Consider the following 112064-nt stretch of genomic DNA (forward strand, 5'->3'; position numbering starts at 1 on the left):
GCCCAGTCGCAATAGGCCAGCGCGCGCTCCACGATGGCGTCGTGCGTGAGCGTGGGTTTCAGCTCGCCCCACAGCGCGATGCCCTCCAGCAGCGTGCCGCTCTCGTTCACGCGCGGCTGGCCGTAGCTCAGCGTGGAGTCCATGTGGAAATGCGCGTCGACGAACGGCGGGCTGACCAGCAGGCCGCCCGCATCCACCGTCTCGTGCGCGGGGGCCTTATCGGCGGTAAGGCCCTCGGCCACTTCGGCGATGCGGCCGTCCTGCACGGCAATGGACATGTTCTTGCGGCCGTCGGGCAGGGTGGCGTCGTGGATCAGCAGGTCGAGCATGGTGTCAGCGTTCTCCTTTGCGGTAGGGCTTCATGAGGGCCTGCGGATACGCCGCCCTGCGCGCCACCAGCACCAGCGCCAGGATGGAGAGCAGGTACGGCAGCATCAGATAAGCCTGGTACGGCAGCCACCCGTCGCCGCCCGCCTGTTGCAGCCGCAGCTGCAGCGCGTCGAAAAAGGCGAACAGCAGCGCGCCCAGCAGCGCCTTGCCCGGCCGCCACGAGGCGAACACCACCAGCGCCACGCAGATCCAGCCGCGCCCGTTCACCATGTTGAAGAAGAAGGCGTTGAACGCCGACAGCGTGAGGAAGGCGCCGGCCACGCCCATCAGCGCCGAGCCCGCGACGATGGCGCTGGTGCGCACTGCCGCCACGGGAATGCCCTGGCCTTCGGCCGCCTGCGGGTTCTCGCCCACCATGCGCACGGCCAGGCCCAGCGGCGTGCGGTAGAGCACCCAGCCCAGCAGCGGCACCAGCCCCAGCGCCAGCAGCGTGAGGGGCGTCTGCGCCGAGAGGATGGGCACACCCAGCCACTCCATCGGCGCGAAGGGCGTGATGGTGGGGGGCGTGTTCACCTTGGGAAAGCTCACGCGGTAGCCGTAGTAGCTCAGGGCCGTCGCCAGCAGCGTGATGCCGAGGCCCGAGACGTGCTGCGACAGCGCCAGCCCGACGGTGAGCCACGCATGCAGCAGCCCGAACACCGCGCCCGCGAGGGCGGCCACCCCCACGCCCGTCCACAGCCCGTGCCCCGCATAGACCGTCAGCCAGCCCACGAAAGCGCCGGCCACCATGATCCCTTCGATGCCGAGATTCAGCACGCCCGCGCGCTCGCACAGCAGCACGCCCAGCGTGCCCAGCACGAGCGGCGTGGCAATGCGCAGCGTGGCGATCCAGAACGCGGGGTTGGCGAGGATGTCGAGCAGCTCGGTCATTTCCAGCGCACCCGGTATTGCGCCAGCAGCCCCGCCACCAGCACGGCGATGAGCGACGCGGCGACGATCACGTCGGCGATGTAGGTGGGCACGCCGATGGCGCGGCTCATGCTGTCGGCCCCCACCAGCACGCCCGCCACGAAGACGCCCGCCGCCACCACGCCCAGCGGGTGCAGCCCGGCCAGCATGGCGATCACGATGCCGCTGTAGCCGTAGCCGGGCGACATGTCCAGCGTCACGTAGCCGGTGCGGCCCGCGACCTCGATGGCGCCCGCCAGCCCGGCCAGGCCGCCCGAGAGCAACGCCACCAGCACCACGGTGCGCGTGACCGGCACGCCCGCGAAGGCGGCGGCGCGCGCGTTGGCGCCGGCCGCGCGGATGCGAAAGCCCGGCACCGTGCTCGCCAGCAGCGCCCACAGCAGCACGGCGAGCCCCATGGCGATCAGCAGCCCGGTGTGCAGCCGCGTGCCGGGCACCAGGCGCGACAGTTCCAGGTCGCCCTGCAGCGCCACGCTCTGCGGCCAGCCGAGGGCCAGGGGGTCTTTCATCGGGCCGTCGAGCAGGGCGGAGACGAGCAGCAGCATCACGAAGTTGAGCAGCAGCGTGGTGACGACCTCGTCCACGCCCAGTTTGGCCTTCATGAGCGCCGGGCCCAGCAGCCACGCGGCGCCGGCCAGCGCGGCGGCCAGCAGCATCAGCGCAAAGAGCAGCGCCGGCGGCCACTCCAGCCCCGTGCCGCCGTGCAGCCCGCCCACGGCCACGGCGGCGATGGCGCCAGCGTAGAGCTGGCCTTCGGCCCCGATGTTGAACAGCCGCGCGCGGAAGGCCACGGCGGCGGCCAGGCCGGTGAGGATGAGCGGCGTGGCGCGCGTGAGTGTTTCGGTGAGCGCGAACACCGAGCCGAACGCGCCGCGCGCCAGCAGCGCATAGGTCTGGCCCACGGGCGCGCCGGCCCACAGCACGAGCAGGGTGGAGACGAGCAGCGTGAAGGCCACGGCGCCCACGGGCGCGGCCGCGTAGGCGAGGGGGGAGGTGCGCGCGCGCTTTTCGAGCCTCATGGCGCGGCCCCCGCCATCGCAAGGCCGATGGCCTCGCGCGTCCACTGCGCGGCGGGCAGCGCGCCCGTCAACTGGCCCGCGTGCATCACGGCCACGCGGTCGCCCAGCTGCATGGCTTCATCGAGGTCGTCGGAGATCAGCAGCACGGCCGCGCCCGCGTCGCGCGCGGCGAGCAACTGGCGGTGGACGAAGGTGACGGCGCCGATGTCCAGGCCCCAGGTGGGCTGGTGGGCCACGATCAGGCGCGGCGCGGGGCCATACGCATCCGGGTGCAGCAACGCGCGACCGAGGATGAGCTTCTGCATGTTGCCGCCCGAGAGAGCGCGCGCGGGCGCATCGAGCCCGCCGCCGCGCACGTCATAGGTCTCGACCACGTGGCGCGCGTGCCGGCGTGCGGCGCGGCGCTTGATCCAGCGGCCGGTGAACCAGGCGCGCGCGAACCAGCGGCCGCCCAGGCGTTCGGAGACGGCGTTCTCCCACACCGGCAGATCGCCCACCACGCCCACGGCGTGGCGGTCCTCGGGGATGCGGGCGACGCCCTGGGCGACGAGCCGCGAGGGCTGCGCGCGCAGCGGCTGGCCCAGCAGTTCCGCGCGGCCCTGCGTGGCGGAGCGCACGCCGCAGAGCAGGCCGGCCAGCGCCGCCTGCCCGTTGCCGGAGACGCCCGCGATGGCGGTGATCTCGCCCGCGCGCAGCGTCAGATTTATGCCGTGCAGCGCGTCCCGTCCGCCATCGGTGTGCACGCCTTCCAGCACGCACACCGCATCGCCCACGTGGCGCGCGGGCTGGCGCGCCGTGGTTTCGACGGCATGCCCGACCATCCATTGCGCCAATTGGCCCTGCGTGGTGCCGGCGGCGGGCGCCTCGGCCACCAGCCGGCCCTGGCGCAGCACGGCGACGCGGTGCGACACGCGCAGCACCTCGCCCAGCTTGTGGCTGATGAACAGGATCGACAGCCCCTCGGCCACCATCTGCGCCAGGGTGGCGAACAGGGCCTCGCTCTCCTGCGGGGTGAGCACGGCCGTGGGCTCGTCGAGGATGAGGATGCGCGCGCCGCGGTACAGCGCCTTGAGGATCTCCACGCGCTGGCGCTCGCCCACCGACAGGGTGCCCACGCGCGCGTCCGGAGAAATGGGCAGGCCGAAACGGCGCGACACCGCCAGCAGCCGCTCGCGCGCGGCGGCGCGGCGCGAGAAGGGCTGCCACAGCGGCTCGCTGCCGAGCAGCACGTTCTCCAGCACGGTGAGGTTGTCGGCCAGCGTGAAGTGCTGGTGCACCATGCCGATGCCCGCCGCCAGCGCGGCGCGCGGCTGGCCGGGCGGCAAGGGCTGGCCGAAGACCTCAATGTGCCCTTCGTCGGCCACGTAGTGGCCGAACAGGATGGACATCAGCGTGGACTTGCCCGCGCCGTTCTCGCCCAGCAGCGCCAGCACCTCGCCGCGCGCCAGCGTGAGGCTGATGTGGTCGTTGGCGACGAGGGGGCCGAAGCGCTTGGTGATGCCCGCGAGGCGCAGGACGGTTTCCGTCACCAGGGCAGCGTCATTTGGCGGTGGACTTGGGCTGGCTGTCGTCCACCTTCACGGTGAACTTGCCGGCCAGGATGTCGGCCTCCCTGGCCTTGACCTTGGCGGCCAGATCGGCCGGCACCTTCTTCTCGAACGTGCCCAGGGGCGCGAGAGAGCTGCCCTTGTGCTTCATCAGCGAATAGGGGCCGTAGTCCTCGGCGGTGAACTTGCCCTCCTTCACCAGCTTGATCGCGCGGTCCACGCTCGGCTCCATGTGCCACAGGGCCGATGCGACGACGGTGTCGGGGTACTGCGGCTGGGTGTCGATCACGTTGCCGATGGCGAGCTTGCCGCGCTCCTTGGCCGCGTCGCTCACGCCGATGCGTTCGGCATAGAGCACGTCCGCGCCCTTCTCGATCATGGCAAACGTCGCCTCCTTGGCCTTGGGCGGGTCGAACCAACTGTTGATGAAGGTGATGGTGAACTCCACCTTGGGGTTCACCTCTTTCGCTCCCGCCATCAAGGCGTGCATCAGCCGGTTGACCTCGGGGATGGGAAAGCCGCCCACCATGCCGATTTTGTTCGTCTTGGTCATGCCGCCCGCGATCATGCCGGTGAGGTAGGCGGGCTCCTGGATGTAGTTGTCGAACACGCTGAAGTTGGGCGCCTGCGGCTTGCCCGAGGAGCCCATGACGAAGGCCGTCTTGGGGAAGTCCTTGGCCACCTTGCGCGCGGCGGCCTCCACGCCGAACACCTCGCCGAAGACGAGCTGGCTGCCGCCCGTGGCGTACTCGCGCATCACGCGCTCGTAGTCGGCGTTGGCGACGTTCTCGCTGCTCTTGTATTCGATCTCGCCGCGCGCCTCGGCGGCCTTCAGCGCCTGGTGGATGCGGCTGACCCACTGCTGCTCGTAGGGCACGGTGTAGATGGCGGCGACTTTCAGCTTGGCCTGCGCGAGCGCGCTGCCCGCGAAGCCCAGCGTGCTGGCGATGGCGAGCGAGGTGGCCAGCAGGTGGCCGGTGAAGAGGCGGCGTGAACTCATGCGATATCTCCCGAGAGGAAAGCGGTTGCTACATAAAAAGAAGCTGCCAGCGCTTGTTGGATGGGCGATGGCGGCCTATTTGGTTCCAAAAATCCGGTCGCCCGCGTCGCCCAGGCCGGGCAGGATGTAGCCGTGCGCGTCGAGCTGGCGGTCGATGGCGGCGGTGAAGATCGGCACGTCGGGGTGGGCGCCTTGCAGCGCGGCGATGCCCTCGGGGCAGGCCAGCAGGCAGACGAACTTGATCGAGCGCGGGCCGACCTCCTTCACGCGCTCCACCGCCGCGATGGCGGAGTGGCCGGTGGCCAGCATCGGGTCCACCACGATCACGTCGCGCTCACCCATGTCGGCCGGCAGCTTGAAGTAGTACTCCACCGCGGTCAGCGTGCGCGGGTCGCGGTACAGGCCGACGTGGCCCACGCGCGCGCCGGGCACCACGTCGAGCATGCCGTCCAGGATGCCCAGGCCGGCGCGCAGGATGGCGACGAAGACCAGCTTCTTGCCGTCGATCACCTGGCCGGTGGTGGTCTCCAGCGGCGTCTCGATCTCGATCGGCTGCGTGGGCATGTCGCGCGTGACCTCGTAGGCCATCAGCATCGCCAGCTCCTTGAGCAGGCGGCGGAAGCCGTGGGTGCTGAGGTCCTTCTGGCGCATCAGCGTCAGCTTGTGCTGCACCAGGGGGTGGTCGATCAGGTGGACGGTGCTCATGGGGGTGGGGCTTCCTAGGGTCAGAAGGTGTGAATGAATCCCGCGTGCCCGAAAGGAGTGCCCAAACTCGTCCGATCAAGGCGCAAAGCACAGCCATAGCTCGTGCTATGGCGAGCATTTGCAACGCGGAGCGGGCGGGTTTGGGCGCTCAAGGCGGGCATGTGGGGTTCGTTCACACCTTCTCAGAACACGGTGCCGTCGCTGGCGATGGAAAGTGGTGGCGTGCCGTCACGCAAACGCTGTGCCAGCACCCGGCCGGCGGCCCAGGTGCCGCCTTCCAGCACGCAGGCCAGCGGCAGGGCATCGTCTGCCAGGCCGAGCGCGCGGCACACGCGCGGCGCCAGCTCGTCGAGCAGCGCGACGGTGAGCGCGCGCCACTCCACCACCAGTGCGTCGGCCGGCGTGTACGTGGCCCGCGCCAGCGCCTCGTCCTTCAGGCGCAGCACGCCGCCGTCCAGCAGCAGGCCGCCGTTGCGGTACTCGGGCAGGCCGGTCAGGGCCTCCAGGCCCGCCACCGGGTGGCCGGCCCACGCGAACGGCTCCAGCAGCGAATAGGTGAGCCACTGCGACAGCTTGTGGAACGGCACCCAGCCGGCCGCCGCCCCCTCGCCGCCGGCGGCGGGGTGGCGCCAGCAGTCGCCCAGCGGCACGCCGTGCAGCGCGTTGCCGGCCGGCCAGATGCCGGACAGCGTGTCCAGCAGCAGGCGCAGGATGGCGTGCGCGGCGACGGGCCGGCCGCCGGCCGCCAGCGCATCGAACAGGCCGCCGGGCCCGCCCGCCGGGCCGAACACCGCCGGCTGCGCCGCCAGCGCCGCGCCCAGGCGGCGCAGCAGCGCGGCGCGGCCTTCCAGCCCCACCAGCGGGTTGCCGTCGCCGGCCTGGAAGGCCCGTGCCAGCGCCGCCGCGTCGATGCGCGCCAGCGCCGCCGCGTCGGCCCGCAGCGGCTGCCCCGGCGCGCTGGAGAACAGGCCGCCCATGAAGGCGTGGAAGCTGGCCACGCCCAGCCCTTCGGAGCGGGCGAAGCGCTGGCCGCTGGCGGCCTCGCGCCACGACCAGCCGGGGCCGGCGCCGGCGTCCAGCAGCACGGAGACCACCGCCAGGTCGATCTGCGCGCGCGCGCGCTCGGCCGCCTCGGGCAGGCGCGCATCGAGCTGCGCGCGGCGGTCGATGCCGCCGGCCTCGAAATGGCGCCAGCGGCTGTGGAACGGAATGGCCAGCGCGGGATAGCGCTGGCGCGTGACCTCGGCCACCAGCGCGGCGGTGGGCGCCAGCGCCGCGTCGTCGACGGCGAAGAAGGCCGACCGGCCGGCGCGGGCGCGCGCCAGCAGGCCCCGCGCGCGTTCGCGCACCGTGGCGGTGCTGCGCAGCGCATCGACGGCGCCCAGCACCGAGGCGTCGGCCACGGCAGCGGTCACGCGCCCAGCTCCCGGCCCTTGGTGTGGCGCAGCTGCTCGGCGCTAGGGGCGTCGCCGGGGGTGAAGTAGCCGGCGGCCATCTTGGCGTCCATCTCCACGCGGGCGTCGGCGGGAATCAGGCCGTCGGGGATGTTGACGCGCTCGCCCACCTCGATGCCGGCGCCGGTGATGGCGTCGTACTTCATGTTGCTCATGCTGACCAGGCGGTGGATCTTGCGCACGCCCAGCCAGTGCAGCACGTCGGGCATGAGCTGCTGGAAGCGCATGTCCTGCACGCCGGCCACGCATTCGGTGCGTGCGAAGTACTGGTCGGCGGTGTCGCCCCCGGCCTGGCGCTTGCGCGCGTTGTAGACCAGGAACTTGGTCACCTCGCCCAGCGCGCGGCCCTCCTTGCGGTAGTACACGCACAGGCCCACGCCGCCGCGCTGCGCGCCCTGGATGCATTCCTCGATGGCGTGCGTCAGGTAGGGGCGGCAGGTGCAGATGTCGGAGCCGAACACGTCGGAGCCGTTGCACTCGTCGTGCACGCGCGCCGTCAGCTCGACCGAGGTGTCGGCCAGGTCGGCCGGCCGGCCGAAGATGTAGAGCGTGAGGTGGCCGATGGGCGGCAGGAACACGGTCAGGTCGGGCCGCGTCACCAGCTCGGGGTACATGCCGCCGGTCTCCTCGAACAGCACGCGGCGCAGCTCGGTCTCGGTGCAGCCGAAGCGCTCGGCCACGCCGGGCAGGTGCCACACCGGCTCCACCGCCGCCTTGGTGACCAGCGCGCCGCCGGAGGGCAGCAGCACCTGGCCGTCGGCCGCGAGGCGGCCTTTCTGCATGGCTTCGATGATCTCCGGCAGGATCACGTGCGCCTTGGTCACGGCGATGGTCGGGCGGATGTCGCAGCCGGCCGCCAGCGCGCCGGCGAAGTGGGCGCCGATCTCCGCGCCCCAGGGGTCGAGCGAGACGATGCGGCCCGGCTCGCTCCAGGCCGGATGGGGGCCGATGGTGTCGGTGGGCGCGGTGTTGGTCAGGTCCGGCCGGTGGCGCGGGTCGAGCGCGCCCGCCGCCACGGCCAGCGCGCGGTAGATGCTGTAGCTGCCGCTGTGCGTGCCGATCACGTTGCGGTGCGCGCGGTGGGTGGTGGAGCCGATCACCGGGCCGCGCTCGGCCGGCGTGGCGGCGGCCCAGTGGATGGCCGGGGCGCCCTGCCCGCCGGCGTGCGAGGTCAGGCGGATGTGCCGCGCCGGCGCGGCGGCGGAAGGCGCTGGGGCTGGATCGGGCATGGAACGGTCCTCGTCGGCCTGGGGTTCACGCGGTGCAGGCGGGATGAAGCACATTATGTGCCCAGCCGCTGGGCCCGATGCCATGCAAAAAGGCCGTCTCGCGACGGCCTTTGCCTGCCAGCGGGGCGGCGCCGGGGCCTACAGCTTCACCGCCTGCGGCGCGCCGGTCAGGTAGCCGACGGCGGCGCCGAACTTGTCCTTGTAGTTGGCGTCGATCAGCGGGTCGAGCACGTCCTTCACCTTGGCGTGCAGGCTGCTCCAGTCGCCGGGGTGCTGGAAGTTGCTCATGACGTAGGTCCAGCCGTTCACCTCGTCCACCGCGTGCAGGCCGGTGGATTCGGCGCCGGCGGGCGTGGAGAGGATGCGCGAGAGCGCCTTGGTGTCGACGTTGTAGGCCCACAGGAAGTTGTTGACGTGGTTGCCGCTGTCCTCGCCGATGAACAGGGTGCGCATCTTCTCGGAGAACTTCAGGTTGTCCGGGCTGGCGATCTTGTCCGGGTGGGCGGTGTTGCCCAGCGCGTCGGCGGCGATGTCCTCGCCCATCAGCTCCATGCGCGATCTGGTCGGCACCCATTCGCTGTCGATGGCGGCGCCCTGGTCGTCCTTCACGCCGCCGCCCAGGTGGTGCGCCAGCACGCCGCCGGCCTTCAGGGTCTTGGGGAAGGCCACGTTGTGCCGGGCGTTCCAGACGGCGTCGCCCTCGATCATCGAGGCCTGGATGTTGGCCAGCGCCGAGTAGGCCACCTTGTCCTGGATGTTCAGCGTGGTGCCTTCCATCTTGGTGAAGGCCATGCTGCCGCCGGCCAGGTTGGCGTAGCGGTGGGTCTCCAGGAAGGCGGCGGCCTTCTCCATGCCGGGCTTGAGCCTGATCCAGGCGGCCTTGCCGTCGAGGAAGACCTTGGTGAAGCTCTCGTCCTCGGGATCGGCGGTGAGCGACTCCATGATGTCGGTGGGCTTGAGGCTGTCCGCCATGGCCTCGATCTCGGCGCTGGTGGCATGACCGAGGTGGATCCACTGGATCGCGGCGGTGGAGGTGTCGGTCAGCGTCTCGGTGTAGCGCGCCACGTACAGGTTGCCGGCGGACAGGTCGCGCGCCTTGTCGGCCACGAACATGAACAGGCCGCCGTTGGTGTAGTCGTCGCCCATCAGCGCGGTGCGCTCGTCGGGCATGACGTGGATCAGCTCGTGCGAGATGCGGCCCAGGCAGTAGTGCTTTCTGGCGCTGCCGGTGCCGTCGGGGTGGACGGTGATCTCGGGCAGGTGGCCGTAGTGGTAGGGGTTGGCGGCGGCCTCGTCGCCGAACACGTTCCGGCTGAAGGCCCTGAACTGCGCCGAGGCGGCGGCGGTGAAGGCGTCGGGCTCGTACTCCTCGCTGGACAGGTGGGTGTTCCAGGGCGAGAGGCTGGCGCCGCAGGTGATCCACAGGCCGTGCACGCCGGACATGTCCACGTTGTGGTACTTGACCAGGCTGAGTTGGCCGGTGGCCTGGTCCTGGTCCAGCGTCAGCACGGCGATGGGCGAGGGCAGCACGCCGTAGGTGCTCTGGCCGGCCTGATCGCGGCTGTTGTACTCGAACTGCACGACGAAGAACACCGGCTTGCCCTTGACGCCGTCGACCTTGGCGCCCTCGATGTGGATCAGCGAGGAGCCGTCGGGCGCGTCGGAGAAGAAAGGGCGCTCCTGGCCGGGCACGGAGGCGTCGATGATGGGCTGGTTGCGGATGTCGTAGTAGCCGCCGGCCAGGATCTGGCCGCCCTGGCCGTCGCTCACCAGGTCGCCGGTGACGAAGAAGGGCTGGTACGCCAGGGCCACGTCCTTCCGGCTGTCGTCGTCGTACAGGATGCTCATCACCGCCGTGGTGGAGGTGGTGGCCATGGCGGCGGGGGCCGCCAGGCCGGGGGCGGCCATGTTGGAAAAGCTCACCGACTTGAAGGCGGCGGGCGGGGTGGCGGCGTCATCGTCGCTGCCGCCGCAGGCGGCCAGCAGGCCGGCGGCGGACACCGAGGAGGCCAGGGGCAGCAGCGGCGCGCCGCCCAGGAGTTGCAGAAGGCGGCGGCGTGAGGTCAGCGTCTCGTTCATGTCGATCGGTTCGTGGGGGTGGGTTCGCGGGAGCGGTGCAGCGGATGGCGCGCACCTCCTGACGAACGAGTATCGGCAGCGCCCGTGGCAGCCCGATGACATGAATGTGTCGGAACCATGACGCCCGCGCCGGGCGCCACGAACCCCAAAAACCATAGCTGCCAGCGCTTGCCGGGCGGGCGCTGGAGCCTGTTTTTCTTTAGATTTTCGGAATGCGGATGCGGCTGATCATCAGCGAGCCCGACAGCGCGTACAGCAGCACCAGCGGGTGCAGCGCGCCGCCCAGCACGCGCACCTGCCCGCCCCACAACGCGGGGCCGATGGCGCCCCGCGCGGCGGCCGCGCACAGCAGCGCCACCAGCACGATGGAGGTGGGGATCGGCGTGCCTTCGAAGTACTTCACCTTGCCGGTGCCACCCGACAGCTGCTCGGCCGTGACGTTGAAGCGCGCCAGCCGCGACACCCCGCAGGCGACGAAGAAGCCCAGCACCACGCGGTCCCACAGCCCCTGCATGCCGACGCCGTAGGCGATCAGCGCCGGCGCCACGCCGAAGGAGATGACGTCGGCCAGCGAGTCCAGCTCGCGCCCCAGCAGCGAGGACTTCTGGCGCCAGCGCGCCACGCGGCCGTCCAGCACGTCGAACACCAGCGCCGCCAGCACCAGCGCGCAGGCGTAATAGACGTGCCGGATGTCCTGCACCTGGATGTAGCTGATGATGGCGAACATCGCCCCCACGCCGCACACCGCATTGCCCAGCGTGAACCAGTCCGCGAGGTGGAACTCGCGGATCATGGAGAACGGCTTCGGCCTGAGTCTCGTGCCCCCACGCTCCCCCGCTTCGCGTGGTCCGCTGCCCCCCGAGGGGGCGCTCGCCGCCTTCGGGCGGCCGGGCGGCGGCTCGGGCGCCTTGTGATCGTTCATGATGTATTGACGGCGCGCTCCAGCGCGTCGATGAAGATCGCCGGCACGTCGCAGCCGGTCTGGTCCAGGATCTCGCGGAAGCAGGTGGGGCTGGTGACGTTGATCTCGGTCACCCGGGTGCCGATGATGTCCAGCCCGATCAGCAGCAGCCCGCGCGGCGCCAGCGCCTGGCCGATGGTGCTGGCGGTGGCGCGGTCGGCGTCGGTGATGGGCTGGGCCACGCCCTTGCCGCCGGCCGCCAGGTTGCCGCGCACCTCGCCGCCCTGCGGGATGCGCGCCAGCACCCAGGGCACCGGTTCGCCGTCGATGATCAGGATGCGCTTGTCGCCCTCGGCGATCTCGGGCAGGAACTTCTGCACCATCACGCTGGTGGCGCCGCCCTGGTTCAGCGTCTCGACGATGCTGCCCAGGTTCAGGCCGTCTTCCTTCACGCGGAAGATGCCCATGCCGCCCATGCCGTCCAGGGGCTTGAGGATGATGTCGCGGTGCTCGGCGTGGAAGGCGCGGATGTCGGCCTCGGCGCGCGTGACCAGCGTGGGGCCGATGAACTGCGGCCATTCCATGATGGCCAGCTTCTCCGGGTGGTCGCGCAGCGCGGCCGGCTTGTTGAACACGCGCGCGCCCTCGCGCTCGGCCTGCTCCAGCAGGTGGGTGGCGTAGATGTATTCGGCGTCGAAGGGCGGGTCCTTGCGCATCAGCACGGCGCCGAAGTCCTTCAGCGGCACCTGTTCGCGCGGCGCCTCGGTGAACCACGCGGCGGCGTCGCCCGTCAGCGTGATCGGCCGCACGCGGGCCTGCACCACGCCGCCCGACCGCCAGTGCACGTCGCCCGGCTCGCAGGCGGAAATGCGGTGGCCACGCCGCTGGGCCTCACGCATCATCGAGAAGGTGGTGTCCTTGGTGGTCTTGAAGTGCTCGAGCGGGTCGGCGATGAACAGCAGGTTCATGGTGGTGCAGGGTGGGTAGCGCTGCCGCGCGGGCCAAAAGGCCGATCTTGCCGCATCACGGCGCCCCGCGCGCGGCGGCGGGTTTGCGCGCCATCACGGCCAGCGCCACGGCGCCCGCCACCACGCCCCAGAAGGCCGAGCCGATGCCGCCCAGCGTCACGCCCGAGGCGGTGACCAGGAAGGTGATCAGCGCCGGCTCGCGGTGCGCCTCGTTCTGCAGCGCCGCCACCAGCCCGCCGCCGATGGTGGACAGCAGCGCCAGCCCGGCGATGGCGGCCACCAGCTCCTTGGGGAAGGCGATCAGCAGCCCCGCCACGGCGGCGCCGAACAGGCCCACCAGCAGGTACAGCACGCCGCAGGTGACGGCGGCGGTGTAGCGCCGCGCCGGGTCGGGGTGCGCCTCGGGGCCCATGCAGATGGCGGCGGTGATGGCGCTCAGGTTCAGCGCGTAGCCACCGAAGGGCGCCAGCAACAGCGTGGCGACGCCCGTCATGCCGATCAGCCGGCTCACCGGCAGGGCGTAGCCGGTGGCGCGCATCACCGCCACGCCGGGCACGTTCTGCGACGCCATGGTCACCACGAACAGCGGCAGCGCCAGGCTGACGGCCGCCTGCCAGGTGAACACCGGCGTGGTCCACACCGGCTGCGCCCATTCCCAGCGCACCGCCGTCCAGGCGATGTGGCCCTGCGCGGCGGCCACCACGATGGAGACCAGCAGCGTCAGCGGCACGGCGTAGCGTGGCAGCCAGCGCTTGCCCAGCAGGTAGGCCGCCAGCATGGCCAGCACCAGCGGCAGCGCGGTCTGTGCGGCACTGAAGGCGGCCATGCCGAAGTGGGCCAGCACGCCGGCCAGCAGGCCCGAGGCAATGGCCATGGGGATGCGGTTCATCACGCGCTCGAACCAGCCCGTGGCCCCGGCCAGCGTGATCAGCAGCGCGCAGACGATGAAGGCGCCTGTGGCCTGCGCCAGGTCGAACCCGGCGCCGGCGCTGGCCAGCACCGCCGCGCCTGGCGTGCTCCAGGCCACCATCACCGGCTTGCGCAGGATCAGCGAAGGGATCGCCGTGGCCAGCCCCATGCCGATGCCCAGCGCCCACATCCACGAGGCCAGCACCGCCTCCGACGCGCCGAACGCCTGCGCGGCCTGGAACACCAGCGCCACCGAGCTGGTGAAGCCGACCAGCACGGCCACGAAGCCGGCGCTGGCGGCCGACACGCTCCAGTCCTGAAAGAATCGCATCGGGCGATTGTGCCGAATGCGGTGGGCGCCGGTTTGCTACGCTTTAGGTAGCTGCCTGCGCTGACTGGTCGGGCGCTGGAGCCACTTTTTATTCATAAGGCGCGGGCTAGATCTCGACTTTGCTGCCCAGCTCCACCACCGCGTTGCTCGGCAGGTTCAGGAACTCGGCCGCTCCGGTGGCGCTGTGGTGCATCTGGGCGAACAGCTTCTCGCGCCACGGCGCCAGGCCCGAGCCCAGCGTGGGCGTGACGATGTCGCGCGAGAGGAAGTAGCTGGTCGTCATCGGGTTGAGTTGGATGCCGCGGCCGGTGATCAGGGCCAGCGCCTTGGGCAGGTCGGGGTCGTTCTTGAAGCCGTAGTGCACCGTCACCTGCCAGCAGTCGCGCCCCAGCGGCTCCACCTCCAGCCGCTTGGCCAGGCCGATCCAGGGCACCTCGTGGTTGCGCACGGTGACGAACAGGTTCTGCTCGTGCAGCACCTTGTTGTGCTTGAGGTTGTGCATCAGCGCGTTGGGCACGATGCCGGGCTGCGCGCTCAGGAACACCGCCGTGCCCGGCACCCGCGTGGGCGGGCTGACGAACACCGACTCCAGGAAGGACGCGAGGTCGATGGCGCTCTCGCGCAGCGTGCGGGCGAGCAGATCGCGCCCGTCCTTCCAGGTGGTCATCAGCGTGAACACCGCGCCGCCGATCAGCAGCGGGAACCAGCCGCCCTCGGTCAGCTTCAGCAGGTTGGAGCTGAAGAACGCCAGGTCGATGGCGAAGAAGAAGCCCGTCGCCAGCACGCACAGTGCCAGCGGGTAGCCCCAGCCGTAGCGGATGACGAAGAAGGTCAGCACGGTGGTGATCAGCATGTCCAGCGTCACCGCGATGCCGTAGGCCGCCGCCAGGTTGCTGGACGAGCGGAACAGCACCACCGCCAGCACGATCATCACGAACAGGCTCCAGTTGACGAAGGGCATGTAGATCTGCCCCTTGTCGCGCGCGCTGGTGTGGCGCACCTGCAGGCGCGGCAGGTAGTCGAGCTGGATCACCTGCTTGGTGACGCTGAAGGCGCCGGTGATGAGCGCCTGCGAGGCGATCACGGTGGCCAGGGTCGCCAGGCCGACCAGCGGCAGCAGCAGCGGCTCGGGCGCCATGTGGAAGAACGGGTTATTCACCGCCTCGGGCTCGGCCAGCAGCAGCGCGCCCTGGCCGAAGTAGTTGAGCGTGAGCGCCGGCATGACGATGGAGAACCAGGCCACGCGGATCGGCTGCTTGCCGAAGTGCCCCAGGTCGGCGTAGAGCGCCTCGCCGCCGGTCACGCACAGCACCACCGCGCCCAGGATGATGAAGGCGGTGCCCGGCTGGCGCCAGACGAAACCCAGCGCGTGGTGCGGGCTCAAAGCGCGCAGGATCTCCGGGTGGCCGACGATGTGGTGCACGCCCAGCGCCGCGATGGCGAAGAACCAGACCAGCGTGACCGGCCCGAAGAAGCGCCCGATGCCCGCCGTGCCGCGCTTCTGCACCCAGAACAGCAGGAACAGGATCACCAGCGTGAGCGGGATCACCGCCTTGCGGAAATGCGGCGAGACCACCTCCAGCCCCTCCACCGCCGACAGCACCGAGATGGCGGGCGTGATGACCCCGTCGCCGTAGAACAGGCAGGTGCCGAAGATGCCGATCAGCAGCATCCACTTGCGCAGCGCCGGCGCCTTGTGCTTGACCGACTGCGAGGCCAGCGCCAGCATGGCCACCAGGCCGCCCTCGCCGTGGTTGTCGGCGCGCAGCACCAGGGTCACGTACTTCAGCGAGACGATGACCGTGAGCGTCCAGAAGATGATGGACAGCACGCCGTAGACGTTGGCATGCGTGAACGGCACGTGGCCGGAGCCGAAGATTTCCTTGACGGCATACAGGACGCTGGTGCCGATGTCGCCGTAGACGACGCCGATCGCGCCCAGGGTCAGCGCGGCGAGGGAGGATTTGGGGGCGGCCAAGAAAGCGGTGGCGGAGCGCGGATGCGCCATTGTGCGCCGGCCGCGGCCGGCGCGCCGGGCGTCAGGCGATGGCCTGCAACTCCGGGTCGGTCGCTTCCAGCTCGTAGCTGGCGGCCACCAGGGCCAGCCGGCCGATCACGCCGTACATGTAGAAGCGGTTGGGCGCGCTGGCGCCGGCGCGCACGCCCGGCTTGGGCAGCTGCCCGCCGCCGGCGAACGCCAGCGGCACGAAGCGGGCGCCGGGGGCGCTGAGGTTCTCGTCCTCGCCGCGCTCGGCGTGCACGCGGTAGAAGCCGCCCACCACGTAGCGGTCGATCATGTAGACCACCGGCTCGGCCACCGCGTCGTGGATGCGCTCGTGCGCCAGCACGCCCTCCTGGATGATGACCTCGCCGCGCGGCACGGCCGCCGCCGACAGGCCGTCGCGCGGCGGCTTGCGGCCGAGCTGGTCGAGGTCCTTCACGTCGCGCACCGTCATGATGCCCATGCCGTGCGTGCCCTGATCGGCCTTGACGACGACGAAGGGCTTCTCGCCGATGCCGTATTCCTTGTACTTGCGGCGCACCTTGGTCAGCAGCGCATCGACGTTGGTGCGCAGGCATTCGCCGCCCTGCGGCTCGTGGATGTCGATCTCGCCGCAGGTGGCGAACAGCGGGTTGATCAGCCAGGGGTCGATGCCGATCAGCTTGCCGAAGCGCTTGCTCACCTCCTCGTAGCTCTGGAAGTGGCGGCTCTTGCGGCGCACGCTCCAGCCGGCCTGCAGGGGCGGCAGCAGGTACTGCTCGTGCAGTTCCTCCAGGATGCCGGGCGCGCCGGCGGCCAGGTCGTTGTTGAGCAGGATGGTGCAGGGGTCGAAGTTCTTCAGGCCCAGCCGGAAGCGCTGGCGCTGCGCGGGCTCCAGGGTCAGCGTCTCGCCGTCGGGCAGGGGCACCACGGCGCTGCGCTTGAGCGCCGGGTCGATGGAGCCGAAGCGCACGTTCAGCCCGGCCATGCGGAAGATCTCCTGCAGGCGCTGCAGGCTGGCCAGGTAGAAGCTGGAGGGCTTGCCGTTCTCGGGCACCACGAGCAGGTTGCGCGCCTCGGGGCAGATCTTCTCGATCGCCGCCTGCGCCGCCTGCACCGCCAGCGGCAGCATCTCGGGCGAGAGGTTGTGCCAGCCGTCGGGGTAGAGGTTGGTGTCCACCGGCGCCAGCTTGAAGCCGGCGTTGCGGATGTCCACCGAGCAGTAGATGGGCGGCGTGTGCTCCATCCACTCCAGGCGGAACCAGCGCTCGATCACCGGCGTGGCGTCGAGGATGCGCTGCTCCAGCTCGTTGATGGGGCCGGTCAGCGCGGTGATGAGGTGGGGGACCATGACGCCGCAGTGTAACGGCGGCGCATGGCCGGGTCGGCGCCTCAGGTGCGGATTTCGCCCTCGCCCAGCACGATCCACTTCAGCGAGGTCAGCCCCTCGATGCCGACCGGGCCGCGGGCGTGGAGCTTGTCGGTGCTGATGCCGATCTCGGCGCCCAGGCCGTACTCGAAGCCGTCGGCGAAGCGCGTGCTGGCGTTGACCATCACGCTGGCCGAATCCACCTCGCGCAGGAAGCGCTGCGCGTGCCGGTGGTCGGTGGTGAGGATGGCGTCGGTGTGGTGGCTGGAATAGCGGTTGACGTGCGCGATGGCTTCCTGAAGCCCCGCCACCACCTTGATGCTGATGATGGGCGCGAGGTATTCCTCCGCCCAGTCGGATTCCTGCGCGGGCACCACGTTTGCTTCAATTTCAGTAGCTGCCGGCGCTTGACTGGCGGGCGCTGGAGGCACTTTTTGCTTGAGAATCGCCAGCGCCTCGGGGTCGCAGCGCATCTGCACGCCCTTGGCCGCGAACACGGCGCCGATGCGCGGCAGGAAGGCCGCTGCCACGCCGCGCGCCACCAGCAGGCTCTCGGTGGCGTTGCAGGGGCTGTACTTCTGCGTCTTGGCGTTGTCGGTGACCTTGACCGCCAGGTCCAGGTCGCAGGGGTCGTCCACGTAGGTGTGGCAGTTGCCGTCCAGGTGCTTGATGACGGGCACCTTCGCTTCCGCGCTGATGCGTTCGATCAAGCCCTTGCCGCCGCGCGGGATGATCACGTCCACGTACTCGGGCATGGCGATCAGCCGGCCGACGGCGGCGCGGTCGGTGGTCTGCACCAGTTGCACCGCGTCCTCGGGCAGGCCGGCCTCGGCCAGCGCGGCGCGCACCAGCGCGGCCAGCGCCTTGTTGGAATCGATGGCCTCGGAGCCGCCGCGCAGGATGGCGGCGTTGCCGCTCTTGATCGCCAGGCTCGCCGCCTCGATGGTCACGTTCGGCCGGCTCTCGTAGACCATGCCGAACACGCCGATGGGCACGCGCATCTGCCCCACGCGGATGCCGCTGGGCTGCTCTTTCAGGCCGATGACGTCGCCGATCACGTCGGGCATGGCGGCAAGCTGCTCGCAGCCCTGGGCGCACGTCTCGATCGCCTGGGGCGTGAGCCGCAGCCGATCCACCATCGGCGCCGCCAGGCCGGCGGCCTCGGCGCGCGCCAGGTCGAGCGCGTTGGCCTCGGCCAGCGGCGCGCCGGCCTCGCGCAGGCGGCGCGCCAGGGCACGCAGGGCGGCGCTCTTGCGCGCGGCGCCGGCGCGCGCCATCTGCGCGGCGGCCGTGCGGGCCTGCAGCCCGAGGGCCTGCATGTGTTCGGCGACGTTGAAGGCGTTCATGGGGGCGGATTTTCGCACCCCGGGGCACTGAACAGGCGCTCAGAGCAGCGGCGTCGGCCGCAGCGGCCGCTCGAAATAGTCGCCCAGCCGCTCCAGCGCATGCGGCTGAAGGATCTGCAGCACACCGCCCTCCAGCCGATGCAGGCCCAGGCGCTGCAGCTTGCGCAGCGTCTTGTTGGTGTGCACCAGCGACAGGCCCAGCGCATCGGCCAGGTGCTGCTGCGAAAGGGGGAAGGCCACGCAGCCGTGCGTGGCCATGCCCACCCGCTCGGCGCGGCGGTACAGGTGCAGCAGCAGCATCGCCACGCGCTCGGCGGCGCTGCGGCGGCCGGCGCTGACGAGGTTGTCGTCGACGAACTTCTCCTCGTTGGCCACCATCCAGGTGATGGCGTAGCCCAGGCGGGGCTGCCCGTGGAAGAAGGCCCACAGGCCCTCGCGCGGGTAGACGGCCAGCACCACGTCGGTGGCCGCCTCCACGCCGTAGGTGGTGCCTTCGACGAACTCGTCCTGCAAGCCGATGAAGTCGCCCGGCAGCAGGAAGCTGAGGATCTGCCGGCGGCCGTCGCTCAGCGTCTTGTAGCGGAAGGCCCAGCCCTCGCAGAGGGTGAACAGCCAGGGGCTGCGGCGATGCTCCTCGATGAGGGTGCGGCCGGCCCCGGCGCTGCGCACGCCGCGGCGGAAGGCCTCGATGGCCGCGCGCTCGGCCGCGCTCACGGGCAGGAAGGCCGGGTTCGCCCGCAGGGCGTCGAGCATGGCATCGGCTTCGGCGCCGGAAGGCTGCAGGTCTGTGTCCACGCGCGGGACTATAAGCGCTCGCCTCCCATGTCTTTTGACGTTTGCAACGGCCATGCCGCGCTCTACAGTCGCCTCTCCCACAGCACCATTGCGGCGGAAGAATTGCACCTCTACGAATTTCTCTATTGCAGCACCCTGGCCGAAGGCCAGTCGCCCACGGTGGTCGGGCAGATCCTGGCGCGCGCCCGGCCGCACAACGCGGCGCACGGCATCACCGGGCTGCTGGTGTTCGACGGCCAGCACTTCTGCCAGCACCTGGAAGGGCCGCGGGCGCCGCTGGAGGCGCTGATGGCGCGCATCGCCGGCGATCCGCGCCACACCGGCGTGTGCATCTGTCACGAGGGGCCGCTGGCCGAGCGGCGCTACCAGCGTTTCGACATGGGCTACGCACAGGCCGAGGGCACCGAGGAGATCGAGGCGCTGTTCACCCTGCGCGACGCCGCCGCGCTGGCCCGCTTCCTGGCGCTGCGGCCGGACTTCGACGTCCACGGCGGCTGAGCGGCCGCGCCCCGCTGGCGGGGTGCTGAAGTAGAGTCGGCGCTCCAGCCATGCACAGGAGAACAGCATGAGCGCCATCGTCCAGACCCGCTGCGGCCGGCTTCAGGGCTTGCAGGATCGCGGCACCCTGGTGTTTCGCGGCATCCCCTATGCCCAGCCGCCGCTGGGCGAACTGCGCTTCAGGCCGCCGCAGCCGCCCCAGCCCTGGGACGGCGTGCGCGACGCCCGCGAGTTCGGCCCCGCGGCGCCCCAGTACGCGGGCCTGAGCGGCCTCGCGCTGAAGCTGATGGTGGGCCGCGCCCATGAAGACTGCCTGTACCTGAACGTCTGGACGCCCGCCGCCGACGGCCAGCGCCGCCCGGTGATGGTCTGGATCCACGGCGGCGCCTTCGTGCTGGGCGCCGGCTCGCAGTCGCTGTACGACGGCTCGGCGCTGGCCCGCCGGGGCGACGTGGTGGTGGTGACCATCAACTACCGGCTCGGCGGCCTCGGCTTCCTGCGGCTGAAGGAGATGTCGCAGGGCCGCATCCCCTCCACCGGCAACGAAGGCATCCTGGACCAGATCGCCGCGCTCGAATGGGTGCGTGACGAGATCGCCCACTTCGGCGGCGACCCCGGCAACGTCACCATCTTCGGCGAATCGGCCGGCGCCATGAGCTGCGCCACGCTGCTCGGCTCGCCGCGCGCGCAGGGGCTGTTCCAGCGCGCCATCCTGCAAAGCGGCTCGGCCAACTACGTGTCCTCGCGCGAGGACGCCAGCCGCATGGCGGCCCTGCTGATGGACGAGATGAACCTGGCGCCGCACGAGGTGGACCAGCTCCAGGCCATCGAGCCCGAGCGCATCGTGCGCGGCCAGCAGCGCCTGACCGGGCGCCTGCTGGTGACGCCGCGCAGCGTGTTCTCCGGCCGCTTCCTGGCGCCGCGCCGCGCCGGTGTCACGCTGTACCTCGCCGGCACCCTGGCCTGGCGCGTGCTGCGCCGCACGGTGCGCATGGCCACGGGCTTCGTGCAGGACCTGTTCAAGCCCGCGCCCGAGCGCCGGCGCGGCCGGCTGCGCGGCCTGCTGGCCTCGCTGCGCACCGTGCCGCAGGCGCCCGAGCTGCCGCTGGAGCCGGTGCTGGACGCCGACGTGCTGCCGCACCACGCCTTCGACGCCGTGGCCGACGGCATCGCCCGCAAGGTCAGCCTGCTGATCGGCACCAACCTCGACGAGATGAAGTTCTTCATGGCCATGGATCTGGCCGCGACCACGCTCACGGAACAAGCGCTGATCGCCCGCTGCGAGGAGAAGATTCCGGGCACCGACGCGCACGGCGTGTCCCTGGGGCGACGCGCGGTCGAGGTCTACCGCGCCGCGCGGGCCGCGCGCGGCGAAAGCACGCGCCCGCCCGACCTGTGGTTCGCCATCGAATCGGATCGCGCGATGCGCTGGCCCGCCATGCACCTCGCCTCGCTGCAAAGCGCGCACCAGGCGCAGACCTACGCCTACCTGTTCACCTGGCCCTCGCCCTCGTGGGGCGGCGCGTTGGGCGCCTGCCATGCGCTGGAGCTGCCCTTCGTCTTCGGCACGCTGGACGACAGCCGGCTGGTGCGCGACTTCGCCGGCGCCGCCCGCCCCGGCGCGCGCGAACTGGCCGAGCGCATGCAGGACGCCTGGATCCGCTTCGCCCGCACCGGCAACCCGTCCCACCCCGGCCTCGGCGACTGGCCGGCCTACGATACCCGGCGCCGCGCGACGATGGTGCTGGACCGCGAATGCCGCCTGGAGGATGCGCCGCGCGAGCCGGAGCGCGCGTTCTGGGATGCGATCCAGCCCGGAAACGGCGGTTGAACGTTGGCGATCGCTCTTATATCGATAGCTGCCGGCGCTTATCCGGCACGCGCTGCGGGCTTTTCTGGCTTGAGAATCCCGGGCGTCAGCCGCGCTGGCGGCCCGTGGCCGGCTCGGGCTCGGCCGCGTCCTCGCCGGGCGACCACTGCACGCCGTGCTGGCGCAGGTGGTCGCGGATCAGCTTGCGCACCACCTGCGAGGGTGTCACGTCCTGCGCCGCGCACAGCTGCTCGAACGCCTTCTTCTTGGAAGGGTCGATCAGTACGGTCAGGCGGGCGGTCTTTTGCTCCAGGGGCATGGAGGGGATTTTATTTCAGCGTCCCTGCTGGCGCGGCGCCCCGCAGGCGCCGCACAGGCTCTGCGCCAGCCGGTGCAGGGCCTGCCACGGCTCCTGCGGCCAGCCGGGGTGGCGCAGGCCCTTGACGATGCCGTCCACCTGGTGGGCGGCGTGCAGCAGGTTGGCCAGCTGTACCTCGGTGAGCAGCGGCAGCACGCGCTCGAACAGGCGCTCGCGCAGGCCCCAGATGCGCTGCTCGCGCAGCGCCATCGGCAGCGGCCGGCCGGCGGCCACGGCGTCTTTCACGCGCTTGAGCGCGCGGATGTCCTCGGCCAGCGTGTAGTGCACCAGCACCTCGGCCTCGCCCTCGGCCTGCAGGCCGTCGAGCATGCGCTGCACGCGCGCGCGCTGGCCGCCCAACACCGCCTCGGACAGCTTGAACACGTCGTAGCGTGCCACGTTCAGCACCGCGGCCTCGATCTGCTCGCCGCTCAGCTCGCCGGCGGGGTAGAGCAGGCCGAGCTTGGCGATCTCCTGGTGCGCGGCCAGCAGGTTGCCCTCCACGCGGTCGGCGAAGAAGGCCAGCGTGCGCTGCCCCGCCTCGCCCGCCTGCACGCGCTGGCTCTGCGCGGCCAGGCGCTGGGCGATCCACTGCGGCAGCGCGGCGCGCTCCACCGGGTCGATCTGCACGGTGACGCCGGCGCCCTCCAGCGCGGCGAACCAGGCCCCCGTGCGGGTGGCCTTGTCGAGCCGGGGCAGCAGCACCAGGGTCAGCGTGCCTTCGTTGCCGGGCGCGGCCTCGGCCATCTGCTGCAGGGCGGCGCTGCCGTCCTTGCCGGGCTTGCCGGAGGGGATGCGCACCTCCACCATCTGCCGGTCGGCGAACAGGCTCAGCGACTGGCCGGCCGCCAGCACCGCGCTCCAGTCGAAGTGCGCCCCCTGCACGGTGTGCACGGTGCGCTCGGCGTAGCCCTGCGCGCGCGCGGCGGCGCGGATGGCGTCGGCCGCCTCGTCCACCAGCAGGGCCTCGTCGCCGTGCACGGCGTAGAGCGGGCGCAGGCCCTTCTGCAAATGCGCCTGAAGCTGCCCGGCCGCCAGCTGCATCTCAGAGCTTCACGGTGGCCAGGCGGCGGATCACTTGCTGGACCACGTCGCTCTGCATGTTCTGGTAGAGCATCAGCGCCTCGGCCTCTTTGGACAGCGCGGCGGACTCGCTGTAGCTCTGGTCGATCTGGCGCAGGATTTCCGAGCTGGGCAGCAGTTCGCGCCCGTCGGCGGTGCGCAGGCGGAACTTGAAGCGGATGCGCAGCTGGAACTCGCGCACCTCGCCGGTGGCGGTGACGCTGACCACCACGCGCTCGCGCTGCTCGCCCGCGCTGTCGAGCACCACCTCGGCGCGCGCGGCGTCGGTGACGACCTCGACGCGGCCGGTGCCTTCGAGCTGGCGGCGCAGCTCGATCGCCAGCGCGGTCTGCGGCATGCCCAGCGCGATGCGGCTGAAGCCGAAGGCCGGCGCTTGCCGCAACTGAAAGCCGCAGGCCGTCAGCAGCGGCGCGGCAGCGGCGGTGAGGAACAGGCGGCGCGGATTCATCGCCCTCACCCCACGACGACGTTGACCAGGCGGCCGGGCACGACGATCACGCGCTTGACCGCGCCGCCGCTGGTGTGCCTGGCGAACGCCTCGCTGGCGAGCGCGGCCTGCTCGACGGCCTCCTTGTCCGCGCCGGCGGGCACCAGGATGGCGCCGCGCAGCTTGCCGTTGACTTGCAGCATCAGCTCGACCTCGTCCTGCTTCAGCGCCTCCGCATCGACCTGGGGCCAGGGCGCGCCCTGCAGTTCGCCCTGCACGGCGGCGAAGCCGAGCGACTGCCACAGCCCGTGCGTGATGTGCGGCGTGACGGGGTAGAGCACGCGCAGCAGCTTGGAGAAGCCCTCGGCGAGCGCGGCGTCGTCGCCGCGCGAGCCGTCGCCCTGGAACGCCTCCAGGGCATTCAGCATCTTCATGGCGCCGGAGACCACGGTGTTGTACTGCAGGCGCTGGTAGTCGTAATCCACCTGGCCGAGCACGGTGTGGATCTCGTGCCGCAGGGCCTTGGCGGCCTTGCCGATTTCAATGCCATTCTGGGCTGCAACGCCCGCCAGTAGCGCGCTGGCAGCTACGTTTTGAATAGCACTCAGCTTGACACCGAAGTTCCACACGCGGCGCAGGAAGCGGTAGCTGCCCTCCACCGCGGCGTCGTTCCACTCCAGCGTGGCCTCGGGCGGCGCGGTGAACATGGTGTACAGGCGCGCGGTGTCGGCGCCGTACTTTCCGATCAGCTCCTGCGGATCGACGCCGTTGTTCTTGGACTTGGACATGGTGCCCACGCCCTCGTAGTCGATCAGCGTGCCGGCGGGCAGCGCGCCCACGGCCTTGTTGAGCTTGGCGCCGACCTGGTGGCCGTCGGCGTCGAGCACGGGCTCCACGTCGTGCGGCCAGAAGTATTCGATGCCGCCCTTCTCGCTCCTGCGCGAATAGATGTGGTTGAGCACCATGCCCTGCGTCAGCAGGCGGGTGAAGGGCTCGTCGATCTGCACCAGCCCCAGGTCGCGCATCACCTTGGTCCAGAAGCGCGCGTACAGCAGGTGCAGGATGGCGTGCTCGATGCCGCCGATGTATTGATCCATGCCGCTGCCGCCAGCGGCATCGCCCTGGCCCCGCATCCAGTACCGCGTGCCCTCGCCCACCATCGCCGTATCCAGCTTCGGGTCGCAGTAGCGCATGAAGTACCAGGACGAATCCACGAAGGTGTCCATGGTGTCGGTCTCGCGCCGCGCGGGCTGGCCGCAGCAGGGGCAATCGACCTTCAGGAACGCCTCGCACTTGTTCAAGGGGTTGCCGCTGCCGTCGGGCACCAGGTCCAGCGGCAGCACCACGGGCAAATCCTGCTCGGGCACGGGCACGGTGCCGCAGGCTTCGCAGTGGATCATGGGGATGGGCGTGCCCCAGTAGCGCTGGCGCGAGATGCCCCAGTCGCGCAGGCGCCAGGTGGTCTTCTTCTCGCCCAGGCCCTTCTGCTGAAGGGCGTGGGCGACGGCGTCCACGGCCTCCTGGTGGCCCATGCCGCTGTAGATGTCGGAGTTGATGGTGACGCCGTGCTGCTTGTCGGCGTACCAGTCCTGCCACTGGGTGAAGTTGTAGTGCTGCTTGTCCACGTGCACCACCTGCTTGATGGGCAGGCCGTACTTCAGCGCGAAGGCGAAGTCGCGCTCGTCGTGCGCGGGCACGCCCATGACGGCGCCGTCGCCATAGCTCATCAGCACGTAGTTGCCGACCCACAGCGGCACGGCCAGGCCGGTGAGCGGGTGCGTCACCGAGAGGCCCGTGGGCATGCCTTCCTTGTCCTTCAGCGCCAGCTCGGCCTCGGTGGTGCCGCCCTGCTTGCACTGCTCGATGAAGGCGGTGAGCAGCGGGTTGCCGCGGGCGGCGTGCGCGGCCAGCGGGTGCTCGGGCGCGACGGCGCAGAAGGTGACGCCCATGATGGTGTCGGCGCGCGTGGTGAAGACGTACATGCGGCCGTCGCCGATGGGCGTGCCGTCGTCGCCCCGGATGTCGTGCGTGAAGGCGAAGCGCACGCCTTCGCTGCGGCCGATCCAGTTCTCCTGCATCAGGCGCACGCGCTCGGGCCAGCCGGGCAGCTTGTGCTGCACGTGGTCCAGCAGCTCCTCGGCGTAGTCGGTGATCTTCAGGTAGTAGCCGGGGATCTCGCGCTTTTCCACCACGGCGCCGGTGCGCCAGCCCTTGCCGTCGATGACCTGCTCGTTGGCCAGCACGGTCTGGTCCACCGGATCCCAGTTGACGACCTGGGTCTTGCGGTAGGCGATGCCCTTCTCCAGCATCTTCAGGAACAGCCACTGGTTCCACTTGTAGTAGCTGGCGTCGCAGGTGGCGACCTCGCGGCTCCAGTCGATGGCCAGGCCCATGGCCTGCATCTGGCCCTTCATGTGGGCGATGTTGTCGTAGGTCCACTTCGCGGGCGGCACGCCGTTCTTCAGCGCGGCGTTCTCGGCCGGCAGGCCGAAGGCGTCCCAGCCCATGGGCATGAGCACGTTGTAGCCCTTCATGCGCAGCTGGCGCGCCAGCATGTCGTTGATGGTGTAGTTGCGCACGTGGCCCATGTGCAGCTTGCCGCTGGGGTAGGGCAGCATGGAGCAGGCGTAGAACTTGGGCTTGCCCGCGTCCTCGGCCACGCGGTAGGCATCGGCCGCCTGCCAGTGCGCCTGGGCGGCCTGCTCGACCTCCAGATGGCTGTATTTTTCTTGCATGGGTAAATTGTAGGCGCCGGCCCCCGGTGCCGACGGCTTGCCAGGCGCCCTGAAGCGCTCCCATGCGCGCGGCCCCGCGCGGTCGGTCGACACCCGCCAGCGCGGCGGGCGGCCCCCTCCGGGACGGCGCAGGCCGTGCGGGGATGCCGCAAAGAAATTTGAATGGAATTGGCCTCCAGAGCTTATCCATCAAGCGCCGATAGCTATTTATTCAATAGCATTCGTCAATTTGCGTGCAAGGCGCAGCATGTCGAAGTGCCGGATGCCGCCCTCGAACAGGGGCTGGGGGTAGTTCCTGACGAAGAAATCATGGTCAGTGCCCATCACCCGGAACCCCTGGCGCTGATAGAAGGCGAGAGAAGGCGAGTTGGTAGCCGAACGTGCAGTGCCCACCTTCAGCCGGCTGGCGCCGCGTCGCTCAAGGTCGCGGATGACCCACCTCAGGAGCGCCGTGCCGTGGCCGGCTTGCTGGCCGCCGGGCCGCACCGCGATGCTCATCAGCTCATGCGCGCCTGCACCCAGCGGCTTGACCACGCACGCGGCGACCACGGCCCCGCTGCACGACGCGACGAAGCACCGGGACTCAGGCAGGTAGGCGCGAACCTTCCGGCGTGCGGGCGCTCTGGGGGCAACGGAAGTTTCATGCAAAAGACGCTTCCAGCGCTTATGCATCAACCGCTGAAAGCTATCAAATCAATAGTCATGCCATCGCCTCGGCAAGCTCTTCCTGCGGTGCCAGCGCGCGCATCAGCTTGGCCTTGTCGTCGGTGCGCAGGTGGGGAAGCACCGCATCCAGCACGGCGTTGAACATGGGCGCGGGGGCCTCGGCACGCAGGCCGCACAGCACCTGGGCGCGCTCGGCGGGTGTCATCGCGGGGATCATCCAGCGCATGGTGTCCAGGTGCTCGTGCGGCGGGATGGCTGCGGCGATACGGCCATGCAGCGCCAGCAGTTCCTCGTCGCTGTAGAACGCCCACAGCACGCGGTTGTGCTCCGTCTCCTCGGCATGCATGTGCACGAAGTTCTCGGCGATGAACAGCGCCAGCGTGCGGTACAGGGTCAGCGCCGCCGCATCGCGCGCGCCAGGGCTGGCGGTCCGCAGCGCGGCCACCGTGTCGCGCACGATGGCGATGGCGTCCAGGTGCCGCGCATGCTCGCTGGCGATCTCGGCGCTGGTGCCGGGGCGGTGCGCCTCCAGCGCGGGGTGGACGAAGTCGTTCTCGTGCGCGATGTGGCCAGTGCACACGTCGGCCAAGGCCAGCACGCGCTCGCAGGTGTCGTGCAGGTCGGCGGGGTTGCGCACATCCACGCGGCCCGCGACGTGCAGGGTGTCCATCATCTGGGCGCGGAGGGCTTTGTGGATTTGTGCGTAGAGGTCGAGGCGGGGGGCGGTGTTCAGCATCGTGGTCGTTCCTGTTGCAGGGGTTGGAAAGAGGGGTATGGGGTGCGCATCTTCGGTGAGGGCAGATTCAATGTCTTGAATCAAATCGACATCAAACTGTTTCTGGACAAGCGCTGGCAGCTATCTAATGGGTAGCAATCAGCCATACAGCAGCACGCCTTGCACGAGCCGCCCGCGATCAGCACGCGGCCATCGCCCAGGTGGTGGTGGCCGTCATTTCTTGCGCTCCGCGCCGGGCATGACGGGGTGCATGTCCAGGTAAGGCGTTGCGGGCTTCTGGCCGGGCGGCAGCGCTGCGGGCACGGCATGGCTGCTGTCGCCCAGCGAACGCACGAAGTGGTAGATAGCCCGCAGGTCGCCTTGCTCCATGGCTTGCAGCGAGAACCAGGGCATGGGGGGCCGCGTCTTCACGGTGCTGGCGTATTCCAGCCACTGCTGCTCGGTCATGGCGCGCACCGTCTTGCGCAGGTTGGTGGGGTAGGTCGTGCCCCAGGGGCCGTGCCAGCCCACGGTATCGCCGACGAGCCATTCCTTCTCGGCCACGTTGCCGTTGCGCTGCGCGTAGCCCGGCGTGTGGCAGTCGTTGCAGCCTGTGGTCTTGACGAGGTAGCGGCCGCGCTCGATGAGTTGGCCAGGGGCGGCGCTGGCGATGCCGCACAGCGCAATCAGGGTGGCCGCCGCAGCGGCCTGGAGGATGGGGTGCATGGTGTCGTCCTTGTGCGGATAAGTGCTGCGCAAAGTCTAGGAACAGGGCTTGCCCAGTGCTGCTAAATCACCGTTAAGCAACGCTTAAAAGAACCTTAATCACCAGGGCAGCGCGATCGTTTGGTCGTCCGGGCCGATCACCTCGACACGCGCCGCTGCCAGCGCGGCGGTGATGTGCATGGGTTCGTCGCCCACGTTGAAGATCTGGTGCGGCGCGTTGCGCGGCACCAGCACGCTGGTGCCGGGGCCGAAGCGGTGGACGACGCCCTGCAAGTGCAGTTCGCCCTGGCCGCTGTGGCACAGCACCACCTTCTCGGCATCGTGGCGGCGGCGCGCGAGGTGGGCAGCTCACCGTCCACGCTGGCCAAAATCGACGACCTGCACGCGGACGCGGCAGGCGCCAGCGCCACGGTGTCGGGCACGCTGCGAGTGGATTTGCCCATCGTCTATGGGCGCAGCGTGATCCTGCCTCTGCTCGCCCGGCTGAAGGCCGAGCACCCCGCGCTGGAGTTCGACATCCGCCTCCAAGACGACTACGTGGACTTGACCAAGGACGGCATCGACGTGGCCGTGCGCATGGGCGCGCCGCTTCGACCGCCAGATCCTGCTGCTGTGCGCCAGCCCGGCCTACCTGGCAGCGCGTGGGGAACCGCGCACGCTGCCTGAGGCTGGTGCCCGACTACATGGTGCAGAGCGCCCTGGCGGACGGCCGCCTGCGCGAGCTGCTGCTCAGCCTGCACCCGCAGGCCATGCCGATCAGCGCGGTCTATCCATCCCGGCGCCTGGTGCCGCCCAGGGTGCGTGCGTTCCTGGATGCGCTGGCGCAACTGCCGCCCGGCCCACGCCATGACCCATCAGCAAAAAGGGGGCTTCACGGCTTGCGCGGCCCTGGCCGAAGAAGGCGGCGGAACCGCAACGTCGCGCCCGACATGGCCAGCCCCAGCAGCGCCAGCGCTGCGCCTTGCGGGCCGGGCACGGGCACGGGCGCAGCTTGGGCAGGCGGTGGTGGTGGCGCTGCGGCGAACGTGGCTTTGAAGACCAGATCCCTCGCGCCCGTTCCCGACCAGGCCGTGCCGGTGAGATCCGCGGGATCGGTGCTGCCCAGGTAGACGAAGCCGCCGCTGCTGTACGGGTCGGACATCAGCCAGCCCCAGTTCATGCTGCCGCTGCCCGTGTCGTACAGGGTGGTGCCCAGCAGCACGTAGGTCTGCTCCGGCGTCAGCGGCACGCCGCCGGGCGGCGCGAACGCATGTTCCAGGATATGGCCGCCGGCGCTGGCGATGGTGACGGGCGCGCTCTGCCACAGCGCCTCGCCCACGGCGCGCTGCTGCGCTACGTTCCAGGCATAGACGGCAGCGCGGAATGCCCGGCTCTGGCCCGTGGAGTCGATATAGAAGCTGAAGCCGGTCAGCCGGTCGTGCCCCGCGGGTGCGGTGATGGTCTGGCCGTAGGTGGGCGTGCCGCCGAATCCGCCCATGGTGTTGCCGCCGTCCCAGGCGGCCGTGGTGTCGATGTTCTGGGCGTGGGCGGCGTTGGCGGTCAACGCCGCCGTGGCGGCGAGCAGCAGGGCGAGGGGCTGAGGGCGCATGTCTGGTCCGGTGTGATGACGACTGGCAGTGTCGCGAGCCCCGGTGCGCGGCGCTGTTAAAAGGCGGTTAAACAGCGCTTAAGAAAACCGTAAGCGCGCCCGTATCATCTGCACGGCCCCACAGCCTTGCCGCAAGCCCCGCCATGCCCCACCTGCCGCCCGAGTGGCTCCACCACCTGCCTGTGCTGACCTCGTTCCGCCTGGGCAGTTGCGATCGCAGCGGCCAGCCCCAGGTGTGCCGCGCGCTGGCGGCCGACGCGCTGCCTGACGGCCGCATGCTGGTGCTGCTGGCCGAGCGCGCCGCCCCGCGCGTGGTGGCCGCGCTGCGCGAGACGGGGCAGGCGGCGCTGCTGATGACTTCGCCGCGCACCAACCGCACGCTGCACGTGAAGGGCCGCGACGCGCGCGTGGAGCCCGGGCTGCCCGAGCACGCGGCGCTGCTCGCGCACTGCCACCGGCGGCTCGCCGTCGAGATCGCCGAGGTCGATGGCTTCGGCAGCGCCGCGCCCGTCGTCGCCAACTGGTACCGTGTGGACCTGTGCGAGATGGTGGCGGTGCGCTTCAGCATCAGCGGCGCCTGGGACCAGACGCCCGGCCCCCACGCCGGCCAACCCGTGGCCCTGCTGCCCGCATGACGGCGCTCACCCTGCACGCCATCCGCCGCATCCTGGACGGCGCCATCCCGCCCACGCTGTGCAGCGTGTCCGCCGATGGCGCGCCGCACGTCAACCTGCTGTCGCACGTGGAGTACGTGGACGCGAACCACGTCGCGCTTACCTTCCAGTTCCTCAACCGCAGCCGCGAGAACATCCTGGCCACGCGCCGCGTGGCGCTGATGGTGGAAGACCCGCTCTCCGGCGGCAGCCTGGCGCTGCACCTTTGCTACCTGCGTACCGAAACCGAAGGCCCGCTGTTCGAGCGCCTGCGCGCCAAGCTGGCGGGCATCGCCGCGCACACCGGCATGGAGCACGTGTTCAAGCTGCGCGGCGCGGACGTGTACGAGGTGCTCGCCATCGACCCCCTGCACAGCGGCGGCGCGACCCTGCCCATCCTGCAGGCGCGCTGCGACCTGGCGGCGGGCGCGCGCGCCGTGTCGGCGCGGCTGGCCGAGTGCGGCGACCTCGCCGGCCTGGTGCAGACCGCCATGGACGGCTTGCGCCAGGATCTGCGCGTGGACCACGCCATTCTCTGGCTGCTGGACGAAGGCCGCCAGGGCCTGTACGCCCTGGCCAGCACGGGCTACGCGCACACCGGCACCGGCGCCGAACTGCCGCTGGCCGACGCGGGCCTCGCCGGGGTAGCGGTGCGCGAAGGCGTGCCGCTGCGCATCGGCCACATGGCGCGCATGTACCGCTACGGCCAGACCTTGCACCAGGGCGCGCTGGACCACGGGCTGGTGGCCGGCGCCGGGGCGGCGGCGATCCCGCTGCCCGGCCTGTCCACGCCGTGCAGCCAGCTCGCCGTGCCGCTGCGCGCGCGCGGGCGCACGGTGGGCGCGCTGCTGGTGGAAAGCGAGAGCGACCAGTTCTTTGGCTATGACGACGAGGACGCGCTCACCCTGCTGTGCGCCCAGCTTGCCCAGGCCCTGGCCACCCTGCAACGCGCCGACCTGGAAGCCGCCGCACCGGCCGCACCCACGCCCCCCGCGCCCACGGCGCTGGCAGGCCCGCCGCTGCGCCTGCGCCACTTCCGGCGCGACGACACGGTGTTCATCGACGACCAGTACCTCATCAAGGGCGTGGCTGGCGCCATCTTGTGGAAAGTGGCGAACGAAGCGCAGCGCCACGGCCGTACGGACTTCACCACGCGCGAACTGCGGCTGGCGGGCGAGGCCCTGCGCCTGCCCGACGTGCAGGACAACCTTGGCGTGCGCCTGCTCCTGCTGCAACGCCGCCTGGCCGAGTGGGGTGGACCGCTACAGATCGAGAAAACCGGGCGTGGGCGCTTTCGGCTGGTGCTGGAGCGCACGCTCGCGCTGAGCCAGGACGACGCCCCGGCCTGACCCGCGCCGAGCGCGCCGTCAGCGGGATGCTGCGGCCTGCGGCTCGGCCGCCGCTGGCGCGTCGGCCACGAAGCCGATGCGGTTCAGGCCCGCCTTCTGCGCCTCGCCCATCACCTCGACCACGCGGCCGTAGGGCACACCCTGGTCGGCGCGCAGCTGCACCTCGGTCTCCGGGTTGGCGCGGGCGGCTTCGAGCAGCGCCATGCCGAGCTGGGGCTGGGTGACCGGCGCGTCGTTGAAGAAGGCCTGGCCGGCCTTGTCCACCACCACGGTGACGAACTTGGGCGGGTCGCCCGGCTTGGCGGCGTCGGTCTTGGGCAGGTCCAGCCGGATCGAGCTGGCCAGCAGCGGCGCGGTGATGATGAAGATCACCACCAGCACCAGCATCACGTCCACCAGCGGCGTGACGTTGATGTCGCTCATGGGCTCCGTGCCCTTGGTGCGCTCCAGCCTGCCGAAAGCCATGAGTTACAGGCCCCCACGCTGCGCCGCTGCGCGTGCTGCGCTGCCCCCCGAGGGGGCCCCAGCCGCCTTGGGGCGGCCCGGCGGCGGCTGGATGGCTGGGTTGGATCGCCGCTGCTGCATCATGCCCCCGTTACGCTGCGATTCGCCAGCAGCTCGCGCAGGTCGCGCGCGAAGCCTTCCAGCTCGGCCTCGATGCGGCCGATGACGCGGCCGAACCAGTTGTAGGCCAGCACGGCGGGGATGGCCACCGCCAGCCCGGCGGCGGTCATGATCAGCGCCTCGCCCACCGGGCCGGCGACCTTGTCGATGCTGATCTGGTTGGTGCCGGCGATGCCGGTGAGCGCGTGGTAGATGCCCCACACCGTGCCCAGCAGGCCCACGAAGGGCGCGGTGGAGCCGATGGTGGCCAGCAGCACCTGCCCGAAGGTCAGGCGCCCCATGACGGCGTGCAGTGCGTCGCGCAGCACGCGCGTGAGCTGCTGCGCGCGGTCGCCGGCCGCCGCCAGCGTGCCGCCGGCCGGCGACCGCGTGGCCTGGATCAGCGACAGCACCAGGCCGCCGCGGTCGAGGCCGCCCACGCGCGCGGCCGCCTCGTCCAGCGAGGGCGCCTGCCAGAACGCGGCCACGCCGCGCACCACGTCGCCGCCGGCGCGCCGCAGCATCCAGGCTTTCCAGAGGATCACCACCCAGCTGGCGATGGACATGAGCAGCAGCAGCACGGCGACGGCCTTGCCGACGAGGTCGCTCTGCGCGAAAACGGCTTGCAGGTTCATAGGTCGGGGAAAAATGGAGTCGTGTCGGTCAACGCAGGTTCAATACGTCGTCCATGCCGTATAGGCCCGGCGGCTTGCCGGCCAGGAAGCGCACCGCGCGCAGGCTGCCCTGGGCGTAGCCGGCGCGGCTGGAGGACTTGTGCGAGATCTCGATGCGCTCGCCGGTGCCGGCGAACAGCACGGTGTGGTCGCCCACGATGTCGCCGCCGCGGAGGGTGGCGAAGCCGATGGTGGATGGGTCGCGCTCGCCGGTGTGGCCGTAACGCTCGTAGACGGCGCAGTCCTTCAGCTCGCGCCCCAGGGCGGCGGCGATCACCTCGCCCATCTTCAGCGCGGTGCCGCTGGGCGCATCGACCTTGTGGCGGTGATGCGCCTCGACGATCTCGATGTCGTAGCCGGTGGAAAGCGCCTTGGCCGCCATCTCCAGCAGCTTGAAGGTGACGTTGACGCCCACGCTCATGTTGGGCGCCAGCACGATGGCGATGTCCTTCGCGGCGGCGGCGATGTCGGCTTTCTGCGCGTCGGAAAAGCCGGTGGTGCCGATCACCAGCGCCACGCCCAGCCGGCGGCAGGCGGCCAGGTGCGCCATCGTCGCCTCGGGGCGGGTGAAGTCGATCAGGGCCTGCGCGTTCTTCAGGCCGGCGTCCAGGTCGGCGGTGACGGGCACGCCCGTGGCCTGGCCGGCGAACGCGCCGGCGTCCTGGCCCAGCGCCGGGCTGTCGGCGCGGTCCAGCGCGCCGGCCAGCGCGCAGTCGCCCGAGGCGCGCACGGCCTCGACCAGCATCTGGCCCATGCGGCCAGTGGCGCCGGCCACGGCGACGCGGTGCACGGCGGCGGACATCAGCGCGCCGGCTCCAGCGGCGGGTAGCTGCCGCCGCGCACCGGGGCGGCGGATGCGTCGGCCGAGGGCTGGGCCGCGTCCTCGGACGCGGGCGGGAACTTGGCCAACTGATCCTCGGTCGCCTCCAGCGTCGGCACCTTGATCTTGCGCTCGCGGCCGATGCGCTGCACGAACTCGGTTTCGCTGGGCATCTCGTCGCCCTCGAAGCGCTCCAGCACGTCGTCCTTGAAGAACGCCGTCAGCCGGTAGCTCTGCGCCTCGACGCCCTGGCGCTTCAGGGTGAAGACGTAGTCCCAGCGGTCGCCGTGGAACACGCTGGTGAGCAGCGGCGTGCCCAGCGTGTCGCGCACCTGCAGGCGCGTCATGCCGGGCTGCAAGGCCGCGACCTGCTCCTTCGACACGAAATTGCCCTGCACGGTCTCGGGCCGGTACAGGGTCAGCACGTCGGCCATGCCCTGGGTGGCGCGATCGAGGCCGCCACAGGCGCAGAGGCCGGCGGCCAGCACGGCCGGCACGACCCGGCACAGCGCGCGGGCGTGGGTTTTCGAGAAGACGGACATGGGCCCCGGTTCATGCACAATAGGCCGCACATTGTAGTAGCGGCGGCCCCGTGGCCTGCCGCCCTCGCACGGGGTACCGGCATGGACACCATCGACGAACTCAAGAGCACCGGCCTGAAGGCCACCGCGCCGCGGCTGAAGATCCTGGAGCTGTTCCAGAAAGCCGAGCGGCGCCACATGACCGCGGACGACGTCTACCGGCTGCTGCTGGCCGAGCGCTCGGACATCGGCCTGGCGACCGTGTACCGGGTGCTCACGCAGTTCGAGCAGGCCGGCATCCTCAGCCGCAACCACTTCGAGGCCGGCAAGGCGGTGTACGAGCTGCGCAACGAGGAGCACCACGACCACCTGGTGTGCATGTCCTGCGGCAAGGTGGAGGAATTCCTCGACACCGAGATCGAGCGGCGCCAGCGCAACGTGGCCGCCACCCGCGGCTGGGTTCTGCAGGACCACGCGATGTCGCTCTACGGGCTGTGCCCGGCCTGCCAGAAGAAGCGCTGATCAGTCGCCGCCCTGCTGCGTCATGGCGTGGCGGTGGCGCTCGACGAACTCCTGGTAGGTGTCGATGCCGCGCAGCTGCAGGATGTGGTTGCGCACCGCCGCCTCCACCAGCACGGCGATGTTGCGGCCGGCCACCACCTGGATCACCGCCTTCTGGATCGGCACGCCGAGCACCTCCTGCGTGAGGGGCTCGTAGGGCAGGCGCTCGTAGTCGCGCTCCAGCGTCTCGCGCCGCACCAGGTGCACGATCAGGCGCAGCCGCATGCGCCGGCGCACCGCCGTCTCGCCGAAGATGGCGCGGATGTCGAGCAGGCCGATGCCGCGCACCTCCAGCAGGTTCTGCAGCAGCTCGGGGCAGCGGCCCTCGATGGTGGTCTGGTTGATGCGGAACAGATCCACCGCGTCGTCGGCCACCAGGCCGTTGCCGCGCGAGATCAGCTCCAGCCCCAGCTCGCTCTTGCCCAGGCCCGACTCGCCGGTGATCAGCACGCCCAGGCCCAGGATGTCCATGAACACGCCGTGCATGGTGGTGCGGTCGGCGAAGTGCTTGGACAGGTAGGCGCGCAGCACGTCGATGACGAAGGCCGCCGACTCCTGGGTGGCGAACAGCGGCAGCTGCGCGCGCTCGCACATCGACACCAGCGCGTCGGGCGCGGTCTGGCCGTCGCACAGCACCAGCACCGGCGGCTCCAGCGTGACGATGCGGGCGATGCGGCGCGCGCCGTCCTCCGGCGAGACGTTGGCCAGGTAGGCCACCTCGCGCTCGCCCAGGATCTGCACGCGGTAGGGGTGGATGTAGTTCAGGTAGCCCACCAGGTCGGCGCCGGAGCGCGCCTGCCGGATGGCCACCTCGTCGAAGCGCCGCTCCGAGGCGCCAAGCCCGGCCACCCATTGCCAGCGCAGCTTCGCGCGGTGGTCCTCGAACAGGACGTCGGCGCTGATGACGGTGGGCTTCATGTCAGGCGCTGCGCCGCGCGCGGTGCGCTCAAGTCTTCTAGGCGGGCTGCGCCGACTGCCAGTCGGCGATCAACCCATGCAGCTCGCCAGCCGAGGCCGCGGACTTGATGCGCTCGCGCAGGCCGGCGTCGCTCAGCAGCTCGGCGATCTCGGACAGGATCTCCAGGTGTTTCTGCGTCGCCGCCTCGGGCACCAGCAGGAAGATCAGCAGGCCCACGGGCTGCTCGTCCGGCGCGTCGAAGCCGATCGGCTGCGCCAGTTGCAGCACCGCCGCCATCGGCGCCTTCAGGCCCTTGATGCGCCCGTGCGGAATCGCCACGCCGTGGCCCAGGCCGGTGGAGCCCAGCCGCTCGCGCGCGAAAAGGCTGTCGGTGATCAGCGCGCGCGACAGGCCGTGCAGGTTCTCGAACAGCAGGCCGGCTTCTTCGAAGGCGCGCTTCTTGCTCGTGGCATCGACCCCGACGAGCACCTGCGAAGCCGGGAGAATGGAGGCAAGGCGATTCATGGGCATTGGTCGCGGATTATGGCCCCGTTGAAGTTCCTGTCGGGTTCCCATCAAAAAGAAAGCCGCCCGATGGTATCGGAGCGGCTTGTGAGCTGGAGCCTACAGTCTTCGCTCGTTGTTTACATTTGATACTACATCAAATGCTTGGCGGCGGCATGGTCGTGCGACTGGACCTTGTCCTTGTGGCGCACCACCTGGCGGTCGAGCTTGTCGACCAGGTCGTCGACGGCGGCGTACAGGTCCTCGTGGCTGCTCTCGGCGAACAGGTCGGCGCCCTTGACGCCGATGCGGCATTCCGCCCGCTGGCGCCGGTCCTTCTCCTTCTGGTTCTCGACTGTGAGCAGCACCTTCACGTCCACCACCTGATCGAAGTGCCGGGTGATCCGGTCCAGCTTGGTGACCACGTAGCTGCGCAGGGCAGGCGTGACTTCGAGGTGGTGTCCGCTGATCGTCAAATTCATGGCAGGAAGCTCCTTCTTCAGGGGGAAAGCCGACCGGCCCCGCGGACCGGGCGGCCAGGAAACCGATGGGCGGAAACCTGACGCTCGCACCATCGGCGTGCAAATCCACTATGCGCCGGATCGGCACCGAAATCAATCCCGCCGGCCATGACCCTGGCGCGCGCGTGTCCACGAATCGAGGTCCCGACGATGCGATAATCCTGCGGTTTCACACACACCGAAAGCCCGTCTTGGAACCCGTCCCGAGTCGATAGCTTTCGCCTCCCTGGGAACCGCTGGCGCGCGGGGGGCCGAAAGCCACGCCCCGCCCGCCGCGCCGCAACCGCCCACGATGCCCAGGGAGTCTCGCCATGCTCAACGTCTTCACGCTGTCCAACGGGCGGCTGTTCCAGGAAGAAATCGAATCGCTGGAGGAGCTGTCCCGGTTCCGCCCGATCTGGGTGGATCTGGAGGAGCCGACGCCGGAGGAAAAGCGCTGGGTCAAGCAGTACTACGGCCTGTCGATCCCCGAGGACGCGATCGACGACGACATCGAGGAGTCGGCCCGCTTCTACGAGGAGGACAACGGCGAGCTGCACATCCGCAGCGACTTCCTGGTGGCCGACCCGGACGCGCCGCGCCAGGAGCGCGTGGCCTTCATCCTGAACATCACCAACGAGCAGCTGCGCAGCCACGGCGTGCTGTTCTCGATCCACGACGACACGGTGCCGGCGTTCCGCCTGCTGCGCATGCGCGCGCGCCGAATGCCGGGGCTGCTGGCCGACGCCAAGGAAGTGCTGCTCAAGCTGTTCGACGCCGACGCCGAATACTGCGCCGACACGCTGGAGGGCATCTACGACGACCTGGAGAAGGCCGGACGCAAGGTGCTGGACGACAACGTCACCGACGAGATCGCCAGCGACGTGCTGGCCACCATCGCGCGCCAGGAGGACATGAACGGGCGCATCCGCCGCAACGTGATGGACACGCGGCGCGCGCTGAGCTTCCTGATGCGCAGCCGCATGCTGGGGGCCGAGCAGTTCGAGGAGGCGCGCCAGATCCAGCGCGACCTGGATTCGCTCGATGGCCACACCACCTTCCTGTTCGACAAGATCAACTTCCTGATGGACGCCACCGTCGGTTTCATCAACATCAACCAGAACAAGATCATCAAGCTGTTCTCGGTGGCCAGCGTGGCCTTGCTGCCGCCGACGCTGGTGGCCAGCCTGTACGGCATGAACTTCAAGTTCATGCCCGAGCTGGAGTGGCAGTACGGCTATGCGTGGGCGCTGGGGATGATGGTGGCGAGCGCGCTGCTGCCGATGTGGTACTTCCGCCGCCGGGGCTGGTTGAAATGACACTACCCCCAGGCTCCACTCGCTTCGCGATGTTGCGCCACCCCCCTGGAAGGGGGCACCGCCAGCGGGCGGGCAAAGCCCTTCCGCGGCGGTCGCTGGCCTGGCCTGCTCCGCGGCCGTTCTGCACCGCGCGCCTTTAGATCGGATTGGCCTCCAGCGCCCGTCCAGCAAGCGCTGGCAGCTATTTTTTCTATAGCTTAGAGAAATACGCCTCCAGCACCGCCGCGCTGTAGCGGCTGGCGACCTGGTCGATGAAGCGCGTGAAGTCCACGTGCGCCGCGTCGTCGGCGCGGTCGGAGAGGGTGCGCAGCGCGGCGAAGGGCACGCCGTAGTCGTGGCACACCTGCGCGACGGCGGCGCCTTCCATCTCGACCGCCAGCGCGTCGGGCAGCGCCTGGCGCAGCGCGGCGCTCTCGGCCGCCGTGGCGACGAAGCGGTCGCCGCTGGCGACGAGTCCCTGCTGCACCTGGGGCGCGTGCAGGCCGAACTCCGCCACCGCCTGCGCGCCCAGCGTTGCATCGGCGTGCGCGAGCACGGTGCGCGCCGCATCCGCCAGCGCGGCCGACAGCGCCGGATCGGTAGCGAAGCGCGCGCGGCCGTACAGCGGCACCTCGTGGCGCGGAAACAGCGGCGAGGCGTCCATGTCGTGCTGCACGAAGCCGCTGGCCACCACCACGTCGCCCACGCGCAGCCCGGCGCCCAGGGCCCCGGCGACGCCGGTGAAGACGATGCGGCCGACGCCGAAGCGCTCGATCAGCGCCGTCGCCGTGGTCGCGGCGGCCACTTTGCCGATGCGCGAGAGCACCGCCACCACCCCGTGGCCGTGCCAGTGCCCGGCCCAGAAGTCGCGCCCGCCGACGCGCTGGCGCTGCTCGTCGGGCAGGCGCGCCAGCACCGCGGCCAGTTCCTGGTGCAGGGCGCCGACGAGGCCGATGCGGGCCGGGGATTTCAAGTCAAATCGGCCTCCGGCGCCCGTCCATCAAGCGCCGGCAGCTATTAATTCAGAAGCAATCTCGACAGGATGCGCTCACTGCGCCGCCGGCGGCTTGTCGCGCAGCTCGCGCCGCAGCACCTTGCCGACGGGCGTCTTGGGCAGCTCCTGCCGGAACTCGATCACGCGCGGCTGCTTGTAGCCGGTCAGGCTCTCGCGGCAGAAGGCGCGCACGGCATCGTCGGTGAGCGCGGCGTCCTTCTTGACGATGACCAGCTTGACGGCCTCGCCCGTCTTCTCGTCCGGCACGCCGACGGCGGCCACTTCCAGCACGCCGGGCATGCCGCCCACCACGTCCTCGATCTCGTTGGGGTAGACGTTGAAGCCGCTCACCAGGATCATGTCCTTCTTGCGGTCGACGATCCTGGTGTAGCCGCGCTCATCCATCACGCCGATGTCGCCGGTCTTGAAGTAGCCGTCGGGCGTCATGACCTTGGCCGTCTCGTCGGGGCGCTGCCAGTAGCCGGCCATCACCTGCGGGCCCTGGATGGCGATCTCGCCCGGCTGGCCCAGCGGCACCTCGGCGCCGTTGTCGTCCAGGATCCTGATGCAGGTACTGGGCAGCGGCAGGCCGATGGTGCCGGTGAACGCCTGGGACGTGACCGGGTTGCAGGTGGCCGAGGGGCTGGTTTCCGACAGGCCGTAGCCCTCGCAGATGGGGCAGCCGGTCTTCTCCAGCCACAGCTTGGCGACGGCGCTCTGCACCGCCATGCCGCCGCCGACCGACACCTTCAGGTGGCTCCAGTCCACGGTGTTGAAGTCGGGGTGGTTGGCCAGGCCGTTGAACAGCGTGTTGACGGCGGGGAAGCTGTGGATCTTCTCCTTCGACAGATCCTTGAGCACCGCCGGCAGGTCGCGCGGGTTGGGGATGAGCACCAGCTTGCCGCCGGTGCGCATGCTCAGCATCATGCCCACGGTGAAGGCGAAGATGTGATACAGCGGCAGCGCGCACACGCTGGTGGGCTGCTCGCCGGCGGGGATGCGCTTCATCACCGGCGCGTTCCAGGCCTCGGACTGCAGCACGTTGGCGATCAGGTTGCGGTGCAGCAGCACCGCGCCCTTGCTGACGCCGGTGGTGCCGCCGGTGTACTGGAGCACCGCCACGTCGTCCGGCCCGATGGCGGGCGCGGCGAAGGCGGCGCCGCGCCCCTGGGCGAGGGCGTCGTTGTAGCGCACGGCGCCGGGCAGGCTGTAGTCGGGCACCAGCTTCTTGACCTTGCGCACCACGTGGTTGACGATCGCGCCCTTCAGGAAGCCCAGCCGGTCGCCCATGGCGGCCAGCACCACGTGTTTCACGGGCGTGCTGGCGATGCATTTCTGCAGCGTGGCGGCGAAGTTCTCGATGATGACAATGGCCTTGGCGCCGGAATCCTTGAGCTGGTGCTCCAGCTCGCGCGAGGTGTACAGCGGATTGACGTTGACCACCACGTAGCCGGCGCGCAGGACGGCAGCGACCGTCGCCGGGTACTGCGGCACGTTGGGCATCATGATGGCCACGCGGTCGCCGCGCTGCAGGCCCAGGCTCTGCAGGTAGGCGGCCAGCGCGCGGCTTTCGGCGTCGGTGTCGGCGAAGCTGATCGCCTTGCCCATGAAGGTGTAGGCGGTGCGGCCGGCGTACTTGCCGAACGCCTCCTCGATCAGCGCCACCAGCGAGGGATACTGCGACGGGTCGATGTCGGCGGGAACGCCTTCGGGGTAGCCGTTCAGCCAGATCCGGTCGGTCATGCGGTCTCCTCAAAACAAAAAGGGCGGTACGAAACCGCCCATTCTCACCGCGGGGCAGGCGCCCCGCGGCCGTGGATATCCCTAGGGCCTGTTAACGCTGCGAAAGGGATCGCGTTGCTTCGCCAAGGGGCTGGATGCAAGGCGCCCGTGCGCAGCAAGGCCCATGCCTTGCAAGCGCGGGCAACGCCGCAGGCGGCCCCTTGGCGGAGCAACCCGCAGGGAAGCTCAGCACAGCCCGCCCCTCGGCGTTGCGCTCCTTGTGCGTACCGACGTACGCACGGCGTCGCGCGCCTTGATGGGCAGGCTGTGCTGAGCTTCGCGACCCCTTTCGCAGCGTTAACAGGCCCTAAGCCTTGAGGGCGCCCAGCACCTCGTCCAGCATCTTCTTGGCGTCGCCGAACAGCATGCGGTTGTTCTCCTTGTAGAAGAGCGGGTTGTCCACGCCGGCGTAGCCCGAGGCCATGGAGCGCTTCATCACGATGGAGTGCCTGGCCTTCCACACCTCCAGCACCGGCATGCCGGCGATGGGGCTGGCCGGGTCGTCCTGCGCGGCGGGGTTCACGATGTCGTTGGCGCCGATGACGATGGCCACGTCGGTGTCCGGGAAGTCCTCGTTGATCTCGTCCATCTCCATCACGATGTCGTAAGGCACCTTGGCCTCGGCCAGCAGCACGTTCATGTGGCCGGGCATGCGGCCGGCCACGGGGTGAATGGCGAAGCGTACCTCCACGCCCTTCTCGCGCAGGGTCTTGGTGATGTCGTTGACCGTGTGCTGGGCCTGGGCCACGGCCATGCCGTAGCCGGGCACGATGATCACGCTCTTGGATTCGCGCAGCAGCTCCGCGGTCTCGGCGGCGCTCACGGGCACCACCTCGCCCTGCGGCTCGGCGGCCGCGCCATCGCCCTTCTTGGCCGGCGCGCCGCCACCCGAGCCGAAGCCGCCCGCGATCACGCTGATGAAGTTGCGGTTCATCGCGCTGCACATGATGTAGCTCAGGATCGCACCCGAGGAGCCCACCAGCGCGCCGGTGACGATCAGCAGGTCGTTGCTGAGCATGAAGCCCGTGGCGGCCGCTGCCCAGCCCGAGTAGCTGTTGAGCATGGACACCACCACCGGCATGTCCGCCCCGCCGATGGCCATCACCATGTGCACGCCGAACAGCAGCGCGATGACGGTCATCACGATCAGCGCCGTCATGCCCGCGCCCGGCTCGTGCGCGTTCAGGAACACGCGTCCGAACCAGATCACCACCAGCAGCGCTGCCAGGTTGAGCCAATGGCGCGCGGGCAGCAGCAGCGGCTTGCCGCCGATCTTGCCGTTGAGCTTGCCGAAGGCGATCAGCGAGCCGCTGAAGGTGACGGCGCCGATCAGGATGCCGACGTAGATCTCCACCTCGTGGATGGCCTTCTCCGCGCCCGTGAACTGCACCGAGGTGTCGACGTAGCTGGCGAAGCCCACCAGGCAGGCCGCCAGGCCCACCAGGCTGTGCATGAGCGCGACCAGCTCGGGCATCTGGGTCATCTTCACGACTTTGGCCGCGTACAGGCCGATGGCGCCGCCGATCACCAGGGCGACGACGATCCAGGCGATGCCGCTGCCGGTGACGCGCGGGCCGAACACCGTGGCCAGCACGGCGATGGCCATGCCGACCATGCCGAACAGGTTGCCGCGGCGCGAGGTTTCCGGGTTGGACAGGCCACCCAGGCTGAGGATGAAGAGGATGGCGGCGCCGAGATACGCCACCGTGGCGAGGCTGGAGGACATGATCGTCTTTCCCTCTGGTTCTCGTTATTTGCGGAACATGGCGAGCATGCGGCGCGTGACGGCGAAGCCGCCGAACATGTTGACGGCCGTCAGCACCAGGGCGGCGAAGGCCAGCCACAGGATCAGCCCGTCGGGCCGCCCGTTGGCCCCCGCCTCGGGCGGCGCGATCTGCACCAGCGCGCCGATGGCGATGATGCTGGAGATGGCGTTGGTCACGCTCATCAGCGGCGTGTGCAGCGCGGGCGTGACGTTCCACACCACCATGTAGCCGATGAAGCAGGCCAGCACGAACACCGTGAAGTGGCCCAGGAAAGCGGCCGGCGCGTAGGCGCCGATGAACCAGAAGGCCACGGCCGCGACGGCGAAGATGATGGCCAGCGTCTTGGCGGGCAGCGGGCCGGTGCTGCCGTGGCCGTGGCCGCCCTTCTTCTGCTCCACGGGCGCGGCGGCCGCCTTGGGCGCGGGTGCGGGTGCGGCCTTGAGCGGCGGAGCGGGCCACGTCACCTCGCCGTCCTTGATGACGGTGAGGCCGCGGATCGCGTCGTCTTCCATGTTGACCACGGCCACGCCGTCCTTGGCCTTGCACAGCTCCTCGGTCAGGCGCAGCAGGTTGGTGGCATACAGCGTGGACGACTGCTTGGCCAGGCGCGAGGGCAGGTCCGTGTAGCCGACGATCGTCACGCCGTGGCGCACCACGGCCTCGCCGGGCACCGTCAGCTCGCAGTTGCCGCCCTGCTCGGCGGCCATGTCGACGATCACGCTGCCGGGCTTCATCGACTGCACCATCTCGGCGGTGATGAGCTTGGGCGCCGGCTTGCCGGGGATCAGCGCGGTGGTGATGATGATGTCGGCGTCCTTGGCCTGCTGCGCGTACATCAGGCGCTGCGCGGCCTGGAAGCCCTCGCTCATCACCTTGGCGTAGCCGCCGCCGCCCGAGCCTTCTTCCTCGTAATCGACCTTCACGAACTCGCCGCCCAGCGACTTGACCTGGTCGGCCACCTCGGCGCGCGTGTCGTTGGCGCGCACGATGGCGCCCAGGTTGGCCGCCGTGCCGATGGCCGCCAGGCCCGCCACGCCGGCACCGGCGATGAACACCTTGGCCGGCGGCACCTTGCCGGCGGCCGTGATCTGGCCGTTGAAGAAGCGCCCGAAGGCGTTGGCCGCCTCGACGACGGCGCGGTAGCCGCTGACGCCGGCGGTGGAGGTCAGCGCGTCCATCTTCTGCGCGCGGCTCAGCGTGCGCGGCAGGCAGTCGATGGCGAGCACCGTGGCCTTCTTCGCCGCCAGCTGCTGCATCAGCTCGGGGTTCTGCGCCGGCCAGATGAAGTCGATGAGCGTGCCGCCCTCGCGCATCAGCGCCACCTCGTCGGCGCTGGGCGGGCGCACCTTGAACACGATGTCCGATGCGGCCCACAGCGCGGCGGCGCCGTCGATCACCTCGGCCCCGGCGGCGCGGTAGGCCTCATCGCTGAAGTTGGCGTCCGCGCCGGCGCCGGACTCGACGGCGACCTTGAAGCCGAGCTTGACCAGCTTCTCGACCACATCGGGCACGGTGGCCACGCGCTTCTCGCCGGGGAAGGTTTCGCGCGGCACGCCGATGCGCTGGACCGGCTGGGGGGTTGCTGTCTGCACGGGTTGTCTCCTCAGAGGATTCCGATGGTCGATGCGGTTGGTGCGGCTATTCCCGGTCGCGCCGGGGCGCCTGCACCGGCGGGCGCGGCGGCGGCGTGACCTGGAGGGCCTGGGTGGGCGCCGGCGGCGGCTCGGCGGCCGCCGGGGGCGCGGGCGGCAGCGGCGCCGGCGGGCCGTAGGGGAACGGCGGCACGTTCAGCGCGCCGCCCGCGCCGGCCGCGCGCGTGGCGGCGGCGAAACGCTGCGCCCAGGCCACGCCCGGCTGGCCGGCGGCGAGGAAGTCGGCATTGTTGCGGGTGCTGGCCTCCAGCAGGGCTGGATTGACGAACGCATGCGTCTCGATGGCCTGGCCGCCGCCGGCTGGCGCGCGGTAGCTCACCCAGGCACGCGGGCGCCCCCCCCACTGGCGCTCCTCCACCCAGCGGTACAGCACCGGGTGCTGCTTTTCGAGCCAGCGGTCGAAGTCGGCGTCGCGCCGCAGCCGCAGGCAGGCGTCGCGCACGCCGCCGTCCAGGCTCAGGCTGGTGGGCTGCGGGCAGGCCGCGCCGCCGGCGGGCGCCACCTGCGCGACCACGATGGCCAGCCACTGGCCGTCGCTGCCGCGCAGCCCGGCCACGCGGGTGGGGCTGGCCACGCCGTTCACCGGCACCGGGGCGTCGCCGCTCAGCCAGGGCGCCAGCACGTGGCCCAGGTCCACCCAGGTGCCGACGCTGGCGGGCGGCGGGGCGATCAGCGGCGCCGACAGCGCCGCGGCGGCTTGCGGCGCGGGGCTGGCCGGCTGGGCATCGGCCGTGCCCGCGCCGGGCGCGGCGCAGCCGGCCAGCACGGCGGCCAGCAGCGGTGCGGCGAGCCAGGCGCGGCGCGAGCGGGGGGCGGAAGGGTGGCGTGCGTTCATGGGGGACTGCGGTTGGGTTGAGGGCGGCGGGCAGACCCGCACCGGCTGGAGGGCGTGCCGCCTCGGATGGCGCCGGCACCGCCCCACGCGGCATGGTGCGGGAGCTTAACAAATGCGCCGCGCGCCGCAAGCCGCCCTCTGTCGCCTGCGCATAATTGGTGCATGACCTCCCCGCGATGGAAACCCAGCGTCACCGTGGCCGCCGTGATCGAGCACGCCGGCCGCTACCTGCTGGTCGAGGAAGAAACCGCGCAGGGGCTGATGCTGAACACCCCGGCCGGCCATCTGGAGCCGGGCGAATCGCCCCAGGACGGCGCCGTGCGCGAGGCGCTGGAGGAAACCGGCCGCCGCTTCACGCCCACCGCGCTGCTGGGCGTCTACATGGCGGCCTCGCAGGACGCGCGGGGCGCACCCGCCAGCTGGCTGCGCCTGGCCTTTTGCGGCCACGCGGATGAGCCCGACCCGGCGCGCGCGCTGGACGCCGGCATCGTGCGCACGCTGTGGATGACGCCGGCCGAGGTCGAGGCCAGCCGCGCGCGCCACCGCAGCCCGCTGGTGGCGCGCTGCGTGCAGGACCACCTGCGCGGGCAGCGCTTCGGGCTGGAGGCGGTGTGCGTGGACCCGTCGATCTTTACAAACAGAATCGGCCTCTAGCGCCCGCCAGGAAAGCGCTGGCAGCTATATTTTTTGAAGTATCCGGTCACGCATGGACCCGCTGCTCTCCACCGCCGTGCTGGCGGTCGCCGCCATGGGCGCCGGCGTGTTGAACGCCATCGCGGGCGGCGGCACCTTCCTGACCTTTCCGGCGCTGGTGTGGGCCGGCGTGCCGCCGATCGCGGCCAACGCCACCAGCGCGCTGGCCGTCTGCCCCGGCTACCTGGGCGGCGCCTTGGGCTTTCGCGCCGAGCTGGCGGCGCTGCCGCGCGCGCTGCTGGCGCGCGAGGTGGGCTTGAGCGCCCTGGGCGGCGTGGCCGGCGCGCTGCTGCTGCTCGTCACCCCCGCCAAGGTGTTCGCCGGCGTGGTGCCCTGGCTGCTGCTGTTCGCCACCGCGCTGTTCGCGCTGGGGCCGCGGCTGGCGCGCTGGGCCGGCGGCGGGCACGGCACGGGGCTGGCGCGCTGGCGCCTGCCCGCGCTGCTGGCGGTGGCCGTCTATGGCGGCTACTTCAACGGCGGGCTGGGCATCCTGCTGATGGCGCTGTACCTGCTGGTGGGCGAGCAGCGCCTGAACACGGTCAACGCGCTGAAGAACCTCGACTCCTTCGTGCTGTCGGTGGTGTCGGTGGCGGCCTTCGCGCTGGGCGGCGCCATCGCGTGGCGCCAGGCGCTGCCGATGGCGGTGTTCGCCACCCTGGGCGGCTTCGCCGGCGCGCGGCTGGCGCGGCGCCTGCCGGTGGCCTGGGTGCGCGCCATCGTGATCGCCACGGGGCTCACGATGAGCGCGCTGTTCTTCGCGCGGAACTGACTCACCCCCGTTGCTCCACTCGCTGCGCGATGTTGCGGCACCCCCTGAGCGTCGCCCGGCCGCCCGAAGACGCGAGGGCCCCCTCTGGGGGCAGCGCAGCGTGGGGGATACATGACTGGGGCGCGCCCGCTGGCCGGGGGAACCCCGGCCACGAGCGCACTGGCTTGGCCTGCTCCGCGGCCACTCGGCTCTTTAGGTCGCACGCGATGCAGGCGGCGCGCAGCGCGTGAAGCCTGGGGGGGTGGGCTGTTTCTAGCGCCTGAAACGGCCGTCGCGGCCGATGATGGACAGCTCGACGTAGTTCAGGCCGGTGTGGTCGGTGGGGCTGAAGGCCAGCTCCAGCCCGCCCAGGTCGTAGCGCTGCATGCCGTTGAGCGCGTCGATGATCTTCTCGCGCGTGGGCTTGGGGCCGGCGCGGCGCAGCGCCTCGACCAGCACCTTGGCGGCGGCGAAGCCCTCGATGGAGGCTGGCGACAGCTCGGCCTGGCCGGCCAGCAGCGTGGTCGCCTCGCGGTTGATGGGCACGCCCAGCGCGCGTGCGTTGGGGAACACCTGCGACACGATGACGCCCGTGGCGTACTCGCCCAGCTGCTTGACGAAGCCCGACGAGGCGTTGTTGGACAGCGTGACCACCTGCGCGGCCGAGCCGGCCTGGCGCAGCGCCTTGACGCCGTCCACCACCGCCAGCCCGGAGCCGCACCACAGCACCGCCTGGGCCTCGGCCTGCTTCAGCTGCTGGATGATGGCGGCGTAGTCCGGCTTCTCGCGCGCGGCCTTGACGACGGCCACCGGCTTCTTGCCGGCGCTGTCGAAGCCGTGCATGCCGCCCTCCAGGCAGTCGGCGCCGAAGCTGTCGTCCACGTGCACCACGGCCACGCGCTGCAGAGAAACCTGGAACAGATGCTCGACGGCGCGCTTGGACTCGGCCTGGTAGCTGGAGCGCACGTTGAACACGTAGGGGTTGACCGGCCGGTGGAACACCATCGCGCCGGTGGACGGCGCGATCAGCGCCAGCTTGTGCTTGGCCAGCAGCGGCAGGATGGCTTCGGTGTGCGGCGTGCCCCGGCTCATGAACAGCGCCACCACGCCCTCCTGCTCGATCAGCTTGCGCGCGTTCTCGCCGGCCAGCGGCGGCTTGAAGTTGTCGTCCAGCGTGATGAGCTTGATCTTCTCGCCGTTCACGCCGCCCTGGGCGTTGACGTGGTCCAGATAGGCGCGCACGCCCTGCAGCGCCTCGCCCACGCTGGCGGCGACCGAGCCGCTGACGGCGGTGGTCTGGCCGATCAGGATGTCGGCCTGCGCGCCGCCGCCGGCGCAGCACGCCGCGCACAGCGCCAGTGCGCGCAGTCTGGAAAGCGGCTGGTCGAAAAACATGGGTGGACTCCCCTTCAATGGAGAACGTAACAAATTACAACTAATGTCAGCATATGCGCAGCGGTTCGGCGCTGTCCAGTCGGGGCATACCCGAAGGCCCTGCGAAAATCGCCGCATGCAGAGCAAGCAGCGCATCGTGGTGGGCCTGTCGGGCGGGGTGGACTCGGCGGTGACGGCGTGGCTGCTCAAGCGCGCGGGCCACGAGGTGGTCGGCATCTTCATGAAGAACTGGGAGGACGACGACGACGGCGAATACTGCTCGTCCAACCAGGACTTCATCGACGCGGCGGCGGTGGCCGACGTGATCGGCATCGAGATCGAGCACGTCAACTTCGCCGCCGACTACCGCGACCGCGTGTTCGCCGAGTTCCTGCGCGAATACCAGGCCGGCCGCACGCCCAACCCCGACGTGCTGTGCAACGCCGAGATCAAGTTCAAGGCCTTCCTCGACCACGCCATGCGCCTGGGCGCGGAAAAGATCGCCACGGGACACTATGCGCGCGTGCGGCACAACCTAGGCACGGGCCTGCATGAGTTGCTCAAAGGGCTCGATCCGGCCAAGGACCAGAGCTACTTCCTGCACCGCCTGAACCAGACGCAACTGGCGAGGACGCTGTTCCCCGTGGGCGAGCTGCGCAAGACCGAGGTGCGCCGCATCGCCGCCGAGATCGGCCTGCCGAACGCCAAGAAGAAGGACTCCACCGGCATCTGCTTCATCGGCGAGCGGCCGTTCCGCGAATTTCTCAACCGCTACCTGCAAGCCCGGCCCGGCCCCATCAGGGACGAGCGCGGGCGCACCATCGGCCAGCACGTGGGCCTGTCGTTCTACACCCTGGGCCAGCGCCAGGGGCTGGGCATCGGCGGCCTGAAGGAAAAGGGCGCGGCGCGCGGCGCGGGCGAACACGCGCCCTGGTTCGTGGCCCGCAAGGACATGGCCACCAACACGCTCTGGGCCGTGCAGGGCCACGACCACCCGTGGCTGCTGTCGCACGAGCTGGTCTTCGACGACGCGGCCTGGACGGCCGGCGCGCCGCCCGCGCCCGGCGCCTGCGCCGCCAAGACGCGCTACCGCCAGCAGGACGCGGCCTGCCGGTTCTCGGCCGGCGACGCGCCGGGCCGGTTCCGCCTGCGCTTCGCCGACGCGCAATGGGCCGTCACGCCCGGCCAGAGCGCGGTGCTGTACGACGGCGAGGTGTGCCTGGGCGGCGGGGTGATCGCCAGCGCCCAGGCGGGCTGATGCTCATCTATCGATAGCTGCTGGCGCTTTCTGGATGAGCGCTGGCGCCCCAGAACACTTGAGGCCGCGACAAAGCGCGGCCCCTGCGCTCACGCCTCCGAGCCAGGCATGTGCTTGTGCAGCTTGATGCGGTCCTGGTTGCGGCGCATGCGGATGTTGAGCATCTCCACCGCGAACGCAAACGCCATGCCGAAGTACACGTAGCCCTTGGGAATGTGCTGGCCGAAGCCTTCGGCGATCAGCAGGATGCCGACCACCACCAGGAACGACAGCGCCAGGATCTTGATGGTGGGGTTGGCGTCCACGAACTCGCCGATCGGCCTGGCGGCGAACATCATCACGCCCACCGAGGCCACCACCGCGATGATCATGATGGCGATGTCGCCCACCATGCCGACGGCGGTGATCACCGAGTCGAGCGAGAACACGATGTCGATGATGGCGATCTGCACGATGATGGCGGCGAACGACGCGCGCGCCGCGCTGGCGGCGCCGTCGCCGTCCTCGTCGTGGCCGGGCGTCATCGACTGGTGGATCTCATGCACGCTCTTCCACAGCAGGAACAGCCCGCCGCATATCAGGATCAGGTCGCGCCCGGTCACCTCCTTGCCCAGCAGCGAGAACAGCGGCGTGGTGAGTTGCATCACCCAGGTGATCGACAGCAGCAGCAGGATGCGCGTGACCATGGCGAAGCCCAGGCCCAGGCGCCGCCCCATATTGCGCTGCTCGGGCGGCAGGCGGCCGACCAGGATCGAGATGAAGATGATGTTGTCCACCCCGAGCACGATCTCCAGCACCACCAGGGTGACGAGGGCCACCCAGCCCTCGGGGGTTGCCATCCAGCCGAGCCATTCCATCCGTTGTCTCCTCGGCAGCGTCAGGACCGCGCTGCCGCGCCTTGTTTATAGCGTCATTCGTGCGCGCGGCCAAAGAAAATATGACGGCATGCTTCTCTATTAATAGCGCGTCGCGCAGGATACATCGGCGCTAGCGGCTGATTTCACTTGAATTCTATGAACCTTCAACGCGCCGCCGGCGGCGCGTCGCCCGCTGGCGCGGCCACCAGCGCCACCGGCTCGGGCCGCAGCAGCGCGCCGTCGCGCAGGCCCTTCCAGGTGGCGATGCCCAGCAGCACGACGACCAGCGTGGCCAGCGCCAGCGCGACCATGGCCGGCGCCTGCGCCGCCGGGTATTGCAGCGCCAGCCGCAGCGACAGCGCGGCGAACGCCGCCAGCGGAAAGCCCATCGACCAGAACGCCACCGAGAACGGCTGCGCCAGCATGCGCCGGCCGACCTGAAAGCTCCACAGCGCGAAGAACAGCGCCACCCCCCAGCACATCCAGGCCAGCACCGTGGGCGCGCCCAGTTGCAGCGCGGCGCTGCCGATGACCGACGGTGGCGCGGCGGTGATGAAGGTGGCGGGCAGCAGGCGCGCCGGCCACGGCCCCAGCGCCACGGCGCGCGCGAGCAGCAGCGCCAGCAGCACCGGCCACAGCAGCAGCCCCAGGCCGAACTGCGCCGCCGCCCAGTTGCCGGCGCCCAGCGCATCGCCGGCCAGCGGCGCCAGCACGTTGCCCACCACGGGCATGAAGAGCGCCGGCGTCAGCGCGTGCCAGCCGGGCCGCCGCGCCGCATCGGCATGCAGCCAGCGCGCCAGCACCCACAGCGTGACGCCGAACTGCGCCAGCGAGCCCAGCCACCACAGCGCCGCCAGCCAGCCGCTGGCGCCCAGCAGCGCCACGCCGCAGGTGGCCAGCAGGAGGAGCGACACCGGGATGGCGGCGAAGAAGGCGTGCCGCACCGGGTGCGCCCAATCAGCCGCCACCGCGTCGCCGTGGTGCTGCCAGCGCAGCAGCGACAGCAGCGCCAGCGCGGCGAAGGCCAGCGCCGCCACGCCAGCCAGCACCAGCGCGGCGGCGCCGGCCAGATCGCCCAGCACCGGCACCGCGCGATTCCAGGCCAGCGCCAGGCCGCACAGGCTCATGACGATGGCGAACCAGTGGGGCGCGAGGTGCTTCAGGGCATCGGGGCGGTGGGCCATGCGGGCATGATGCCACGATCATCCTGCTTTGTTTTTAATAGCTGCCGGCGCTTGTCCAGCAAGCGATGGAGGCTGTTTTCATCTGAAGCGCGGGTGCGCCGAATAAGCAAACAAGAAAACAATCGTTCCCTGAAGGCGGGTGCGCGGACAAAGATCGCGGCCTTCGCATTCACCCGTCTTCAAGGAGTCCGGCATGTCCCTCGCCCTCGCCCTCACCCGCCGCCTGGCGCTGACCGCCTTGGCCGCGCTGGCCGCCGCGCCCCTCGCGCAGGCGCAGCAACCCGCCGCCGTCACGCTGCTCAACGTCAGCTACGACCCCACGCGCGAGCTGTACGTCGACTTCAACAAGGCGTTCGCCAAACACTGGAAGGAAAAGACGGGCCAGGAGGTGACCGTGAAGCAGTCGCACGGCGGCTCGGGCAAGCAGGCGCGCTCGATCATCGACGGGCTGGAGGCCGACGTCGCCACGCTGGCGCTGGCCGGCGACACCGATGCGCTGAACGCCCACGGCCAGTGGATCCCCAAGGACTGGCAGAAGCGCCTGCCGCACAACAGCTCGCCCTACACCTCCACCATCGTGCTGGTGGTGCGCGCGGGCAACCCCAAGGGCATCAAGGACTGGGACGACCTGGTCAAGCCCGGCGTGAAGGTCATCACCCCCAACCCCAAGACCAGCGGCGGCGCGCGCTGGAACTACCTGGCGGCGTGGGAATACGCCAAGCGCAAGTACGGCGGCGACGCCCAGGCCAAGGACTTCGTGGCGAAGCTCTTCCAGAACGTGCCCGTGCTCGACACCGGCGCGCGCGGCTCCACCATCACCTTCGGCCAGCGCAACCAGGGTGACGTGCTGGTGGCCTGGGAGAACGAGGCGCACCTGCTGGAGAAGGAGTTCGGCGCCAAGTTCGACATCGTCTACCCCAGCCTGTCGATCCTGGCCGAGCCCGCCGTCACGGTGGTGGACAAGAACGTCGACAAGCACGGCACCCGCGCCGTCGCCACGGCCTACCTCGAATACCTCTACAGCGACGAGGGCCAGGACATCGCCGGGCGCAACTTCTACCGCCCCACGGCCGAGAAGGCCGCCGCCAAGTACGCCAGGCAGTTCCCCAAGCTGAACCTGTTCACCATCGACCAGAGCTTCGGCGGCTGGACGCAGGCGGCCAAGGTGCACTTCGCGGACGGCGCGCTGTTCGACCAGATCTACACGCAAAAGTAAGCATCCCATCGGCCGGCAGCGCTTGCGGTTCAAGCGCCGTCAGCTTCACTATCCATAGCGCACCCCATGTCCACCCTCCTGATCGCCGGCAGCCCCTCCGAGCGCTCGCGCTCCGCCGCCCTGCTGGACGCCGTGGGCCAGCGCCTGGGCGCGCGCGGCGCGCTGGTCGAGCGCCTGCACATCCGCGACCTGAACCCGCAGGCCCTGCTGCTGGCCGACGCCGCCCACCGGTCGGTGGCGCGCGCGGCCGACCTGGTGGCGCGGGCGCGCGTGGTGGTGGTGTCCACGCCGGTCTACAAGGCGGCCTACAGCGGTGTGCTGAAGGTCTTTCTCGACCTGCTGCCGCAGGCCGCGCTGAAGGACAAGACGGTGCTGCCCCTGGCCACCGGCGGCAGCCCGCACCACATGCTGGCGCTGGACTACGCGCTGCGGCCGGTGCTGCAGTCGCTGGGCGCGCGGCACGTGCTGCCCGGCATCTACGCCACCGATGCCCAGGTCGCGCTGCTGCCCGAGGGGGCCTACCACCTGGACGCCGAGGTAACCGGACGCATCGGCGAGGCGGTGCAGCTGCTCGCCGCCGAGACCTTGCGGCACACCCCGGCCGCGCCCCGGCCGCGGTTCGCGCCGGTGCATTTCTCGCAGGTGCGATGTAGCGTCTGACGGCCCGGCCGCCCAACGCCACCCCGACCCTTTGTCCTCTTGACCGCCCGCCACGCGGCGGGCTGGGCGCGGCTTTGCCCGCGCCCGCCACCCAAGGATTCGCACCATGGTCTCGATTTCGTTTTCCGCCGCGCGCCGCGCCGCGCTGGCCTCCCTCCTCACCCTGGGCGCGCTCGCCGCGTCCGGCCCGGCCTGGGCGCAGGACAAGCTGCTGCGCATCGGCATCCAGAAGTCCTCCGCGCTGCACACGCTGCAAAAGGCCACCGGCTCGCTGGAGCAGAGGCTCCAGCCGCTGGGCGTGCGCGTCAAGTGGGTGGAATTCCCTGCCGGCCCGCAGCTGCTGGAGGGGCTGAACGTGGGCGCGGTGGACGTGGGCTACGTCGGCGAGGCGCCGCCCATCTTCGCGCAGGCCGCCGGCGCGCAGTTCGTCTACATCGGCAACGACCCGGCCTCGCCGCAGGCCGAGGCCATCGTGGTGCCCAAGGATTCGCCCATCCGGTCGGTGGCCGATCTGAAGGGCAGGAAGGTGGTGCTCAACAAGGGCAGCAACGTGCACTACCTGCTGGCCCGGCTGGTCGAGCAGGCGGGCATCAAGCTCGCCGACCTGCAAGTGGTCTACCTGGCGCCCGCCGATGCCCGCGCCGCCTTCGAAAGCAGGAACGTCGACGCCTGGGTCATCTGGGACCCGTTCCTGGCCGCGGCGGAAAAACAGATCGGCGCGCGCGCGCTGGCCGACGGCCGGGGCGTGGTGAACAACCACCAGTACTACCTGGCCCAGCGCGACTACGCCACCCGCAACCCCCAGGTCATCCAGGCGCTGTTCGCCGCCTCGGTGGAGGACGGCGCATGGCTCAAGGCCCACCTGAAGCAGGCCGCCGCGCGGATCGCGCCGCTGCAGGGCCTGCCGGTCGAGGTGGTGGAGCTGGCCCTGCAGCGGCAGGCATTCAACGTCAAGCCCATCACGCCCGCCGTGGCCGCCGACCAGCAGAAGATCGCCGACACCTTCGCCGAGCTGAAGCTGATCCCCAGGCCCATCCAGGTCAGCGACGCCGTGCTGGTGCAGGCGCAGCCCTGATGCCTGCCAGGAAAGGACACGCCATGAACCCGATCTCCCCCTCCCGCCGCCGCCTGCTCCGGGGCGCGGCCTCCGCCATCGCGCTGCCGGCCGCCTTCGGCGCCGGGGCGCAGCCCGTCCGCGAATTCCGCATCGGCCACCAGAAGGGCTTCCTGAGCCTGCTCAAGGGACGCGGCACGCTGGAGCAGCGCCTGGCGCCGCTGGGCGTCAAGCCCACCTGGACCGAATTCACCGCCGGCCCGGTGCAGCTGGAGGCGCTGAACGTCGGCGCCATCGACTTCGGCGACGTGGGCGAGGCGCCGCCCATCTTCGCCCAGGCGGCCGGCGCGCCGCTGGCCTACGTGGCCGCCACGGTGCCGCGCCCCAAGGCCGAGGGCGTGCTGGTGCCCAAGGGCTCGCCGATCCGCGCGGCGGCCGACCTCAAGGGCAGGAAAGTCGCGCTCAACAAGGGCAGCAACGTGCACTACTTCCTGGTCAAGCTGCTGGAGAAGCACGGCCTGAAGTACGCCGACGTGAACGTGGTCTTCCTGCCGCCGGCCGACGCGCGCGCCGCGTTCGAGAAAGGCTCCATCGACGCCTGGGTGATCTGGGACCCGTTCCTCGCCGCCGCGCAGAAGTCGCTGGACGCCACGCTGCTGGCCGACGCCACCGGCGTGGTGGGCAACCGGGCGTACTACTTCTCGTCGCTGTCCTATGCCGACAAGAACCTCGACGTGCTGCGCGTCGCCATCGAGGAGATCAACAAGATCGACATCTGGGCCAAGCTCAACCGCGACCTGCTGGCGGCCGAACTGGCGCCGCTGTTCGGCATCCCGAAGCCGGTGCTCGATCTGTCCACCGCGCGCGCCGAATACGGCACCGGGCCGGTCACGCCCGCCATCCTGGCCGAGCAGCAGCAGATCGCCGACACCTTCCTCGCGCTGAAGCTGATCCCCCGGCGCATCCAGGTCCGGGACGTCGCGCGTTCGCCCTGGGCCGCCGCCTGAACACAAGGGGAGCGCCGCCATGACCACCCGCCCTCTCGAAGCCGCGCAGCAGGCGTGGCGCCTGGTCCGCACCACCGCCGGCGCCTGGGGCCTGCACTGGCGATTCCCCATCTCGTACTGATTCCGGAGAAAGCAGGACACCGATGCAAGTCTTCTGGTTCATTCCCACCCACGGCGACAGCCGCTACCTGGGCACCGCCCGGGGCGGTCGGCAGGTCAGCCACGACTACGTGAAACAGGTGGCCATCGCCGCCGACAGCCTGGGCTACGAAGGCGTGCTGATCCCCACCGGCCGCTCTTGCGAAGACCCGTGGGTCGTCGCGTCGAGCCTGATCGGCGCCACGCGGCGCCTGAAGTTCCTGGTGGCGGTGCGCCCCGGCCTGCACCAGCCGAGCCTGGCCGCCCGCATGGCCGCCACCTTCGACCGGCTCTCCGGCGGGCGGCTGCTCATCAACCTCGTCACCGGCGGCGACCGGGGCGAGCTGGAGGGCGACGGCGTGTTCCTCGACCACGCCGAGCGCTACGCCCAGTCGGCCGAGTTCATCCGCATCTGGCGCGAAATCCTGGCGCGCAGCCATGCGGGCGAGAGCCTGGACTTCGACGGCGACTACCTGCAAGTCAAGGGCGCCAGGCTGCTCTTTCCGTCAGTCCAGCAACCTTATCCGCCGGTGTACTTCGGCGGCTCGTCCGAGGCCGCGCACGAGCTGGCGGCCGAGCAGATCGACGCCTACCTGACCTGGGGCGAGCCGCCCGCCGAGGTGGCCAAGAAAGTCGCCGACGTGCGCGAGCGCGCCGCGCGCCGCGGCCGCACGCTGCGCTTCGGCATCCGCCTGCACGTGATCGTGCGCGAGACGGACGAGCAGGCCTGGCAGGCGGCCGAGGCGCTGATCAGCCACGTGCAGGACGAGACGGTGGTGCAGGCGCAGGCCGCCTTCGCGCGCATGGACTCCGAAGGCCAGCGCCGCATGGCCGCGCTGCATGCCGGCGGCGCCAAGCGCAGCCGCGCCGACCTGGAAATCAGCCCCAACCTCTGGGCCGGCGTGGGGCTGGTGCGCGGCGGCGCGGGCACGGCGCTGGTCGGCGACCCGCAGACCGTGGCCGCCCGCATCGAGGAGTACGCGCAGCTCGGCATCGACACCTTCGTGCTCTCGGGCTACCCGCACCTGGAGGAGGCCTACCGCTTCGCCGAGCTGGTGTTCCCGCTGCTGCCGCTGCGCACGCGGGAAAAGCTCGCGGGCGGCGCGCCCTTCGGGCCTTTCGGCCAGCCGGCGGGCGAGGCCGTCGCCAACCTGTACGTGCCGCGCGCGGCGCAAAGCTGAGCAGGAGCCGGCCATGACGCAAGTCCTCCGTGAGCTCGACGCCAGCGCGGTCGCCGCCGTCGCGGCGCCGCAGGAGCCGGGCGCGCTCGCCGGCCTCGCGCCCTTCATCGCCGGCGTCGGCCGGCGCCTCGCGCCCTGGATCGTGCCGCTGGCGCTGCTCGCCGCGTGGCAGGCGGCCTCGTCGCTGGGCTGGCTCTCCACCCGCGTGCTGCCCGCGCCCGTCGACGTGGCCAAGGCCGCGTGGACGCTGACCGCATCGGGCGAGCTGTGGACGCACGTGAAGGTGAGCGCCGGCCGCGCGCTGGCGGGCCTGGCCGTCGGCGGCGGGCTCGGGCTGCTGCTGGGCCTGCTCACCGGCTCGCTGCGCACGGCCGAGACGCTGCTCGACTCCACCGTGCAGATGGTGCGCAACATCCCGGCGCTGGCGCTGATCCCGCTGGTGATCCTGTGGTTCGGCATCGACGAGACGGCCAAGCTGTTCCTGATCGCCGTGTCGGTGTTCTTCCCGATCTACCTGAACACCTTCCACGGCATCCGCAACGTCGATCCGGCGCTGATCGAGATGGGCCGCACCTACGGCCTCACGCGCTGGCAGCTCTACCGGCAGATCATCCTGCCGGGCGCGCTCTCGTCCATCCTGGTGGGGCTGCGCTTCTCGCTCGGCCTGATGTGGGTGATCCTGATCGTGGCCGAGACCATCTCGGCGCAGTCGGGCATCGGCTACCTGACCATGAACGCGCGCGAGTTCCTGCAGACCGACGTGGTGCTGGTGGGCATCCTGCTCTATGCGCTGCTCGGCAAGCTGGCCGACGTGTTCGCGCGCGGCCTGGAGCAGTGGTGGCTGCGCTGGCACCCCGGCTACCAGAAGAAATGACCCCCTCCCTGCCCAAGAAGGCCCATTCCATGACTCCCCTCGCTTTCTCACGCCGCCACGCGCTCGCGGGCCTGGCGTCGCTCGCCGCCGCCGGCCTGGCGCGCGCCCAGGGTACCGCCGCCGTGCGCATCGGCTACCAGAAGTCGTCCACCCTGATCGCCGTGCTCAAGACGCAGGGCACGCTGGAGAAGCAGCTCGCGCCGCTGGGCGTGCAGCCCGCGTGGCACGAGTTCACCAGCGGGCTGCCGCTGCTGGAGGCGCTGAACCTCGACAACCTGGACTTCAGCGCCGACGTGGCCGACACCGTGCCCGTGTTCGCGCAGGCGGCCGGCGCCCGGCTGACCTTCGTCGCGCAGGAGGCGCCCTCGCCCTCGGCCCAGGCCATCCTGGTCAAGGCGGGCTCGCCGATCCGGCGCGTGGCCGACCTCAAGGGCCGCAAGGTCGGCTTCGCCAAGGCCGCCGGCGCGCACTACCTGCTGATCGCCGCGCTGGACCAGGCCGGCCTGTCCCTCGCCGACATCCAGCCCGCCTACCTGACGCCGGCCGACGGCCGCGCCGCGTTCGAGAAGGGCGCCATCGACGCCTGGGTGGTGTGGGACCCGTTCCTGGCCGCCGCCGAGGCGCAGTCCGGCGCGCGCGTGCTGGCCGACGGCACCGGCATCGCCTCGTACCAGCGCTACTACCTCGCCAGCACGCGCTACGCCCAGGCGCGGCCCGACGTGCTGCGCGTGATCTACGCCGAGCTGGAGAAGACCGGCCGCTGGGTCAAGCAGCAGCCGCGCGAGGCCGCGCGGCTGCTCGCGCCCGTATGGGGGCTGGACGCCGCCACCATCGAGCAGGCCAACGGCCGCCGCAGCTATGCCGTGCGGCCCGTGGTGCCCGAGGGCCTGCGCGAGCAGCAGAAGATCGCCGACGCCTTCCTGGCCGAGAAGCTGCTGCCGCGCCGCGTCGATGCGCTCGACGCCGCCCTGTTCAAGCCGGGAGCGTGAGATGGCCCAGGACACCGCTGCAGGCGTGCGGCTCGACATCCGCGACCTGGGCAAGCGCTACGGCGCGCGCGAGGTGCTGCGCCGCGCCCGGCTCGACATCGCCCCGGGCGAGTTCATCGCCATCGTCGGCCGCAGCGGCTGCGGCAAGAGCACGCTGCTGCGCCTGGTCGCGGGCCTGGAGGACGCGAGCGAGGGCAGCCTGGCCGTCGACGGCCAGCCCGTGCAGGGACTGCACGGCGACACCCGCATCATGTTCCAGGACGCGCGGCTGCTGCCCTGGCGCCGCGTGCTGGACAACGTGACGCTGGGCCTGCCGCCGGACCAGCATGGGCGCGCCCTGGAAGTGCTGGCCCAGGTCGGGCTGTCCGACCGCGCGCAGGAATGGCCCGCGCGCCTGTCGGGCGGCCAGCGCCAGCGCGTGGCCCTGGCGCGCGCGCTGGTGCACCGGCCGCGCCTGCTGCTGCTCGACGAGCCGCTGGGCGCGCTGGACGCGCTCACGCGCATCGAGATGCACCGCCTCATCGAAGGGCTGTGGCAGCGCCACCGCTTCACCGCGCTGCTGGTCACGCACGACGTGCAGGAGGCCGTGGCGCTGGCCGACCGCGTGGTGCTGATCGAAGAGGGGCGCATCGCGCTGGACGAGCGCATCGCGCTGCCGCGCCCGCGCGCGCAGGGCGACGCGGCGTTCGCCGCCCTCGAGAAACGCATCCTCGACCGCGTGCTGCAAAAGCCCGAACCCGACGCCCGGCCCAGGGCCAGCGAAGAAGCCGGCGCCCGCTGGGCCGGCGCTCCCGCCCACGGCCTGCGCTGGGCCATCTGAACTTTTGTCAACCGAAGGAGAAAGCCATGACCATCCAAGCCATCAACGTGCGCAACCAGTTCAAGGGGCATGTGCGCGAAATCGTCCGCGGCGACGTCGTTTCCGAAATCGACGTCGAAACGCCCTGGGGCGTCGTCACCTCGGTCATCACCACGCGCTCGGTCGACGACCTGGGCCTGGTCGTCGGCACCGAGGTGGTGGCGCTGGTCAAGTCCACCGAGGTCTCGTTGGCCCGGCTCTGAACGCTGAACGCCATGGCAGTGCCCCGCGACGCGGCGCCGGCGCCCGAGCGCCTTGGCCCGCCCCGTATCACCCGGCTGGAAGCGGTCGCCTACATCGTGCTGGCGCTGGTGATGCTGGCGGCCGGACTGCTGGCCCGCTGACCCCGCCGCGCATCGCATCGCATCGATACAGGAGACACCCCTCATCATGACCACCGTCGAAGCCCTCACTCCCGCCCTGGAAGCCCTGCGCGCCGTCGAGGCGCGCGCCGCCGACCAGAACCTGCCGTTCCACGGCCAGGTACCCCCCGCCCTGGCCTGGGCGCTGTTCGAAGCCGGCGACGCCCTGCTGGTGGACGTGCGCAGCGCCGAGGAGCGCAAGTTCGTCGGCCACGTGCCCGGCAGCCTCCACGTGCCCTGGGCCACCGGCACCGCGCTCACCCGCAACCCGCGCTTCACGCGCGAGCTGGAGGCCAAGGCCGGCAAGGACGGCACGATCCTGCTGCTGTGCCGCAGCGGCAAGCGCTCGGCGCTGGCGGCCGAGGCCGCCGCCAAGGCCGGCTTCACGCACGTGTTCAACGTGCTCGAAGGCTTCGAGGGCGAGCTGGACGCGCGCCAGCAGCGCGGCCACGCGGACGGTTGGCGCTTCCACGGCCTGCCGTGGGCGCAAGACTGAAATGACATCACCCCCGTTGCTTCACTCGCTGCGCGATGTTGCGCCTCCTCCCTCGACGGGGCGCGCCCGCTGGCCGGGGAAACCCCGGCCAGGAGCGCACTGGCCTGGCCTGCTCCGCGGCCCTTCGATCCTTTGGGTTTCCTTCGCAACAGGATTCAGCAATTCTCCCAAAAAGATAGCTGCCAGCGCTTGCCCATCAAGCGCTGCAGGCCGATTTGACTTATAAAATGACCGACATCCCCATCCCCGAGATCGTGGCCGAGCTGCGCAGCGCGCGCCGCGACTGGCGCCTGGCGCAGGGCCGCTCGCTGGAGCCGCGCGGCCGCGACCTGCCCTCGCGCGAGGTGCTGCGCGCGCTGCTGGCCGACCTGCACGGCCTGCTGTTCCCGATGCGGCTGGGGCCGCCCGAGCTGCGCCAGGACGCCGAGGACTTCTACGTCGGCTCGGCGCTGGACCAGGTGCTGCACACGCTGGCCGGCCAGGTGCGGCTGGAGCTGCGGCACACGGCGCGCCACGCGCACCTCTCGCCGCGCGAGACGGACGCGCGCGGCGACCACATCGTGCGCCAGTTCGCCTGGTCGCTGCCGGCCACCCGGCGCCTGCTGGACACCGACGTGCTGGCCGCTTACCACGGCGACCCGGCCGCGCACAGCGTGGACGAGGTGCTGCTGTGCTACCCCGGCGTGCACGCCATCATCAACCACCGCCTGGCGCACACGCTGCACGGGCTGGGCGCCACGCTGCTGGCGCGGCTGATCGCCGAGCTGTCGCATGGCGCCACAGGCATCGACATCCACCCCGGCGCGTCGATCGGCGGCTCGTTCTTCATCGACCACGGCACCGGCGTGGTGATCGGCGAGACCGCCGTCATCGGCGAGCGCGTGCGCATCTACCAGGCCGTCACGCTGGGCGCCAAGCGCTTTCCGCTGGACGCCGCGGGCCAGCTCAAGAAGGGCCTGCCGCGCCACCCGCTGATCGAGGACGACGTGGTCATCTACGCCGGCGCCACGGTGCTGGGCCGCGTCACCGTCGGCCAGGGCGCCACCATCGGCGGCAACGTGTGGGTCACGCACGACGTGCCGCCCGGCGCGCACCTGACGCAGGCGAGCGCGCAGGGCGGCGCCGCCGAACCCGCTTCCGTTTTCCCTTCCCCTTCCCCTTCCCTCATCCACGGAGTTTCCCCATGAATGCAACCGTCGGCGGCACCACCGCCCTGGGCGACCTGGCCGCGCGCCAGCTGGCCAACGCCACCAAGACCGTCCCTCAGCTCTCGACCATCTCGCCGCGCTGGCTCACGCACCTGCTGCAATGGGTGCCGGTGGAGGCCGGCATCTACCGCCTGAACAAGGTGAAGAACCCGGAGGCGATCAAGGTCACCTGCACCGCCAAGGAGGACGAGCACCAGCTGCCGCGCACCTTCGTGGACTACGAGGAGCAGCCGCGCGAGTACTTCCTGAACGCCGTCAGCACCGTGCTCGACGTGCACACCCGCGTCTCCGACCTCTACAGCAGCCCGCACGACCAGATCAAGGAGCAGTTGCGCCTGACCATCGAGACCATCAAGGAGAACCAGGAGAGCGAGCTCATCAACAACCCCGACTACGGCCTGCTGGCCCAGGTGGCGGACGAGCAGCGCATCTTCCCTTTGAGCGGCCCGCCGACGCCGGACGACCTGGACGAGCTGCTGACCAAGGTGTGGAAGGAGCCGGCCTTCTTCCTGGCGCACCCGCTGACCATCGCCGCCTTCGGCCGCGAGGCCACGCGGCGCGGCACGCCGCCGCCCACGGTGAGCCTGTTCGGCTCGCAGTTCATCACCTGGCGCGGCGTGCCGCTGATCCCGTCCGACAAGGTGCCGGTGGCCGACGGCAAGAGCAAGATCATCCTGCTGCGCGTGGGCGACAAGCGCCAGGGCGTGGTCGGTCTGTTCCAGCCCGGTCTGCCGGGGGAGCAGGGGCCGGGGCTGTCGGTGCGCTTCATGGGCATCAACAACCATGCCATCGCCTCGTACCTGATCTCGCAGTACTGCTCGCTGGCGGTGCTCACGCCCGACGCGCTGGCGGTGCTGGACGACGTGGAGGTCAACCGCTACCACGACTACGCGGCGCTGGACACCTACAAGTGAAGCCGCCGGCATGACCGCAGTTCCCACCCCTTTCGAGGCGCCCATCGACCCGGCCCTGCTGGCGCGCATGGCGAATGCGCTGTTCACCGCCCTGCCCGGCGAGGTGCCGGGCGTGCAGGCGCCGGTGCAGCTGGCGCCGCCCGGCTCGCCGCTGGCCAGCCCGGCCGGGCTGGGGCCCAGCGTGCCCGGCACGCCCATCCCGCAGGGGCAGGTGCCGGGCGCCAACCTGCTGCCGGCCTCGCCCACGCCGGTGCTGTCGCTGGCCCACCGCGCGCCGGCGCTGGCGCCGCACGCGCCAGCCGGCAACGGCGTGCCGGACAGCGTGTTCGCGCCCGTGCCCGGCTACGAGCCGCGCTTCGCCGGCGGCGTGCTGGGCGTGCCCGAGGCGCCGGCCGCCGCGCCGTACTACTTCCTGCCCGGCGGCGCTCCGGCGCCGGGCGGCGCCGACCCGCTGGAGGCGCTGGCGCAGCAGCCCTTCGCCCCGCCCGAGCCGCCGCGCGCCGCGCCGGCGGTGCCCGCGGGCGCGCAGCCGCCAGCCGCGCCGTCGGCGGACCCGCGCTTCTACTTCGTCGATGCGGTCGTGCTGCCCGGCGGATACACCACGCCCGCCACGCCGGGTGCCCGCGAGAGCGGGGCGCCCGGCGCGCCGGACCGCCACCCGCCCTTCGACGTGCACGCCGTGCGGCGCGACTTCCCGATCCTCTCGGAGCGCGTCAACGGCCGGCCGCTGGCCTGGCTGGACAATGCCGCCACCACGCAGAAGCCGCGCCAGGTCATCGAGCGGCTGGCGTATTTCTACGAGCACGAGAACTCCAACATCCACCGCGCCGCGCACGAGCTGGCGGCACGCGCCACCGACGCCTACGAAGCGGCGCGCGAGAAGGTGCGCGCCTTCCTGAACGCGCCCGACGCGGACGAGGTGATCTTCGTGCGCGGCACCACCGAGGCGATCAACCTGGTGGCCAAGAGCTGGGGCGGGCAGCACGTGGGCGAGGGCGACGAGATCGTCGTCAGCCACCTGGAGCACCACGCCAACATCGTGCCCTGGCAGCAGCTCGCCGCCGCCAAGGGCGCGAAGCTGCGCGTCATCCCGGTCGATGACAGCGGCCAGGTGCTGCTGGAGGAGTACCAGAAGCTGCTGAACGACCGCACGAAGATCGTCGCCGTCACGCAGGTGTCCAACGCGCTGGGCACCGTGGTGCCCGTCAAGCGGATCGTCGAGCTGGCGCACCGCGCGGGCGCGAAGGCGCTGGTGGACGGGGCGCAGTCGGTGTCGCACCTGCGGGTGGACGTGCAGGACATCGGCGCCGACTTCTTCGTCTTCTCCGGCCACAAGGTGTTCGGGCCGACCGGCATCGGCGCGCTGTGGGGCAAACGCGAGGTGCTGGAGGACATGCCGCCCTGGCAGGGCGGCGGCAACATGATCGCCGACGTGACCTTCGAGAAGACCGTGTTCCAGCCCCTGCCCAACACCTTCGAGGCCGGCACCGGCAACATCGCCGACGCGGTGGGCCTGGGCGCGGCGATCGACTACGTGCAGCGGCTCGGCCTGGAGAACATCGCGCGCTACGAGCACGAGCTGCTGGTCTACGGCATGGACTGCCTGCGCCGGATCCCGGGCGTGCGGCTGATCGGCACGGCGGCCGACAAGGCCAGCGTGATGTCCTTCGTGCTGGACGGCCGCACCACCGACGAGGTCGGCCAGGCCCTCAACCAGGAGGGCATCGCCGTGCGCACCGGCCACCACTGCGCCCAGCCGATCCTGCGCCGCTTCGGCGTGGAGGCCACGGTGCGGCCTTCGCTGGCGTTCTACAACACCTTCGAGGAGATCGACCGGCTGGCCGAGGTGGTGCGCAAGCTCAGCCCCCGCAGGGCCTGAGCGCCAGGCTTTATTCCAGGGGCGAATAAGGAAAATAGAAAAAGATAGTTTGAGTTTGAAGCCGTTGGCGACAGACTTCCGACCGCGCCGGCATTTCCCGCCGGCATCTTTTTTGTGCCGCCATGAAACTCAAGCTCCGCCTCCTTGTCCCCGTGCTCGCGCTGGCCGCCGCCTCGGCCGCCTCCGCCCAGACCACGCTGCTCAACGTCTCCTACGACGTCGCGCGCGAGTTCTACAAGGACATCAACCCCGCCTTCGTCGCCCACTACAAGAAGGCCACCGGCAAGGACATCAAGATCGACCAGTCGCACGCCGGCTCCAGCGCGCAGGCGCGCGCCGTGGCCGACGGGCTGGACGCCGACGTGGTGACGATGAACACCACCACCGACATCGACTTCCTGGCCGACAAGGGCGTGGTGGCCAAGGACTGGCGCGCCAGGTTCCCCCACGGCGCGGCGCCCACCACGTCCACCATGCTGTTCCTGGTGCGCAACGGCAACCCCAAGGGCATCAAGGACTGGGACGACCTGGTCAAGCCCGGCGTGCAGGTGGTGGTGGTCAACCCCAAGACCGGCGGCAATGGCCGCTACGCCTACATGGCGGCCTGGGGCCAGGTGCGCGCCAAGGGCGGCACCGACGCGCAGGCGCTGGACTTCGTCAGCAGGCTCTACAAGAACGTGCCGGTGCTGGCGCGCGGCGGGCGCGACGCCACCGGCGTGTTCCTGCAGCGCAACATCGGCGACGTGCTGATCACCTTCGAGTCCGAGGTGGTGTCGGTGGACAAGGAGTTCGGCGCCGGCAAGGTGGACGCCATCCACCCCGGCGCCAGCATCGTGGCCGAGAACCCGGTGGCGGTGGTCGAGCGCACGGTCGCCAAGAAGGGCACCGCCGCCGAGGCCAAGGCCTACCTGGACTTCCTCTACACGCCCGAGGCGCAGGAGATCGCCGCCAGGCACAACATCCGCCCGCGCGACGAAGCCGTGCTGAGGAAATACCCGCAGTTCAAGCCGATCAAGCTGTTCACCGTGGACCAGTATTTCGGCTCGCTGGCCGAGGCGCAGAAGGTGCACTTCAACGACGGCGGCCAGTTCGACAAGCTCTACCAGCCGGGTAAATGAGGCCCGCCGCCGGCGCTGCGCCCCTGGCGTGGACGCCGCCCGGATTTGAAGCCTTTTAGCCCTCCAGCCGGCGCCCATCAAGCGCCGGCAGCTATCAAAATCATATGAGCACCGCCTCCATCGCCGCGCCCTCCGCGCTGGCGCCCGCGCCCCGGCGCGCCGCGCGCCGCGTGCTGCCCGGCTTCAACCTGACGCTGGGCTACACGCTGCTGTACCTGGGCCTGATCGTGCTCATCCCGCTGTCGGCGCTGGTGTTCAAGACGCTGTCGATGAGCTGGGCCGACTTCTGGGCCGCGGTGACGGCGCCGCGCGTGCTGGCCTCGTACCGGCTGACCTTCGGCGCCTCCTTTCTGGCGGCGCTGGTCAACGTGGCGGCCGGCCTGCTGGTGGCCTGGGTGCTGGTGCGCTACGAGTTCCCCGGCAAGAAGATCGCCGACGCGCTGGTGGACCTGCCCTTCGCCCTGCCCACCGCCGTGGCCGGCATCGCGCTCACGGCCATCCTGGCCGGCAACGGCTGGCTGGGGCAATACCTGGAGCCGCTGGGCATCGAGCTGGCGTTCAAGCCGGCGGGCATCGTCATCGCGCTGATCTTCATCGGCCTGCCCTTCGTGGTGCGCACCGTGCAGCCGGTGCTGGAAGACACCGAGAAGGAGCTGGAAGAAGCGGCAGCCTGCCTGGGCGCCACCCGCTGGCAGACCTTCTGGCGCGTGATCTTCCCGGCCATCGCGCCGGCGCTGCTGACGGGCTTCGCGATGGCCTTCGCGCGCGCGGTGGGCGAATACGGCTCGGTCATCTTCATCGCCGGCAACATGCCGATGGTGAGCGAGATCACGCCGCTCATCATCATCGGCAAGCTGGAGCAGTACGACTACGCCGGCGCCACCGCCGTGGCCTCGGTGATGCTGGTGATCTCGTTCATCCTGCTGCTGGTCATCAACGGCTTGCAGGCGTGGCAGCGGCGCCGCACGGGGGGCGTGTGATGAGCGTGAGCGCCGCACGGCCGCCCGAAGGTGCGAAGGCCCCCTCGGGGGGCAGCGAACCACGCGCAGCGGGGAGCGTGGGGGGACCGATTCTCAAAAGAGTCAACACCACCGAATCGCCCGCCGTCCGCTGGCTGCTCACCGCGCTGGCGCTGGGCTTCATGGCGCTGTTCCTGGTGCTGCCGCTGGCGGCCGTGTTCGTCGAGGCGCTGCGCGGCGGCTGGGCCGCCTACTGGGCCGCGCTGAAAGAGCCCGACGCGCTGGCCGCCGTCCGCCTGACGCTGCTCACCGCCGCCGTCGCGGTGCCGCTGAACCTGGTCTTCGGCGTGGCGGCGGCCTGGTGCATCGCCAAGTTCGAGTTCCGCGGCAAGTCCTTCCTGACCACGCTGATCGACCTGCCCTTCTCCGTCTCGCCCGTGGTGGCGGGCCTGATCTACGTGCTGGTGTTCGGCGCGCAGGGCTGGCTGGGGCCGTGGCTGGCCGAGCACGACATCAAGATCGTGTTCGCCGTGCCGGGCATCGTGCTGGCCACGGTGTTCGTCACCTTCCCCTTCATCGCGCGCGAGCTGATCCCGCTGATGCAGGCGCAGGGCAGCGACGAGGAGCAGGCCGCGCAAGTGCTGGGCGCCAGCGGCTGGCAGACCTTCTGGCACGTGACGCTGCCCAACATCAAGTGGGGGCTGATCTACGGCGTGATCCTGTGCAACGCGCGGGCGATGGGCGAGTTCGGCGCCGTGTCGGTCGTCAGCGGCCACATCCGTGGCCAGACCAACACCATGCCGCTGCACGTGGAGATCCTCTACAACGAGTACCAGGGCCAGGCCGCCTTCGCCGTCGCCTCGCTGCTGGCGCTGCTGGCCATCGTCACGCTGGTCATCAAGACAGGGGTGCAATGGCGCCACGAGCGCGAGCTGCGCGCCAGCGCCGAGCTGCCGCCCGAGCCCGTAGCCCATGAACCAAATCGGCCTCCAGCGCCCGCCCAGCAAGCGCTGGCAGCTATTGTTCCAGGAGCAACACGATGAGCATCGAGATCCGCCGCGTCAGCAAGCATTTCGGCGACTTCCGCGCGCTGGACGACGTCAGCCTGGACATCGACTCCGGTGAACTGGTGGCGCTGCTCGGCCCCTCGGGCTGCGGCAAGACCACGCTGCTGCGCATCATCGCCGGGCTGGAGTCCGCCGACGCCGGCAGCATCCTGTTCAGCGGCGCCGACACCACCGACGTGCACGTGCGCGAGCGGCAGGTGGGCTTCGTGTTCCAGCACTACGCGCTGTTCCGCCACATGACGGTGGCCGAGAACGTGGCCTTCGGCCTGCGCGTGAAGCCCCGGCGCGAGCGCCCGAGCGACGCGCAGATCCAGGCCAAGGTGCACGAACTGCTGGGCCTGGTGCAGCTCGACTGGCTGGCCGACCGCTACCCCTCGCAGCTCTCCGGCGGGCAGCGCCAGCGCATCGCCCTGGCGCGCGCGCTGGCGGTGGAGCCCAAGGTGCTGCTGCTCGACGAGCCCTTCGGCGCGCTCGACGCCAAGGTGCGCAAGGAACTGCGCCGCTGGCTGCGCCGCCTGCACGACGAGCTGCACGTGACCAGCATCTTCGTCACCCACGACCAGGAAGAAGCGCTGGAAGTGGCCGACCGCGTGGTGGTGATGAACCACGGCCGCATCGAGCAGATCGGCACGCCGCAGCAGGTGTGGGAGCACCCGGCCAGCCCGTTCGTCTATGGCTTTCTGGGCGACGTGAACCTGCTGCGCGGCCGCGCCAGCGGCGGCCAGATGCAGGCCGCTGGCGGCTGGCAGATCGCCGCGCCCGAGTTCGCCGGCGCGCTGGACGCCGAGGCCATGGCCTTCGTGCGTCCCAGCGACCTGGCCGTGGCGCCCTGGGCCGCCGGCGCCCCCGGCGTGCCCGCCCGGCTGGACCGTGCCCTGGTCGTCGGCCCGATGGCGCGGCTGGAGCTGACGCCGCGCGAGCAGTCCGGCCAGCTCCTGGAAGCGCACCTGCCCTCGGACGAATACCGCCGCCTGGGGCTGAAGGAAGGCGACACGGTGCTGGTGGCGACGCGCAAGGCGCGCGTGTTCCTGGAGAGCGCGACGGCTCATGATCCGGCGGCGATGATCTGAGCGCGAACGCCCCGCGCTGTGGGTTCGGCAGCTGCCGGCGCTTGATGGTCGCCGGGCGCCAGGGCAAGCCCCGTGGCGCTTGAGGAATCTCAGAACGGGATGTCGTCGTCCATGTCGTCGAACCCCGACGACGACCTGGCCGCCGGCGCAGGCGCGCGCGGCGCGGGGGCGGCGGCGCGCGGGGCCGGCGCGGCGCGGCGCGGCGCGTCGTAGTCGCCGCCGCCACCACCGTCGTCCGACGGGCCGCCCATGCCCTGGCGGCTGCCCAGCATCTGCATCTGGTCCACGCGGATCTCGGTGCTGTAGCGGTCCTGGCCGCTCTGCTGGTCCTGCCACTTGCGGGTGCGGATGCTGCCCTCGACGTAGATTTGCGAGCCCTTGCGCAGATATTGCCCGGCGATCTCGGCCAGCCGGCCGTTGAACACCAGGCGGTGCCACTCGGTGTGCTCGCGCGGCTCGCCGGACTGCTTGTCCTTCCACTTGTCGGTGGTCGCCAGGGTGACGTTGGCCACCTGGTCGCCGCTGGGGAACGAGCGCATCTCGGGGTCGCGCCCCAGGTTGCCGACGAGGATGACTTTGTTGACGGAGGCCATGGCGATCTGATCCGGTGGAGGTCTTGCGAGAGACCCGCCATTGTGCCGCAAGCCCCGGCGTCGGCCGGTTCAGCGGCGCGCCGGCGGCACCTGCTGCGCCCAGCCCAGCAGCAGCCACAGCGCCGCCAGCAGCGCCGTCGCCGCGAACACCCCCGGTGCTCCCGCGTGCTTCAGCAGCCAGCCGCCCAGCGCGCCGCCGGCGAACAGGCCGAGCGATTGCAGCGTGTTGTACACCCCCAGCGCCGCGCCGCGCGCGCGCGCCGGCGCCAGGCGCGAGATCATGCTGGGCTGGGTGGCCTCCAGGATGTTGAAGGCGACGAAGAAGGCGAACAGCACCACGCCCAGCGTCCACGCCCCCGGCGCCTGCGGCGCCAGCGCCAGCAGCGCGAGCTGCACCAGCAGCAGCAGCGCGATGGCGCCGCGCAGCACGGCGCGCAGGTGGCCGCGCCGCTCCAGCGCGAACAGCCCGCCCATCAGCACGAACGAGGCCAGCACCGCCGGCAGGTACACCTGCCAGTGCGCCGACCTGGGCACGCCCGCCTGCAGCAGCCGCCCGGGCACCACCACCCACATCGCCATCTGCACCGTGTGCAGCACGAACACGCCCAGGTCCAGCCGCCACAGCAGCGGGTGGCGCCAGACCTCGGCCAGGCGCCCGCGCGGCTCGTCTGAGAAGCTGTGAACGAACCCGCCACGCCCGCTCATCCCGCGCAGACGCACGCCCTCGGCGTTGCAAATGCTCGACGTAGCCCGAGCTACGTCTGCGCTTTGCGCCTTGAGGGCGCACGCCTGCGCGGCCTGCTCGGACGCGGCGAATTCATTCACAGCTTCTGAGTGGCGCGCGGGCTCGGCCGGCGTCCAGCGCAGCACCACGGCGATGCCGGCCAGCGCCAGCGCGGCGGTCAGCCAGAACAGGCCGGGCAGCCCCAGCCAGGCCGTCAGCGGCGCCGCCGCCATCAGCGAGACGGCGAAGGTCAGCCCGATGCTGGCGCCCACCAGCGCCATGCCCTTGGTGCGCACCTCGTCGCGCGTCAGGTCGGCCAGCAGCGCCGTCACGGCGGCCGAGACGGCGCCGGCGCCCTGCAGCGCGCGGCCCACGGCCAGCCCCTGCACGCTGCCGGCCAGCGCGGCCACCGCGCTGCCCAGGGCGAACAGCAGCAGGCCCGCCACGATCACGCGCTTGCGCCCCACGCGGTCGGACGCCAGCCCGAGCGGCACCTGCATGATGGCCTGCGTCAGCCCGTAGAGGCCCATCGCCAGGCCGACCAGGGCGGGATCGTCGCCACCGGGGTAGCGCGCCGCCTCGATGGCGAACACCGGCAGCACCAGGAACAGCCCCAGCATGCGCAGCGCGAAGATGGCCGCCAGCGACTGCGTGGCGCGCCGCTCGCCGGCGGTCATGCGGTGGACGGGCGCGTCGGGAAGGGAAATCGGGGAGGAGTCTGGGATCGACATGCGGGACACAGGCCGGCACGCGGCCGGCCAGCGCGGTATTGTCGGGCATCGCCAGCCTGCATCGGTGTGGCGCGGCGGCGCGGCGCGGGTGCGCTGGGCCATACCCCCGAGTTCTCACTTTTTAATAGCTGCCAGCGCTTGACTGGCGGGCGCTGGAGGCCGATTTGGCTTGAAATCCGGCCGCTACCCCGCCGCATCCGCGCGCACCAGGTCGATCCACGCCTGGAAGCCCGCCGGCTGCAGGCGCCGGCTCGGGTAATACAGGTAGACCTGCTCGGCCGGCGGCAGCCACCCGTCCAGCACGGCGCGCACGTGGCCCGCGGCCAGCGCCGGCGCGGCCAGGCTGGCCTGCACGTAGGCCAGGCCCAGGCCGTCCTGCGCCGCGCGCAGCAGCAGGGCCTGGTCGTTGGCGGTGAAGGCGCCTTCCACCTGCACCTCGAAGCCGCGCCCGTCCTGCGGCTGCACGAACTGCCAGCGGTACGGCCGCCCGCTCGGAAAGCGCAGGTTCAGGCAGCGGTGCCGCGCCAGCTCGGCCGGCGTGCGCGGCTCGCCCTGCGCCGCCAGGTAGCCGGGCGCGCCCACCACCACGAAGCGCTGCGGCGCGCCCACCGGCAGCGCCACCATGCCGGGTTGCAGGCTCTCGCCGAAACGCAGGCCGGCATCGAAGCCGCCGGCGACGATGTCCACCAGCGCCTCGTCGGCCACCAGCTCCACCGCCATGCGCGGGTGCGCCTGGAGGAAGCGCGCCACCAGCGGCGACAGCACCGCCTGCGCCGCCGTCCGGGGCGCGCTGATGCGGATCAGCCCCTGCGGCTGCCGCGCCGCCTCCAGCGCCTCGCCCAGCGCGCGGCGGATGTCGGCCAGCGCCGGCGCCAGCGTCGCCAGCAGCCGCGCGCCGGCCTCGGTGGGCGCGACGCTGCGCGTGGTGCGGTTGAGCAGACGCACGCCCAGGCGCGACTCCAGCCCGCGCAGGCTGTGGCTCAGCGCCGAGGGCGACACGCCCAGCCGCGCCGCGGCCTGCCGGAAGCTGCGCGCCTGGGCGACGGCGGCGAAGGCTTGCAGCTCGTTCAGGGGCGCGTCGGGGCTGTCCATTGATGAGCCATGTTCAGCATTCCATTGCGTCATGGGTGGATTATCAAAGCAGACCGCACGATTTAAGCTGCCGGCCTTCCCTTCACGCTTTCCAGGAGTCCCCCATGCCCGCCACCCCTCGCCCGCTCGGCACCGCGCTGCCGGCCGTCTTCCCCATCGGCCTGGGCTGCATGGGCATGAGCGAGTTCTACGGCCCCGCGGATGACGCCGAATCCCTGGCCACGCTGGCTCACGCGCTGGAGCGGGGCGTGCAGCTCTTCGATACCGCCGACACCTACGGCCTGGGCGCCAACGAGGCGCTGCTGGGCCGCTTCATCGCCGACGGCGGCCGCGCGCGGCGCGAGCGCATGGTGCTGGCCACCAAGTTCGGCATCGTGCGCGCGTCCGGCGCCTACGAGCGCCGCCTCGACAACTCGCCGGCCTACATCCGCGCCGCCTGCGAAGCCTCGCTGAAGCGCCTGGGCGTGGAGCGCATCGACCTGTACTACTGCCACCGGCGCGACCCCGCCGTGCCCATCGAGGACGTGGTGGGCGCCATGGCCGAACTGGTGGCGGCCGGCAAGGTTCGCGCGCTGGGCTTGTCCGAGGTCAGCGCCGACACGCTGCGCCGCGCCCACGCCGTGCACCCCATCGCCGCGCTGCAAAGCGAGTATTCGCTGTGGACGCGCGAGCCCGAGCGCGAGATGCTGCCCCTGTGCGCCGAGCTGGGCACCGCCTTCGTCGCCTACAGCCCGCTGGGCCGCGCCTTCCTGACCGGCGCGCTGGACACGGCCCGCCTGGCGGCGGACGACTTCCGCGCGCACAACCCGCGCTTTCAGGGCGCGGCCGCGCAGGCCAACACGGCACTGGTCGATGCGCTGGGCGACTTGGCGCGCGACTGGGGCCTGACCTCCGCTCAGCTCGCCCTGGCCTGGCTGCTGCACCGCCAGCCGCACGTGCTGCCCATTCCGGGCACGCGCCGGCGCGCGCGGCTGGACGAGAACGTGTCGGCCGCCGCCATCACGCTCGACGCCGGCCAGATGGCCCGCATCCAGGCCGTGCTGGACGCGCACCCGGTGCAGGGCGCGCGCTACCCCGACGCCGGCTGGGCCGGGGTGGAGGCAAAGAACACGTAGTTTTCGGATAATGGCCGGTTGCCCTGCGCCAGGGCCGCCCGCCCATGACCGACCTGTCCCGACCGCTTCCCGCCCCGACCACCGACGACGGCCTGCCCCTGGCCGCCGCGCTGCGCGCCCCGCGCATCAGCGTGCGCGGGGCGCGCACGCACAACCTGAAGAACATCGACCTCGACCTGCCCAAGGACAAGCTGGTGGTGGTCACCGGCCTGTCGGGCTCGGGCAAGTCGTCGCTGGCCTTCGACACGCTGTACGCCGAGGGGCAGCGCCGCTACGTCGAGAGCCTCAGCGCCTATGCGCGTCAGTTCCTGCAGCTGATGGACAAGCCCGACGTGGACCTGATCGAGGGCCTGTCGCCCGCGATCGCCATCGAGCAGAAGGCCACCAGCCACAACCCGCGCTCCACCGTGGGCACGGTGACCGAGATCCACGACTACCTGCGCCTGCTGTTCGCCCGCGCCGGCACGCCCTATTGCCCCGACCACGGCCTGCCGCTCACCGTGCAGACCGTCAGCCAGATGGTGGACGCCGTGCTGGCGCTGCCCGAGGACACCCGGCTGATGATCCTGGCGCCCGTGGCGCGCGAGAAGAAGGGCGAGTTCACCGAGCTGTTCGAGCAGATGCAGGCGCAGGGCTACGTGCGCTTTCGCGTCGATGGCCGGATCGTGGAAGCAACGGAGCTGCCGCCGCTGAAGAAGGCCGAGAAGCACGACATCGACGTGGTGATCGACCGCCTGAAGGTGCGCCCGGACGTGGCCGCGCGCCTTGCAGACAGCTTTGAAGCCGCGCTGCGCCTGGCCGACGGCCGCGCCATCGCGCTGGAGATGGACGGCGATAAAGAGCACCTGTTCAACAGCAAGTTCGCCTGCCCTGTGTGCGGCTACTCCATCGCCGAGCTGGAGCCGCGCCTGTTCTCCTTCAACGCCCCCGCCGGCGCCTGCCCGAGCTGCGACGGCCTGGGCACGACGGAAGTGTTCGACGCCGAGCGCGTGGTCGCCTTTCCGTCCCTGAGCCTGGCCAGCGGCGCCATCAAGGGCTGGGATCGGCGCAACGGCTACTACTTCGCGCTGATCGAGAGCCTGGCCAGGCACTACAGGTTCAGCGTCGATGCGCCGTTCCAGGACCTGCCGGCCGAGGTGCGGCACGTGATCCTGCACGGCTCGGGCGAGGAGGAGATCAAGTTCAGCTACACCTTCGACAGCGGGCGGGCGCCGCCGCCGGGCCGCCCCAAGGCGGCGACGTCCCCTGGGGGAGAGCGCGAAGCGCTTCAGGGGGGGCGTCATGCTGCCGGGCGCAAGGTGGTCAAGAAGCATCCGTTCGAGGGCATCCTGCCCAACATGGCGCGCCGCTACCGCGAGACCGATTCCGCCGTGGTGCGTGAGGAACTGGCGCGCTACCGCGGCCAGCAGCCCTGCCCCGACTGCGGCGGCACGCGCCTGCGCCGCGAGGCGCGCCACGTGCGCGTGGGCGAGGGCGGACAGGCGCGCGCCATCTACGAGATCAGCCACGTCACGCTGGGCGAGGCCAAGGCGTACTTCGATGTGTTGAAGCTCGACGGCGCCAAGGCCGAGATCGCCGCCAAGGTGGTGCGCGAGATCGGCAACCGGCTGAAGTTCCTCAACGACGTGGGGCTGAACTACCTCAGCCTGGACCGCAGCGCCGATTCTTTAAGCGGCGGCGAGGCGCAACGCATCCGCCTGGCCAGCCAGATCGGCAGCGGCCTGACGGGCGTGATGTACGTGCTGGACGAACCCAGCATCGGCCTGCACCAGCGCGACAACGACCGCCTGATCGGCACCCTGCAACACCTGCGCGACCTGGGCAACAGCGTGCTGGTGGTGGAGCACGACGAGGACATGATGCGCGCCGCCGACCACATCATCGACCTGGGCCCCGGCGCCGGCGTGCACGGCGGGCAGGTGATGGCCGAGGGCCGCTTCGCCGAGATCGCCGCCGCGCCGCAGTCCGTCACCGGCCAGTTCCTGAGCGGCGCGCGGCGCATCCCGATCCCCGCGCGGCGCGCGCCCAGCTACGCTATCGATAGCTGCCAGCGCGCGCCTGGCAAGCGCCAGCGGCCGATTTCATCTGAAGAATCGGATGGCGAGGCGACCGGCCGCCTGCGCGTGGTCGGCGCCAGCGGCCACAACCTGAAGCACGTGACGGTGGACTTCCCCGTCGGCCTGCTGACTTGCGTGACCGGCGTGTCCGGCTCGGGCAAGTCCACCCTGGTCAACGACACCTTGTACGCCGCCGCCGCGCGCGACATCCACCGCGCGCACGCCGAGCCAGCGCCGCACGAAGCCATCGAGGGGCTGGCGCAGTTCGACAAGGTGATCGCCGTCGACCAGAGCCCCATCGGCCGCACGCCGCGCAGCAACCCCGCCACCTACTGCGGCGTGTTCACCCCCATCCGCGAGCTGATGGCCGAGGTGCCCACGGCGCGCGAGCGCGGCTACGGCCCCGGGCGCTTCAGCTTCAACGTGCCGCAGTCCAGCGGCGGCGGCCGCTGCGAGGCCTGCCAGGGCGACGGCGTGGTGAAGGTGGAGATGCACTTCCTGCCCGACGTGTACGTGCCCTGCGACGTGTGCCACGGCCGGCGCTACAACCGCGAGACGCTGGAAGTGCAGTGGAAGGGCCGCAACATCGCGCAGGTGCTGGACATGACGGTGGAAGACGCGCTGGCCTTCTTCAAGGACCAGCCCGCCATCGCGCGCAAGCTGCAAACGCTGCTGGACGTGGGCCTGAGCTACATCACCCTCGGCCAGAGCGCCACCACCCTGTCGGGCGGCGAGGCGCAGCGCGTGAAGCTGGCGCTGGAACTCAGCAAGCGCGACACCGGCCGCACGCTCTACGTGCTGGACGAGCCCACCACCGGCCTGCACTTCGCCGACATCGAGCTGCTGCTGAAGGTGCTGCAACAGCTGCGCGACGCCGGCAACACCATCGTCGTGATCGAGCACAACCTGGACGTCATCAAGACCGCCGACTGGCTGATCGACATGGGCCCCGAGGGCGGCGACGGCGGCGGCAGCGTGGTGGCGCAGGGCACGCCGGAAGACGTGGCGGCGAATGCGGCGAGCCATACGGGGCGTTATCTGGCGCGACTGCTCGACACGCAGCCAGCGTGAGCTGGCGTTCAGGCTGGCCAGTAGATCTTGCGCAGCGGAACCAACCGCTGCATCTCTACGTCCAGCTTTTCGTAGTGCTCAAGCAGGGACTTCACCAAGTCATCGAGATCCATCAGCGTCACAGGGATGCGGCCGCGCTCGGCTTCATAACGCGCCTCCTTGGTGAAACCGCCCGTGCTCACGTACAAGCCCTTGTCTTGCTCATGCCGGCCGCCTAAAAAGCTGCGGATTTCCTGCGATCCCATGGCGGCACTGCGGTGCTTGACTTCCACCACGATGCGCGGATCTTCGAAGCCCAGCCCATCAGGTGAGGCCACGATGTCCTTGCCACGATCAGAGCCGCTCGGTGAAATGCGCGTCTTGTAGCCCATGGCGCGCAGCATCCCGGCCACCAGTTCCTGCATCTCATCCCAGTCAAGCGCACTGATGCGATCCTTGATGAATTCAAAGCCACGCGCCTGCACGTCTTTGTAAAGATCATCCGTCTCCTCGTCCGCTTCGGACTCCGGTGCAGGCAGCGGGTCACTCGTGCCGCTCCTTCCCACCACCAACAAGGCCAGCACTTCGGCGGCCACAGCGGGTGGCACCAGAAACAGCGTGGAAATCGCTCCCAGGCTGTTGCGCGCCGCAACGGACAAGACATCGCGCGAAATCTGACCCAACCAATTGACGCGTCGGATGTTCGGGTGATCTGACAGGCCTTGCGGTCGCCACTCATAAGTGCTCGTTACCTCGCCCACCAAATAGGTCCGTTCACTTGGGTCGTAGGTCAACACGTGGTCCCCCACGGCGATCTCCTTCACGAAGCGGTAGGTCTGACCGGCGGAAGATGCTTGCTGTCCCGCCTTGTCACCAGGATAGGCCTGCACCACGGCGTGGGTGAAATCGGCGCGCGATTTCAGAGCGGCCATATCGCCCAACTTCACCCAACCAATCCCGACCACGGATTCCGATCGGAAGTCGTCAACGAGTTGCCCGCCTCTGCCGGCGCGCACCATCCACATGGCTTTGGATTTCATCTTTTTCCTTACGCTTCCAAAGCGCTTAGCTCACTTCACCTGCGCGCTGGCCCATCATCGGCCCCACGCCGCCCATCTGGAACATCAGCCACTGGATCACGCGCGAGCGGCCTTGCGCGTCCGCCGGCATCAGGCGGCCGGTCTTCTCGGCCAGGTAGATCAGGATGGCGCCGGACTCGAACACCGCGAAGCCGCCCGCGTCGTGATCGACGATGGCCGGGATGCGGCCGTTGGGGTTGAGCGCCAGGAACTCAGGCGCCTTCTGCTCGCCGGCCGCCAGGTCGAGCACCTTCAACCGGTACGGCAGGCCCAGTTCCTCCAGCGCGATGGAGACCTTGTGGCCGTTGGGCGTGGCGGCGGTGTAGAGGTCGATCATGGGCGGGCCAGGTCGGGCGCGCGTCACAGATTCAGATTCGGCGCCAGCGCCCGCTCCACCTCGCCCGGTTCCTCGCCGCTGCGTTCGGCCATGTCGATGGCCTGGTCGGGGCCGATCTTGCCGACGTTGAAGTAGGTCGCCTCGGGGTGGCTGAAGTAGAAGCCGCTGACGCTGGCGGCTGGCGTCATGGCGTAGCTGTCGGTCAGGTGCATGCCGACGTCGTGCGCGCCCAGCAGCGCGAACAGCGGCTTCTTCACGCGGTGGTCGGGGCAGGCGGGGTAGCCGGGGGCGGGGCGGATGCCGCGGTACTTCTCGGCGATGAGTTCGTCGTTGCTCAAGGTCTCGCCGGCGGCGTAGCCCCACCAGTCGGTGCGTACGCGGTGGTGCAGCCACTCGGCGCCGGCCTCGGCCAGGCGGTCGGCCAGGGCCTTCAGGGTGATGGCGCTGTAGTCGTCGTGCCGGGCCATGTACTCGGCCACGCGCGCGTCCACGCCCAGGCCGGCGGTGACGGCGAAGGCGCCGAGGTAGTCCTTCAAGCCTTTTTGGCCTCCAGCGCCCGCCCCGTCTGCGCTGACAGCTATTGATTCTGGAGCAATGAAGTCGGCCAGGCAGCGGCTGGGGCGCATGCGGCCCTGGGCGTCTTCTTCCTTCTCGGCCTGCTGGCGCAGGCCGTGCCAGGTGAGCACGACCTGCTCGCGCGACTCGTCGGCGTACAGCGCGATGTCGTCCTGGCGCACGGTGTTGGCGGGCCAGAAGCCGACCACGGCGTTGGCGGTGAGCCAGCGGCCCTCCACGATCTTCGCCAGCATGGCCTGCGCGTCGTCGAACACGCGCCGGGCCTCGGGGCCGACCACCTCGTCCTTCAGGATGGCGGGGTACTTGCCGTACAGGTCCCAGGTCTGGAAGAACGGCGTCCAGTCGATGAAGGGCACCAGCTCGGCCAGCGGGATGTTGCGCACCACGCGCCGGCCGATGAACTTGGGCGCCGGCGGCTGGTAGCCCGACCAGTCGATGCGCGTGGCGTTGGCGCGCGCCTTGGCGATGGGCCAGATGGGCGTCTGCCGGCGGTTGGCGTGCTGCTGGCGGACCTTCTCGTAGTCGGCCTGCACCTCGGCGACGAAGGCGTCCGCCTGCTCGCCCAGCAGGCCCTGGGCCACGCCGACGCTGCGCGAGGCGTCGGGCACGTAGACGACCGGGCCTTCGTAGTGCGGCGCGATCTTGACGGCGGTGTGCACGCGCGAGCAGGTGGCGCCGCCGATCAGCAGCGGAATCTTCCTGACGCGGAAGTGCTCGTCCTTCTGCATCTGGGCGGCGACGTACTGCATCTCCTCCAGGCTGGGGGTGATCAGGCCGGAGAGGCCGACGATGTCCGCGCCCTCGACCTTGGCCTTGGCCAGGATCTCGTGGCAGGGCACCATCACGCCCATGTTCACCACCTCGAAGTTGTTGCACTGGAGCACGACGGTGACGATGTTCTTGCCGATGTCGTGCACGTCGCCCTTGACGGTGGCGATGACGATCTTGCCCTTGCTGCGCACGTCGCGCCCGGCCGCCTCGTCGGCCCGCTTCTCGGCCTCGATGTAGGGCAGCAGGTGGGCCACGGCCTGCTTCATCACGCGCGCGCTCTTCACCACCTGGGGCAGGAACATCTTGCCGGCGCCGAACAGGTCGCCGACCACGTTCATGCCGTCCATCAGCGGGCCTTCGATCACGCCCAGCGGGCGGCCGCCCTGGGCGACGATCTTCTGGTACGCCTCCTCGGTGTCCTCCACCACGAAGTCGGTGATGCCGTGCACCAGGGCGTGGCTGAGGCGCTCTTCCACGGTGCCAGCGCGCCATTCCAGCCGCTTGCTGTCGTCCTTGGCGGCGCCCTTGGCGGATTCGGCGATCTCCAGCAGCCGCTCCGCCGCATCGGGGCGGCGGTTGAGCACCACGTCCTCCACGCGCTCGCGCAGCTCGGGGTCGAGGTCGTCATAGACGCCCACCATGCCGGCGTTGACGATGCCCATGTCCATGCCCGCCTGGATGGCGTGGTAGAGGAACACGGTGTGGATGGCCTCGCGCACCGGGTCGTTGCCGCGAAAGCTGAACGACACGTTGCTGACGCCGCCCGACACCTTGGCGCCCGGCAGGTGCTGTTTGATCCAGCGCGTGGCCTCGATGAACTCGACCGCGTAGTTGTCGTGCTCCTCGATGCCGGTGGCGATGGCGAAGATGTTGGGGTCGAAGATGATGTCCTCGGGCGGGAAGCCGACTTCGTCCACCAGGATGCGGTAGGCGCGCTCGCAGATCTCGATCTTGCGCTGGTAGGTGTCGGCCTGGCCCTGCTCGTCGAAGGCCATCACCACGGCGGCGGCGCCGTAGCGCCTGACCAGGCGCGCCTCGTGCTTGAACTTGTCCACGCCCTCCTTCATGCTGATGGAGTTGACGATGCCCTTGCCTTGCAGGCAGCGCAGGCCGGCCTCGATCACGCTCCACTTGGAGCTGTCCACCATCACCGGCACGCGGGCGATGTCGGGCTCGCTGGCCATCAGGTTGAGGAACTTCACCATGGCGGCCTCGCTGTCGAGCATGGCTTCATCCATGTTGACGTCCACCACCTGCGCGCCGTTCTCCACCTGCTGGCGCGCCACCGACAGCGCCTCCTCGAACTGGCCGTTCAGCACCATGCGCGCGAAGGCCTTGGAGCCGGTGACGTTGGTGCGCTCGCCGATGTTGACGAACAGCGTGTCGTCGGTGATCAGCAGCGGCTCCAGGCCGGCCAGCTTCATCGGGGGTGGGGGTGGGGAATTTGCAGGCATGGTCTCACCGGGATTCATGGGCAGGTGAGCGTCGCCATAAGGCTATCGTTTCGATAGCTCGTGAGGCAAGCCTGACAAGCGCCGGATGCGAATCTTCCTCAATGCTTGCGATGACGCTTCTCGCCCGAGGGGGGATTCTAGAGCGCGTGCCGAACCTGAGCCTGCACAGTGCCAAATGCTGGAGACGCTACTTGAAACTTATCCTGATGACGGCATGTGCCGACTTCAAATAGAGCGAGCCATCAGGACCGGTGGTCATGGCGCGAACTTTGTAGACGCCGGTGGCAACAGGGGAAAAATGGGAATCTCCCGACGCTTTCCTGTAAATTGTCGAAAATGTTTGCCGAGATTCTGGGGAGGTCGAATAGACGTTCCCAGCACCGTCCACGGCCACCAGCGTCGGATCTGGAATATTCTGTGCAATCACTTCTCCCGTACCCAGGTCGACCAAATCAGGCGCAGGCCCGGTCGAGTCGATGCAGCCGGTGGTGGCATATATCTTCTTGTTGGGTGCGGCAACCAAGTTGGGTGCGTAACTGGCTTGCTTGGTCGAGACCAAGGCGCCGGCATCGATGGTTCTGTAGCTGTGCAGACCACTTCCGTTGTCGATGAGATGCAGCAGCCCATCGTCCGAGAAGGCTATTGGGCCCGGATATTTGAAGCTGGCGGATTCCCCGACACCATCCACAAAATCCGCACCATCGCCCGCCTGGCTGTTGACGCCGGCAAAGATCGAGATTTCTCCGGCTGTAGAAACTCTCCAGATTCCAGGCTGCTGACCGGGCGGAGGAAAAGGCAGGCCGGCAGGCCATTCCCCGTTGGCACAAACACCCGTATCCATCATCCCTTTGGCATCGCGCGCGTCGCTGACGAAGAGATTGCCCTCCTTATCTATTGCAATGCCGTTGGGGATGACGAAACTGGTCAATTCGGCGGCAGAAGTAGGCGCGGGATCGCCTTTCGCCACGGTGGTAACGGCCCCTTTGGGGTCGATCTTCCGAATGGCATGCGCATCGGTGAATGCGTCGCAGGGTGCATCGGTCAGATAGATAGAGCCATCGGCTGCGACAACCATCGAATTGGTGAAGAGCCCGAACCGGCCTTCGAGCGGATCGTCCGAATCCACCCTGCCGCATGCACTGGCATCGTCCCTGGCCAGAGAGCCCGCATATAGCGTTGGTTCGCCATTCACCACCACAGGTAAATTCCCGGGTGACGGTGGAGCGGGTGCAGGTGGCGGCGGGGGCGGTTGAGTGGATGGATCGCTGCCTCCGCCGCAAGCAATCACCATTGAGCAGAAAAGACCTATGAGAATTGCTGGAATAGGCTTTGACATTTTGTGATCTCCACTGGTATATTTTTAACCGCTATAATACAGAATCGTACAATTTCAAGGCGGCAGTATTCTGCTCCAGTGATGGTTGAAAGTGTCGATCGAACAATAATATTTAGAATCCATAAACTTCAATTTCTACGTACGCGAGCCACGAGGCGCTATTATTGCCGTCTATTTTGAGAAATCTAGTATTCTTGGCGAAGCCAATCCAAATTGGCGCCATGTCAGCCTGTACGTTTCTGAAACATAGAGCGTGTTATGAGCTTACTGCTGCACTCAAGACAGGTATGGCCTTGGGCAGCATGAGGATCACGAAGATCAGGAAATGCAATCCGGCGAGCACCTCAGACAGCCTCTCGTAGTCGCGACTGAGCCTTCTGAAGCGAGCCAGCCAGCCGAAGCTTCGCTCGACCACCCAGCGCCTGGGCAGCAGCACGAACCCCTTCTTGGCCTCGGGCAGTTTGACGATCTGCAAGTCAATGCCGTGCTCGCTGGCTTGGCTGTTGGGCTCTTCACCCGTGTAGCCCTGATCGGCCCAGGCCAGCTTCACCGTCTCGCCTGTCGCTTCCTGCACTGCCGCGCACAACTGCGCCACCTGCGCGCGCTCCTGTTCATTGGCTGGCGTGACGTGCACGGCCAGCAGGTGCCCCAGCGTATCGACGGCCATGTGCACCTTCGAGCCGTTGCGCCGCTTGTAGCCGTCGTAGCCTGCGCGCGGGCCGCTCTCGCAGCTCGATTGCAAGGTGCGCCCATCAAAGACTGCCGCGCTGGGCTGGCCCTGGCGTCCTTGGGCCACGCGGATGACCGAGCGCAAGTCGTTGGTCATGGCCTCGAAGCACCCCGCTTGCAGCCAGCGGCGCGTCTGCTTCATGCTGGCGCTGCGCTGCCTTCTCATTGATCAGTGCCAGATACGGCGCTGCAAAGCTCCATTCCTCATCCGTCACGTCCGTCGGGTACTGCTTGCGTCTGGCCATCCGACGAATCTACAGCAAGCGCTATCAAGTTCATAACACGCTCTAATGGCTGTTTGCTAGCGTTTACTGGACGGGCGCTGGAGGCCGATTTGGCTCAGTGCTGCGCCACCAGCCGCGCCTGCATCCCCTGCGCGGCAAAGATGGCCAGCAGCTCCTGCACGTGCGCCGCGTCGCGTGTTTGCAGCACCATCTCGATGTCCACGTGCTGCGCCGCCAGCAGGGTGAAGGCGCGCTGGTGGTGGATCTCCTGCACGTTGGCGCCGGCCTCGGCCACCAGGGCGGTGATGCGCGCGAGCGACCCCGGCACGTCGCGTGTGCTGACGGCCACGCGCGCCAGCCGGCCCGAGCGCACCATGCCGCGCCCGATGATGGCCGCCAGCAGCATCGGGTCGATGTTGCCGCCCGAGAGCACCAGCCCCACCCGGCGGCCGGCGAAGCGCGCGGGGTGCTTCATCAGGGCGGCCAGCGCGGCGGCGCCGGCGCCTTCGGCCAGTGTCTTCTCGATCTCCAGCAGCATCACGATGGCCTGCTCCACGTCGCCCTCGTCCACCAGCAGCAGATCGTCCACGTGCTGGCGGATCAGCGGCAGGCAGGCCGCGCCCGGCGTGCCGACGGCGATGCCCTCGGCGATGGTGCTGGCGCCCTGCGGCAGCGCGCTGCCCGTCACCGCGTTGACCACGCCCGGGAAGCGCAGCGTCTGCACGCCGACCACCTCGATGCCGGGCTTCAGCGCCTTGGCCGCCGTCGCCACGCCGGCGATCAGGCCGCCGCCGCCCACGGGGAGGATCAGCGTGTCCAGCTGCGGCTGCGCCGCCAGCATCTCCAGCGCCAGCGTGCCCTGGCCGGCCATGATGGCCTCGTCGTCGTAGGGGTGCACGAACAGCAGGCCCTGCGCGCGCGCCAGCTGCTCGGCGTGCTGGCGCGCGGCGTCCAGCGTGTCGCCGTGCAGCACCACCTCGGCGCCGAAGCCGCGCGTGCGCGCCACCTTCACGCCCGGCGTGAAGCGCGGCATGACGATGACGGCGCGCAGGCCCAGCCGCTCGGCGTGGTAGGCCACGCCCTGCGCGTGGTTGCCCGCGCTCATGGCGATGACGCCGCGCGCGCGCTCGGCCGGCGAAAGCTGCGCCAGCTTGTTGTACGCGCCGCGCTCCTTGAACGAGGCGGTGAATTGCAGGTTCTCGAACTTCAGGAACACCTGCGCGCCGCTGATCTGGCTCAGCGTGCGCGATTCGACGCAGGGCGTCTCCAGCACCTGGCCGCGCAGGCGCCCGGCGGCTTGCTGGATGGCGGGCAATTGCAGCATGGGCGTGATTGTGCGCGCCACGCCGGCGCGGGCCAGGGGTACTGCGGGACACCGAGGTCCATCGGCATGACCACCGCCCTGTCCTCCATCGTCTCCGAGTTCGACACCGTCGAGCGGGAGCGGCGCTACGACGCCTGGCTCAAGGCCGAGGTGGCGGCCAGCCACGTGGAGGTGGTGGGCGTCGTGCATGCCCGGCGCAACTTCCCCGGCGAGGATGCGGCGGCGGGCTGACCGCCTCAGGCCGCCGCCGCCGGCAGCCCGAACAGCCGGTCGAAGCCCCAGTTGAAGGCGAAGGTGTAGGCCAGGAAGAACAGCAGCAGCCCCAGGTCCATCACCAGCGCCTGCCACAGGCCGACGCCGAACCACCAGGCCAGCAGCGGCACCAGCAGCAGGGCCAGCCCGCCCTCGAAGCCGACCGCGTGCGCGACGCGGCGCCAGACGCTGCGCCCGCGCCGGCGCTGGCGGCTTTCCCAGAGCTCGAAGGCGGCGTTGAACAGCACGTTCCACACCACCGCCACCACCGAGCAGATGACCGAGATCACGCCCGAGTTGGCGGCGCCGTGCCCGGTGAACAGCATGAAGCCCAGCGTGGCGGCGGCGATGGCGATCAGCTCGTACAGCGTGACGAAGACCACGCGCCGCCACGGGCCTTGCAGGCGCGTCAGCAGCGGCGGGGCATGAACGGGGCGGGAATCCGGCATCGGCGGCACTGTAGCCGACGCGCGCGCTTCGCCCCGCGCCGTACGCTATTCGATTAATAGCTATCGGCGCTTGCCTGGCAAGCGCTGGAGGCCGATTTCATTCGGATCCCCGGCAGCGGTCCGACGCGCAGACCCGGCCGTCCGCCATGCGCGCGCCGCGCAGCCGGGCGCCCGACAGATCGACGTTGACCAGTTGCGCGCCGCTCAGGTCGGCCTCGCGCAGGTCGGCGTCCGACAGGTCCACGTTGGTCAGCGCGGCGCGGCGCAGGTTGGCGCCCCGCAGGTCGGCGCCCGAGAGATCGACGTTGATCAGCCTGCGCCCCGCCCAGTTGCTGCCGCCCAGGGCGCGGCCGGCCAGGTCGAGGTTGACCAGGTCGCCGCGCGCCGGCATGGCCTCCCGCGAGGCAGCGGCACCGCCGCGCGCGACGCTGCGGTGCCCGCCGATGTTCGTCTCGGCGACGGCGCCGGGCCCCACGGCGCGGTTGACGAGGGGGCCTTCGATGACGACGCGCGAGCCCTGGCCGTCGTCGGTCACCGTGACCACCGAGCGCTGGCGCTCGGTTTTCTGTTCGGCCAGGGCCAGCCCCGTGGAGGCAAGGCTGGCGGCCATCAGGCAGCAGAGTCTGAACATGGCATCGCCACTCCTTCAACTTTGTTCGGCGCCATCGGCGGCGCCGGATTGTCCCGCCGATGGATCGGCCGGCGGCGGGGTCGCGGCATCGGCCGGCGCCGGAGCGGCCGGCGCCAGGGAGACGGCCGCGGGAGGCTCCGCCGCGCGGTCACCGGCCGCGGCGCCGGTCTCCGCGCCCCAGCGCGCGGCGCGGTTGCTCTGGCGCAGCGCCGGCAGCCCTTCCAGCGGATCTTCGTTGCGTCGGGGGCGGTCGTTCTGCGCCACGCCGCTGCCGCCGGGGCGGCGGTCGGACTGCAGGTTGATGCGCGCGGCCAGCTCGCGCATCCAGGCGGCGTCGTAGACCTGCGCGCTGTCCTTGGGCGGGCGGCTGAAGATGAGCGAGATGAACTCGCGCGCCCGCGCCGAGCCGCCGTCCGCCGCGCGGCGGTAGAACTGGATGGCCTGCGCGAAGTCCTGCGTCACGCCCTCGCCCCGGTGGTAGCGCTGCGCCAGTTGGAGCATGGCGTCGGTGTCGCCGTCGTCGGCCTGCAGCCGCAGGCGCGAGAGGTTCAGCCCGTCGGTGGGGCGCGCCAGGCGGCGCAGGCGCTCCAGGTTGCCCTGCGCGGTGGTGTTGCCGGCCATGGCCGCCGTCTCGTACAGGCCGCGGGCGCCGGTCAGGTTGCCTTCCAGCTCGAGCGCGACGCCCAGGTTGTTGGCGGCCAGCATGTCGCCGTCGCGCGCGGCCTGCTCCAGCATCTGCAGCGACTCCACGCGCTTCTTCGCCCCTGGGATGCGGCCTTCGAGCAGCGAGGAGACAAAGGTGGCGCGCGCCAGCCCGGCCACGCGCGCCTCGCCGATCCACTCGCGCGCCTGCTCGACGTCGCGCAGGCCGCCGATGCCGTTGGCCAGCAACCAGCCGTAGGCCACCATGCCGCGCGCGTCGCCGGCCTCGGCGGCCTGCTTCCAGCGCTGGCGGGCCAGCGCGGGGGCCATGGGCGCGCCGGGGTTGCGGTAGTACTCCAGCCCGGCGCGCAGCGCGGCCTCGGTGGCATCGTCGGCGGCGGGCGCGTCCGCCGCGGCCGGCGCGCGCGGCGCCCCGGGGCCGGCGGCGCCGCCGCCCAGGAACTTGATCTCGGCCTGGGCGGGCGCCAGGGCGCACAGCAGCGCGGCCAGCGCGCCGGCGCGCAGCAGAGTGGGCGCGGCGGGGCTCATTTCTGCGCTCCCCGGCCGGGCTTGGCGGCGCCGGGCGCCACCTGCCACTTCAGCTCGCCCGCCACGCCGGGCTTGAAGGTGCCGAACGCGGCGCGCACCGGGTCGAGCGACTTCAGTCCGGCGATGGGCTGCAGGTCGGCCTTGGTGAAGGTGGGCGGCAGCTGGCTGGTCAGCGGCCTGGGCGACAGCGCGCAGTACACCTGCTCGGCGCCGGCCTTGCTGGCCTCGATGAGGAACGGGTTGTTGCCGCTGGTGTCGGGCACCGTCACGGCGCGCCCGCCCTGCGCCACGGCGGAGGGCTGCGCCGGGTTGGGGTAGATCTGGCTGACCACCTGGCCCGCGTCCTGGTAGTAGCAGTAGAGGTAGCCGGTGCTGGGCGGCACCACGCGGACCACCACCGCCTCGCCCACGGTCATGGCGTTGTCGCGCTCGCGCTTGCCCACCAGCGAGATGTCGAGCACGCCCGGCTCCGGCGCGTTGCCCGGCAGGCCCGGCGCGTAGTGCTTCAGCTCGCCGCCGGCGGTCTTGACCTCGCTGCGCAGCTTGCCGTCGGCCGTCATGCCGACGTAGCCGCGCATCAGCTTGGTGTAGGTCTCGAAGTTGATGGTGCCGGTGGGCGTGAGGTCGTTGGCGGCCTGGTAGCGGCTGATGAGCTTGCGGAAGGCGGGCGTGTCCATGCCGTTGACCTCGTCCGGCCAGTTGCCCTCGGCGTGCATCACGCGCTGGGCCAGCAGCCAGCGGTCGGCCACGCTCAGCTCCTCGTACCACTGGCGCATCTGGCGCGCGAATTCGGGGTGGTTCTGCTCGTAGTCGATGCAGTCCCAGTAGGGCACGCGCGCCCACTTGCCCACCAGCTCGATGGCGGCCAGGTCGGTCAGCAGGCGGATGGCGCTGCCGGCGCCCTGGTTGTTGTCGGCCGCCACCTCGTACTGCAACCCCAGGCGGTAGATGTGCTTGGGCAGGCCGGTGGCGCGCGCGCCGATCTCCACCGAGGTGCCGCCGGTGGCCACCACGGCCTCGTTGGCCGAATCCATGCCGGGGTAGAGCGTGCGGGTGTTCATGTCGCCCAGGTGCAGGTCCAGGCCGACCACGGTGCCCAGCAGGTCGGTGGTGTAGCCGGTGTCGGTGCTGGCGGTGGAGACGCCGAGGGTGCGCCGCTTGCCCACCACCGACTTGTCGCCGAAGCTGATCGAGCCCGAGAGGTAGATCTGGGGCTTTTGCAGCTCCACCTGGCCGCTGGTGAGCAGCAGCCCGGTGATGGCCTGCACGGTGTCCTGGCGCAGGGCGTCGATCTCATAGTCCACCACGCGGAAGGCCTGGCTGGTGCGCGACATGCGCGAGAGCGCGGTCACCAGCATGTCCTTGGTGGCGGTGGAGAACAGGCCCGACGGGTCGGGAATGGTCTTGACGGCCACCAGCGTGGTCGGCACCTGCTCGGACGCCAGCATGCGGTCCATGCAGGCCAGCCCCTCGCGCAGCACCGAGGCCGACTTGGTGGGCGCCACCAGCGGCGCCTGCTCGACGGTGGCCTGCTCGATGGTCTGCACGCGGTCGCTCAGCGTGGGGTTGATGCTGCACCCCGTCAGGGCCGCCGCGGCCAGGCACGCGCTCCGGCGTGCCGCGGTCTTCGTGATGCTCCACATGGTCCTTCTCCCTGGTTCCCCTGGTTCGTTCGCGCGTTCGGCCCGATGCCCGCCCGTGCGGCTACTTGCAGACGTTGATGACCGGGCCGCGCACGACCACGACCTGGCTGCCCTTGTCGCCGGCGCCGTAGCGCTGCCCGACCTCCGGCTTCGCCGATGGCGAGCTGCCGATGTTGGTGGTGCAGTTCTTGCCGCCGACGCCGGAGCTCATCTGTTCGTCGACCTGGCGCTTGCCGTCCTCGCGCTCGATGCGCGAGCGCGACAGCGCGGTGCCCACCTTGTTGCGCGCCGAGGGGTCGAGGTTGCCGCGCTCCGCGGGCGGCTTCTGCACCGCGAACGCGGGCGCGGACGACAGCGCACCGGCGATGCAGGCCGCGGCGACGAGCGGCGCCGCCAGGCCCAGCGGGCGCTTGCACGATGGCGAGATGTTCATGGCATTTCTCCGCGAGGCGGGGTGCCGGCGCCGAGCGCCCCAGGCCCGCAGGCCGGGGTGCTCGCCGTGGGCCCCAGGGGACTCACTTGCCGTCGTTGGACGCCAGGTTCTGCTCGGCCTTGGTCATCGGGCCGATGGCGGCGTTCAGCACGGCGCCGTTCTTCACGGAAACGTCCTGCGTGTTGTCGCCGCCGATGGTCACGTTGCCCTTGTTCGAGGCCAGGTTCTGCTTGGCCTGGGCGCCGGCGCCGATGGCGGCGTTCAGCACCGCGCCGTTCTTCACGGTCACGGTCTGCTTGTTCTTCCCGCCGATCTTGACCTCGGCTTGAGCGCCCAGCCCCAGCGCGAGGCCGGCGACGAGAATGGCGATGACTTTCTTCATGATGCTCTCCTTCCTGGATACCCGGGTTTTGGACGAAGTGCCCCCTGCGGCACCCGTACCCGCATGGACACATGGACTCGGCGGTTGTGTTGGTTGACAGCCCGCCGAATGGCTGGGCGACCTAGCGGTCGCCGATGTTCACGGTGCTGGTGACGCCCCGTCCGCTGGCGGAAGTCACCACCGGACCGCTGACGGACACCACCTGGTTGTTGCCTGCCCTGGCACGATCCCGGGAGGCGATGTTCAGCTCGCTGCGGGCGCCCGCGTCGGCGGCGTTGACCACCGCGCCGCTGATGTCCACCTGCTGGCGGTTGCCGCCCACGATCCTGACCTTTCCCTGGTTGGAGCCGATGTTCATCACCGCCTCGCCGCCGCTCGCGGCACGGTTGACGACGGCGCCGCGCACGTTGACCTTCTGGCTGTTCTCCGCCATGGCCAGCCCGCCTGCCGAGCACCCTGCCAGGGCCAGGAGCGCGCCGCGTCCGAAGCAATGCAGTGGTTTCATGTTCCACCTCCAAAGGCCGTTCATCCGGCTTCGTTTCACCTGCCCGGCCGCGCCCCGGAAGGAGCGCGAAACAGCCTGGGCCGATGAATCAAAATGTTAGGCGCTGGTCGAAAGTTTGTCGTCTTACTTGCGGTGTACGACGTTGGTCATACTCCCTTTGAGCGACGCCGCCGGCCGGGTGGCGCACGGCAGCCGCGTCACGCTGGGGCCGCTGGCCCTGGTGACCAAGGGCGAGGCCATTCCGCCCGGCGCGCGCCGGCCCGGCCCGCCGCCACGTCCTGGCGAGCCGCGCCGGAAGCGGCGTGCGCCTCACAAGGTGAAGCAAGCCGGCGCCGGCAGCGAAGGGCGCGGGCCCGCACAATACCCATTGCCCGAACACGTTGCGGCGCACGCGCCCAGCCCTTCTTCACCATGCCGAAACCGTTCATCCGACCCGCCCTGTCCGTTCTTTCGCTCGTGCTGCCGGTTCTCGCCGCCGCGCAGCCGCCAACGCCCGCCCGCGCCGAGGCCGCGGCCGCCTGGCAGGCCTGCCTGGGCAAGCCCGACAGGGCGCGCCTGAACTGCTTCGACGGCTGGGCGCGCGAGCAGCAGGACCTGCTGGCCGCCATCGAGGAGAAAGTCCGCTCGGCCGAGACTTCGCCCACGCGCAACGAGGCGCCCAGCGCCCAGGCGGCGGTAGTGCGCGGCCAGGTGGCGGCGGCGCTGGCCACCGTGCAGCCCGAGCGGGTGGAAGGCGGCCCGGCGTCGGGCTCGGCCGGCATCATCGGCGTGGGGCTGGAGCAGGGCTGCCGCGACCGGCAGTTCTCCGACCTGTCGCGCTTCTGGGAGCTGGAGTCGGGCTCCAGCTGCCCCACCTTCGGGCTGCGCGCGTTCCAGCCCTCCACCGTCTCCGTCGCCGCCGGCGACCACATCAACCGCCAGCCCAGCTCGCCCAACCCGCTCAACAGCGCCACCGAGCCGATCGACTACAGCAAGCACGAGATGCGCCTGGCGGTCTCGGTGCGCACCAAGCTGGCCAGCGGGCTGCTCACGCCCCGGGACGGCACGCTGCGCGACTCGCTGTGGGCGGCCTACACGGCGCAGTCGTACTGGCAGCTGTTCAACAGCGCGCTGTCGCGGCCGTTCCGCAACACCGACCACATGCCGGAGCTGATCTACGTCTACCCGACCACGATGAAGCTGCCCGGCGGCTGGCTGTGGCGCTACAGCGGCGCCGGGCTGGTGCACCAGTCCAACGGGCAGAGCGACCCGCTGTCGCGCAGCTGGAACCGCGTCTACCTGATGGCCGGCTTCGAGAAGGACAACCGCCTCAACCTGCAACTGCGGCTGTGGAAGCGCCTGCCCGAGGACGTGCTGAAGGACAACAACTCCGACATCAGCCGCTACGTCGGCCGCGGCGACCTCACCCTGGGCTGGAACATCGACAGCAAGAACAGCCTGCGCGCCACCTACACCGGCTTCAACCGGCGCGGCTCCGGCCGGCTGGAGTGGACGCGCTCGCTGGGCGACGGGCTGGGCAACAGCTTCTCGGGCCTGCGGCTGTACACGGCCGTCTTCCACGGCTACGGCGACAGCCTGCTGGACTACAACTTCAAGCGCACCGTGTTCTCGATCGGGCTGAGCCTGGTGGACTTCTGAGCCGGGGTTTCAAGCCAAATCGGCCTCTAGCGCCCATCCAGCAAGCGCTGACAGCTATCAATTAAATAGTGTTCAGTTGCTGGGCCGGCGCTACCGGCCCGTCAAGCCTGCCTGATCGGGCAGCGCCGCCAGCATGCGATTGAGCACCGTCCCAGGCTTGGCACCGCAGGCCAGGCACCAGTCGATGAACAGCATCACATCGACGTAGGCCTCGCCGCGCTCGATCTTCGACACGTAGGACTGCCCCACCTCCAGCCGCTCGGCCAACTGCGCCTGCGAGAGCCCCGCCTTCTTGCGCAGAGCCACCAGCGCCGACCGCACGGCCTGGTAGCGTGAATTGTGGACGGAAACGGACACCCGCCGATGCTCGATTCCAATCTGGAATAGTCCATTTCAGACTTTTCAGGGTACGATCGGCGCGGCTCAGACCCAACCACCATCCATTCAAGCGAAAGAGGACAACCATGAACAAGAAGCTCGCGGCCGTAGGGCTGCTGTGCGCCTTTATGGCGGCCTGCGGCGGCAGCGGGGACGAGGACGCGACCGGGCCGACCCCATCTCCCGCACCCGCGCCGACTCCGGCTCCGGCGCCTGCTCCCCAAGCCAGTCCGGAAGGCTTCTGGGTCGGCCGCGCCTCGACCGGCACGGATGTTTTCCTGGCGGTGCTGGACGACGGCAAGACCTGGGGTCTGTATGAGTCAGACGGCTACATCGTGGGCGCGCTGGTTGGCCAAACCAGCTACAGCGGCACATCTCTTTCCGGCTCGGGGCGGGACTTCAATCTGTTGTCGCGTACCGTCAGCCCTGGCACCTACGCAGGCACCTTCTCGACCAAGAGTTACGTCGACGTCAGCCTGTCGAACGGCTCGACGTTCACCGGCAGCTATGGCGCCTCGTACGACCAGCCGGCCTCGCAGTCAGCCGTGGCCGGCACGTTTTCCGGCACAGGTGTCACGGGCACCACGCTGCCGCAGGCGGCGACGATCAGCGTCGCGTCCTCCGGCGAGGTCACCATGTCCCCCGCTCAGGGCTGCGGCGGTTCCGGCTCGGTCAAGCCGCGCGCCTCGGGCAAAAACGTGTACGACGTAACGATCACCTTCCAGGGTGATGCGTGTGCGCTGGGCAACGGCGTCACCGTGCGCGGCATCGCCGTCTACGACACCGCCCAGCGCAGGCTGTGGGCGCTGGCTGCGAACAGCGCGCAGACAGACGGCTTCATCTACGCCGCCATCAAGAACTGACGCACCGGCCTGCCCTCAGGCCGCCGCCCTGTAGAACCCCGCCGCCTGCACACCCCGCGGCGCCAGCGGGCCGACGGCGCGGGCGATGGCGCCGATGTGCTCCGGCGTGGTGCCGCAGCAGCCGCCGACGATGTTCACCAGCCCCTCGGCCGCGAACTCGTGCACCAGGCGGCTGGTGACCTCGGGCGTCTCGTCGAAGCCGGTGTCGCTCATCGGGTTGGGCAGGCCGGCGTTGGGGTAGCAGCTGATGAAGGTATCGGCGGCCACGCGCGCCAGTTCCTCGACGTAGGGCCGCATCAGCGCCGCGCCCAGCGCGCAGTTCAGCCCCACGGCCAGCGGCTGCGCATGGCGCACGCTGTACCAGAAGGCGGTGACGGTCTGGCCCGAGAGCACGCGGCCCGAGGCGTCGGTGACGGTGCCGCTGATGAGGATGGGCAGGCGCTCGCCGCTCTGCTCGAAGGCCTCGTCGATGGCGAACAGCGCCGCCTTGGCGTTGAGGGTGTCGAAGATGGTCTCCACCAGCAGCACGTCGGCGCCGCCCTCGATCAGCGCCAGCGCCTGTTCCAGGTAGGCCGCGCGCAGCTGCTCGAAGCTGATGTTGCGCGCGCCGGGGTCGTTCACGTCGGGGCTGATGCTGGCGGTCTTGGGCGTGGGGCCGAGGGCGCCTGCGACGAAGCGGGGCTTGTCGGGCGTTGAATACTTGTCGCAGGCGGCGCGCGCAAGGCGGGCGCTGGCCACGTTCATCTCGCGCGCCAGCTCGGCCATGCCGTAGTCCTCCTGCGCGACGGTCGTGGCGCCGAAGGTGTTGGTCTCGATCAGGTCGGCGCCGGCGGCCAGGTAGCCGGCGTGGATGTCGCTGATCACGTCGGGCCGCGTGAGCGAGAGCAGTTCGTTGTTGCCCTTCACGTCGCGCGGGAAACCGGCGAAGTGCTCGCCGCGGTACTGTTCTTCGGTGAGCTTGAAGCGCTGGATCATGGTGCCCATGGCGCCGTCGAGGATGACCAGGCGCTGCGCCAAGATGCCGGGCAGCGCGGCGGCGCGGGTATAGGCGGGCGGGTTCATGCGTCGATTGTAGGAAGCCGGGGCGCCATTACCCGAGCGAGCCAGTGGGCCAAGCCCGCCGGGCCGTTGGCTGACTGGTATTCCGGGTAGAGTGTCCTTATCCCCCGTCCGGGGATGAGGACGAGACCTAGACAACGAGGAACCCACCATGCGATCGCGAACATTCTGGAAGCTCAGGCCCGTTGTGCTGGCCCTGGCGCTGGCCGCCTGCGGCGGTTCGGACGACAACGCGCCGGGCACCGCCCTGGCGGTGGACACCAATTCCTACAGTTGCACCGCCTCGACGGCGGACGGCACGCCCGTCATCGTCGGCTCGGGCGACCCGGGCGACCCGGCCGCGCCGGAGGCGGCCTCGGGCTACCGCCTGGGCTACAAGGCTAAGTACTCGAGCAAATACATGGTGGTGGCCAACACCCCGCTGGCCACCAAGGCCGGCTGCGACGTGCTGAAGGCCGGCGGCAGCGCCGCCGACGCCGCGGTGGCGGTGCAGGCGGTGCTGGGCCTGGTGGAGCCGCAGTCGAGCACCATCGCGGGCAGCGCCTTCATGCTCTACTTCGACGCCGAGACCAAGAAGGTGATGGCTTACGACGGCCGCGAGACCGCGCCCGCCGCCGCCAGCGGCTACTACCTGGCGCGCCAGGACCAGGCGGACGCCAGCTCCCCCGCGCCCGTGCCCAGCGCGCGCCGCAGCGGCCGCTCCATCGGCGTGCCGGGCGTCATGCGCATGCTGGAGATGGCGCACCAGGACCACGGCAAGCTGACGTGGAGCCAACTGTTCGACGAGGGCATCGCCCTGGCCGAGCAGGGCTTCCAGGTGCCGCAGCGGCTGGCCAGCGCCATCGCCTCGAACGCCGCCAGCCTGGCGCTGGACGCCAACGCCATGCAGACCTACTTCACCGCCGACGGCCAGCCGCGCGCCGCGCTGTCGGTGATGACCAACGCGCCCTACGCCGTCACGCTGAAGGCGCTGGCGGCGCAGGGCGCCGACGCGCTGCACACGGGCCCGATCGCCCAGGCCATCATCGACAAGGCGCGCCAGTCGGTGGGCGACGACGCGGCCAAGACCCCGATCACCCCCAGCCTGATGACGCTGGACGACCTGGCCGCCTACCAGGCCAAGCGGCGCGAGCCGGTGTGCACCACCTACCGCGCCGCCTACCACGTGTGCACCATGTCGCCGCCGTCCTCGGGCGGCATCGCCATCGCGCAGGCGCTGGGCATCCTGGGCAACTTCGACCTGTCGGCCTACCCGCCCTCCAACCCCGCCGACGAAGGCGGCGTGCCCAGCGTGATGGGCGTGCACCTGGTGTCCGAGGCCGAGCGCCTGGCCTACGCCGACCGCGACAAATACGTCGCCGACACCGACTTCGTGCCGCTGCCCGGCAAGGGCCTGTCGTCGCTGCTCGACCCGGCCTACCTGGCCTCGCGCGCCGCGCTGATCAACCCCGACCAGAGCATGGGCACGGCGCAGCCCGGCGTGTTCGACGCCAAGAGCCTGAAGTGGGGCGTCGCCCCCACGCCCGAATACGGCACCACGCACTTCTCCATCGTCGATGCCTACGGCAACGCGCTGTCGATGACCACCACGGTGGAGTCCAGCATGGGCTCGTTCCACATGGTCGATGGCTTCCTGCTGACCAACCAGTTGACCGACTTCTCGGGCCAGCCGGCCGACGCCGAGGGCAACCCCATCGCCAACCGCGTCGAGCCCGGCAAGCGCCCGCGCAGCACGATGGCGCCGACGCTGGTGTTCAAGGGCACGGCGCCGGGCGACTTCCTCATGGCCACCGGCTCGCCGGGCGGCGGGGCGATCATCCAGTACGTGCTCAAGACCGTGGTCGGCGCGCTCGACTGGGGGCTGGACGCGCAGCAGGCCACCTCGCTGACCGACTTCGGCGCCAGCAACAGTGCCACCACCAGCGTGGACGGCTCCAACACCACGCAGGATCTGACGGCGCTGGTGAGCGGCCTCCAAGCCAAGGGGCACACCGTCTCCACCAGCGCGCAGTCCAGCGGCATCTCCACCATCATGCGCGTGAACCAGAGCGGCACCGCCAAGCTGGAGGGCGGCGTCGATCCGCGGCGCGAGGGCATCGTGCTGGGCGACGGCACGCTGTAGACGGGCGCTTTGCCCACGCGGCAGCGCTCAGCGGCCGCTGCTTGCCCCATCCCCACCCGGCCCTTGGCCGGCGGGGATTTTTGTTGGCGGGCGGCCCGTTCTCGCTGGGCCACAATGCAGCCCGTGCCTGCTCCAACCTCAGTGCCCTCCCTGGCCTCCACGCCCGACGCCGTCCTACGTGAAGTCTTCGGCTACGAACACTTCCGCGGCCAGCAGGCCGACATCGTTCAGCACGTCATCGGCAACGGCGACGCGCTGGTGCTGATGCCCACCGGCGGCGGCAAGTCGTTGTGCTACCAGGTGCCGGCCATCGTGCGGCAGCAGCAGGGGCGCGGGGTGACGCTGGTCATCTCGCCTCTGATCGCGCTGATGCACGACCAGGTCGGCGCGCTGCGCGAAGCCGGTGTGGCGGCGGCCTTCCTCAACTCCACGCTGGACTGGGAGCAGGCCGAGGACATCGAGCGCCGCCTGCTGGCCGGCCAGCTCACGCTGCTCTATGCCGCGCCCGAGCGCGTGACCACGCCGCGCTTCCTGGGCCTGCTGGACACGCTGCACGCGCACGGTCAACTGAGCCTGTTCGCCATCGACGAGGCGCACTGCGTCAGCCAGTGGGGCCACGACTTCCGCCCCGAGTACCGCCAGCTCACCGTGCTGCACGAGCGCTGGCCCGGCGTGCCGCGCATCGCGCTGACGGCCACGGCCGACGCCACCACGCGCGCCGACATCGTGGAGCGGCTGCAGTTGCAGGACGCGCGCCGGTTCGTCAGCAGCTTCGACCGGCCGAACATCCGCTATCGCGTAGGCGAGAAGAAGGAGCCCACGCGCCAGCTGTTGCAGTTCATCGAGCGCGAGCACGCTGGCGAGGCCGGCATCGTCTACTGCCAGTCGCGCAAGCGGGTGGAGGAGCTGGCGCAGACGCTGTGCGAGCACGGGCTGGACGCGCTGCCCTACCACGCCGGCCTGCCGCCCGAAGTGCGGCAGCAGAACCAGGACCGCTTCCTGCGCGAGGACGGCGTGGTGATGGTGGCGACCATCGCCTTCGGCATGGGCATCGACAAGCCCGACGTGCGCTTCGTCGCCCACGTGGACATGCCCAAGAACATCGAGGGCTACTACCAAGAGACCGGCCGCGCCGGCCGCGACGGCGCGCCGGCCCAGGCCTGGATGGCCTACGGCCTGCAGGACGTGGTAAACCAGCGCCGCATGATCGACGAGAGCCCGGCGGGTGAGGAGTTCAAGCAGGTCATGCGCGGCAAGCTGGACGCGCTGCTGGCCCTGGCCGAGGCCACCGGCTGCCGGCGCGAGCGGCTGCTGGCCTACTTTGGCGAGGACATGGCGGGCGCCTCGGATGCTATCGATTCGGGAGCTGCTGGCGCAGTTACAGCAAGCGCTGGAGGCCAATTTGACTCAGAAGATGCCGCACCGCGCTACCGCCCCGGCTTCTGCGGCAACTGCGACAACTGCCTGCACCCGCCCGAGGTGTGGGACGCCACCGACTGCGCACGCAAGCTGCTGTCCACCATCTACCGCGTGCAGCAGGTGAGCGGCATCGGCTTCGGCACCGGACACGTGATGGACATCCTGCGCGGCAAGCCCACCGACAAGGTCAAGCAATTCGGCCACGAGCGCGTCAGCACCTTCGGCCTCGGCGCCGAGTTCAGCGAGGCGCAGCTGCGCGGCGTGTTGCGCCAACTCATTGCGCTGGGCGCCGTCAGCGTCGATGCCGAGCGCTTCAACACGCTGCGCCTGGAAGACGCCGCCCGCCCCATCCTCAAGGGCGGGCAGCCCGTGCGCCTGCGCGCCGCCACCGCCGCCGCGCCTGCGCCCCGGGAATCGCGCGAGCGCCAGCGCAAGGCCCGCGCCGGCGCCGCGCCGCCGGCCGCGGCCGAACTGGACGCCGCCGCCCAGGCCCGCTTCGCCGCGCTGAAAGCCTGGCGCGCCGAGGTCGCGCGCGAGCACAACCTGCCCGCCTACGTGATCTTTCACGACGCCACGCTCGCCGCCATCGCCGCGCGTGCGCCGCAGGCGCTTCATGATCTGCATGGCATCAGCGGCATCGGCGCCGCCAAGCTGGACAAGTACGGCGAAGAAGTGCTGCGGGTCTGCGGCAGCGAACCCGGCCGCGGCTGACCCTGGCGCAGTGGACGCCGCATGGCGTTCGCCATCGGGCGCCCCGCATCGGTGCGCACCTTCCTGGCCTGCCCCCACGCCATTTCCTCCGGGAGGCCATGCCTTGCGGCGCGCTGTAAAAATTTTATTGACATTTCAGTGAAATGTTTGGATTATCAGTCTCGTCTTCACTTCCCGAGAGTTGGCCATGAAGCCCTACGACATCAACAGCTTCTTCAAATTCCTGAACTACGGCCCGGGCAACCGGACCTACCAGTGCCCCGATCTCAAGACCCTCTCCGTCACCTGCCGGGGCGACGCGGCGCAACTGGAGGCCATGCTGGAGCCCACGCCCTTCGAGCTGGCGGACGACCGCTTCGTGGTCTCCGTGGCCGACTTCAACAACGTGGGCGCGCGCAACTACTTCGACGCCGCCGTGATCCTGGCCGTGCGCTACGGCGACCAGAGGGGCGGCAACTACTACTTCGAATACGAGGACAACCCGGCCACGGTGGCCGGCGGGCGCGAGCTGTGGGGCTATCCCAAGCACTTCGCCAAGATCTCGCTCGAGGAGAAGGACGGCAACGCACGCGGCCGCGTCTGGCTGGAAGGCGAGACGATCTTCGAGATCACCCTGGAAGGCGGTGTGGAAGAGGCGGCGAAGCCGGCCTCCGACCTGCAGCTCTACCCGCACCTGCAAGTACGCGCCATACCCCAGGCCAATGGCCCGAGCTTCCAGAGCTTCGAGATCCTGAGCCGCAACACCGTCAAGGACTACCAGCCCAAGCTGCGCAAGGCCGGCAAGGGCAGCGTGACGCTGGGCAAGGCCGTGAGCTTCGGCGGCACGCCGCTGAAGGTCGTCGAAGTGCTGGGCGCCGAATACACGGTCGGCGACTTCTACGCCACGGCCGAGAACGGCACGCCCAAGATCGTCGCCAACCTGGTCTGACAGTCACCCCCCGGGGGCGCGCATGCCCCTTCCCTTCCTCCCATTAGCACAGGTGGTCAGAATGAAACGCATACTGAAACAGGCTCTTCGCACCGCGGCGACGGCATTGGCCGCCGCTCCCCTGCTGGCCATGGCCCAGGCGAACTACGGCGAGTGCACCGTCACGCCGAACCCGCCGGTCCGCCCGATGGCCACGCGCGTGCCCGACGCCCTGACCGTGGCCGTGCCGCTGCCCTCGCCCGGCGCCTACAACGGCAACACGCCGGAGACGATCAACGGCGGCTACATGTACTGCATGGTGGCCGAGATCGCCAACCGCGCGGGCGGCAAGAAGTTGATCATCAAGAACGCCTCGTTCGAATCGATCGTCACCGGCAAGGGGAGCGATTTCGACATGTCCGTGTGGGACATCCTGATCACCGATGCGCGCAAACAGGCGGTCGATTTCTCCGACCCCTATCGCAAGGCAGACACCGGCGTGCTGGTACGCCCGAACTCCGACCTGACGGAGGACAGCATCCGCAACGCCAGCATCGGCTCACTGCTGGGCTCCGCTCAGGAAAAGTTCATCCGCGAAACCAAGCTGATCGATCCGCAGAAGCTGCGCCTGTTCCAGTCCAATGACGACATGTGGACGGCGCTGCGGTCACGCCAGATCGACGCCGTGCTGACCGACACCAACGTGGTGATGCGCGCAGCGAAACGCATGTCGCTGAAAGTGGTGGGGCGCTATCCGGCCGGAGGCGACATCGCGGCGTTGTTCCCGAAGGGCTCCAAGAACGTGGCGCCCGTCAACCAGATCCTGGACGACATGCGCAAGGACGGCAGCTTGCGCGCCGTCGAAGTGAAGTGGCTGGAGCCCGGCCTGGGCGGCGATCCCAACGCCATCCCGATGTGGCGCGTGCCCTGAGGCGAGTGCTGCCATGAGCGTCCCGCAAGCCCTCCCCATGGAAAAGACTTCCGCAGCAGCCCGAACGCCGATGGCGCCGCCCGGCACGGCCTGGCTGCTGGCGGCCGCGGTGCTGGCCTCGGCCGCGCTCGCCGCGCTGGGCTACTACGCGGGCTTGCATGCCGGGCGCTACCTGGCGCCGGGGCTCGGCGCCCTGCCCAGCATCCTGCTGCCGCTGGCGGCGCTGGTCGTGCCGGTGATTGACATCGTCCGCGCCCTGCGCCGGCGCAGCCAGTCGCGGCGCCACTGGCAGGCCCGGCGCTTCACCGAGGCGCGCCGCGCCGCGGCCGGCGCGCGCGACCAGGCCTGGTCGGCCATCGGCGCCGTGCTGTTCCTGGCGCCGGTGCTGGCGCTGCTCATCTTCGTCACGGTGAACACGGGTGCGGTCGCCAAGACCTTCCTGAAGTGGGAGGTGATCTCGGAGAGCTTCGCTGACGTGGCCAAGGCCGCCAAGATCAACGTCTGGATCGCCATCGGCGCGGAGCTGGCCTCGCTGGCGCTGGGGCTCGTGCTGGCCGTGGGGCGCTCGCTGCCGGGACACAGCTTCCGCCTGGTGCGCGTGCTGTGCATCACCTACATCGACGTGTTCCGCGGCCTGCCGGCGATCGTGGTGGTGTACCTCATCTGCTTCGGCCTGCCGCTGACCGAGACCCCCTTCATCGGCGACGCCAACTCGGCCACCTACGCCATCATCGCGCTCACCCTGACCTACGCCGCCTACCAGGCCGAGATTCTGCGCGCGGGCATCGAGAGCATCCACCCCAGCCAGATCTCGGCCGGGCGCTCGCTGGGGCTGTCGCGCTATTCGATCTTCCGCTGCGTGGTGCTGCCGCAGGCGCTCAAGCGCATGGCGCCGCCGCTGCTGAGCATCTTCGTGGCGCTGCAGAAGGACACGGCGCTGGTGAACATCGTCGGCATCATCGACACCTTCGCGCAGGCCAAGATCTACGCCGCCAACCTCTACAACCTGTCGGCCATCACGGTCGTCTGCATCCTGTTCGTGCTGATCACGATCCCGCAGACCCGCTTCGTCGATCGGCTCATCGCCAAGGGCAAGGTGGCGCCATGAGCCCCCGCCCGGCCGCTCCGAAGGGGGCTTACACCGCAGTGCGAAGCACGGAGGTTATCCAATGAGCGACCGCGACAACGCACTGCTCTCCCTGGTGGACGTCGTCAAGATCTACGGCACCCACCAGGTGCTCAACCACATCAACCTCGACGTTCCGCAGCACCACGTCATCACGCTGATCGGCGCCTCGGGCTCCGGCAAGTCCACGCTGCTGCGCTGCATCAACGGGCTGGAGGACATCCAGGGCGGCGAGGTGCGGTATGCGGGCGAGGTGATCTCCGGCGAGGGCGTGGACCGGGTGGCGATCTGCCGCAAGATCGGCATGGTGTTCCAGAGCTTCAACCTGTTCCCGCACATGACGGTGCTGAAGAACTGCATGCTGGCGCCCGTGCGCGCGCAGCTCTTCACCAAGGGCGAAGCCGAGCACCGCGCGCGCGAACTGCTCCAGCGCGTGGGGCTGGCGGAAAAGGCCGACGCCTACCCCGACCAGCTCTCCGGCGGTCAGCAGCAGCGCGTGGCCATCGCGCGCGCCCTGGTGATGGAGCCCGAGGTGCTGCTGCTGGACGAGGTCACCTCCGCGCTCGACCCGGAACTGGTGGGCGAGGTGCTGGACCTCATCCGCTCGCTGGCCGACCGCGGTATGACCATGGTGCTCACGACGCACGAAATGGCTTTCGCCCAGCAGATCTCCGACACGATCTGCTTCATGCACAAAGGCATCATCCTTGAGAAAGGCCGGCCGGAGGACATCTTCGAGCGCCCGAGGGAAGCCGCTACGCAGGCCTTCGTGCGCCGCTTCGTCCAAGCGGGCGCGCACTGAGCCGGAGAAAGGCTGGCCGCGCCCTCGGGCGCGGCGGCCGCGGGGGAAGCTATCATCCGGCGGCCGCGACGTCGAGGCGAAACGCACTCCCATGCTAGAGACAAAAACCAGCGGTCGCACCACGGATCGGATGAGCGACCTGGTGTACCGGCGGCTCCGGGACAGCCTGGTGACGCTGGAATACCTGCCGAAAACCCCGCTCAACGAAAGAAACCTGAGCGCCGAGCTCAATGTCGGCCTGGCGCCCATCCGCGAGGCGCTGCGGCGGCTGGAGCGGGAGCGGCTGGTGGTCATCTATCCTCGCCAGGGCATCTTCGCCGCCGAGATCGCGATCACCGACCAGCAGCTGATCAAGGAAATCCGGTTGGAAATAGAAGGGCTGGCCGCCGAGCTGGCCGCCCTCCGCGCGTCGGACGACGAGCGCCAGGCGCTGGTCAAGCTGGCCGACGCCGTGGTGCTGGTCACCAACAGCAGCGAGAAGATCAACGGCGATGCCAAGGTGCACCGGGCCATCTACCAGATGGCCCGCAACTCCTTCCTGGAGCCGATCCTGGCCATGCATTTCAACCTGTCGCTGAGACTCTGGCACTTCTGCAGCCGCATGGTGCGCCGTCCCGACATGGGGCCGATCGACCACCGCCCCCTGGCGCGCGCCATCGCGGCGGGAGATGCCGCCCTGGCGCGACGGCTGTTGAGCGAACACGTCGCCCACGACTCGGACGCGCTCCGGGACATCCTGCGCGCCTGCTGAGCCGCTGCCGGGGAGCTCGGCCAGTGCGCGGGCGCTATTTGTTAGATAGCACCTGGCGCTTGCCTGGAAAGCGCTGGAGGCCGGTTTGGCCTGAAATCGACACCCGCCCCGGCATCCACGGCGCGGGCAGGAGCCCAGCCGGTGGCCGTGCGCCCATGCGTGCCGGGCCGGCCTGGCGCAATCCCGGCAGGCGCGCTGGCGAATCGCGCGCCGGCGACCCAGCCCGGCCGGAGAAGCTGCCAGAAAGCGCACATCGGCTGGCCTCGCGCGAGCCCTGGAGCGGCGAATCGCCGCCGGCCGTGCAAAGTTGCACAGGGGCCACGCATGCCTGCGCCGACAATGCCGGCGGCTGCTGTCACAAAGGCACCCGAACAGGGGAGAAGACACCATGAAAAGAAGCATTCGCGCCGAAAGCCATCCGCCCCATGCCTCGCCGGCGCGGGGCCGGCGCCTGGCCTGGGCACTGGCGGGGGCGGCGGCCATCGTGCTGGCCGGTCTGTATGTCGCCGCCACCCATTCGGTGGGCGCCTTCAGCCTGCCGCAGCCGATGATGGTGCTGCCGCCGCTGCTGCTGCTGGCATTCGCGCTGTCCTTGCGGGCATGGCCCGCCCACAAGGGCGAGCCCGCCACGCAGACGCCGCCCGCCACGCAGGCACCGCCCGACGCGATGGACTGGCCCAGCCTGTCCCGGCTGGCGAGCCGGTTCTTCGCCGAGCGCGGCCTCGCCGACCTGAGCCCTGGCCAGCCCTGGCAGGAGGGTGCGGCACGGACGCTGCGCAAGGGTGCGCGCACCTGGGTGGTCCACGCCGACCAGTGGCAGGCCGCGGAGCTGGACGCCCCGGCCGTGAGCCTGCTGGCGCGCGACGTGGCGCGGCGCGGCGCCGACGGCGGCGTCCTGCTGTGCGCCAGCGACGCGTTCACGCCCGCGGCACGCCAACTCGCCGCGCAGTGCGGCATTCTGCTGCTCGATTCGTCCCGGCTGCGCGGCGCCGCCGGCAAAGAGGCGCCCGTACCCGCGCAACGTCCGGCCAGGGCCACGCCGCCCTTGCCCGCGACCGCTGCCGCGCCCGTGCCCGCTGCCGCGCCTGCGCCAGTCAACCGGGTGCCGGTGTTGCGCCCGGACCACGAGGTGCGCGTGCGGCGCGACTTCCAGCCCACCGAGCCGATGGCGAGGGGCGCGCTCAAGGACCACCCCGGCAGCACTGGGCTGCCGCCGCTGACCGCGAGCGAAGCCCTGTCCCTGGCACCGGGGGACGCGCCCGTGCCGACGGGTTTCCTGCCGACCGAGATGGCCAGCGCCGGGCGCCACCTCGCCTGAACGCCCACGCCGCCTGGCCGTCCCGCAGGCCGCCCGAAAGGGGTAAAATGGCCTTATTGGGTTCTTGAAGGAGCTGAGCATGGCCGTGGCGATTCCCATCGAAGGCTTTTCCGGGCTGGCGCGCGCGCCAGCGTCCGACGTCAAGAAGCTCGGCTGGCGCGGCCTGATGCGCGCCGTCGGGCGCGAAGGCAAGGTGCTGGTCACCAACCACGACCGGCCCGAGGCGGTGATCCTCTCCACCGACGAATACCAGCGCCTGCTGCAAGCCGCCCAGGGCGCCGAGGCGCGGCAGGACGACGCGCTCGACACCCTGCGCCGCCGCTTCGACCAGCGCCTGGCCACCCTGGCCGCCGCCGATGCCGGCGAGCGCCTGCGCGGCGTATTCGCCCAGCCGGCCGCGCTGGGCGGGCAGGTGAGGGCGGGCGAGAGCCATTGAGCTATTGATTCAATAGCTGCCAGCGCTTGCTGGACGGGCGCTGGAGGCCAATTTGGCTTGAATAAAGAATGAGCGCCCGCCCTGTCCTCTACGTGCTGGCCGGCGTCAACGGCGCCGGCAAGAGCTCCGTCGGCGGCCACCTGCTCACGCGCGCCGGCCTGGCCTGGTTCAACCCCGACAGCTTCGCCCGCGAACTGCGCGCCGCCACCGGCCTGGACCCTACGGCCGCCAACGCCGCCGCCTGGCGCGAAGGCATGCGCCGGCTGGACGAAGCCGTGGCGCAGGGCCGCAGCCACGCCTTCGAGACCACGCTGGGCGGCCGCAGCGTGCCCGCGCGCCTGCTGGCCGCCGCGCGCACGCACGACGTGCTGGTGTGGTTCTGCGGACTGGCCTCGCCCGAGCTGCACCTCGCACGCGTGCGCGCCCGGGTGGCTCGGGGCGGCCACGACATCCCCGAGGCGAAAATCCGCGAACGCTGGACCGCCGCCGTCGCCAACCTGATCGCCCTGCTGCCGAATCTGGCGCAGGCGCAGCTCTACGACAACAGCGCCGCCGTGGCGCCCGGCCAGGCGGTGCCCGACCCGGTGTGTGTCGCGCTGATCGAGCGCGGGCGGCTGGTGTGGCCGGCGGCCGATGATGCCGCCGCGCTGCGGCGCGTGCCCGACTGGGCCAAGCCGGTGGTGGAGGCGGCGCTGTAACCCGCTCGCCTGGCATCAGCCTCGGCTTCGAGGTGGCTGGACTGGTACCGATCCCGATGGGAACCATCCCAGTATCGGCCTGCACGCACAATGTATAGAGTGACTGCCAACTTCAATTCATAGCGAGGCAGATCATGGGCGACGTCGCCGCAGTCACGAACAACATCCAGCAACGCACCCGCGACGACGGGTTTCTGGGGCTGAACCGCAACGAGCACCTGCACCAGACGGTGGAGGATCTGAAGGCTCTCACCGCGGACGAGCGCAACCAGGTGGCGGCCGGGCTGTCGGACGACGATCTGCAGGAGCTGGCCGACGACGTCAACGCCAGCGGCCTCGGCGGCGCCAACGGCTTGTCGGCCGACGAGAAGCGCGACCTCTTCAATACGCTGGCCGAGGGTCTGGACGGCAAGCAGCTGGCGCGCCTGGCCAAGGCCTTCGACGACCGCCAGGACGTCATGGCCCTGGGGCAGGCCGTCGCCCAGCACGCCGATTCGGACACCAAGGTCGCTTTCATCAAGGAAATGGCGCCGCGCACGGCCGACGACGACCACGACAGCGGCGTCATGGTCGGGGGCTCCTGGTCGGAGGCCGGCGACAAGGAAGCCGAAGCGATCCTGGACGTGCTGAGCAGCATGGGCAACGACCCCGCCGCGTTCAACGAGGCCATCAACGCGCTCGACGACGCCACGCTGGACAAGGTGGCGACCGCCGGGCTGAACCAGCACACCACCTATGGCGAGTCGAGCGTCAGCGTCTCGCACGACCCGAAGCAGCTCACCGCCCTGCTGCGGGCCGCCTCGTCCAGCAACGACCCGGCCGTCAAGGCGCGCGTCTTCGATGCCGGGGCCGGCGCCCTGCAGAAGATGCGCGACGACACCAGGTTCCCCGTGGTGGGCGTCGGCACCGACCAGGCCGCCAAGCAGGTGGCCGACGGGCTCACCCAGCTGCTGAACACCGACGTGCGCGGCATCGTCAACGAATTGCAGAAGGCCGACCAGTACGGCAAGGGCCTGTCCATCTACACCTCGGAAGTGCTGCGCGCCGACCCCAAGGCCGGCGCCAAGACCATCGGCAACCAGTTGGCACAGCTGCAGGGCGCGGGCACCGGCATGGACCCGGCCCATTTCATCGAGCAGCAGGCGCCCGGCACCACCGGAAAGCCCTACTACCAGAACGCCGAGAACCTGGGCTACTACACCGGCGCCATGCGCCTCGGCCTGGACAACCTGAACACCGACGCCACCACCCAGGGCACGATCATCAAGAGCATCATCCTGACCGCGGTCAGCGCCGCCAGCCTGGGGCGCGGCTCCGGCATCACGCTGGCCACCGGGGCCAACGTCGTCGATGCCATGATCAACGAAGCCAATGGCAATCGCACCGAGCTGGGCCAGGGTTTGCAGGATTTGGCGCTGCCGCTCGATGCACGGGGCAACCGCTACGAAGGCCCGGCCGCGGCGGCCTACAACGCCAAGGTGTCGATCGTGCGCCACAATTGATGTGATGGGGCCCGTGCGAACTCCCACCCGTCGGCACGCGCTCTCCATGATCGGAGGCGCGGCTCTGCTGGCCGGCGGGCACCTGGTTCACGCCGATCCCGGCGCCTGGCTGCCGGCGGGCACGCGGCGGTTCGCCCACCACGACGAGAGCTCCGCCTGGTTCGACGAAGCCGTCATCCGCCTCAAGGGCCGCTATCCGGCGAACGGCGGTCGCGTGCCTTACGGCGGCAAGCGCCTGGCGGCCGCGGCGGACGTGACCGACGCGCAACTGCGCCAGTCCATCGACCAGCAACTGGGCCCCCGCTGGCGCCGCGCGCCCTCCCTCGACAGCGGCAGCACGGACCTACAGCTCTACGTCTGGGAGCCGGCGGGCGGGGCGCCCGCCCGGTTCTACGCCCTGATGGCCTGGCAGCACACGATGAAAGCGGTGGACGGCACGGTCTACCGCCCGCTGCAGACCATGTACGTCGAGGCCGTGCGCTGATCCAGCGCGTCAGTGCACGAAGCCCATGCTGCGCTGCTCGCGCACCTCGGGCTTGATGCGGTGCTCGGCTTCGAGCTGCTCCAGGAACTCCTCCGCCGTGAACTCGGCCGCCAGGATGTCGGTCTGTCGCTTGACGGCGGCGAAGTCGCCGGGGCAGAGCTGCTCCAGTTTCGCCAGCCGCTGCCGCACCTCGCCGGTCAGCTGCCCGGCGTCGCCGGCCAGGGCCTCGGTGACGAACATCTTCTCGCGCTGCTCGGCCGTGAGCGGCTTGAACCTGATCTTGAAGGTGAAGCGCCGCAGCGCCGCCTGGTCGATGCGGTCGAGCAGGTTGGTGGTGCAGATGAACACGCCGTCGTGGCGCTCCATCTGCTGCAGCATCTCGTTGACCTCGGTCACCTCGTAGCTGCGCTGGGCGCCGCGCCGGTCCAGCAGGAAGCTGTCGGCCTCGTCCAGCAGCAGCACGGCCTTCTCGGCGGCGGCCTCCTTGAACATGGCGGCCATGTTCTGCTCGGTCTCGCCGACGAACTTGCTCACCAGGTCGCTGGCCTGCTTGACGATGAGCGGCTTGTCCATCTGCTGGGCGATGTACTCGCCCAGCGCGGTCTTGCCGGTGCCGGGCGCGCCGTAGAAGCACAGCGCGCCGTGGCCGCGCGCCTTCAGGGCCTCGACGATGCGCGGGATCTCGAAGCGGCTCTCCACGTTCAGCATGCCCAGGTCGTAGGTGGTGACCTGGCGGCGCCCTTTGGCGGCGGCGTCGGGCTGGCGGCCCAGGGCGGCGTCGGAGTTCTTCAGCTGGCGCTCGATCAGCGCCTCGAACGCCTCGCCGCCGGCCGTGTCGCCGGGGTGCGCCAGCTCGGCGAAGCGCACCGCGGTGCGGATCTGCGCCGGCGTCAGGCCCTTGCGCTCGGTCAGCTTGGCGACGAAGGCGTCGCTCACCGCCACGCCGTCCAGCGTGCGGCGCACCAGCTGCTCGCGCGCGCCGGGCGGGGGCGAGGTCAGCTCCAGGTGGTAGGCGAAGCGGCGGCGGAAGGCCGGGTCGATCTGCTCGATGCGGTTGGTGACCCAGATCGTGGGCACCGGGTTGCTCTCCAGGATCTGGTTGACCCACGCCTTGCCGTTGACGCTGTGGCCCACCGCCGCCGTCAGCGCCTGCTGCTCCTGGCGCGCCATCAGGCCGGCGGCGTCCACGCTGATGGGCGGGAACACGTCCTCCACCTCGTCGAACAGCAGCGCCGCCTCCTGCGAGCCCTTCAGGAACACCTGGGCGATCTGCATGGAGCGGTAGCGGTCGCGGCCGGAGAGGCTGTTGCCGTCGCGGTCGGCGTACTCGACCTCGAACAGGTCCAGCCCGGCCTCGCGCGCGACCACCTTGGCCAGCTCGGTCTTGCCGGTGCCGGGCGGGCCGTAGAGCAGCACGTTGACGCCCGCGGCCTTGGTGGCCTGGGCCTTGCGCAGCAGGTTGACGAGCACCTGCACATCGTCGCCGGCGAAGGCGAAGTCGGCCGCCTTCAGCTCGCTCCTGGCGGCCGGGCGGGTGAACACGGCCATCAGCTCGGCGCGGTCGCGGTATTCGCGCATCAGCACGGGCGGCAGTTTCTCGCTGACCTTCATCAGGTCGGCCAGGTCGGTGATGCTGTGCTCGGAGATCAGGTTCTCGACCAGGCCGATGCGCTCCAGCCGGCCGCCGGCGCGCAGCGCCTCGCCCACCTCGGTGGCGCTGACGCCGGCGATGGCGGCAATCGCCGCGTAGGCCTCGGGCGCGTTGTTGACCTTGAACTCCACCAGGATGCTGCGCAGATCGCGCTGGTAGCGCGCCAGCGTGCCATACAGCAGCAGCGCGCGCTCCGCCTTGTTGAGCTGCAACAGGTTCGATAGCGCGTCGATGTTCTTCTCGACCAGCGTGGACTGCTTCTTGAGCGTGTGCGCCAGCCACTGGCCGGTGGCGGCCAGCAGCGCCAGCAGGTCCTTGGGCGAATCCTTGGCGTATTCGTCCAGGTAGAAGAACAGCGTGCCTTCTTCGTAGGGGCCGCGCCAGACGCCGTGCCGCTCCAGGAACTCGGGGTGCGCCAGCTGCTCGTGGCCGCGCCAGAACTCGTTGTCCTTGCAGCGGCGCGCCAGGAACTCGCGCAGGCGCGCCAGCACCGGCTCGGGCCACATCAGGTGGCGCCCGGCCAGCGACATCAGGCCGTTGATGTCGCGCCGCACGTTGAACTTGCCGCCCTGCTGGGCCGCCAGCGTGAGCACGAAGCGCGAGCACATCAGGTCCAGCACGGGCGCGCCGGCCATGCCGGGTGCTGCCAGCATGCCCGCTTGATCAGGGACCGAAACCAACCGCTTCGCCATGGCAATCCTCCGTGAGGGCGCAGCCTGGACTTAGGCTGAGGCTGACCATAACGCAATCGGCGCGGCGGGGGAATACAGCCCGCCGGGGCCGCGCGCGCAACTTTCGCACGCCGGGGCCTTCCGGTTGACGCTGCCGCCGCCCCGATGCGATCATGGGCGCATCGTCCATATGGAGTGAGGAATACCGAGATGAATGGCTGGTCAACGATGTGGGAATCCCTTCAGGGCACGCTGGGCCTGCACATTCCGCAGCTGCTGGGGGCGCTGGCGATCTTCATCGTCGGCTGGTTCGTGGCGGCGCTGGTCAAGGCCGGCGCGCGCAAGGGCTTAAGCGCGCTCAGGCTGAACCAGCGCTTCTCGGGCACCACCGGCAAGCCGGCGGACATCGAGGGCGTGGTGGCGCTGGTGCTGTTCTGGGTGGTGATCCTGCTCACGCTGGCGGCGGTGTTCAACGCGCTTGACCTGGCGCTGGTGTCGGGCTCGTTCGCCGCCCTGACGACCCAGCTGTTCGAATACGCGCCGCGCGTGCTGGGCGCGCTGCTGCTGGCGCTGCTGGCCTGGCTGGTGGCCACGCTGGTGCGCGGGCTGATGCAGAAGGTGCTGGACAAGACCACGCTGGACGAGAAGCTGTCGGAGCACGCCAACATCTCGCCCATCAGCGACAGCCTGTCGAACGCGCTGTTCTGGCTGGTCATCCTGCTGTTCGTGCCGGCCGTGCTGGGCGCGCTGCAAATGGAGGGGCTGCTCTCGCCGCTGCGCGACATGACCACCAAGGCGGTGGACATCCTGCCCAACGTGGTGGCGGCGCTGGTGATCGGCGGCGTCGGCTGGATCGTGGCCACGGTGCTGCGCAACCTGGCCAGCAACCTGCTGCGCACGCTCGGCGCCGACCAGGTCGGCAGCAAGGCCGGGCTGGCCGATGCGGTGCAGCTGTCCAGCCTGGCCGGGCTGCTGGTGTTCATCGTGGTGTTCGTGCCGGCGCTGATCGCCGCGCTGGACGCGCTGCGCATCGACGCCATCTCGCGCCCCGCCACCGACATGCTGGCGCTGCTGATGGATTCGGTGCCGCGCATCGTGGCCGCCGGCCTGATCCTGGCCGTCACCTGGATGGTCGCCACCTTCGCCACGCGCCTGCTGGCGAGCCTGCTGGCCAACGTGGGGCTGGACACGCTGCCGGCCAAGCTGGGCATGGCGCACGCCTTCCAGAAGACGTCGCCCTCCACCCTCGTCGGGCGCATCGCGCTGGCGTTCGCCATGCTGTTCGCCGTGGTCGAGGCGGGCAACCAGCTCGGCTTCGCGCGCTTCTCGGACATGATCAGCACCTTCATCGAGTTCGCCGGCGACGTGCTGCTGGGCTCGGCGATCCTGGTGATCGGCTTCATGCTGGCCAACCTGGCGCACGAGGCCATCACCCGCGCCAGCGGCCAGAGCACCGTGCTGGCCAGGGTGGCGCGCTTCGCCATCCTGGGCATCGTGCTGGCCATGGGCCTGCGCGCCATGGGCATCGCCGACGACATCGTCAACCTGGCCTTCGGGCTGACGCTGGGCGCCATCGCCGTGGCGGTGGCGCTGGCCTTCGGCCTCGGCGGGCGCGAGGCGGCCGGGCGGCTGGCCTCGCGCTGGGTGGACCGGCTGTGCAAGGACAAGCCGGCCGCCCCGCCGCCCGGCCACAAGGACCTGCCCTAAAATCGGGGGTTCGCCCCGATCCGTCACATTTCATTCACATTCGAGAGGCCCCCATGTCCGCGCCAGCCCACGACGAGCCCGAGCACCACCACGACCCGGTCGAGGACGTGACCAAACACATCCCCGTGGTGATCCCGCTGGCCGGCGCGATCCTGATCTTCCTGCTGGCCTTCATCGCCGTGAAGATGGCCTGAGCGGCCTGGTTCGTTTGATGGTAAAAAGTGGCTCCAGCGCTTGCCAGGCAAGCGCGAGCAGCTATAAATACTGAAGCGCGCCGCCGTCCTCGCGGTGCCCCGGCCCCCTCCCAGCACCGTCCGGACAAAAGTCCGCTTTCCCAAGACCCGCCCCAGGTTTTCGGAAAGTCGATTTCCAACATCCGAGACAGGAGACCTGCCGATGAACGCCCCCCTCACCCCCGGGATGATCAAGGACCTGAACGTCCCCGATGACGTGCGCAACGCCAAGCTGATCGCCTGGGTCGGCGACATGGTCGCGCTGTGCAAGCCCGAGCGCGTGCACTGGTGCGACGGCAGCCAGGCCGAGTACGACCGCCTGTGCCAGCAGCTCGTCGACGCCGGCACCTTCAAGAAGCTCAACCCCGCCAGGCGCCCCGGCTCCTTCCTGGCCTGCTCCGACCCGTCGGACGTGGCGCGCGTGGAAGACCGCACCTTCATCTGCTCCGAGAAGCAGGAAGACGCCGGCCCCACCAACAACTGGACCCCGCCGGCCGAGATGCGCGCCAAGCTGGAGCCGCTGTTCGACGGCTGCATGCGCGGGCGCACGATGTACGTCATCCCCTTCAGCATGGGCCCGCTGGGCAGCCCCATCGCCCACATCGGCGTGGAGCTGTCCGACAGCGCCTACGTGGCCGTCAACATGAAGCTGATGACCCGCATGGGGCGCGGCGCCATCCAGGCGCTGGGCGACGACGGCGAGTTCGTGCCCTGCGTGCACAGCGTCGGCGCGCCGCTGGCCGCGGGCGAGCAGGACCAGACCGCCTGGCCCTGCAACCCCACCGTCAAGTACATCGTCCACTACCCCGAGACGCGCGAAATCTGGAGCTACGGCTCCGGCTACGGCGGCAACGCGCTGCTGGGCAAGAAGTGCTTCGCGCTGCGCATCGCCTCCAACATGGGGCGCGACCAGGGCTGGCTGGCCGAGCACATGCTGATCCTGGGCGTGACCAGCCCCGAGGGCCGCAAGTACCACGTCGCCGCCGCCTTCCCCAGCGCCTGCGGCAAGACCAACTTCTCCATGCTGGTGCCGCCGGCCGGCTTCGAGGGCTGGCAGGTCACCACCATCGGCGACGACATCGCCTGGATCAAGCCGCGTGACGGCAAGCTCTACGCCATCAACCCCGAGGCGGGCTACTTCGGCGTCGCCCCCGGCACCAACACGCTGACCAACCCCAACTGCATGGCCAGCCTGAATGAAAACGTGATCTTCACCAACGTCGCCCTCACCGACGACGGCGACGTGTGGTGGGAAGGCATGGAAAAGGACCAGGACATGCCCCGCCACCTGATCGACTGGCAGGGCAAGGACTGGACGCCCGAGGACGCCCAGGCCGGCCGCAAGGCCGCGCACCCCAACGCGCGCTTCACCGTCGCCGCCACCAACAACCCGGCGCTCGACCCGGCCTGGGACGACCCGGCCGGCGTGCCCATCGACGCCTTCATCTTCGGCGGCCGCCGCTCCACCACCGTGCCGCTCGTCACCGAGGCGCGCGACTGGACCGAAGGCGTCTACATGGCCGCCACCATGGGCAGCGAGACCACCGCCGCCGCCTTCGGCGCGCAGGGCGTGGTGCGGCGCGACCCGTTCGCCATGCTGCCCTTCTGCGGCTACAACATGGCCGACTACTTCGGCCACTGGCTGAAGCTGGGCGAGCAGCTGAAGGCCGCCGGCGCCAGGCTGCCCGCCATCTACTGCGTCAACTGGTTCCGCAAGGATGCCGACGGCAAGTTCGTCTGGCCCGGCTACGGCGAGAACATGCGCGTGCTCAAGTGGATCATCGACCGCGCCGAGCACCGCGCGGCCGGCCAGCAGACCATGTTCGGCATTACGCCCACCTACGGCGAGATCAACTGGACCGGCCT

At 70.2% G+C, this 112064-nt stretch carries 105 protein-coding genes and 3 pseudogenes (2 of these 108 cut by a window edge); 49 read left to right on the forward strand and 59 right to left on the reverse strand.

Translation table 11 applies throughout. The features are described from left to right. The 16 genes from QM772_RS11205 to QM772_RS11280 all read right to left on the reverse strand — a co-directional run. Positions 1-329 carry the beginning of an amidohydrolase family protein gene (locus QM772_RS11205; RefSeq protein WP_415136444.1) on the reverse strand. It extends 958 nt beyond the left edge of the window, so 329 of the gene's 1287 nt are visible here — the first part of the coding sequence; the start codon lies at positions 327-329; its stop codon lies beyond the left edge, outside the window. Between the two features lie 4 nt (positions 330-333). Then, entirely contained in the window at positions 334-1260 is a 927-nt protein-coding gene (locus tag QM772_RS11210) for an ABC transporter permease (protein ID WP_415136446.1), read from the reverse strand. Next, entirely contained in the window at positions 1257-2318 is a 1062-nt protein-coding gene (locus tag QM772_RS11215) for an ABC transporter permease (protein ID WP_415136448.1), read from the reverse strand. The genes QM772_RS11210 and QM772_RS11215 overlap by 4 nt, the downstream gene beginning before the upstream one ends. After that, positions 2315-3850 (reverse strand): ABC transporter ATP-binding protein, encoded by a 1536-nt coding sequence (locus QM772_RS11220; protein WP_415139566.1) that lies wholly within the window; start codon positions 3848-3850, stop codon positions 2315-2317. Before QM772_RS11220 ends, QM772_RS11215 begins: the two co-directional genes overlap by 4 nt. 7 nt (positions 3851-3857) lie before the next feature. Further along, positions 3858-4865, reverse strand: coding sequence for a BMP family protein (locus QM772_RS11225; RefSeq protein ID WP_415136450.1), 1008 nt, complete (start codon positions 4863-4865; stop codon positions 3858-3860). A gap of 75 nt (positions 4866-4940) precedes the next feature. Beyond that, positions 4941-5570 (reverse strand): uracil phosphoribosyltransferase, encoded by a 630-nt coding sequence (upp, locus tag QM772_RS11230; RefSeq protein ID WP_415136452.1) that lies wholly within the window; start codon positions 5568-5570, stop codon positions 4941-4943. A gap of 182 nt (positions 5571-5752) precedes the next feature. Continuing rightward, positions 5753-6985, reverse strand: a complete 1233-nt coding sequence (locus QM772_RS11235; RefSeq protein WP_415136454.1) for a DUF1688 family protein — start codon at positions 6983-6985, stop codon at positions 5753-5755. After that, positions 6982-8253, reverse strand: coding sequence for a GTP cyclohydrolase II (locus QM772_RS11240; RefSeq protein WP_415136456.1), 1272 nt, complete (start codon positions 8251-8253; stop codon positions 6982-6984). The genes QM772_RS11235 and QM772_RS11240 overlap by 4 nt, the downstream gene beginning before the upstream one ends. Before the next feature lie 138 nt (positions 8254-8391). After that, positions 8392-10332, reverse strand: a complete 1941-nt coding sequence (locus QM772_RS11245) for a PhoX family protein (protein ID WP_415136458.1) — start codon at positions 10330-10332, stop codon at positions 8392-8394. A 199-nt stretch (positions 10333-10531) separates the two neighbouring features. Continuing rightward, positions 10532-11125, reverse strand: coding sequence for a CDP-diacylglycerol--serine O-phosphatidyltransferase (pssA, locus tag QM772_RS11250; RefSeq protein ID WP_415136460.1), 594 nt, complete (start codon positions 11123-11125; stop codon positions 10532-10534). A 125-nt stretch (positions 11126-11250) separates the two neighbouring features. Then, positions 11251-12201, reverse strand: coding sequence for a glutathione synthase (gene gshB / locus QM772_RS11255; RefSeq protein ID WP_415136462.1), 951 nt, complete (start codon positions 12199-12201; stop codon positions 11251-11253). A gap of 55 nt (positions 12202-12256) precedes the next feature. Beyond that, complete coding sequence (locus QM772_RS11260; protein WP_415136464.1) at positions 12257-13441, reverse strand: benzoate/H(+) symporter BenE family transporter; 1185 nt, start codon at positions 13439-13441, stop codon at positions 12257-12259. 106 nt (positions 13442-13547) lie between these two features. Next, a complete protein-coding gene (locus tag QM772_RS11265; RefSeq protein ID WP_415136466.1) occupies positions 13548-15419 on the reverse strand; it encodes a potassium transporter Kup in 1872 nt (623 codons plus the stop codon). Positions 15420-15480: 61 nt separating this feature from the next. Beyond that, positions 15481-16773: a glutamate--cysteine ligase gene (gene gshA, locus QM772_RS11270; RefSeq protein WP_415136468.1), complete on the reverse strand. Its 1293-nt coding sequence runs from the start codon at positions 16771-16773 to the stop codon at positions 15481-15483. A 41-nt stretch (positions 16774-16814) separates the two neighbouring features. Then, complete coding sequence (locus tag QM772_RS11275; protein WP_415136470.1) at positions 16815-18137, reverse strand: glutamate-5-semialdehyde dehydrogenase; 1323 nt, start codon at positions 18135-18137, stop codon at positions 16815-16817. Positions 18138-18176: 39 nt separating this feature from the next. Further along, entirely contained in the window at positions 18177-18932 is a 756-nt protein-coding gene (locus QM772_RS11280) for a Crp/Fnr family transcriptional regulator (RefSeq protein ID WP_415136472.1), read from the reverse strand. 27 nt (positions 18933-18959) lie between these two features. On the opposite strand from QM772_RS11280, the gene QM772_RS11285 reads away from it, so the two are divergent. Next, on the forward strand, positions 18960-19430 hold the full coding sequence (locus QM772_RS11285) for a BLUF domain-containing protein (protein WP_415136474.1): 471 nt from the start codon (positions 18960-18962) through the stop codon (positions 19428-19430). Between the two features lie 67 nt (positions 19431-19497). Continuing rightward, on the forward strand, positions 19498-21261 hold the full coding sequence (locus QM772_RS11290) for a carboxylesterase/lipase family protein (RefSeq protein WP_415136475.1): 1764 nt from the start codon (positions 19498-19500) through the stop codon (positions 21259-21261). Between the two features lie 85 nt (positions 21262-21346). Here the strand turns inward: QM772_RS11290 and QM772_RS11295 are convergent, their stop codons facing one another. From QM772_RS11295 to QM772_RS11330, 8 genes are all read right to left on the reverse strand, one after another. Next, positions 21347-21553, reverse strand: coding sequence for a CopG family transcriptional regulator (locus QM772_RS11295; RefSeq protein ID WP_415139568.1), 207 nt, complete (start codon positions 21551-21553; stop codon positions 21347-21349). 21 nt (positions 21554-21574) lie between these two features. Continuing rightward, positions 21575-22642 (reverse strand): DNA polymerase III subunit delta, encoded by a 1068-nt coding sequence (gene holA, locus QM772_RS11300; RefSeq protein WP_415136476.1) that lies wholly within the window; start codon positions 22640-22642, stop codon positions 21575-21577. A 1-nt stretch (position 22643) separates the two neighbouring features. Continuing rightward, on the reverse strand, positions 22644-23129 hold the full coding sequence (gene lptE / locus QM772_RS11305) for an LPS assembly lipoprotein LptE (protein WP_415136478.1): 486 nt from the start codon (positions 23127-23129) through the stop codon (positions 22644-22646). A 5-nt stretch (positions 23130-23134) separates the two neighbouring features. Next, complete coding sequence (gene leuS / locus QM772_RS11310) at positions 23135-25843, reverse strand: leucine--tRNA ligase (protein WP_415136480.1); 2709 nt, start codon at positions 25841-25843, stop codon at positions 23135-23137. Positions 25844-26050: 207 nt separating this feature from the next. Next, positions 26051-26515, reverse strand: coding sequence for a GNAT family N-acetyltransferase (locus tag QM772_RS11315; protein ID WP_415136483.1), 465 nt, complete (start codon positions 26513-26515; stop codon positions 26051-26053). Between the two features lie 28 nt (positions 26516-26543). After that, complete coding sequence (locus QM772_RS11320; protein ID WP_415136485.1) at positions 26544-27245, reverse strand: hemerythrin domain-containing protein; 702 nt, start codon at positions 27243-27245, stop codon at positions 26544-26546. Between the two features lie 213 nt (positions 27246-27458). Continuing rightward, positions 27459-27950 carry a cytochrome C gene (locus QM772_RS11325; RefSeq protein WP_415136487.1) on the reverse strand — a complete coding sequence of 164 codons (492 nt, stop codon included), beginning with the start codon at positions 27948-27950 and terminating at the stop codon, positions 27459-27461. Positions 27951-28049: 99 nt separating this feature from the next. Further along, positions 28050-28259, reverse strand: coding sequence for a cupin domain-containing protein (locus QM772_RS11330; RefSeq protein ID WP_415136489.1), 210 nt, complete (start codon positions 28257-28259; stop codon positions 28050-28052). On the opposite strand from QM772_RS11330, the gene QM772_RS11335 reads away from it, so the two are divergent. Together QM772_RS11335 and QM772_RS11340 are read left to right on the forward strand one after the other, a co-directional pair. Then, the gene (locus tag QM772_RS11335) at positions 28206-28616 is read left to right on the forward strand and encodes a LysR substrate-binding domain-containing protein (protein ID WP_415136491.1); all 411 of its coding nucleotides are present in this window, start codon (positions 28206-28208) and stop codon (positions 28614-28616) included. The genes QM772_RS11330 and QM772_RS11335 overlap by 54 nt on opposite strands. A 5-nt stretch (positions 28617-28621) precedes the next feature. Further along, positions 28622-28765 (forward strand): annotated as a pseudogene (locus QM772_RS11340) (LysR substrate-binding domain-containing protein); the annotation flags it as partial. A gap of 56 nt (positions 28766-28821) precedes the next feature. Here the strand turns inward: QM772_RS11340 and QM772_RS11345 are convergent. Next, positions 28822-29538, reverse strand: a complete 717-nt coding sequence (locus QM772_RS11345) for a hypothetical protein (protein WP_415139667.1) — start codon at positions 29536-29538, stop codon at positions 28822-28824. A gap of 143 nt (positions 29539-29681) precedes the next feature. Here QM772_RS11345 and QM772_RS11350 point away from each other — a divergent pair, with 143 nt between their 5' ends. Together QM772_RS11350 and QM772_RS11355 are read left to right on the forward strand one after the other, a co-directional pair. Next, entirely contained in the window at positions 29682-30173 is a 492-nt protein-coding gene (locus QM772_RS11350) for a hypothetical protein (RefSeq protein ID WP_415136493.1), read from the forward strand. Continuing rightward, positions 30170-31540 (forward strand): GAF domain-containing protein, encoded by a 1371-nt coding sequence (locus QM772_RS11355; RefSeq protein ID WP_415136495.1) that lies wholly within the window; start codon positions 30170-30172, stop codon positions 31538-31540. Before QM772_RS11350 ends, QM772_RS11355 begins: the two co-directional genes overlap by 4 nt. 18 nt (positions 31541-31558) lie before the next feature. Here the strand turns inward: QM772_RS11355 and QM772_RS11360 are convergent, their stop codons facing one another. The 4 genes from QM772_RS11360 to QM772_RS11375 form a co-directional block, all read right to left on the reverse strand. Next, on the reverse strand, positions 31559-32005 hold the full coding sequence (locus QM772_RS11360; RefSeq protein WP_415136497.1) for an ExbD/TolR family protein: 447 nt from the start codon (positions 32003-32005) through the stop codon (positions 31559-31561). Between the two features lie 119 nt (positions 32006-32124). After that, entirely contained in the window at positions 32125-32778 is a 654-nt protein-coding gene (locus tag QM772_RS11365) for a MotA/TolQ/ExbB proton channel family protein (protein ID WP_415136499.1), read from the reverse strand. Positions 32779-32806: 28 nt separating this feature from the next. Then, entirely contained in the window at positions 32807-33619 is an 813-nt protein-coding gene (dapB, locus tag QM772_RS11370; protein ID WP_415136501.1) for a 4-hydroxy-tetrahydrodipicolinate reductase, read from the reverse strand. Continuing rightward, a complete protein-coding gene (locus tag QM772_RS11375; protein ID WP_415136503.1) occupies positions 33619-34179 on the reverse strand; it encodes an outer membrane protein assembly factor BamE in 561 nt (186 codons plus the stop codon). The genes dapB and QM772_RS11375 overlap by 1 nt, the downstream gene beginning before the upstream one ends. Before the next feature lie 81 nt (positions 34180-34260). Between QM772_RS11375 and fur the strand changes: the two genes are divergently transcribed. Beyond that, positions 34261-34680 carry a ferric iron uptake transcriptional regulator gene (gene fur, locus QM772_RS11380; RefSeq protein WP_415136505.1) on the forward strand — a complete coding sequence of 140 codons (420 nt, stop codon included), beginning with the start codon at positions 34261-34263 and terminating at the stop codon, positions 34678-34680. On the opposite strand, the gene hprK is transcribed toward fur, so the two are convergent. From hprK to hpf, 3 genes are all read right to left on the reverse strand, one after another. Beyond that, a complete protein-coding gene (hprK, locus tag QM772_RS11385) occupies positions 34681-35637 on the reverse strand; it encodes an HPr(Ser) kinase/phosphatase (protein ID WP_415136507.1) in 957 nt (318 codons plus the stop codon). It lies immediately after the preceding gene. A 37-nt stretch (positions 35638-35674) separates the two neighbouring features. Continuing rightward, positions 35675-36142: a PTS sugar transporter subunit IIA gene (locus QM772_RS11390; protein ID WP_415136509.1), complete on the reverse strand. Its 468-nt coding sequence runs from the start codon at positions 36140-36142 to the stop codon at positions 35675-35677. A 131-nt stretch (positions 36143-36273) separates the two neighbouring features. Next, a complete protein-coding gene (gene hpf / locus QM772_RS11395) occupies positions 36274-36603 on the reverse strand; it encodes a ribosome hibernation-promoting factor, HPF/YfiA family (RefSeq protein ID WP_415136511.1) in 330 nt (109 codons plus the stop codon). 350 nt (positions 36604-36953) lie between these two features. Between hpf and corA the strand changes: the two genes are divergently transcribed. After that, entirely contained in the window at positions 36954-37940 is a 987-nt protein-coding gene (corA, locus tag QM772_RS11400; protein WP_415136513.1) for a magnesium/cobalt transporter CorA, read from the forward strand. A gap of 190 nt (positions 37941-38130) precedes the next feature. Here the strand turns inward: corA and QM772_RS11405 are convergent, their stop codons facing one another. From QM772_RS11405 to QM772_RS11425, 5 genes are all read right to left on the reverse strand, one after another. Next, positions 38131-38892 carry a 5'-methylthioadenosine/adenosylhomocysteine nucleosidase gene (locus QM772_RS11405; RefSeq protein ID WP_415136515.1) on the reverse strand — a complete coding sequence of 254 codons (762 nt, stop codon included), beginning with the start codon at positions 38890-38892 and terminating at the stop codon, positions 38131-38133. Positions 38893-38967: 75 nt separating this feature from the next. Then, a complete protein-coding gene (locus QM772_RS11410; protein ID WP_415136517.1) occupies positions 38968-40656 on the reverse strand; it encodes a long-chain-fatty-acid--CoA ligase in 1689 nt (562 codons plus the stop codon). Positions 40657-41002: 346 nt separating this feature from the next. Then, positions 41003-42421, reverse strand: a complete 1419-nt coding sequence (pntB, locus tag QM772_RS11415; RefSeq protein ID WP_415136519.1) for a Re/Si-specific NAD(P)(+) transhydrogenase subunit beta — start codon at positions 42419-42421, stop codon at positions 41003-41005. A gap of 24 nt (positions 42422-42445) precedes the next feature. Beyond that, a complete protein-coding gene (locus QM772_RS11420; protein ID WP_415136521.1) occupies positions 42446-44053 on the reverse strand; it encodes a Re/Si-specific NAD(P)(+) transhydrogenase subunit alpha in 1608 nt (535 codons plus the stop codon). 46 nt (positions 44054-44099) lie between these two features. Next, entirely contained in the window at positions 44100-44948 is an 849-nt protein-coding gene (locus tag QM772_RS11425) for a hypothetical protein (protein WP_415136523.1), read from the reverse strand. A gap of 162 nt (positions 44949-45110) precedes the next feature. Here QM772_RS11425 and QM772_RS11430 point away from each other — a divergent pair, with 162 nt between their 5' ends. Continuing rightward, entirely contained in the window at positions 45111-45602 is a 492-nt protein-coding gene (locus tag QM772_RS11430) for an NUDIX hydrolase (protein ID WP_415136525.1), read from the forward strand. A gap of 52 nt (positions 45603-45654) precedes the next feature. Then, positions 45655-46410, forward strand: a complete 756-nt coding sequence (locus QM772_RS11435) for a sulfite exporter TauE/SafE family protein (protein WP_415136527.1) — start codon at positions 45655-45657, stop codon at positions 46408-46410. Positions 46411-46662: 252 nt separating this feature from the next. Here the strand turns inward: QM772_RS11435 and QM772_RS11440 are convergent, their stop codons facing one another. Beyond that, positions 46663-47784 carry an ABC transporter substrate-binding protein gene (locus tag QM772_RS11440; protein WP_415136529.1) on the reverse strand — a complete coding sequence of 374 codons (1122 nt, stop codon included), beginning with the start codon at positions 47782-47784 and terminating at the stop codon, positions 46663-46665. Positions 47785-47899: 115 nt separating this feature from the next. Between QM772_RS11440 and mnmA the strand changes: the two genes are divergently transcribed. Next, positions 47900-49021: a tRNA 2-thiouridine(34) synthase MnmA gene (gene mnmA / locus QM772_RS11445; protein ID WP_415136531.1), complete on the forward strand. Its 1122-nt coding sequence runs from the start codon at positions 47900-47902 to the stop codon at positions 49019-49021. An 89-nt stretch (positions 49022-49110) separates the two neighbouring features. Here mnmA and QM772_RS11450 read toward each other — a convergent pair whose 3' ends face one another. Both QM772_RS11450 and QM772_RS11455 read right to left on the reverse strand, forming a co-directional pair. Then, the gene (locus QM772_RS11450; RefSeq protein ID WP_415136533.1) at positions 49111-49878 is read right to left on the reverse strand and encodes a TerC family protein; all 768 of its coding nucleotides are present in this window, start codon (positions 49876-49878) and stop codon (positions 49111-49113) included. A 164-nt stretch (positions 49879-50042) separates the two neighbouring features. Further along, on the reverse strand, positions 50043-51062 hold the full coding sequence (locus tag QM772_RS11455; protein ID WP_415136535.1) for a C4-dicarboxylate ABC transporter: 1020 nt from the start codon (positions 51060-51062) through the stop codon (positions 50043-50045). 193 nt (positions 51063-51255) lie between these two features. Between QM772_RS11455 and QM772_RS11460 the strand changes: the two genes are divergently transcribed. From QM772_RS11460 to QM772_RS11545, 18 genes are all read left to right on the forward strand, one after another. Continuing rightward, positions 51256-52278: a sulfate ABC transporter substrate-binding protein gene (locus tag QM772_RS11460; protein ID WP_415136537.1), complete on the forward strand. Its 1023-nt coding sequence runs from the start codon at positions 51256-51258 to the stop codon at positions 52276-52278. Positions 52279-52344: 66 nt separating this feature from the next. Further along, the gene (gene ssuE / locus QM772_RS11465; RefSeq protein ID WP_415136539.1) at positions 52345-52938 is read left to right on the forward strand and encodes an NADPH-dependent FMN reductase; all 594 of its coding nucleotides are present in this window, start codon (positions 52345-52347) and stop codon (positions 52936-52938) included. Positions 52939-53044: 106 nt separating this feature from the next. After that, the gene (locus QM772_RS11470) at positions 53045-54013 is read left to right on the forward strand and encodes a sulfonate ABC transporter substrate-binding protein (protein WP_415136541.1); all 969 of its coding nucleotides are present in this window, start codon (positions 53045-53047) and stop codon (positions 54011-54013) included. 23 nt (positions 54014-54036) lie between these two features. Then, positions 54037-54999 carry a sulfonate ABC transporter substrate-binding protein gene (locus QM772_RS11475; protein WP_415136543.1) on the forward strand — a complete coding sequence of 321 codons (963 nt, stop codon included), beginning with the start codon at positions 54037-54039 and terminating at the stop codon, positions 54997-54999. Positions 55000-55142: 143 nt separating this feature from the next. Then, entirely contained in the window at positions 55143-56318 is a 1176-nt protein-coding gene (gene ssuD / locus QM772_RS11480) for an FMNH2-dependent alkanesulfonate monooxygenase (protein WP_415136545.1), read from the forward strand. Between the two features lie 13 nt (positions 56319-56331). Continuing rightward, positions 56332-57192: an aliphatic sulfonate ABC transporter permease SsuC gene (gene ssuC / locus QM772_RS11485; protein ID WP_415136547.1), complete on the forward strand. Its 861-nt coding sequence runs from the start codon at positions 56332-56334 to the stop codon at positions 57190-57192. 29 nt (positions 57193-57221) lie between these two features. Continuing rightward, entirely contained in the window at positions 57222-58181 is a 960-nt protein-coding gene (locus tag QM772_RS11490; RefSeq protein WP_415136549.1) for an aliphatic sulfonate ABC transporter substrate-binding protein, read from the forward strand. A 1-nt stretch (position 58182) separates the two neighbouring features. After that, positions 58183-59001: an ATP-binding cassette domain-containing protein gene (locus QM772_RS11495; protein WP_415136551.1), complete on the forward strand. Its 819-nt coding sequence runs from the start codon at positions 58183-58185 to the stop codon at positions 58999-59001. Positions 59002-59027: 26 nt separating this feature from the next. Then, positions 59028-59243 carry a TOBE domain-containing protein gene (locus QM772_RS11500; RefSeq protein WP_415136553.1) on the forward strand — a complete coding sequence of 72 codons (216 nt, stop codon included), beginning with the start codon at positions 59028-59030 and terminating at the stop codon, positions 59241-59243. A gap of 12 nt (positions 59244-59255) precedes the next feature. Then, positions 59256-59384, forward strand: coding sequence for a hypothetical protein (locus tag QM772_RS11505; protein WP_415136555.1), 129 nt, complete (start codon positions 59256-59258; stop codon positions 59382-59384). 46 nt (positions 59385-59430) lie between these two features. Further along, entirely contained in the window at positions 59431-59898 is a 468-nt protein-coding gene (locus QM772_RS11510; protein WP_415136557.1) for a rhodanese-like domain-containing protein, read from the forward strand. Between the two features lie 227 nt (positions 59899-60125). After that, the gene (gene epsC / locus QM772_RS11515) at positions 60126-61085 is read left to right on the forward strand and encodes a serine O-acetyltransferase EpsC (RefSeq protein ID WP_415136559.1); all 960 of its coding nucleotides are present in this window, start codon (positions 60126-60128) and stop codon (positions 61083-61085) included. Further along, entirely contained in the window at positions 61082-62020 is a 939-nt protein-coding gene (locus tag QM772_RS11520) for a family 2A encapsulin nanocompartment shell protein (protein ID WP_415136561.1), read from the forward strand. Before epsC ends, QM772_RS11520 begins: the two co-directional genes overlap by 4 nt. 10 nt (positions 62021-62030) lie before the next feature. After that, entirely contained in the window at positions 62031-63899 is a 1869-nt protein-coding gene (locus QM772_RS11525) for a family 2A encapsulin nanocompartment cargo protein cysteine desulfurase (RefSeq protein ID WP_415136563.1), read from the forward strand. Between the two features lie 122 nt (positions 63900-64021). Then, a complete protein-coding gene (locus QM772_RS11530; RefSeq protein WP_415136565.1) occupies positions 64022-65017 on the forward strand; it encodes a sulfate ABC transporter substrate-binding protein in 996 nt (331 codons plus the stop codon). Positions 65018-65121: 104 nt separating this feature from the next. Next, entirely contained in the window at positions 65122-65997 is an 876-nt protein-coding gene (gene cysT, locus QM772_RS11535; protein ID WP_415136567.1) for a sulfate ABC transporter permease subunit CysT, read from the forward strand. Then, positions 65997-67019, forward strand: coding sequence for a sulfate ABC transporter permease subunit CysW (gene cysW, locus QM772_RS11540; RefSeq protein WP_415136569.1), 1023 nt, complete (start codon positions 65997-65999; stop codon positions 67017-67019). The genes cysT and cysW overlap by 1 nt, the downstream gene beginning before the upstream one ends. Then, positions 67016-68113: a sulfate/molybdate ABC transporter ATP-binding protein gene (locus QM772_RS11545; RefSeq protein WP_415136571.1), complete on the forward strand. Its 1098-nt coding sequence runs from the start codon at positions 67016-67018 to the stop codon at positions 68111-68113. The genes cysW and QM772_RS11545 overlap by 4 nt, the downstream gene beginning before the upstream one ends. An 89-nt stretch (positions 68114-68202) precedes the next feature. On the opposite strand, the gene ssb is transcribed toward QM772_RS11545, so the two are convergent. The 3 genes from ssb to QM772_RS11560 all read right to left on the reverse strand — a co-directional run bounded on the left by ssb (position 68203) and on the right by QM772_RS11560 (position 71253). Continuing rightward, positions 68203-68706, reverse strand: a complete 504-nt coding sequence (ssb, locus tag QM772_RS11550) for a single-stranded DNA-binding protein (RefSeq protein ID WP_415136573.1) — start codon at positions 68704-68706, stop codon at positions 68203-68205. 69 nt (positions 68707-68775) lie between these two features. Further along, the gene (locus tag QM772_RS11555; RefSeq protein ID WP_415139570.1) at positions 68776-70107 is read right to left on the reverse strand and encodes an MFS transporter; all 1332 of its coding nucleotides are present in this window, start codon (positions 70105-70107) and stop codon (positions 68776-68778) included. 237 nt (positions 70108-70344) lie between these two features. Next, on the reverse strand, positions 70345-71253 hold the full coding sequence (locus tag QM772_RS11560; RefSeq protein WP_415136575.1) for a LysR family transcriptional regulator: 909 nt from the start codon (positions 71251-71253) through the stop codon (positions 70345-70347). A gap of 104 nt (positions 71254-71357) precedes the next feature. Here QM772_RS11560 and QM772_RS11565 point away from each other — a divergent pair, with 104 nt between their 5' ends. Together QM772_RS11565 and QM772_RS11570 are read left to right on the forward strand one after the other, a co-directional pair. After that, a complete protein-coding gene (locus QM772_RS11565) occupies positions 71358-72368 on the forward strand; it encodes an aldo/keto reductase (protein ID WP_415136577.1) in 1011 nt (336 codons plus the stop codon). Between the two features lie 44 nt (positions 72369-72412). Beyond that, on the forward strand, positions 72413-75496 hold the full coding sequence (locus QM772_RS11570) for an excinuclease ABC subunit UvrA (RefSeq protein WP_415136579.1): 3084 nt from the start codon (positions 72413-72415) through the stop codon (positions 75494-75496). A gap of 8 nt (positions 75497-75504) precedes the next feature. On the opposite strand, the gene QM772_RS11575 is transcribed toward QM772_RS11570, so the two are convergent. The 6 genes and pseudogenes from QM772_RS11575 to QM772_RS11600 all read right to left on the reverse strand — a co-directional run bounded on the left by QM772_RS11575 (position 75505) and on the right by QM772_RS11600 (position 83305). Beyond that, positions 75505-76515 (reverse strand): restriction endonuclease, encoded by a 1011-nt coding sequence (locus QM772_RS11575; RefSeq protein ID WP_415136581.1) that lies wholly within the window; start codon positions 76513-76515, stop codon positions 75505-75507. A gap of 46 nt (positions 76516-76561) precedes the next feature. After that, a pseudogene (locus QM772_RS11580) lies at positions 76562-76891 on the reverse strand (glutathione S-transferase family protein); the annotation flags it as partial. A gap of 23 nt (positions 76892-76914) precedes the next feature. Next, on the reverse strand, positions 76915-79662 hold the full coding sequence (gene metH, locus QM772_RS11585) for a methionine synthase (protein WP_415136583.1): 2748 nt from the start codon (positions 79660-79662) through the stop codon (positions 76915-76917). Between the two features lie 217 nt (positions 79663-79879). Next, positions 79880-80818, reverse strand: a complete 939-nt coding sequence (locus tag QM772_RS11590) for a hypothetical protein (RefSeq protein ID WP_415136585.1) — start codon at positions 80816-80818, stop codon at positions 79880-79882. A 466-nt stretch (positions 80819-81284) separates the two neighbouring features. After that, positions 81285-82002 (reverse strand): annotated as a pseudogene (locus QM772_RS11595) (IS5 family transposase). A gap of 94 nt (positions 82003-82096) precedes the next feature. Continuing rightward, on the reverse strand, positions 82097-83305 hold the full coding sequence (locus tag QM772_RS11600) for a threonine ammonia-lyase (protein WP_415136587.1): 1209 nt from the start codon (positions 83303-83305) through the stop codon (positions 82097-82099). A gap of 66 nt (positions 83306-83371) precedes the next feature. On the opposite strand from QM772_RS11600, the gene QM772_RS11605 reads away from it, so the two are divergent. Next, complete coding sequence (locus QM772_RS11605) at positions 83372-83536, forward strand: hypothetical protein (protein ID WP_415136589.1); 165 nt, start codon at positions 83372-83374, stop codon at positions 83534-83536. A gap of 5 nt (positions 83537-83541) precedes the next feature. Here QM772_RS11605 and QM772_RS11610 read toward each other — a convergent pair whose 3' ends face one another. From QM772_RS11610 to QM772_RS11640, 7 genes are all read right to left on the reverse strand, one after another. Further along, positions 83542-84006 (reverse strand): PACE efflux transporter, encoded by a 465-nt coding sequence (locus tag QM772_RS11610; protein WP_415136591.1) that lies wholly within the window; start codon positions 84004-84006, stop codon positions 83542-83544. Positions 84007-84103: 97 nt separating this feature from the next. After that, the gene (locus QM772_RS11615; RefSeq protein WP_415136593.1) at positions 84104-84637 is read right to left on the reverse strand and encodes a pentapeptide repeat-containing protein; all 534 of its coding nucleotides are present in this window, start codon (positions 84635-84637) and stop codon (positions 84104-84106) included. A gap of 15 nt (positions 84638-84652) precedes the next feature. Further along, positions 84653-85828 carry a tetratricopeptide repeat protein gene (locus tag QM772_RS11620; protein ID WP_415136595.1) on the reverse strand — a complete coding sequence of 392 codons (1176 nt, stop codon included), beginning with the start codon at positions 85826-85828 and terminating at the stop codon, positions 84653-84655. Then, positions 85825-87471, reverse strand: a complete 1647-nt coding sequence (locus QM772_RS11625; protein ID WP_415136597.1) for a DUF4384 domain-containing protein — start codon at positions 87469-87471, stop codon at positions 85825-85827. Before QM772_RS11625 ends, QM772_RS11620 begins: the two co-directional genes overlap by 4 nt. A gap of 61 nt (positions 87472-87532) precedes the next feature. Further along, positions 87533-87904 (reverse strand): hypothetical protein, encoded by a 372-nt coding sequence (locus QM772_RS11630; protein WP_415136599.1) that lies wholly within the window; start codon positions 87902-87904, stop codon positions 87533-87535. An 82-nt stretch (positions 87905-87986) separates the two neighbouring features. Then, a complete protein-coding gene (locus QM772_RS11635; protein ID WP_415136601.1) occupies positions 87987-88286 on the reverse strand; it encodes a hypothetical protein in 300 nt (99 codons plus the stop codon). Positions 88287-88407: 121 nt separating this feature from the next. Further along, positions 88408-88791 carry a hypothetical protein gene (locus QM772_RS11640; RefSeq protein ID WP_415136603.1) on the reverse strand — a complete coding sequence of 128 codons (384 nt, stop codon included), beginning with the start codon at positions 88789-88791 and terminating at the stop codon, positions 88408-88410. A gap of 411 nt (positions 88792-89202) precedes the next feature. Here QM772_RS11640 and QM772_RS11645 point away from each other — a divergent pair, with 411 nt between their 5' ends. Then, a complete protein-coding gene (locus tag QM772_RS11645; protein WP_415136605.1) occupies positions 89203-90429 on the forward strand; it encodes a phospholipase A in 1227 nt (408 codons plus the stop codon). Positions 90430-90519: 90 nt separating this feature from the next. Here the strand turns inward: QM772_RS11645 and QM772_RS11650 are convergent, their stop codons facing one another. Next, positions 90520-90786 carry a helix-turn-helix domain-containing protein gene (locus tag QM772_RS11650; protein ID WP_415136607.1) on the reverse strand — a complete coding sequence of 89 codons (267 nt, stop codon included), beginning with the start codon at positions 90784-90786 and terminating at the stop codon, positions 90520-90522. A gap of 107 nt (positions 90787-90893) precedes the next feature. Here QM772_RS11650 and QM772_RS11655 point away from each other — a divergent pair, with 107 nt between their 5' ends. Then, positions 90894-91670, forward strand: a complete 777-nt coding sequence (locus tag QM772_RS11655) for a hypothetical protein (protein WP_415136609.1) — start codon at positions 90894-90896, stop codon at positions 91668-91670. Positions 91671-91685: 15 nt separating this feature from the next. Here QM772_RS11655 and QM772_RS11660 read toward each other — a convergent pair whose 3' ends face one another. Continuing rightward, positions 91686-92732, reverse strand: a complete 1047-nt coding sequence (locus tag QM772_RS11660) for a homocysteine S-methyltransferase family protein (protein WP_415136611.1) — start codon at positions 92730-92732, stop codon at positions 91686-91688. A 148-nt stretch (positions 92733-92880) separates the two neighbouring features. On the opposite strand from QM772_RS11660, the gene QM772_RS11665 reads away from it, so the two are divergent. The 12 genes from QM772_RS11665 to QM772_RS11720 all read left to right on the forward strand — a co-directional run bounded on the left by QM772_RS11665 (position 92881) and on the right by QM772_RS11720 (position 105936). Beyond that, on the forward strand, positions 92881-94851 hold the full coding sequence (locus QM772_RS11665; RefSeq protein ID WP_415136613.1) for a gamma-glutamyltransferase family protein: 1971 nt from the start codon (positions 92881-92883) through the stop codon (positions 94849-94851). Between the two features lie 114 nt (positions 94852-94965). Continuing rightward, a complete protein-coding gene (locus QM772_RS11670) occupies positions 94966-96981 on the forward strand; it encodes a RecQ family ATP-dependent DNA helicase (protein WP_415136615.1) in 2016 nt (671 codons plus the stop codon). Between the two features lie 187 nt (positions 96982-97168). After that, positions 97169-97909, forward strand: a complete 741-nt coding sequence (locus tag QM772_RS11675; protein WP_415136617.1) for an acetoacetate decarboxylase family protein — start codon at positions 97169-97171, stop codon at positions 97907-97909. 61 nt (positions 97910-97970) lie between these two features. Continuing rightward, entirely contained in the window at positions 97971-98819 is an 849-nt protein-coding gene (locus QM772_RS11680) for an ABC transporter substrate-binding protein (protein ID WP_415136619.1), read from the forward strand. Positions 98820-98832: 13 nt separating this feature from the next. Continuing rightward, positions 98833-99927 carry an amino acid ABC transporter permease gene (locus tag QM772_RS11685; RefSeq protein ID WP_415136621.1) on the forward strand — a complete coding sequence of 365 codons (1095 nt, stop codon included), beginning with the start codon at positions 98833-98835 and terminating at the stop codon, positions 99925-99927. A gap of 61 nt (positions 99928-99988) precedes the next feature. Beyond that, positions 99989-100747 carry an amino acid ABC transporter ATP-binding protein gene (locus QM772_RS11690; protein ID WP_415136623.1) on the forward strand — a complete coding sequence of 253 codons (759 nt, stop codon included), beginning with the start codon at positions 99989-99991 and terminating at the stop codon, positions 100745-100747. Between the two features lie 91 nt (positions 100748-100838). Beyond that, on the forward strand, positions 100839-101498 hold the full coding sequence (locus tag QM772_RS11695) for a GntR family transcriptional regulator (RefSeq protein WP_415136625.1): 660 nt from the start codon (positions 100839-100841) through the stop codon (positions 101496-101498). A gap of 388 nt (positions 101499-101886) precedes the next feature. After that, a complete protein-coding gene (locus QM772_RS11700; protein WP_415136627.1) occupies positions 101887-102816 on the forward strand; it encodes a restriction endonuclease in 930 nt (309 codons plus the stop codon). A 79-nt stretch (positions 102817-102895) separates the two neighbouring features. Continuing rightward, the gene (locus QM772_RS11705) at positions 102896-103252 is read left to right on the forward strand and encodes a type II toxin-antitoxin system prevent-host-death family antitoxin (RefSeq protein WP_415136629.1); all 357 of its coding nucleotides are present in this window, start codon (positions 102896-102898) and stop codon (positions 103250-103252) included. A gap of 68 nt (positions 103253-103320) precedes the next feature. Further along, the gene (locus QM772_RS11710) at positions 103321-103950 is read left to right on the forward strand and encodes an AAA family ATPase (protein ID WP_415136631.1); all 630 of its coding nucleotides are present in this window, start codon (positions 103321-103323) and stop codon (positions 103948-103950) included. A gap of 134 nt (positions 103951-104084) precedes the next feature. Then, positions 104085-105452, forward strand: a complete 1368-nt coding sequence (locus QM772_RS11715) for a hypothetical protein (RefSeq protein WP_415136633.1) — start codon at positions 104085-104087, stop codon at positions 105450-105452. A 46-nt stretch (positions 105453-105498) separates the two neighbouring features. Beyond that, entirely contained in the window at positions 105499-105936 is a 438-nt protein-coding gene (locus QM772_RS11720) for a hypothetical protein (protein ID WP_415136635.1), read from the forward strand. A 9-nt stretch (positions 105937-105945) separates the two neighbouring features. Here the strand turns inward: QM772_RS11720 and QM772_RS11725 are convergent, their stop codons facing one another. Next, positions 105946-108279, reverse strand: a complete 2334-nt coding sequence (locus tag QM772_RS11725) for an ATP-binding protein (protein WP_415136637.1) — start codon at positions 108277-108279, stop codon at positions 105946-105948. Between the two features lie 189 nt (positions 108280-108468). Here QM772_RS11725 and QM772_RS11730 point away from each other — a divergent pair, with 189 nt between their 5' ends. From QM772_RS11730 to QM772_RS11740, 3 genes are all read left to right on the forward strand, one after another. Further along, on the forward strand, positions 108469-109965 hold the full coding sequence (locus tag QM772_RS11730) for a mechanosensitive ion channel (protein ID WP_415136639.1): 1497 nt from the start codon (positions 108469-108471) through the stop codon (positions 109963-109965). A gap of 53 nt (positions 109966-110018) precedes the next feature. After that, a complete protein-coding gene (locus tag QM772_RS11735; protein WP_415136641.1) occupies positions 110019-110159 on the forward strand; it encodes a hypothetical protein in 141 nt (46 codons plus the stop codon). A 202-nt stretch (positions 110160-110361) separates the two neighbouring features. Then, a protein-coding gene (locus QM772_RS11740) for a phosphoenolpyruvate carboxykinase (GTP) (protein WP_415136643.1) crosses the window boundary here: on the forward strand, positions 110362-112064 show its 5' portion. It continues 172 nt past the right edge of the window; 1703 of the gene's 1875 nt are visible here — the first part of the coding sequence; its start codon is at positions 110362-110364; its stop codon lies off the right edge, out of view.

Origin of the sequence: Ottowia sp., from assembly GCF_047601385.1 — a bacterium.
Taxonomy (GTDB): Bacteria; Pseudomonadota; Gammaproteobacteria; order Burkholderiales; family Burkholderiaceae_C; genus Ottowia.

Coding starts and splice junctions, on each gene's coding strand:
- QM772_RS11605 (WP_415136589.1), top strand. CDS start 83,372: ATGACCACCGCCCTGTCCTCCATCGTCTCCGAGTTCGACACCGTCGAG.
- QM772_RS11545 (WP_415136571.1), top strand. CDS start 67,016: ATGAGCATCGAGATCCGCCGCGTCAGCAAGCATTTCGGCGACTTCCGC.
- QM772_RS11735 (WP_415136641.1), top strand. CDS start 110,019: ATGTCCGCGCCAGCCCACGACGAGCCCGAGCACCACCACGACCCGGTC.
- hpf (WP_415136511.1), bottom strand. CDS start 36,603: ATGAATTTGACGATCAGCGGACACCACCTCGAAGTCACGCCTGCCCTG.
- cysT (WP_415136567.1), top strand. CDS start 65,122: ATGAGCACCGCCTCCATCGCCGCGCCCTCCGCGCTGGCGCCCGCGCCC.
- QM772_RS11375 (WP_415136503.1), bottom strand. CDS start 34,179: ATGTCCGTCTTCTCGAAAACCCACGCCCGCGCGCTGTGCCGGGTCGTG.
- QM772_RS11275 (WP_415136470.1), bottom strand. CDS start 18,137: ATGAACGCCTTCAACGTCGCCGAACACATGCAGGCCCTCGGGCTGCAG.
- QM772_RS11285 (WP_415136474.1), top strand. CDS start 18,960: ATGTCTTTTGACGTTTGCAACGGCCATGCCGCGCTCTACAGTCGCCTC.
- QM772_RS11700 (WP_415136627.1), top strand. CDS start 101,887: ATGAAAAGAAGCATTCGCGCCGAAAGCCATCCGCCCCATGCCTCGCCG.
- ssuE (WP_415136539.1), top strand. CDS start 52,345: ATGTCCACCCTCCTGATCGCCGGCAGCCCCTCCGAGCGCTCGCGCTCC.
- QM772_RS11530 (WP_415136565.1), top strand. CDS start 64,022: ATGAAACTCAAGCTCCGCCTCCTTGTCCCCGTGCTCGCGCTGGCCGCC.
- QM772_RS11600 (WP_415136587.1), bottom strand. CDS start 83,305: ATGCTGCAATTGCCCGCCATCCAGCAAGCCGCCGGGCGCCTGCGCGGC.
- gshB (WP_415136462.1), bottom strand. CDS start 12,201: ATGAACCTGCTGTTCATCGCCGACCCGCTCGAGCACTTCAAGACCACC.
- QM772_RS11555 (WP_415139570.1), bottom strand. CDS start 70,107: ATGACCGCCGGCGAGCGGCGCGCCACGCAGTCGCTGGCGGCCATCTTC.
- QM772_RS11460 (WP_415136537.1), top strand. CDS start 51,256: ATGTCCCTCGCCCTCGCCCTCACCCGCCGCCTGGCGCTGACCGCCTTG.
- mnmA (WP_415136531.1), top strand. CDS start 47,900: ATGCAGAGCAAGCAGCGCATCGTGGTGGGCCTGTCGGGCGGGGTGGAC.
- QM772_RS11645 (WP_415136605.1), top strand. CDS start 89,203: ATGCCGAAACCGTTCATCCGACCCGCCCTGTCCGTTCTTTCGCTCGTG.
- pntB (WP_415136519.1), bottom strand. CDS start 42,421: ATGTCCTCCAGCCTCGCCACGGTGGCGTATCTCGGCGCCGCCATCCTC.
- QM772_RS11610 (WP_415136591.1), bottom strand. CDS start 84,006: ATGCCGGATTCCCGCCCCGTTCATGCCCCGCCGCTGCTGACGCGCCTG.
- QM772_RS11655 (WP_415136609.1), top strand. CDS start 90,894: ATGAACAAGAAGCTCGCGGCCGTAGGGCTGCTGTGCGCCTTTATGGCG.
- corA (WP_415136513.1), top strand. CDS start 36,954: ATGCTCAACGTCTTCACGCTGTCCAACGGGCGGCTGTTCCAGGAAGAA.
- QM772_RS11710 (WP_415136631.1), top strand. CDS start 103,321: ATGAGCGCCCGCCCTGTCCTCTACGTGCTGGCCGGCGTCAACGGCGCC.
- QM772_RS11560 (WP_415136575.1), bottom strand. CDS start 71,253: ATGGACAGCCCCGACGCGCCCCTGAACGAGCTGCAAGCCTTCGCCGCC.
- QM772_RS11210 (WP_415136446.1), bottom strand. CDS start 1,260: ATGACCGAGCTGCTCGACATCCTCGCCAACCCCGCGTTCTGGATCGCC.
- metH (WP_415136583.1), bottom strand. CDS start 79,662: ATGAAGCTGGCCGGCCTGGAGCCGCTGCTGATCACCGACGACACGCTG.
- QM772_RS11225 (WP_415136450.1), bottom strand. CDS start 4,865: ATGAGTTCACGCCGCCTCTTCACCGGCCACCTGCTGGCCACCTCGCTC.
- QM772_RS11620 (WP_415136595.1), bottom strand. CDS start 85,828: ATGAGCCCCGCCGCGCCCACTCTGCTGCGCGCCGGCGCGCTGGCCGCG.
- QM772_RS11355 (WP_415136495.1), top strand. CDS start 30,170: ATGACGGCGCTCACCCTGCACGCCATCCGCCGCATCCTGGACGGCGCC.
- QM772_RS11215 (WP_415136448.1), bottom strand. CDS start 2,318: ATGAGGCTCGAAAAGCGCGCGCGCACCTCCCCCCTCGCCTACGCGGCC.
- holA (WP_415136476.1), bottom strand. CDS start 22,642: ATGCAGCTGGCGGCCGGGCAGCTTCAGGCGCATTTGCAGAAGGGCCTG.
- QM772_RS11390 (WP_415136509.1), bottom strand. CDS start 36,142: ATGAATCGCCTTGCCTCCATTCTCCCGGCTTCGCAGGTGCTCGTCGGG.
- QM772_RS11475 (WP_415136543.1), top strand. CDS start 54,037: ATGAACCCGATCTCCCCCTCCCGCCGCCGCCTGCTCCGGGGCGCGGCC.
- QM772_RS11695 (WP_415136625.1), top strand. CDS start 100,839: ATGCTAGAGACAAAAACCAGCGGTCGCACCACGGATCGGATGAGCGAC.
- QM772_RS11635 (WP_415136601.1), bottom strand. CDS start 88,286: ATGAAGAAAGTCATCGCCATTCTCGTCGCCGGCCTCGCGCTGGGGCTG.
- QM772_RS11440 (WP_415136529.1), bottom strand. CDS start 47,784: ATGTTTTTCGACCAGCCGCTTTCCAGACTGCGCGCACTGGCGCTGTGC.
- QM772_RS11520 (WP_415136561.1), top strand. CDS start 61,082: ATGAATGCAACCGTCGGCGGCACCACCGCCCTGGGCGACCTGGCCGCG.
- QM772_RS11290 (WP_415136475.1), top strand. CDS start 19,498: ATGAGCGCCATCGTCCAGACCCGCTGCGGCCGGCTTCAGGGCTTGCAG.
- QM772_RS11240 (WP_415136456.1), bottom strand. CDS start 8,253: ATGCCCGATCCAGCCCCAGCGCCTTCCGCCGCCGCGCCGGCGCGGCAC.
- QM772_RS11685 (WP_415136621.1), top strand. CDS start 98,833: ATGAGCGTCCCGCAAGCCCTCCCCATGGAAAAGACTTCCGCAGCAGCC.
- QM772_RS11705 (WP_415136629.1), top strand. CDS start 102,896: ATGGCCGTGGCGATTCCCATCGAAGGCTTTTCCGGGCTGGCGCGCGCG.
- QM772_RS11470 (WP_415136541.1), top strand. CDS start 53,045: ATGGTCTCGATTTCGTTTTCCGCCGCGCGCCGCGCCGCGCTGGCCTCC.
- QM772_RS11410 (WP_415136517.1), bottom strand. CDS start 40,656: ATGACCGACCGGATCTGGCTGAACGGCTACCCCGAAGGCGTTCCCGCC.
- pssA (WP_415136460.1), bottom strand. CDS start 11,125: ATGATCCGCGAGTTCCACCTCGCGGACTGGTTCACGCTGGGCAATGCG.
- QM772_RS11365 (WP_415136499.1), bottom strand. CDS start 32,778: ATGAACCTGCAAGCCGTTTTCGCGCAGAGCGACCTCGTCGGCAAGGCC.
- cysW (WP_415136569.1), top strand. CDS start 65,997: ATGAGCGTGAGCGCCGCACGGCCGCCCGAAGGTGCGAAGGCCCCCTCG.
- QM772_RS11260 (WP_415136464.1), bottom strand. CDS start 13,441: ATGCGATTCTTTCAGGACTGGAGCGTGTCGGCCGCCAGCGCCGGCTTC.
- ssb (WP_415136573.1), bottom strand. CDS start 68,706: ATGGCCTCCGTCAACAAAGTCATCCTCGTCGGCAACCTGGGGCGCGAC.
- QM772_RS11730 (WP_415136639.1), top strand. CDS start 108,469: ATGAATGGCTGGTCAACGATGTGGGAATCCCTTCAGGGCACGCTGGGC.
- QM772_RS11345 (WP_415139667.1), bottom strand. CDS start 29,538: ATGCGCCCTCAGCCCCTCGCCCTGCTGCTCGCCGCCACGGCGGCGTTG.
- QM772_RS11320 (WP_415136485.1), bottom strand. CDS start 27,245: ATGCTGAACACCGCCCCCCGCCTCGACCTCTACGCACAAATCCACAAA.
- QM772_RS11510 (WP_415136557.1), top strand. CDS start 59,431: ATGACCACCGTCGAAGCCCTCACTCCCGCCCTGGAAGCCCTGCGCGCC.
- QM772_RS11350 (WP_415136493.1), top strand. CDS start 29,682: ATGCCCCACCTGCCGCCCGAGTGGCTCCACCACCTGCCTGTGCTGACC.
- lptE (WP_415136478.1), bottom strand. CDS start 23,129: ATGAATCCGCGCCGCCTGTTCCTCACCGCCGCTGCCGCGCCGCTGCTG.
- QM772_RS11525 (WP_415136563.1), top strand. CDS start 62,031: ATGACCGCAGTTCCCACCCCTTTCGAGGCGCCCATCGACCCGGCCCTG.
- gshA (WP_415136468.1), bottom strand. CDS start 16,773: ATGGTCCCCCACCTCATCACCGCGCTGACCGGCCCCATCAACGAGCTG.
- QM772_RS11660 (WP_415136611.1), bottom strand. CDS start 92,732: ATGAACCCGCCCGCCTATACCCGCGCCGCCGCGCTGCCCGGCATCTTG.
- QM772_RS11490 (WP_415136549.1), top strand. CDS start 57,222: ATGACTCCCCTCGCTTTCTCACGCCGCCACGCGCTCGCGGGCCTGGCG.
- QM772_RS11315 (WP_415136483.1), bottom strand. CDS start 26,515: ATGCATAAGCGCTGGAAGCGTCTTTTGCATGAAACTTCCGTTGCCCCC.
- QM772_RS11725 (WP_415136637.1), bottom strand. CDS start 108,279: ATGGCGAAGCGGTTGGTTTCGGTCCCTGATCAAGCGGGCATGCTGGCA.
- QM772_RS11505 (WP_415136555.1), top strand. CDS start 59,256: ATGGCAGTGCCCCGCGACGCGGCGCCGGCGCCCGAGCGCCTTGGCCCG.
- QM772_RS11675 (WP_415136617.1), top strand. CDS start 97,169: ATGAAGCCCTACGACATCAACAGCTTCTTCAAATTCCTGAACTACGGC.
- leuS (WP_415136480.1), bottom strand. CDS start 25,843: ATGCAAGAAAAATACAGCCATCTGGAGGTCGAGCAGGCCGCCCAGGCG.
- QM772_RS11435 (WP_415136527.1), top strand. CDS start 45,655: ATGGACCCGCTGCTCTCCACCGCCGTGCTGGCGGTCGCCGCCATGGGC.
- QM772_RS11615 (WP_415136593.1), bottom strand. CDS start 84,637: ATGTTCAGACTCTGCTGCCTGATGGCCGCCAGCCTTGCCTCCACGGGG.
- hprK (WP_415136507.1), bottom strand. CDS start 35,637: ATGAAGCCCACCGTCATCAGCGCCGACGTCCTGTTCGAGGACCACCGC.
- QM772_RS11715 (WP_415136633.1), top strand. CDS start 104,085: ATGGGCGACGTCGCCGCAGTCACGAACAACATCCAGCAACGCACCCGC.
- QM772_RS11640 (WP_415136603.1), bottom strand. CDS start 88,791: ATGAAACCACTGCATTGCTTCGGACGCGGCGCGCTCCTGGCCCTGGCA.
- QM772_RS11665 (WP_415136613.1), top strand. CDS start 92,881: ATGCGATCGCGAACATTCTGGAAGCTCAGGCCCGTTGTGCTGGCCCTG.
- ssuD (WP_415136545.1), top strand. CDS start 55,143: ATGCAAGTCTTCTGGTTCATTCCCACCCACGGCGACAGCCGCTACCTG.
- QM772_RS11690 (WP_415136623.1), top strand. CDS start 99,989: ATGAGCGACCGCGACAACGCACTGCTCTCCCTGGTGGACGTCGTCAAG.
- ssuC (WP_415136547.1), top strand. CDS start 56,332: ATGACGCAAGTCCTCCGTGAGCTCGACGCCAGCGCGGTCGCCGCCGTC.
- QM772_RS11575 (WP_415136581.1), bottom strand. CDS start 76,515: ATGAAATCCAAAGCCATGTGGATGGTGCGCGCCGGCAGAGGCGGGCAA.
- QM772_RS11500 (WP_415136553.1), top strand. CDS start 59,028: ATGACCATCCAAGCCATCAACGTGCGCAACCAGTTCAAGGGGCATGTG.
- QM772_RS11455 (WP_415136535.1), bottom strand. CDS start 51,062: ATGGCCCACCGCCCCGATGCCCTGAAGCACCTCGCGCCCCACTGGTTC.
- upp (WP_415136452.1), bottom strand. CDS start 5,570: ATGAGCACCGTCCACCTGATCGACCACCCCCTGGTGCAGCACAAGCTG.
- QM772_RS11570 (WP_415136579.1), top strand. CDS start 72,413: ATGACCGACCTGTCCCGACCGCTTCCCGCCCCGACCACCGACGACGGC.
- QM772_RS11430 (WP_415136525.1), top strand. CDS start 45,111: ATGACCTCCCCGCGATGGAAACCCAGCGTCACCGTGGCCGCCGTGATC.
- QM772_RS11425 (WP_415136523.1), bottom strand. CDS start 44,948: ATGAACGCACGCCACCCTTCCGCCCCCCGCTCGCGCCGCGCCTGGCTC.
- fur (WP_415136505.1), top strand. CDS start 34,261: ATGGACACCATCGACGAACTCAAGAGCACCGGCCTGAAGGCCACCGCG.
- QM772_RS11680 (WP_415136619.1), top strand. CDS start 97,971: ATGAAACGCATACTGAAACAGGCTCTTCGCACCGCGGCGACGGCATTG.
- QM772_RS11245 (WP_415136458.1), bottom strand. CDS start 10,332: ATGAACGAGACGCTGACCTCACGCCGCCGCCTTCTGCAACTCCTGGGC.
- QM772_RS11670 (WP_415136615.1), top strand. CDS start 94,966: ATGCAGCCCGTGCCTGCTCCAACCTCAGTGCCCTCCCTGGCCTCCACG.
- QM772_RS11625 (WP_415136597.1), bottom strand. CDS start 87,471: ATGTGGAGCATCACGAAGACCGCGGCACGCCGGAGCGCGTGCCTGGCC.
- QM772_RS11630 (WP_415136599.1), bottom strand. CDS start 87,904: ATGAACATCTCGCCATCGTGCAAGCGCCCGCTGGGCCTGGCGGCGCCG.
- QM772_RS11565 (WP_415136577.1), top strand. CDS start 71,358: ATGCCCGCCACCCCTCGCCCGCTCGGCACCGCGCTGCCGGCCGTCTTC.
- QM772_RS11325 (WP_415136487.1), bottom strand. CDS start 27,950: ATGCACCCCATCCTCCAGGCCGCTGCGGCGGCCACCCTGATTGCGCTG.
- epsC (WP_415136559.1), top strand. CDS start 60,126: ATGACCGACATCCCCATCCCCGAGATCGTGGCCGAGCTGCGCAGCGCG.
- QM772_RS11720 (WP_415136635.1), top strand. CDS start 105,499: ATGATCGGAGGCGCGGCTCTGCTGGCCGGCGGGCACCTGGTTCACGCC.
- QM772_RS11360 (WP_415136497.1), bottom strand. CDS start 32,005: ATGGCTTTCGGCAGGCTGGAGCGCACCAAGGGCACGGAGCCCATGAGC.
- QM772_RS11495 (WP_415136551.1), top strand. CDS start 58,183: ATGGCCCAGGACACCGCTGCAGGCGTGCGGCTCGACATCCGCGACCTG.
- QM772_RS11450 (WP_415136533.1), bottom strand. CDS start 49,878: ATGGAATGGCTCGGCTGGATGGCAACCCCCGAGGGCTGGGTGGCCCTC.
- dapB (WP_415136501.1), bottom strand. CDS start 33,619: ATGTCCGCCGCCGTGCACCGCGTCGCCGTGGCCGGCGCCACTGGCCGC.